A 113357-nucleotide genomic window follows, 5' to 3' on the forward strand; every position below is an offset into this window, starting at 1 on the left:
CCTTGCTCACAGTCATGAAAGGCCTGCCACTGACCTATTCCAAGGATATGCAGGAAGACAAGGAAGCGGTTTTCGATGCCGCCGAAACACTGGAACTGGCGCTTGCAGCAATGACCGGCATGGTCGGCGACATGACCATTAACGCGACGGCAATGAAGAAAGCCGCAGGCTCTGGCTACTCAACGGCTACCGATCTGGCCGATTGGCTGGTGCGTGAGCTTGGTCTGCCGTTCCGTGAAGCACATCACGTAACCGGACGCGCCGTCGCTCTTGCCGAACAGAACAAGGTCGATCTCGGCAAATTGTCCTTGGAAGATTTGCAACAAGTTCATCCCGGCATCACTGCTGCGGTCTTTGGTTTCCTAACTGTCGACAAATCAGTTCGCAGCCGAAAATCCTATGGCGGAACAGCACCGGAGCAGGTCCGCAAACAGATCAAGTTCTGGCAAAAGCGCATCGCAAAATTGTAATGCGCCAACTTATCTCCTCCACAAAGGGAAGAGATAATCGGCATCCACTGTGAGTGCGATTGAAGAGCACTTCCATATGAAGCTTTCTTGCACTAAGCATGGCAGACCCATTTCGGACGACAGGATCAACAATGACAAGCCGTTCCCTATTATCGACAATTCTTATGTCGATCATGATTGTAAGCGCCATTTCGGCATGTGGCCGCAAAGGCCCGCTGGAGCCGCCGCCCGCCTCTGTTACATCAATGCCCGGTGAGCCGAAAATCGATACTCCCCCCGTCAAGGACAAGCGTTTTATTCTCGATCCATTGATTTAGGCTAGGTTTCCCGTGAACCATTTTGATTATAAAGACGGCGTCCTTTATGCCGAAGGCGTCAGCGTTCCTGAAATTGCCAAGGCAGTCGGAACGCCTTTTTACTGCTATTCAACCGCAACGATCGAACGTCACTTCAAGGTGTTCTCGGCAGCCTTTGCCGATATGGACACGCTTGTGTGCTACGCCCTCAAGGCAAATTCCAATCAGGCGGTACTGAAAACATTGGCGCGTCTTGGTTCGGGGGCGGACGTTGTGTCTGAAGGTGAATTGCGCAGGGCGCTTGCCGCAGGCATCCCGGCTGACAAGATTGTCTTTTCCGGTGTTGGCAAGAAGCCGAGCGAGATAGACCTCGCCTTGAGTGTTGGCATTCATTGCTTCAACGTAGAATCCGAGCCTGAACTCGCCATACTTTCCAGTCGTGCGGTTACAGCCGGAAAGATTGCGCCGGTTTCGCTGCGTATCAACCCTGATGTTGACGCGAAGACCCACAAGAAAATTTCAACCGGAAAATCCGAAAACAAGTTTGGCATTCCGCTCGCCAAGGCGAGTTCAATCTACGCACAGGCGGCGAAGCTGCCCGGCCTTAGCGTCGTTGGCGTGGATATGCATATTGGCAGCCAGATCACCGATCTGGAGCCTTTCGATGATGCTTTCCGCCTGCTGGCAGAACTGGTCGCGCAGTTAAAAGCCGATGGTCACGACATCAAGCATGTCGACCTTGGCGGCGGCCTCGGCATTCCCTATCACTTTGACAACAACCCACCACCTCTTCCTGACGCTTATGCGCAGATTGTGCAAAAGCACATCAAGCCACTCGGATTGAAGACGATTTTTGAGCCGGGCCGCCTTATCGTGGGAAATGCCGGCATCCTTGTCACTGAAGTTATCTTCGTCAAGGAAGGCGATGCGCGCAACTTCATCATTGTCGATGCGGCCATGAACGATCTCATCCGCCCAACTCTGTACGATGCATTCCACACGATTCGGCCCGTTAAAGAGCCGAAGGCCGATCATCCCCGCATTCGTGGCGATGTTGTTGGTCCGGTTTGCGAAACCGGCGACTATCTTGGTCTTGACCGCGACCTCCCCCGTCCGGCTCCCGGTGATCTGATCGCCATTGGAACGGCAGGTGCCTATGGCGCGGTACAGGCAGGAACCTACAATACAAGGCTTCTTGTTCCGGAGGTTCTGGTCAATGGCGACCAGTTCCATGTGGTGCGCCCACGCACAACCTATGACGAATTGATCGGCCTCGATTCCATTCCGGATTGGCTATAATTTTCGTCACTTACACAGAAGTATGATTGCGTTTTGGCGCGCAAGGCCTCGCCTTTGCCATGATGAATGGTATTGTTAGCTTTGTCTGGTACCGCTGATACCAGAAAATGGAGCGAGAATGGCCGATCAAAACCCGAATGAACGGGAAGCGACCAGCATCAAGTTCGATATTTTGAAAAGTATCGATCGCCTCCGTTTGTCCGCGTGGCTGATGATTGCGCTTGAACGCCTTTGGCCGCTTTTACTGCCATTTCTGCTTGTCGCTGCAGTGTTTCTCAGCCTGTCGTGGTTTGGCCTCTTCCGCCTCATGCCGGATTTGGCAAGACAAGCATTGCTTGCCCTGTTTCTTCTCAGCATTCCGGTTTGTGTTTACCTGCTGCTTAAATTCCGCTTGCCCCGCGCATCGGATGTCACGAACAGGCTTGAGCGCGTCAACCAACTGGAACACCAGCCGATTACGGTGCAGACCGAAGAGCTTGCTAGCAACAGCACTGATCCTTTCGCCCAGGCACTGTGGGCAGAGCACCGCAAACGCATGGCAGATCGCATTGCCAATCTGCAAAGCGGCCTGCCGCAAACACGCATTGCCGAGCGTGATCCCTTGGCGTTGCGCGGTGTCGTTGTATTGCTGTTGGTCGTTGCCTTTGCCTTTTCCGGCGGTCCGCTTGGGGGGCGTATCAGCGATGCATTCCTAAGCCACGCGGCCAGTAATGCCATACCACCGCGCATCGACGCGTGGGTAACTCCGCCGCGTTATACGGGCCGCCCACCTCTGTTCCTGACAACGGCCAGCAATGCCGCAGACACACAATTTTCCGTGCCTCACAACAGCACGCTTGTTGTGCGGATCATTGGAGGCAGCAGTTCGGAAACCGTCATTCAAAAACTTTCTGACGGGGAATCCGTTGAAATTCCTGCAAAAGAGCCCCCAAAGACCGAAGACACTGCTGCCGTAACAGCAGCGCCACGGAATTTTGAACTCACCCTCGGCGAAAACGGTTCCATTGAGTTGATGGATGGCCGCTCGGGACTTGCAAGCTGGACTTTCACAATCATTCCGGACCAGCCGCCATCAATCCGTTTTACCAGGGAACCGTCCAGCGCGGTCAATGGTACGATGGATGTGTTCTATGAAATCAAGGACGATTATGGCGCGATAGGAGCGCAGGCAAAAATCGAACAGGCATCGCCTGCCGAAAAGGATGCCCGCCCGCTTTATGCCGCTCCTGAGTTGCCATTATCGCTCCCGCGTCGCGGCGAACAGGCCAAGGAAACCAAGACAACGAAGGATTTGACCGAGCACCCATGGTCAGGGTCCGAAATCCGCATGACATTGGTGACATCTGATGATGCCAAGCAGGAAGCCCGTAGCGAGACCAAAACACTGGTCATGCCGGAACGTCCGTTTGCCAATCCGCTTGCTCGCGCAATCGTTGAACAACGCCGCAATCTCGCATTGAACGCGAATGCCAAGCCGAACGTGCTCGAAATGATCGATGCCATAACCATGTGGCCAGAAGAAACGATCAAAAACTCTTCGCATTATCTCGCATTGCGCAGCGTCCGCTCTCGCCTCAATCTTGCAAAGAGTGACGATCAATTGCGTGAGGTGGTTGCCTATATGTGGCAGGTTGCGCGCGGCATCGAAGATGGTGCCCTTTCCGATGCCGAACGCCGGTTGCGGCAGGCGCAGGAAGCGTTGAAAAACGCAATCGAACAAGGCGCGAGCCAGGAAGAGATCGAAAAGCGCATGGCCGAATTGCGCAGTGCCATGAATGAATATTTGCGTGAGTTTGCACAGAAGGCCCAGAAGAACCCGAATATGGCGCAGATGCCAGATCCAAATGCCAAGCAGTTACGGCAGGAAGATATCGACCGAATGCTCGATCAGATCGAAGATCTCGCCAAACAGGGATCGAAGGATCAGGCACAGCAATTGCTTTCTGAACTCGAAAACATGATGAACAACCTGCAGATGGGCCAGCAGCAGCAAGGCCAGAATGGTCAGCAGGGACAGATGAAGCAGCAGATGGACAAGCTCGGTGAGCTGATGCGCCGTCAGCAGGACATGATGAACCAGACCCACAAGCTTGAACAGCAGCGCCAGCAAGGCATGCAGCAGGATTTTGGCGAAGGACAACAAGGCGAGCAGGGTCAACAAGGCCAGATGTCCGAGGAGGATATCGCCAAGGCACTGCGTGACCTTCAGCAAGGTCAGGGCAAGCTTCAATCCGAACTCGGCCAGCTGATGAAAGATCTGGAAGGCATGGGCATTAAGCCCGGTGAAGGGTTTGGACAGGCTGGAAAGTCCATGGGCGATGCTGGCAAATCCCTCGGCGAGGCAGATGGTGGTCAGGCGCTCGGCCAGCAAAGCGACGCGCTCGATGCATTGCGCCGTGGTGGTCAAGATATGATGAAGCAGATGCAGCAGGCCATGGGACAGGACGGCGAGACCGGTCCCGGCGGACGCCAGCAGACTGGACGGCGCGATCCACTGGGTCGTGAAAATCGCATCGACGGCCCTGATGACGGCAGCAATACCAAAGTTCCCGGTGAGATCGATATTCAGCGTGCGCGCGAAATTCTTGATGCCATCCGCAAGCGCCTTGGCAACTCGCTAAGCCCGCAACTCGAAAAGGATTATCTTGAGCGCCTGCTGAAGTTCAATTGATCAATCCCTGACCACGCCTACATAGGGCAGCTGCCGGAATGAGTGACCGACATCCATGCCATAACCCACGACGAAATAGTCAGGGCACTCAAAGCCTTTGAAATCCGCTTCGATCTCGGTCTTGCGTTTGACACTCTTGTCGAGCAGCACGGCGATATAAACATTCCGGGCACCGCGTTCGAGCATGAGTTCGCGCGTGAACTTCAAGGTTCGGCCCGATTCAAGAATATCGTCAATCAGCAGGACATCTCGCCCTTGCACATCACTATCGATATCGCGCAGTAGTCGCACCTCGCCGCTTTCCGTACCCTTGCCATAGCTGGAAACAGTGATGAATTCGACATCCGGTTCTGCGCCGGCATCGTGCATTGCGCGGATCAGATCCGCAGCAAAAATAAACGAGCCCTTGAGAATCGAAATAACGAGAAGGTTTTCGAAATTGCCTGCAACGATTGCCCTGGCAAGTTCAAGATTGCGCGCAGCAATCGTCTCGGCACTGAAAAGAACATCAATATTTTTAGTCCCGACTTTTGGCATTCAAGATTCCTGTGGCGCGTTTTCAGTACGAATTTTTCCAGTACAACTCCCTGCACCTATAGCCTGATCACCGATCAAAATGCAAAAACCGACCTTCCCGCAATGCTGCCGCATAAAATTCATGTTTCCGTTCATGCTGGTTCACGTTTGATGGGGTGGTCAAATCAGTTCCCGCAAAATAGAACACGATGCAGATGAGATCGGAAAAGCACAGTTGATTCGTTTTGAGAATGTCGGATTGCGGTACGGGATGGGCCCGGAGGTCTTGCGCGATGTCAGCCTCCACATATCGCCGCGATCATTCCAGTTCCTCACCGGGCCTTCCGGTGCAGGCAAGACATCATTGCTGCGCCTGCTGTTCATGACGCTCAAGCCGACGCGTGGCTCCATTACCGTCTTCGGCAAAGACATTGCGACAATCTCTTCCAAAGAAATGCCGATGCTGCGCCGACGGATCGGCGTTGTCTTTCAGGACTTCCGCCTTCTCGATCATATGACCACCTATCAGAATGTTGCCCTGCCCTTGCGTGTTCGCGGCAAGGAAGAGGCGACATACCGAGCAGAAGTCGAAGAACTTTTGCATTGGGTAGGTCTTGGTGAGCGTATGCATGTGCTGCCGCCTGTCCTGTCCGGCGGTGAAAAGCAGCGTGCCGCCATCGCACGCGCTCTGATCGATCAGCCGGAAATTCTTCTAGCCGATGAGCCAACTGGCAATGTCGATCCGCCACTAGCCCGCCGCCTCCTGCGACTTTTCGGTGAGCTTAACCGCTCCGGCACTGCGGTCGTCATCGCAACCCACGATCTGACCCTGATGGATCAGATCAATGCACGGCGCATGATTCTCGATCAGGGGAGGCTGGACGTCTATGATTGACGCTGCCGCCCTCAGAGACCGGGCAACGGACCTGGCTTTCCGGCTTTGGACACGCATTCGCAAAGGCAGCGGACAAGCTCCCATTGTACCGGCAGGCAATGTTGTCGGACACGCGCTCATGATCGTGATCGCCATCATGACATTTCTCGCCTGTCTCACGGTCGGTGCTGTCAGTCTCGTTCAAACAACAGCCGCCACCTGGCAGAGCCAGATTTCCACCGAAGCCACGATCCAGATCAGGCCGGTTGAAGGTCAGGATATGGAAACAATGCTCGCCGAGGCAAGCAAGATTGCCCAAGGCTTTGCCGGGGTAAAATCGACGCGCATTATCGACAGGGACGCCACAGCACGTCTTCTGGAGCCATGGCTTGGCACTGGTCTTGATATTGATGAATTACCGGTTCCTCGTCTTGTCGTGGTCACACTTGATGAAGCCTCGCCACCGGATTTCGCGGCGCTCCGCAGCATGCTCGTAGGGCAGATACCGGCCGCAAGCTTCGATGATCATCGTACATGGGTTGACCGGCTGGTCTCCATGGCGCGCTCAACAGTGCTCATCGGCACGGGCGTCCTTTCGCTGGTTGTTGCCGCAACCGTTCTCACGGTCATCTTCGCCACACGTGGGGCAATGGCGGGTAATGGACACATCATTGAAGTTTTGCATTTCATCGGCGCTGAACAGAAGTTTGTCGCGCGTCAGTTCGAGCGGCACTTTTTCTGGACTGCCCTCAAAGGTGCGGCCTTTGGAGGCGCGCTTGCAATGCTGATTTTCCTGATGATTGGATGGTGGTCATCGCGTAATCTGGCAACCCCGGAAGCCGATCAGGCCACAGCCCTGTTTGGCAATTTTTCCATTGGGTCAGGCGGTTATACGGGTGTGATCCTTATTATACTGGCGGTCAGCGTTCTGACCATGATTACAACACGAATGACGGTCATAGCGCATTTAAGACAGGTCGATGGACGCACCGGCGAAAATCACGAGACCTGAGTTTATTTTATTTATTTTATGGACGACCCGCTTTTTTGCTTTCAGGCGGCAGACTAAACGGACCACTCTCGAACAAGGCATTGCGGCACAGATGGACGGCCTTAACGATAGCAGCAACAGCGCCCCCGATGCGGACACAGTTCGCGGTCGTGGCTTGTCTGCGACCATTGGCCGATATTTTGCACGCTTGCTCTTCCTCCTTGTCATCCTTGCTATTGGTCTTTTCATTGGTGGTTTCATCGTCTTCAGCGACCGCGTGACGACGCTCGGCATACCTGATCTTGCAGAGCCAGCCGATGGGATTGTCGTGCTCACGGGCGGCTATTCACGTATCGAAGGTGCTTTGGCGCTGCTCAAGAACAAGCGTGGCGAACGCCTGTTCATCAGCGGCGTCCATCCCTCGACAAAACGTAGCGAACTGCAGCGTGTCACCGGTGGCGATGCCACACTTTTTGAGTGTTGCGTGGATATTGACCGATCAGCGTTGGACACAGTCGGCAATGCTGCTGAAAGCATCAAATGGGCCAGCGCAAATCACTATAAGCGCGTGATCGTTGTCACTAATAACTATCACATTCCGCGTACCATGCTTGAGCTTACGCGTGCGTCACAGGAAATCGAGTTCATCGCCTATCCGATAACCAATACCAATCTCAAGGACGGCGACTGGATCACACGCGGTCAGGTGGTTCGCGTGCTGCTGATGGAATATATCAAATATATCGGTGCTGTTGCCCGCGCCCAACTGCCCGACAGCATTTCCAGCGCCACAGATGAATTGCTCCATCAGATCAGGGATTAGCCCGGATCTTCGTTGCACTTGGCACATCTATAGTGCGTGGTTCGCCCTTCGACAAGCTCAGGACGCTCACCATGAGGGAGGTAAACTGATTTGCAGAAAGCCAAGTTCTGCAATAGTGGTAGCTCACGTGCGTATCAACCACCTTCCTCATGGTGAGCGTCCTGAGCTTGTCGAAGGGCGAACCACGCACTGCATTAATGCAACTTCTTATGAGCCCCTTATGACAATAATCCGGTCGATCATCTTCAACGTGCTGTTTTACCTGAACCTCATCGTTCAGATGATCATTTTTACGCCCTATTACTTTTTCAGTCCGCGTAAGCAGGCTTGGGCTATTCCAAAAAACTGGGCGAGGTCAAACCTTTGGCTACAGAAGGTTTTCGCCGGAACCGACATGGAAATCGAAGGACTGGAGAATATTCCGGATGGTCCGTATATCTGCGCGCCGAAGCATCAATCATTCTGGGACGCTTACGCATTTCTGCCATATGTCGCCGACCCGGTTTACATTTTAAAGCGCGAACTGATGTGGATTCCGCTTTTTGGCTGGTATATCCAGAAAATGAAAATGGTGCCTATTGATCGCGGCAAACGCTCTGCCGCGATGAAGACCGCTGTGAAGGGCGCCCATATTGCGGTGTCCGGCGGCAGACAGCTGATGATCTATCCCGAGGGCACACGCACAAGCCCCGGTGCACCGCCCGCTTATAAGTACGGCGTTGCTCATATCTATGGGGAGCTGGGCGTTCCGGTTTTGCCTATCGCGCACAATGCCGGTCTCTACTGGCCACGGCGCAAGTTTCTCCGTCATCCCGGCGTCATCCGATGCCGCGTTCTCCCGCCCATTCAGCCGGGATTGGACAATGACGCCTTCCTGAAAAAGCTTCAGGAGGTCACAGAGGCCGCCTGCGATGAACTGCTTGTCGAAGCAGCAACGTCAGCCAATCCACCACCAATGCCACCCACTGCCGTCACACGTCTTAAAGAACTGGGTTTAAACATTTAAGGGTTGTGCTTGTCCACAGCGGCGGCCACTGCTTCCATCCAGTGGTCGCGAATATTCATCTTGCGCATATGTTCGAGCGTATTGTGCACGTAGTCCTCATTGCGGCCTGATACGCCGACCGATCCGCATACTGCTTCCGCCGCTTCCCCAACCGAAAGCGATCCCGCATATTGCACGTGGCCCCGGTCGACAATATAGGTCAGCGCTTCGACCTTACGTCCATCGGGAAGCCGCACACCCAAGCGCCGCTCCAGATAGACATGCGTCACCAGTTCACGTTCGCGAAGATACGAGACAACCTCATCTTCCAGTTCACCCGGCACACGAAAGGCCATGCCAAGGCAGGAACCGCCACGATCAAGCCCGAGAACCAGTCCCGGCCTTTCAGGCGTGCCGCGATGTACATATGATCGTACGCAAAGCGCACGGCGATAGCCATGAAGACGGGCATGATGTGTCTCTACATGTGCAAAGCCGGGCTTCCACATCAGCGAACCATAGCCAAAGACCCAAAAATCGCCCATATCCATCCCGATAGCTGGATTTGAATCAAAAGTATCTTCCTGACCGATAGCGAGAGCCGCACCATGCCGTCAAGCAGTACCCCAGAAACCCGCAAGTCCGGAAAGCTCCTCAAATATCTGGTGGGCTTCGTCGTTTTGCTCGGTATCATCTATACGGGCGGCTGGTTTTATCTAGCCAATCAGCTTGAATCACGTGTTGCGACCAACCTCGCCGCGTTTAAGCAAAAGGGCATTGATGCCACCTGCGAAAACGCTGGTGCGAGTGGCTACCCCATAAGGCTGGGCCTAGATTGCACCAAAGTCGGCTGGGTCGATCAGGCGAAAAACCTTTCTGTTACTGCTGGCAGCTTTAATGCCGCCGCGCAGGTTTATGATCCGATGCAGATTGTCAGCCGAATCGAAGGACCAGCTGCGGTCGATGCCCCGGGCATGATTCCTTTGGATATTACGTGGAAAAATCTGGGTTCAAGCGTCCGGTTGGACAAACCATTACCAAAGCAGCTTGCCGTTCAGGGTAACGATATCGTCGTCAATCAACGTGGTGCTGCAGCGGGAACTGCGCCGATTGCAGTCATGCAAGACGGCAAGTTAAGCTTTTCGACAGCCGAGCCAAAGATGAATATTTCATGGTCTTTCGAGAAGCTCAAAATCGCGGATAATATTGTCTACAAGCACCCACTGCCCGAGCTTACCGGCGCAGCCGATATCGAACTTGAAAACGGCTTTGCTCTCCTCGGTAAGCCGGAAAGAGACGCAAGCATATTGCGCGGCCAGAGCGGCCAATTGAATAATGTCGATCTGGGGTTTACCGACGGCAGCGGCATCGCAATTTCCGGCCCGTTTTCAGTTGACGATGAAGGCCGCATCAGCGGCGATTTCAATGTGACCATGCGCAATCCCGAAGGTGTCGCTCAGGCAATGCGGGAAATATTGCCGGACGAGGAAAGCACAATCTCTTCTGTACTTCAGGCGATGGCCTTTGTTCCCAAGGATGCAAGCGGCGCACCGACACTCCCGATCACCGTGAAGAACGGAAAAATGTCGGTGGGCTTTATCCGTATTGGACGCCTGCCATCCCTATGATTGCGGCGTAGCCTTCTGGCGCCCGAAATCGGGAGCGTCAATTTCCTGCCCTGCATCGATAATGCCACGGCGCACAGCACGTGTTCGGGTGAAAAGATCGAACAGCGCATCGCCGTCGCCCCAGCGCACGGAACGCTGCAATGATGCGAGATCTTCGGAAAACCGTGCCAGCATTTCAAGGATCGCATCCTTGTTGTGCAAGCAGACATCGCGCCACATGGTGGGGTCGGACGCCGCAAGGCGAGTGAAGTCACGGAAGCCCGAAGCGGAGTATTTGATGACTTCGGAGTTGGTAACCTCCTCAAGATCGCTGGCCGTACCGACGATATTGTAAGCTATCAGGTGCGGAAGATGCGAAACAATCGCCAGAACCCGGTCGTGATGTGTAGGGTCCATTATGTCGAGCCGCGAGCCGCAAGCTACCCAGAATTTCTTCAGCCGTTCGATGGCATCTGCATCGGTGCCTTCAAGAGGCGTCAGAATGCACCAGCGATTGATGAACAGATCGGCAAAGCCCGCATCCGGCCCGGAATATTCAGTTCCTGCGAGTGGATGGCCGGGAATAAAATGCACATTCGAAGGCAATTCCGGCTGCATCTGTGCAATGACCGAGCCTTTGGTTGACCCCACATCTGTCACGATTGCACCCGGCTTCAGCGAGCCGGCTATCTGCTTCGCAACTGCGCCCGATGAGCCGACAGGTACCGAAACCACAACGAGGTCGGCATTCTTGACGGCTTCAGCGCTATCAAGTGTGTAAGCATCGCCGAGGCCAAGCTCTTTTGCCCGCGCCAGCGTGCTTTCGCTTCGGGTGGAGATAATGACATGATCGGCCAGACCTTCACGTTTGATCACGCGTGCCAGTGACGATCCGATCAGGCCGATACCGATCAGTGCGATTGTATTGAAATGAACGTTGGACATTTTTTACTTCAGGAATTCGGAGAGTGCAGCGACTACGCCGCGATTGGCTTCTTCGGATCCAATGGTAAGGCGCAACGCGTTAGGAAATCCGTATCCCGTAACGCGGCGCAAAATATAGCCCTTGCTCGTCAGATAGGCGTCGGCAGCTTCGGCGGATTTGGCTGCATCATCAGGGAAATGCACGAGAAGGAAATTTCCCACTGAGGGAGTTACCCGCAGGCCAAGCGTCGTCAATTGCTCCACCATGTAGGCCAGCCATTCATCGTTGAACGCGACGGCGCGATCAATATGCGCGCGATCACGAATCGCCGCGGCACCTGCCAGAATGGCGGCGGAGTTCAGATTGAACGGGCCGCGTATCCGGTTGACCGCATCAATGACGTGAGCGGGTGCAAACATCCAACCGATCCGCAGCGCTGCAAGACCATAAATCTTCGAGAATGTCCGTGTCATCACCACATTCTCGGAAGATGAAACCAGTTCCATTCCGGACTCGTAATCATTGCGGCGGACATATTCCGCATAGGCCGCATCGAGGACCAGCAATACATTCTTCGGCAGTCCGGCATGCAGACGGCGCACTTCCTCGAAAGGCAGATAGGTGCCAGTCGGGTTGTTGGGATTGGCAAGAAATACAATCTTTGTGCGCGGCGTAACGACGCTCAATATGGCGTCGACCTCGGCCTGTTCATTCTTCTCTCTGGCAACGACCGGCGTTCCACCAGTGGCCATGATGTAAATCTTGTACACCATAAAGCCGTGTTCCGTGTAGACCGCCTCATCGCCGGGTGAAAGATAGGTCTGGCAAAGGAGGCCGAGCAACTCGTCAGAACCATTTCCGCAAAGAATGTTGCCCGTGTTCAATCCATGTACTTCAGCAATTGCCTGCTTGAGAGCAGTGGCCTGACCATCCGGATAGATTTCAAGATTCTTTGCCGCCGTTGCGAAAGCGTCGGCTGCAAGTGTGCTCGCGCCAAGCGGGGATTCGTTGGACGACAGCTTATAGACCTTGGCAACACCATGCGCATGTTCCTTGCCGGGCACATAGGCAGCGATATCAAGCAACCCGGTTTTTGGTGTTGGACGTAGGTCTTTAAGTGTCGTTGACATAATTGTTCACCCGTTAAGCGGCAAAAAACTCCGTCGCGGACATAGCTGTCTGGAGACCAGATGTCGAGAACAACTTGACTTTGGCTCATGCGCGACCATAGCTACGGCCAATCTTTTTCAGCAGGATTTCACGGCAATCAACATCAATATGACCAAAGCCACTCGACCCACCGCTTACAAAGCATCCAAAAGTCAGGAAGCGACCAATCCCCACAGTCCGGTGGTCGAATTTGGCGCGGACAAGCCTTTGAATCTCGACAGTGGTGTATCGCTTTCACCGTTCCGCATTGCCTATCAGTCTTACGGCACGCTGAATGAGGACAAATCCAACGCGATCCTGATCTGCCACGCCCTGACAGGTGACCAGCATGTGGCTAACGTCCATCCTGTGACCGGCAAGTCCGGTTGGTGGGAATTACTTGTGGGACCCGGTAAGCCTATCGATACTGACCGCTATTTCGTCCTGTGCTCGAATGTCTTGGGCGGCTGCCTCGGTTCAACCGGTCCGGCTTCGATCAATCCTGAAACCGGCAAGCCCTATGCGCTTGATCTTCCGATCATTACAATTGCGGATATGGTGCGCGCTCAGGCAATGCTGGTCGAGCATTTCGGCATTGAACAGCTTTTCGCTGTCGTCGGCGGTTCCATGGGCGGCATGCAGGTGTTGGAGTGGGCATCCAGCCATTCCGACAAAGTTTTTGCAGCAGTAGCGCTCGCCACGGGTGCCCGTCACTCCTCGCAGAATATCGCCTTCCACGAGGTTGGGCGTCAGGCCGTCATGGCTGATCCGGAATGGAAGGAAGGCCGCTATCTTGAGGCTGGAACAGTCCCGCGCAAGGGTCTCTCAGTCGCCCGCATGGCAGCGCACATCACCTACCTTTCGGAAACGGCGCTGCACAACAAGTTCGGTCGCAATCTGCAAGACCGTCAAAATGTGACATTCGGCTTTGATGCGGATTTCCAGATCGAGAGCTATCTGCGCCATCAGGGCAATACGTTTGTTGAGCGTTTCGACGCCAATTCCTATCTCTACATGACGCGCGCCATGGACTATTTTGATCTGGCTGCCGAGCATGAAGGGCGTCTTGCCGATGCCTTTGCCGGTACAAAGACGCGCTTTTGTATTGTTTCCTTCACCAGCGATTGGCTGTTCCCGACCAGCGAAAGCCGCACTGTAGCCCATGCCTTGAATGCGGCAGGGGCTTCGGTCTCATTCGTCGAGATCGAATCGGATCGTGGCCATGATTCATTCCTGCTGGACGAGCCGGAAATGTTCTCTGCTGTTAATGGCTTCCTGCGTTCGGCGGCACGGGCCAAGGGACTACTTCCATCATGAGCATCAATAGTCATCCCCGCGTCGATTTTGCCGTCATCGCCTCGCTGATTGAACCCGGTTCGCGCGTGCTCGACGTCGGCTCCGGCGACGGTGAATTACTGGAACTTCTGCAGACAAGTAAAGGCGTTGATGGACGCGGCGTAGAGCTTTCGCAAAAGGGCGTCAGTGAATCCGTCGCGCGCGGCCTTTCGGTTATTCAAGGCGATGCGGACAGTGATCTGAAATATTATCCGGATGGCGGCTTTGACTATGTGATCCTCAGCCAGACATTGCAGGCAACCCGCAATCCCAAATATGTGCTTACCGAGCTTCTGCGGATCGGCGAAAAGGCCATCGTCTCGTTCCCCAATTTCGGCCATTGGCGCATGCGGGCCTCGTTGGCGATCAATGGGCGCATGCCTGTCACCAAAGAGCTGCCCTATAGCTGGTATGACACGCCAAACATCCACTTTTGCACCATCAACGACTTTGTCGATATGACCAAGGAAGTCGGCGCGCACGTGGAATCTGCCGTTGCGTTGAACGCCCTCGGTCAGCGCCTTGCGTTCAATATGCCTTGGGGCTTCTGGAATCTCTTTGGCCAGCAGGCAGTGTTCCTGCTCCGCCGTTAGTCTTCATCGGGGCCATCGCGCCGCATGGCTGTGCCCTGCGGCGAAAGCACTGGCACGAAAACGCGCCGCGAGGTGCGCTTGGCCACTGGCAATCCCTGATAAACCCGCTTTTGCGCCTCAACAATAACCACGCCGGAGAACATCGGCCAGAACCGCCTGCCAATCCGTTCGAACAGTGACGAAGGACGCATCATCCAGCGCCGTGATGAGGGTGGAAAGAACAGCGCCTCACCCCATGGGCCGGGTGTAAAATTTGTTTCCCGCAAAAGCCGGATGAGCTGGCCACGGCTATAGGGCCTGCCGCTGCCAAAAGGCGTATGTTCAAAACGTGCCCACAGGCCCCGGCGGTTGGGAACGACAATCACCAGCCTGCCGTTTGGTGCCAGCACCCGCCACATCTCCTTCAATGTTTCCCGGGGGTCTTCCGCATGCTCCAGCGCGTGCATAAGCAATATCCTGTCCACGGCTGAATCCGGCAGGGGGAGTTCTTCCTCGAAAATCAGGGCCGTCGATGACGGCTCCATTGACGGCCAGCTTGCAGCCCCCTGCCCGGCTGGCATGAAGGCAAAAGTTCGTTCCGTATCGGCGCGAAACCTGTCCAGATAGGGAGCAGCATATCCCAGACCCACAAGACGTTCGCCGGGCAGTTTCGGCCACATCGCAGCCAGAGCCATGGTAATTGAACGCTCCGTCAGATGACCGAGGGTCGAGGCGTAAAAGGTCCGAAGATCGATGATATCGAGATGCATGGCAGGCAAACTACCACGTCAATTGAGAACATCAAGAAAATGCCCGCTTGGCGGGGTTGCGCATCCACGGCGGCGGCTTATCTTGGTCCTGACAGGAACGAAGAGAGACCCATGACCAATTTGCAAATCGAACAGTTTTCCGCCCGCAGCGATAATTTCGGTGTTCTCATCCACGATCCGGAGACTAATCTCACCGCATCCATAGACGCGCCGGAAGAGCAGCCTATTCTTGACGCGCTCAAGCGACGCGGATGGAAGCTTACCCATATCCTGACCACCCACCACCATAATGATCATGTCGAAGCCAATCTGGCTCTCAAGAAGCGCTTCGGCGTGGAAATCATCGGGCCTGAAGACGAGAAGTCCCAGATTCCCGGGATTGACCGCACGCTAAGCCATGGCGAACATTTCCAGTTCGGTAGTTTTGACATCGAAGTCATTTCGACTCCAGGGCACACCAATGGGGAAATCTCGTTCCATATCCCCTCTGCAAAAGTGCTCTTCGCCGGCGACACATTGTTTTCTCTTGGTTGTGGCCGCCTTCTGGAAGGCACTCCGGCAACCATGTTCAAGTCGCTGCAAAAGCTCGTGGCTTTGCCAGGTGACACGCAAGTCTATTGCGGACACGAATACAGTGAAAGCAATGCACGTTTCGCGCTGACAATCGATCCGGACAATTCGGCCCTGAAAGAACGGGCCAGGGAAATCACAGCTTTGCGTGCGGCGGGCCAACCGACACTGCCTTCAACAATTCTTCGCGAGATGGCCACCAACCCTTTTCTGCGCTGGCATGACCCGGCCATTCGCAGAAATCTCAAACTGGAAAACGCCACTGATGAGGCGGTATTTGCGGAGATTCGCAAGCGGAAGGATCATTTCTGATGACCCCTACAGCCGAACAGATCAAAGAGATTCTCGGGCTTGAACCTCACCCCGAAGGCGGCGCCTATGTCGAAACATTTCGCGACAACAAGGCCGAACCGCAGGTTTGCAAGCGCGGCCACTCCACAGCCATATATTTCCTGCTTGAGAAGGGCGAGATATCCCGATGGCACCGCGTGACCGATGCGGCAGAGGTCTGGCACTATTATGGCGGGGCGCCATTGGAGCTGACAATTGCCTCCGGCAAAGAGCCCATAAGTACCCAGATTCTTGGCATCGATCTTGCTGCCGGTCAGCGTCCGCAGGCGGTGGTTCCTGCAGGGCATTGGCAGATGGCAAAAAGCCTCGGCGACTGGACGCTTGTCGGCTGCACAGTCGCACCGGGATTCAACTTTGCCCAGTTCGAACTTGCCCCGCACGGTTGGGAGCCTAGCGCTTCTTAATGAGCATATCCTTGGCCGCAAGTACCGCGCCCAGTGTAATCAGCGCACAAGCCAGCAATACGCGCATCGTCGGCTCTGTTACGCCGGCGACAATCAAAACAAGTGTCGACAGGAGTGGTGCCGCATAGCTGGAAGCGCCCAGCACCTGAATATTGCCGCGCTTGACGCCATAATCCCAAACATAGAACGCTGCACCTACCGGAAATAGCCCGAGCCCGAGCACAGCCAGCCATTGCACCAGACCTTCCGGCCAGACGGTTTGCTCCAACAGCAGATGGGAAATGAGTGAGAGTACCGAGGTCACGATGCAAAAGCCCGTCACCGCATCGGTCGGCACCTCGGCAAAGCGGCGTGACAGCAGCGAATACCCCGCCCATGTCAGCGCGCAAAGACCTGCCATCGCATAGCCGAAACTGTATTGCGGATCAAAGCCCAGTCCGCCACCCTTGGTGATGATCAGCACAGTGCCCGAAAGACCAAGCAGAGTCCCCAAAATATGATACCAGCGCAGTCTTTCACCGGGCATCAAGGCGGAACCGACAACGATGAAGAGCGGCCAGAGATAGGCAATAAGGCTGGCATCGACAGCTGGCGCATTCCGCAGGGCCGTGAAATAAAGAAAGTGGTACCCGAAAAGCCCAATGACACCGAGCATCCAGACTTTTATCGGCTGGCGCAGATGTCTGGCGGCACCCGGTCGCCATGTCCATGAGATCAGTCCAAGGCTCGCACCGATCGCGAACGTCATTGCAGTCAATTGGAATGGCGGCACCTTGCCCGATACATCGGTAAACAGGGCAAGCATTGCCCACATGACAACGGCAAGAAATCCAACGAATGTAGCCACGCTGCCCCCAATCAACAGGCGGCGCGCAGCCGCTTACTGTGTCTTCTCGAAACGGGTTGCGTAAACACTCACCGTACCGATCTGCGTGCCGATTTTCGCCTGCACCGGCGAATAGATACCGGACTTGCCAAGCGATGCAAAGGTCATACTGATCCTGCTGGAATTTTTCAGATATTCGATGGCTTTCCGGCCTGATTGATAGCCGGAAATCGGCACGAATTTTGCTGAGCAGGTGATGGCATCACCTTTGAATCCATCCGTGGCGAAAGGCTGCGGTTTGCTCTCCGGCGAAAGCTTCAGATCAATGCGGGTTTGCCCGTCATACATATGCAGTGTCTTCGAACATATCTGATCGAGACTATCGGCAGCTACCATTACGCCGGACAGCGGGTCAGCGACTGATTTCAGGTCATCGGGTTTCAATTCAACCCAGTTGCTCTTCTTCTTGATTGGCGGAACATTGACTGTCGAAGTCACATTGCCATTGGCAAAAGCAATCGTCGTGGTCTTGTTGCGTTTGCCATGCTTGTACTTCACCACATACGAACCCGGCACCGGACCGGCTTCGCTATACTGGCCCTTCGCGTCAAGCGTGCCGCTCGTGTCGTCAAACAGACTGCCAAGCCCCGAGCTCATCAATTTGCCATTGACCTCATAGGCGCGGCTATCGGAAACGTTCGTCGAAAAGCTGGCACGTGCGATAGTCAGGCCGTAGAGGGAAACGCGATACTCAGATTTGTAGATTTGCGCTGCATGGGCTGCGCCTCCTACCATGCCTGTGGCGCCCGCAACGCAGGCCGCCATCAACATCCAATTGCAGAAATGCCGACTGGCTTTCATTTTATTGTATTCCTGTCCAACGCAGTCCCTACGGTTACTGCTGGTTTATAAAGCAGGCAAAGTTGTGATAAACACCGGGCGAGTGGGATGAAATGCACAGTGGATGGCCTAAACAGCGCATATACACACTTGACGCGTGAGGCTCATATCACTATAGAAACGCAACTTCCCAATAGGCCGCCTTTCCGAAAGCTGAGCCGCTGCGTGGCAACATGCGATGGCAAAAGACAGAATTTGGATCGGCGGGAATGAAATTTAAAGGTGAGACCCAATGTCCCGCACATGTGAATTGACCGCCAAGTCGGTCCAGTACGGCAACAATGTGAGCCACGCGAACAACCGTACGCGCCGCCGCTTTTTGCCAAATCTTTGCCAGGTAACACTGATCTCCGAAGCTTTGGGTCAGAGCTATCGCCTGCGCGTTACAGCTCATGCGCTTCGCAGCGTCGAGCATCGCGGTGGTCTGGATGCATTCCTGGTCAAGGCTGACGAGAAGGAGCTGTCACAGCGTGCCCGTCTCCTGAAGCGCCAGATTGCCAAGAAGCTTCTTGAAGCTCCGGTTGCTGCTGCTTAATAAGCACATCTTCATTGCTTGATCATCGAGGCCAGCCTATGCTGGCCTTATTGTTGCTGGTTCCATTACCCAGGATAAAAAAATGCCGCTCAGTCGCGCTCACTCCCTGTCCGATTTTGTTCTGCCCGTTCTGGCCATGTGCGCAGTTGTCGCTGCGTCCAATATTCTTGTTCAATATCCATTCAATCACTTTGGATTGGGCGAGATTCTCACCTACGGCGCATTCACTTATCCGATAGCTTTTCTGGTCAATGACCTTTCCAATCGCAGGTTTGGTCCTGTCTTTGCCAGACGCGTTGTCTATGCAGGCTTTGCGATTGCAGTTGTATTGTCCGTCTGGCTCGCGACACCGCGCATTGCCATCGCATCCGGCACGGCTTTCCTTACGGCACAGCTTCTCGACATAACGGCCTTCAACAAATTGCGTCAGTTGACGTGGTGGAAGGCACCTTTTGCTGCGGCAATTTTCGGTTCCCTGCTGGATACGCTGCTGTTTTTCTCCATCGCCTTTGCCGCGCGGTTCGCGTGGATTGACGCGATGACCGGCCAGCCCGATTCGTCATTGGCAATGCCGGTACCCTTTTTCGGTTCTGAAATCCCGCTATGGGCATCGCTGGGCTTCGGCGACCTGCTCGTCAAGATCGTGATGGCCGTGGTCATGCTGGTGCCTTACGGTGCAATCCTTGCAATCTTCGCGCCGGCCATCTATTCGGCCAACCGGAACTCCAGATAGAGATTTCTCTGGACGACAGAAAAATTGTCGTCTGAGATTATCGATACGCGCGTGGAGCCATCTGCTGCCTGCCAGACATCCAAGCCCTCCATATTATCGATCTGATAGCTCAGATCGGCCTCAAGCAGCATTGGCCCATCCACAGTTGCACCCGGCCTGATTGCATCGCCTGGAATGCGGCGCAAGCGTATGCTGATGCCGGTGATGATGCTGTATTTGCGCTCGAGCAGCAAAAGATCGCCATCAGGCAGAAAATCGCCATCGCTTATGTCGAAACCATCTCTTCGCTGGACATAAAAGAGGCCCTTGCGCGGACCTTCCAGCACAGTCGCGAATATGTCTCCGGCCTTGTTCAGACTCATCTCCGTCACGGCCACCCGCGCGCCCTGCAACGGACTGTTCGCAGGAGCATAAGCGACGGTCTCGATCCCGCGATTCGTTCTCAATTCTTCTTTTGGAATAGCCAGCGGCAGGATATTTGGCAGCGAAGCAAAATTTTCCAGATCAAGCCTGTACTCGGCGATCCGGTGATTGCGTTCAAAAGACACCGTGACTGTTTGACCAGAGACGTTCATGCCCTCAGCGTCGGAATCCCGCTTTCCATCAACCGGCAAGCCGTCCCCACCCAGAATGGGAGCCATCCGGTAATCTTCAACAGCTGCCGGTTTACCATCTGCATCGCGCATGATTCTGCCCGTATACCAGGAGCCTGTATCGGTAACTCCGAGGAATTGGTGCCCGGCATCGAGAAAATGAAATGCTGACATGCTGCCGAAACGATCACTTGTCGAGGACATATCCAGACCGCCGACAAACTCGAATGAACCGAAACTGGTTTCCGATGAGCCGAGCTGAAAATTGGAAATGACGCGGGACTTGATCTTGAGAGAAGAAACACCCGGCTCTTGCGCCAGAGCCATGGAGCAGGTCACGATGAAAGCCAGCACCCACCCGACGCGCCAGCAAAGCAGCGCAGCTGGTCTCATTCTATCGGCGCCCGGCTTTTTTTGCAGCTGAACGCCCCTGCTCTTCAAACAGAGACGCAAGCTGCTCAGTCATCGCACCCGCCAGTTCCTCCGCATCGACAATCGTCACGGCACGCCGGTAATAACGTGTCACGTCATGGCCGATACCAATGGCAATCAGCTCCACGGGTGATTTGGTTTCGATTTCTTCGATGACAGCGCGCAGATGCCGTTCCAGATAATTACCCGGATTGACCGACAGGGTGCTGTCATCGACTGGCGCTCCATCCGAAATCATCATCAGGATACGGCGTTGCTCAGGACGCGCGAGCAAACGCTGATGCGCCCAGATCAGCGCTTCACCGTCAATGTTCTCCTTCAGGAGACCTTCACGCATCATGAGGCCGAGATTGCGCCGTGAGCGGCGCCATGGGGCATCCGCGCGTTTATAGACGATGTGGCGTAAATCATTCAGACGACCCGGATTAGGCTGCTTGCCACGTTCCAGCCAGGCTTCACGGGCTTGTCCGCCCTTCCACGCCTTGGTCGTGAAGCCAAGAATTTCGACCTTTACGCCGCAACGCTCCAGCGTTCGTGCCAAAATATCAGCGCAGGTCGCAGCAACAGTGATAGGCCTGCCGCGCATCGAACCGGAATTATCGATCAACAGCGTGACAACGGTATCGCGAAAATCCGTATCGCGTTCCATCTTGTAGGAAAGCGGCTGTGTCGGGTCGATCACAATGCGTACCAGACGCGCGCTATCGAGATATCCCTCTTCGAGATCAAAATCCCAAGAGCGGTTCTGCTGCGCCATCAGGCGGCGCTGCAGCCTGTTCGCAAGACGGCCGACAACACCGGAAAGATTGGCAAGCTGCTTGTCGAGGAAAGCACGAAGGCGTTCAAGTTCAGCCTCGTCGCACAGCTCTTCCGCATCAGTCGTCTCGTCAAATTCCTGCGTGTAGATCTTGTAACCGCTCTCTGAGCCAAGATTGGAGAATGGCTGATTGGGCCGCCGGGACTCACCCGGGATTTCCGCATCGGCATCTGAATCTTCATCCATATCGTCGGATGAGGCATCGGCAGCTTCCGTTTCACCCGCCTGACTGTCGTCACTGGATGTGTCGGAATCATCATTTTCAGATGAATCGCTACCCTGATCCTCTTCAGAGCCGCCTTCATTGTTTTCTTCAGGCTCGGGCTGGTCTTCCTCGTTCGTCTGGCTGTCGTCATCCTGGCTTTCCTGCGCCAGTTCTTCTGCCATTTCCATCGAAGCCAGCATTTCGCGCACAACCCGCGCAAATGCATTCTGATCATTGATCTTGTCGGAGAGATGATCGAGATCGGTAGCCGCCTTCTCCTCGATCCAGTCACGCCACAGATCAAGTACGTTCCCGGCTGATTCCGGCGCCTTGCGGCCAGTCAGCTTTTCACGCACCAGCAAAGCCACGGCTTCCTCAAGTGGCGCTTCCGCCTTGTCGGTAATTGCCGGAAAATTGGCGCGGGCATATTTGTCCGCCAGCATCGAGTTCAGATTTTCCGCAACGCCTTCCATACGCAGCGAGCCGATCGCCTCGACACGCGCCTGCTCGACAGCATCGAATATCGCCCTCGCCTGCTTGCCTTCAGGGGCAAGCGTCGCATGGATGCGGTCATTATGGCAGGCCCGACGCAGCGCCATTGAATCGCCGATACCGCGGGTTACGGCAATATCATTGGCTGTCGGGCGTTTGGGCAGATCAGGAAGGCGCGCGCGATGACCGGTAAGTGCTGGTTTGTCATTGCCAAAGCCGACTTCCAGCTCATGGTCACCGGCAATGGCACGCATGCAGGCGGTAACAGCGCGCTTGAAGGGCTCGCTGTCTACCGGACCTTTCGGTACCGCACGTGAGTTATCTCCCGGACCTGCCATTTCCCGCTATGCTCTTAACCGATAACCACGTTTGCTGTGGATTCAGGCAGTTCCTTGCCAAAAGCGCGCTGATAGAACTCAGCCACGATAGGACGCTCCAGCTCATCGCACTTGTTGAGGAAGGTCAGCCGGAAGGCAAATCCGACATCCTTGAAGATATCGGCATTTTCCGCCCAGGTAATAACCGTGCGCGGGCTCATGACAGTCGACAGATCGCCATTGATAAACGCAGCGCGGGTCATGTCGGCAACGCGGACCATTTTGGAGACGATCTCCTTGCCTTCCTTGTTCTGGTAGTGCTTGGCCTTCGCTGCAACGATTGCCGCTTCATTGTCATGCGGCAGATAGTTGAGGGTTGTCACGATGGACCAGCGATCCATCTGCGCCTGATTGATCTGCTGCGTGCCGTGGTAAAGGCCAGTCGTATCGCCAAGGCCAACCGTATTTGCGGTTGCAAACAGGCGGAACGCCGGATGAGGCCGGATAACGCGGCTTTGATCCAGAAGGGTCAGGCGGCCGGATGATTCAAGCACGCGCTGGATAACGAACATCACGTCCGGGCGACCGGCATCATATTCGTCGAAAACCAGAGCAACATTGTGCTGGTAGGCCCAAGGCAGAATGCCATCGCGGAATTCCGTGATCTGCATGCCTTCCTTTACGACGATTGCGTCTTTACCGACAAGATCAATACGGCTGACGTGGCTGTCGAGATTGACGCGCACGCATGGCCAGTTGAGGCGGGCCGCGACCTGTTCGATATGCGTGGACTTGCCCGTGCCGTGATAGCCGGACACCATGACACGGCGGTTGAACGCAAACCCTGCCAGGATGGCAAGCGTCGTTGCCTTGTCGAAAAGATAGTCCGTATCGATTTCCGGGACGTAGGCATCACCAGCCTTATAGGCCGGGACCATCATGTCGGACTGGAATCCGAAAAGCTTTTCTACAGAAACCGTTGTATCCGGCAAATTCGCAATATCGCGATCAACCTTATTCATCATGCCTCCAGCGCGACTGCACGCGCAGACGCATAAAAATAGCGAACCTCGTATCGAGATCCTGAATTCAGCCCATGAGTGGTTAGCAGAAACCAGCCGTCTTGAGCAATTGATAGGCCTGGATTACGTCACGGAAACGATCCTCGGAAGCCCGATCACCGCCGTTTGCATCGGGGTGGTGGCGCTTCACCAGTTCTTTATAGCGCGACTTTATGTCTTCGCCAGTAGCTTTTGCGCCCAAACCGAGCGTATCCAGCGCTTTTGACTCCAATGGTTTCAGCTTGCGCACATGAGCGCGCGCAGTGGTGAACACGCTATTGGGATCGCGAAACCTGTTTTGATAGGCAGCACGCCCTGAACGCAACTTTGAAAAGTCCGGTGAAGTCTTTGCACTGGCGCTGGCTTGCGCGCGTGTGCTGGCACTCGCTCCGGCTCCACTTCCCGGCAGACCTGCAACGGTCCATGTCGGACGATCACCGGTCAGGGCTTCCTTCTGGTAGCGCGCAACTTCCGTATCAGACAGTCCGGAAAAATAATTATAGCCCTTATTGTACTCGCGCACGTGGTCAATACAGAAATGGAAGAACTCGCCTTCCTTCTCGCGGCCCACCGGCGCACGGTGAGGACCGGGCTTGTCACAGCCGTCCCATTGGCACACGGGTGTGCGTGATTTTTCCTCGTCCGCCTTCTTGGGGCGGATACGGATGCTATCGAAATATTTAGAACTTGTGGTCATCGAATAAGATTATCTTGGCTTGACGTGAATTGACATTCGCACACGGATTAACCTAACGCCTGAAATGGCGGTAAATTTGTGATCATGTTCGGATTTGCCAAATGAAACTACCATATGGGCGCAGGAGAACGAAATGTCCACTCAGTCAGCAATCGAAAACAAACTGACACAGGCTTTTCATCCCGTTTCATTGGCTGTCATCAATGAAAGCCACCTGCACGCCGGTCACCATCATTCTGACAGTGACCATCATGGCACATTTGACGGTTCAGGCGAAACGCATTTTCGCGTGCGGATTGTCGCGGAGGCTTTTGCCGGAATGTCCCGTGTCGCCCGCCACCGGGCAATCAACGAAGTTCTCGATGCGGAACTGAAGGGCAGCGTCCATGCCTTGGCGCTCGAACCATCCGCCCCGGGTGAGGCAACGCGGCGTTAAAAACTACTTTTGCAAAGCTCAATCTTGCACCAACTGGCGTTTCATGCGCGCGATCATTCCGGCTTGCAATTCGCTGGGCTCGCCGTAGGCAGATGCGGTCTGGTGTAGCATGTCAATCAATTGCAGCCGCTCATACCGTGTAAGACGGTCGCGCAGCATGGGCACCATTTCATCAGCCATTGGTGAGAAAAAGCCGCGATTCTTCGTGTAGCGCCAAGCTTTTTGAAACATTGCGTCCGGGTCTTCGATCTTCAATGTGCCGCTGATCAATTCCAGTATTTTCATTTTTTCGTCGGCTGTAACCGGAGCGCCTGTTCGCACCAGTTGAATCATCAATATGGAAGCGGCTAGACGCGGGTCCTTGATGCGGCTGTACGGACTACCGATAAGGTTCTGCAATCCGAATTTCGCCTTTCGTTGCAGGCCTTTCGTATCCCGATCGAGCTCACGCACAGCCCTGACCGTCGAGTGCGCCCGCAGGGCCCAGAACAAAACAAGCGCCGCCAAGCCGATGATCGCAATAAGAATATGCATGTAAACCCCGGTTAATATGAAGCCGCAAAATTATCGCGGCTTCGGCTTTTCCTCATCCTCGACAGGTCGGATACGCAACCTTGTTATCCTGTTCTTTTCGCGCTTGATGATCGTGAATCGCTTGCCATGGAACGTATAGGCCTGTTTTTCTTTAGGAATGCTCTGTGTCTCGTGAATGACAAGCCCTGCAATAGTCGTAGCTTCGGCATCAGGCAGGCTCCAGTCCAGCGCGCGATTGAGATCGCGGATTGGCACCGATCCATCGACAAGAATTGATCCGTCTGGCTGCGGGCGCACACCCTGCACATCAATGTCATGCTCATCTGCGATATCGCCGACGATCTCCTCAAGAATATCCTCAAGCGTGATCAGCCCCTGCACATCGCCATACTCGTCAACGACAATGGCAATATGTGCCTTGCGGCGCAAAAATGCGTTGAGCTGATCCTGTAGCGTGGTTGTATCCGGTACGAACCATGGCTTGGTCGCGACCTTCATGATGTTTATCTTGGAAAAATCGCGATTGGCATCCCTGATTGCGCGCACAAGGTCCTTGGTATGAATCACACCGACGAAATTATCGTTGGTGCCTCTCCACATCGGAATACGCGTGTGGTGGCTGGCAAGAATTTCAGTAATGATTGTCTCAATCGGATCATCGGCATTAACCGAATCCATATCCGTACGATGGATCATCACATCATAAACTTCCAGCTCGCGCAGGTCGAGCAATCCGCCGATCTGGTCGCGATCCCCCTTCACGACTGAGCCTTCCTTATGGAGCAAGTCAACTGCCCCGCGCAGCTCTTCCTGCGCCGAAAGCATTGAACTGCCAGCGGCAAGATTGATTCCGAAAAGCGCCAATATCTTGCGCACGATCCAGTTTACCAGATCGGAAATGGGTCCAAATATCCAAACCGCCACTTGCGCAAATCGCACAAGAGCGAGTGAATTGCGGTCCGGGCTTGATATCGCCCAGGACTTCGGCAGCACTTCAGCAAAAATCACCAAAAGCACCGTCATGATGGCAGTTGCATAGGCTACACCCGCCTGACCGAACAGGTCCAGCAACAGACTGGTCGTCAGCGACGAAGCCAGAATATTGATAAGATTATTGCCGATCAGCATGACGCCGATCAATCTGTCACGCTTCTCAATGAGTTTTTCTACAATGGTCGCACGCTCGTCGCCACGATTTGCCAGGCGATGCATCCGAGCGCGCGAAACGGCCGTCAGTGCGGTCTCAGACCCTGAAAAAAGACCGGACATCAGGATCAAACCGAAAATAATTCCGCAGAAGATCCAGATTTCCAAAGTCATTTTTTATCTTTCTCCTGCAGGAAGCTCAGGACCGCTGAGGGCGGAACATCCTTGGCAATGAATGACTGGCCAATACCGCGTGTAAGAATGAAGGTAAGCGCGCCCCGCGCAACCTTTTTATCCTGTGCAATATATTCCATCAGTTTTTCTGCCGGCGGAAGCTCCCCGGGGATTTCATCGATGGAAACCGGCAAGCCTACGGCACGCAAATGTTTCTCCACCCGCAGCGCATCGTCCGGACTCGCCAGATTCATTTTGGCCGAAAACTGATGCGCCAGAACCATGCCGATGGAAACACCCTCACCATGAACGAGACGCGTGGAATCATATTTTGTTGCTGTTTCGAGTGCATGGCCGAATGTATGGCCGAGATTGAGAAGCGCCCTGTCACCCATCTCGAATTCGTCACGCGCCACCACATCGGCCTTGGACTGACAGGCAAGGGCGATCGCTTCCGTACGCTCGGGTCCGCCATCGAAAATGCCACCCCAATTGGCTTCGAGCCAGGCAAAAAAGTCCGGCCGGTCGATCAGCCCGTATTTTGCCACTTCCGCATATCCCGCGCGGAACTCGCGCAAGGAAAGCGTGTTCAGCACATCTGTGTCGGCCAGTACCAGCTGCGGCTGGTAGAATACGCCGACAAGGTTTTTACCGTGCGTGGTGTTGATGCCGGTTTTTCCGCCAACCGAGCTATCCACTTGCGCCAGCAGCGAGGTCGGTATCTGCACAAACCCCATGCCGCGCCGGGCAATACCTGCTGCAAATCCGGCAAGATCGCCGATAACACCACCACCAAATGCAATCACGATATCGCCGCGCTCAAGCCTCGCGGCCAAAATGGCATTGGTCACTGTCTCGAGCGTTGCAAAACATTTTGATTGCTCTCCCGGAGCAACCACGACTGGCTTGGATTCTATGCCGGCGGCAGTTAGGCTTGCCTGCAATCGTTCAATGTGCAATCCGGCGACCGTTTCATCACTGACGATTGCCGCACGCATTGTCTTGCCTGCGCGCGAAACGATTTCCTGCCCTGCACGTTCAATAAGCCCTGCGCCGATGAGGATGTCGTAGGAGCGGTCGCCCAGTTTGACCGGAACAATTGTACTTTCGGCTTGATCCGTCATGACCCCGCATCCTCATTCATGTTTGTCTCATTTGAATGGGCCCGCCCGTCCAGATGCGCTGCGATAGCCTGCATCGCTTCAAAAGCGATGATTTCTTTTTTCTCTTCCCGTGAATTGATCGTCAGGTCTGCATAGCCATAGACCGGATAACGCTCACTCATCAGCCGTTCCATGACACCACGCGGATCGCTGTTTTTGAGCAATGGCCGGTTCTGTTTGCGCACCACACGCGCCATCAGAACATCAAGCTCAGCTTTGAGCCATACGGAAACACCTGTCGATGCGATTGCACCCCGCGTCTGCTCATTCATATAGGCGCCGCCGCCGGTCGCCAGCACAATCGGCCCTTCTTCCAGCATGCGCGCGATAACGCGCCGCTCAAGGTCACGGAACTCCGCTTCTCCATAAGCTTCAAACAGTTCGGGAATGGTCATTGTCGAGACTTTTTCAATCTCGTGATCCGCATCGAAAAAAGGCAGCTCAACAAGTGATGCAAGCTTTTTACCAACTGTGGATTTGCCAGCCCCCATCAGGCCGACAAGCACGATTGAACGTGTCCCCAGCCGCTCGCGGATGGTTTTTGCCAGCTCCGGTGTTTCGTCCGGCAGAGGTGCTTCTTCGGTCGTAGTCATGACTGCGTTTCGATAGGAAAACCTTGGTCCAGTCAAGCAGACTGTGGTCTGACAGCGGGCTATTTTGCGTTTTGCATAAACCTTTTGCGTGGTTCGAACCACGCATGTCGTTAATGCAGCAAATCGGCACCGCGCATCAATTGTTAAGAACTTGGCCGCAACATTATGGAACCGACCAATTGAGCCGCCTGATTCAGAAATGCCGACACTTACGCGATTGATATTAACCCTCGCCGTTCTTGCAGGGCTTGTCTATGCCGGGATGATTGCGCTTGTGACTTTCGTTCACCCGACGCAGACCGAAATGACCATTCGTGTCCCGAGCGAAAAGCTCAATCCAAAACCGCAGCAACCAAAGTAAAACCATGCGCGCTTCAGCAGCCATCGAAAACTTTCTGGAAATGATGAGCGCCGAACGAGGTGCCGCACAAAATACACTCGAGTCCTACCGGCGCGATCTCGAAGACGCTGCACTATTCAGTGCCGGAACGGGCATACAGCTACCCTTGGCGGAATCGGCGACAATTCGCTCTTACCTCGACGATATCGCCAATCGCGGCTTTGCCGCCACGTCGCAGGCGCGTCGTCTGTCGGCACTTCGCCAGTTTTTCCGTTTCCTTTACACCGAGAACATCCGGGCAGACGATCCAACCAGCACGCTTGATGCCCCTAAAAAAGATCGCTCCCTGCCAAAAATAATGAGCGAAGCCGATGTGGAAAAGCTGCTTGCCCGGGCGGAAGAAGAAACGCTTGATGCAAAAGCTTCCAATGCCGTGCATCTGCAGGCTCTGCGTCTTCACGCCCTGCTTGAAATTCTGTACGCGACAGGCCTACGCGTCTCAGAGCTTGTCGGTTTGCCCGTCACGGTTGCGCGCTCCGATAATCGCTTTTTAATGGTACGTGGCAAGGGATCGAAAGATCGCATGGTTCCGCTTTCCGGCAAGGCACGCACGGCCATGATGAAATACCTTGAGCTGCGCGATGCGCTGCCCGGTCTTTCCGAAAGTCCCTGGCTGTTCCCGGCGGTTTCCGAAAGCGGATTTCTCGCAAGGCAGGTGTTTGGGCGCGATCTCAAGGGATTGGCTGCGCGAGCAGGCTTGAAAACCTCTGCTATCTCGCCGCATGTGCTGCGCCACGCCTTTGCCAGCCACCTTTTGCAAAATGGTGCGGACCTGCGTGCCGTACAGCAATTGCTGGGCCACTCAGATATTTCAACAACTCAAATATACACACATGTGATGGAGGAACGCTTGCATCGGCTTGTCACCGAGCATCACCCTCTGGCAGACTGAGAACAGTTCCAGGGAAAGCAGCACTTTTCCGGGAACTGCGTCGAGTAAAATGATTGACGGGCGCTCATGCGCGTCAGAACTATGGAACGTCCATGTGGCGGTTGTTCAAACAACTGTTCGGAGGCAGGACCTCCCCGCCGGAACCTGAAGATGACGGGCGTGAAATCGTTCGATTTGACGATGAAGGCTTTCATCGCTCCAGCAAATTTGGCCGCAGCATGGGCTGGCGACAGGATTGGAGCTGGAGCGAAATTACAGCCTTTGGTTTCTCCTTCTCACCGGCAATCTATCCCGATCCATGGTTTGGCGACTATATGGAAGACGAGTGGTTCATCACCGTGCAGAATGAAACCGGCCCTGAGAATATCTTCTTTGATGCGGCATGGCTTGACATCGACAGGCTGCCGCCCGCGCTTGTGCGGAATATGCCGGGTCTGGACATTGCCAACTTACAGCAAGGCCTGCGCGCAGCTGCCGGCGGATTTCACAATTATGAAGGCGAAGGACGATGGCTCGGCTGGAGCAAGCCAGCGCCAAAACCAGTCAGACGATCCAGAGCGAAGGTCAAAACTGCCCCTACTGCAAAACCAAAAACCAGAAAACAGGCCAGATAATCACCACACCTTCGCCGGATTTCACCGTATAACTTGCCGGGCTGGCACGTGATCTGGGGCATGGTTCCTTGACATGAGCGCTCGCAACAGCCAGTTAGGCTCTCAAGAATCCACCGTTTTGCAGGCAGATATTCAGTCCATGTACAACTATCTTGATTTTGAAAAGCCGGTCGCCGACCTCGATGGCAAGATTCTCGAGCTGAAAAAGCTTGCTGAAGAAGGTGGCGCGCTCGATACCAATGACGAGATCGTGCGGCTTGAAAAACGCTCTGGCGAGGCTTTGCGTGATCTTTACCGCAAGCTGACACCCTGGCAGAAGGCGCAGATTGCTCGTCATCCGGACCGTCCGCATTGTGTGGATTACATCTCGCGGCTCTTTACCGATTTCACCCCGCTTGCCGGTGATCGCAACTATGCCGATGACGACGCTGTTCAGGCTGGCCTTGCCCGGTTCAATGGACAGGCAGTTGCCGTTATCGGACAGGAAAAAGGCAGCGACACAAAAACACGCCTGAAGCATAATTTCGGCATGGCCATGCCGGAAGGCTATCGCAAGGCCGTGCGCATCATGGAACTGGCTGACCGCTTCAACCTGCCGGTGCTGACACTGGTCGATACCGCTGGCGCATTTCCGGGCATTGCTGCCGAGGAACGCGGCCAGGCTGAAGCAATTGCACGCTCCACTGCTGCCTGCCTCAACGTTAAAGTGCCAATCGTCTCCGTCATCATCGGCGAAGGCGGCTCCGGCGGTGCTATCGCCATCGCTACAGCCAACCGCGTCTATATGCTTGAGCACTCCATCTATTCGGTTATTTCGCCGGAAGGTGCCGCCTCAATCCTCTGGCATGATTCGACCAGAGCCAAGGATGCGGCAACGTCAATGCGCATCACCGCGCAGGATCTCTACGAATTGAAGATCATTGATGGCATCATTCCGGAGCCTTTGGGCGGCGCTCATCGCGGCAGGGATGCAGCGATCGAAGCAACCGGAAACATCATCAATGTTGCGCTGAAATCCATGGGCAATATGGACCGTGAGGCCCTGCGTCAGGATCGCCGTGACAAGTACCTGGCGATAGGTCGCAATCTTTAAAAGCAAATAGTTGCGGTTTTTTTGGAAACCGGCTTGCATTTACGCAGCCAACCAATTAGGAACCGCCCTGCGCAGACGAACGCGCAATTGTGGCACGCGCCCGTAGCTCAGCTGGATAGAGCACCAGACTACGAATCTGGGGGTCAGAGGTTCGAATCCTTTCGGGCGCGCCATTTTTCCCATCTTTAGCGCATCAGCTTATTCATACTTCCGACCTTATTGTCTGATGTGGTTTTAGGCGACCTGAGATGGACAGCTCGCTGAGTTAATCAACCTGCCTGTTCCTTTCAGGCTGCTTGCTCAATAAGTGGCAATCGCACGGCTAGGTGCTAGCGAATCGCTGCTGATAGCGGCTTTCGCATTCGCCGATTGAGTGCAGGCGTGAATGTGACTCACATGCCAGGTTTATCCTCGTTATCCGCGTGCCGGCATGGTCAGGCAAATTTATGCGCCGATACGCATCTTGCTAGAACACTCCAATCCTATGATTCCATTGAATTATCTTTTCCAAATTGCATCTTTTTCAGAAAATAGGTTGACATCAACGTATCTGTCTTGTTTTGTACGCCGCGTGGAACAAGCCTGCTTTTGAAGTATTGAACCATGCTGGTGCTGCTGAGATCGCTCAATCGCTGGTGGCAGAGAACCAGAATGTAATCCAAGGCACAGTTTCCTTGGCCGAAGGTAATAAAGGGAGAAGAAAATGGACAAGAACACGATCTGTCTTTGGTACAATAATGATGCGGAAGAGGCTGCAAACTTTTATGCCAAAACCTTTCCTGACAGCTCGGTTGGTAAAGTGTTCCTTGCACCATCCGACTATCCGGGCGGCAAGGAGGGTGATGTTCTGACCATCGAGTTTACGGTGTGCGGTGTGCCGTGCATTGGTCTTAATGGTGGCGACACTTTCAAACACAGCGAGGCATTTTCTTTCCAGATTGCCACTGACAGTCAGGAAGAGACAGACCGCTATTGGAACGCCATCGTCAATAATGGCGGTACGGCAAGCGTTTGCGGCTGGTGCAAGGACAAATGGGGCCTGTCATGGCAGATCACGCCACGTGTTCTGACCGACGCTAACGCCAAAGGCGGCGACATTGCCAAACGCGCATTCGAAGCAATGTTGGAAATGGACAAAATAGACATCGCCAAAATCGAAGCTGCCATACGCGGCTAAATCGTGCACGCATGATTGCAGCGCTCCAGCGGAAGCATCCAATGGGGCGCATTCATATCCACTACAGGAGCGTCTTGCTCCAGCTCAGCGTGCATTTGTCAGCGGCATTACTGGGGAGTTGTAGTCTTCGGCTCCGGCTCTGCCGTCGTCTGTGTGGGCACCGTATTTGCCGGGAAAAGATATGTGGCCGCAGCACTGAGAATGACTGTTGCGGCTCCCTGAATTTCAGGCGATGTCAGCTCTGGCGGAAGCGCGTAGCGTGAGGCAAGCCAGCCCGCAACACCTCCAATGATCGACCCAATCAGCTTCGAATAGCTACCCATATCGGTATTCCCTTCGCAAGGTTGGCGATTCTGGAAGGATAATAGCCGTTTACGTCAAATGCTAGTTTTGTGGGAAAATTTGACGGCTGCCCCGCATTTCTCGCAAAGCGGGGCAGCCAGAACATCATAGTTCATGGGCCGGCACGACTGCCCTGTAGAGGTGCCATGTGGCATGGCCAAGCACCGGGATGAAGATCGCCAATCCCACAAAAAGGGTTGCAAAACCCACCATCAGCAGGGCGGCAACGATCAGTCCCCAGACGATCATCGGCAGTGGATTTTTCGCTACAGCGCGGGCCGATGTGGCAATTGCCGCATAGGCACCACCATCTCGATCAAGCAGGAAAGGAAAGGCAATGACCGTCGTGCAAAGCACGAAAGCAGCAAAGACAAAGCCGATTGCATTGCCAAGCAGGATCATCCGCCAACCTTGAGGCGTATTGAACACCTGATCCATGAAAACTGCGATTGACGCTGGAGGCGTCTCGCCGAACAGGTTCACATAGAGGGCTTGGGCGATGAGCAGCCAGGCAACAAAGACAGCCACCAGCATGACACCCACCGCAAGTATGGACGGGACGGCAGGCGAGTGCACTACCTGCCTTGCATGGTGCCACGACGTATCCATTCCCCGCTCCCGTCTGCGACTGATCTCATAAAGCCCGATTGCAGCAAGAGGCCCGATCAGAGCGAAGCCGGACATGAGCGGAAAAATCAGCGGCAAGGCATTGGCACCTGATGACCAACGCATGATAACCAACCCTGCTACAGGATAAATCAGACAGAGAAACACATAATGCGAGGGCTTTTCCCAAAAGTCGTCGAAGCCTTTGCGCAGTGCGGTAAAAACATCGCCAACAGTTATTTTACGTATGACAGGGTGGGCAATGCCCGCATCAGCACCGGCAATCACATGGAAATTCGCCATACTCATTCCTCCCTTGAAGTTCAGGGCAGTAAAGGCGCATAGCGGCCACGCATCGGCCACTGTGGACCTCAACCTGCATGCCGCAAGCATACGCGTCTTGAAAAAGTTTGGCCAGACGCGGGAAAACACAGATGCGTTATGGCTCTGCCGGAACCAAGGCTTCATTCAAAGGTTATTGAATACCGGACGTTCCTCCGGTGAATAAAGCACGGGGAGGTTGCACATGTTCGGCAAGTTTTTCACCAAAGTCGCCAACGATGTCGCTCTGGCTGCGGGCAAACCCGTGACCTTCATCCTTTGCGTGGCCGTTGTTGTGGTGTGGGCGGTATGCGGCCCAATATTCGGTTTTACCGACACCTGGCAGTTGATCATCAATACGGGTACGACGATCATCACCTTCCTCATGGTGTTCCTCATCCAGAACACCCAGAATCGTGATGGTGTCGCCATTCAGGCAAAGCTCGACGAGCTGGTGCGGGTCAGCGAAGCAAAGAATGCCTTTATAGGTATCGAGCACCTGACTGAAGAGGAAGTTGAGAAATTCCGGAAGCAGTGCGAGGCGGCCGCCAAAAAAGCGGACAAGGAGCTGGAAGAGCGGGATGCGAAAAAGAAATCTGCCAAAACCGCATCGCGCAGATCACCTGCCAAATCAGCCGCCGCAAAAGCACAGGCCTGAAGCGTTTACGCATTAACGAATATGGCCGACTTTGGCAATTTCACCGACGAATCCGCCATTTTTCTCAGATTTATGACCGATAGCGACAAATTAAAGGCATAAACCTTTAATTACAGGGGTTTGAAGGCCCATTTTACTGCAAACCAGCTATGCAAACTTGTGACTCCAAGTTTTGGGTGCACTGCACTATATCCAGCTCACCGATCGATAACGATCCAACAAACAAAAGAACTTTAGGTGAGTGAAATGAACTTGATCCGCTCTTACAACAACTGGCGCCGCTATCGTGACACTGTCACGGAATTGAACCGCCTGTCCGCACGTGAGCTGAACGACCTCGGCATCTCCCGCGGTGATATCGCTTTCGTTGCGAAGAAGGCCGCTTCGGCATTCTGATTTATACGGTCTCCCACGTCCGTGGCACTCCTCCTCCCAGCCACGGCCGCATAAAGAACAGCGTTCCTCCCAGAGCCGTTCTTTACAAGTAACACCCATCGCTCCTCCCAGCGGTGGGTGTTCTTCTTTGTGCCTTTGCCTGATTGCACCTGCTGCCGTTTCCCCATATCAAGCGAGCTCAGCAACGGAGGAAAGTTCATGACAGGCGGCATTCACCACATCACCCTGATCACCCGCAAGGTTCAGGCGAATGTCGATTTCTATGTGGGATTTCTGGGTCTTCGGCTGGTCAAACGCACCGGAGGCTATGAGGATGCCACACAACTCCACCTGATTTATGGCGATGCATCCGGCACACCCGGCTCCCTTATTACCTTTCTTGTCTGGGAAGATGGCTCGCTTGGCCGTGTTGGCTATGGTCAGACGAGCGAAGTGTCATTTGCCATAGCGCCGGAGAGCATTGGTTTCTGGCTTACCCGTGCTTTGCAATACAACATAGCGGTGACTGGCCCGGCGCAGGAATTCGGCGAAACCGTTCTGCGGCTGCATGATCCGGACGGCGCGATCATTAAACTGGTCGGAACCGATGCCGTCAGCGCGGGCGATATCTGGGCCAGCGATGGCATACCGGCGGCAGATGCGATCAAACGCTTGCGTGGAGCAACGATCCTCACAGAGAAGCCCGCTGAAACTGCAGACTTTCTAAGGCAGCATTTTTCTTATGAGAGTTCAGACCAGAGCGAAACAGTCAACCGCATGCTTTCCTCGTCCGGCGATTGTATCGATGTTCGTGACGCAACCGGGTTCTGGAGTTCAGCGCCGGGCACAGGCACAGTCGACCACGTTGCGTTCCGCGCTGCAGATATTCCCGAGGTGACTACCGTCTATGAGCACTTGATTGCCGAAGGCGCGGATGCAACGGCAATGCACGACCGAAAATATTTCAACTCCATCTATGTGCGTGAGCCGGGCGGCAGCCTGCTGGAAATGGCGACGGACGGGCCCGGCATGCTGATCGACGAGCCCCTTGAAAAATTGGGAACCGAGCTATTTGTCCCTCCACATTTTGCCGATGAAACGGAGAATGTAAAAATCATCCTCCCGCAGTTTGGCCTGCCGAACGAACCGCGCTTTATCTATCGCGAACTACCCTTCATTCACCGAGTTTATACGCCAGAACCCGCGAACGGACCAACATTTATCCTGCTGCATGGCTCGGATGGCAGCGAGACCAGCCTTATGCCGCTGGCTGTGAGCATAGTGCCCGATGCAACGCTCATAGGCGTTCGTGGCCGCAGCACGGAAGAAGGAACAGCGCGCTGGTTCCGGCGCTTCGGACCATTGAGCTTCGACCAGAAAGACATTCGTTCTGAAGCAGAAGCATTTGCCGCATTTATTGAGGGTGCCGTTGAAGCCTATGGCCTCGATCTCGCGACCGCGATCTTTATGGGATATTCGAATGGGGCAAATCTTTTGGCTGCGATGATGCAGTTGCATCCGGGCCTTGTGCACAATGCAATTCTGCTGCGGGCCACAAAAGTGCTTGAAGACACTCCTGAATCAGACCTTGGCAATACGCGGGTTCTCAGCTTGACCGGCGATCACGATCTTTTTGGTGCGCACGCCCCGGCACTGGAAGCCGATCTGCGGCAGGCTGGCTCCGATCTGACGGCCCTCAGCGTTCCAGCCGGGCATGAGACCAATCAGCACGATATCGACGCCGCCAAAAATTGGCTGGCAGAGTCGAAAACAGGCCGGAACTGATCCGGCCTGTTTTTTGGTTTTTACACGAGTGGCTTGAGACCTGCCTCAATGGAAGCCCGCTTGGCTTCAAGGAATGGAGGCAATGACAGCTCCTCGCCCAGCGTTTCCAATGGCTCGTCTACCGTAAAGCCCGGACCATCGGTAGCGATCTCAAAGAGAATGCCATTTGGCTCGCGGAAATAGAGCGAACGGAAGTAGTAACGCTCGACTTCACCGCTCGAAGGCATGCGGAAGCTTTTCAAACGCTCGGTCCACTCATGCAGCGCATTCACATCCGGTGCCCGGAACGCCACGTGATGCACCGCACCCGCACCTTGGCGAGCTGCCGGAAGGTCCGGCTGGACAGCGACGTGCAATTCGGCAGCAGGACCGCCCTCACCCATGGCAAAGACATGCACATGGCCCACGCCATCGGGATCAGCATAGTCGCGTACCTTTTTCATGTTCATCACATGCAGCAGGATTGCTTCAGTATTGGTGATATCCGGCACGCTGATGGTGATAGGACCAAGGCCGCGAATCTGGTGTTCCGCAGGCACGGGGCTCTTGTCCCATGGGTGGGAATCACCTGCACCGCCATCATCAATCAAACGAAAACGCTGGCCTTCACCATCTTCAAAATCCAGCGATGCATGACCACCTACTTCGGTTACTTCACCCGCCTTGACGCCCAGTTCGGTAAAACGGGCCTTCCACCAGTCAAGACTGGCCTTGCTACCAACACGCAGACCTGTACGCGAAATACTATGCGTACCACGACGCTCCGGTGTGGCTGGCCAGTCGAAGAAAGTCAGGTCTGTACCCGGCGTTGCTTCGCCATCGGCATAGAAAAGGTGATAGGCGCTCGTATCGTCCTGATTGACGGTCTTCTTGACCAGCCGCAAACCCAAAGTTTGCGTATAAAAGCGCACATTCTCGGGCGCGTTTGCCGTGATTGCAGTCAAATGGTGGATACCTGTCAGTTGCAAGCTCATGAAAGCCTCCTGCGTGATTATTTGGCGAAATCGCCGTTGGGCTGAATATCTGCGCAGTGCCTGCAGGAATAAAGATCATAAAGCCGCAACTCATGTTCGATAAAACAGAACGATACATGCAAAACGAACTGTGAAAGCGGCATACAGTCCGCTATAAGAAAACCATGAAATGGCGTTTCGAAGATTTGCTGACATTTCTGGATGTAATCGAGACCGGCAGCATCACCGCAACGGCCGCACGGCTGAACTTATCCAAATCCGTGGTCAGCAAGCGTATTTCCGATCTGGAGACCGGGCTTGGCATGGAGCTCTTCCAGCGCACCCCGCGCAAATTGCTCGCCTCTTCCCATGCGCTGGACTTTGTTGAGCGCATTCGCCCGCTGGTCCGCGATATCATGGAAGCTGCCGATACAGTCACCGAGCGCAACAGCGCAATTCGTGGAACATTACGCATCGCGGCCCCAATGTCATTCGGCACGATGTACCTCGGCCGTATGATTGCGGACTTTGCCCGACAATATCCTGATCTCGAAATTGCCGTGGAGTTCGAAGATCGCATGGTCGATCTGGTTCGCGGCGGCTATGATGTCGGCATACGCATCGGCATATTGCGCGATTCAAGCCTCATAGCCCGCAAATTATGCACCGATGCCCGTATCATCTGTTGCAGTCCGGATTTTGCCCGCACCCATGGAATGCCAGAAACGCTGGATGCCTTGAGCCATTTTTCCTGCATTGATTATTCCAACGTCAACACCAGTCAACTCTGGCAGTTCGAAAATCCGGACAAGAATGGCGAGCCCATTTCAATTCCGATGCATGGACGCGTCGTCGCCAATAATGGTGAGGCGATGCGTGATATGGCCATCGCCGGACTTGGGCTGGTTCTGTTACCCATGTTCATCGCTGCCGAACCGTTGCGGTCCGTAACTCTCGTAGCTGTCTTGCCGGAGGCGAGACCGTTACCCTACAATATATATGCGGTTTACCCGCCGACGCGGCACGTTTCAGCCAAGGTGAGGGCTTTCGTCAACCACATTGTCAGGCACATCGGCAGCCCTCCGATCTGGCAAATGAACGAAGTTTTTCATCATCAGGACGGCTGAAAAGCGGTCGCTTCAGGCCGAATCACTTCTGTCCGTTCGTAGACAGTGAAGGCTCACTATCCGGTCAAAGACGGCTAAAATTACAAAAAACCCCGTAAACACTGGGTATAAACGTGCTTTTTGCCTCTAGTTCCTGATGACAGAGGGCGTAACGCATGCCATACAGACCCCTCCGATCAACGAATATATTGAGGAAACCGCCAAAATGAATACTTCCGATCTCATTGATAAGCTTGTTGCTGATCAGGGTCTTACAAAGGTTCAGTCCAAGGCGATTGTTGATAGCATCCTTAAAGGCATCACCGATTCCGTCGTAGCTGGCGATGAAGTTTCGCTGCCAGGCTTCGGCAAGTTCAAGGTACAGGCACGCGCCGCTCGCGAAGGCCGCAACCCTGCAACCGGCGCAACAATCAAGATCGCAGCTTCCAAGAAAGTTGCTTTCCAGCCTGCAAAGGCTCTCAAGGACGCCCTTAACGGCTGATCTGTTTGAGTTAGACCTCTTAAAAGGCGGTGCTTTTTGCGCCGCCTTTTTTGTTTTAACGCATATCGGCCAACATACTGCAAATGCACTATCGCGAGTTTGCCATAAATCCGCCGTCAGTGCGTGACAGGTGACATCTGCGTGATCGGGGCAATTTATGCGGTTGCGTCAAGACTTTATCAACTATAACGGATGCATTTATAGTGGTGCGAATGTTACATTCGCTGCGAATCTGACCTGATAAACTCGATTGATGAACTGGCAACTGCTGCTGCGATGAAGATAAAGACTCATATTCTTGCGCCTTTGATGCTCACGCTTTTCCTTGCTGGATGCCAGGGAGGAACGGTCAGCGATCTCGTTCCCAATGGCGAACACACGCAACTATCGTCCAAGGTCGTGCAGAGCATGAAGACCAAGGGCATGGCCGTCACGTCACCCATCATGTTCCGTATATTCAAGGAAGAGAACGTCCTTGAAGTTTGGAAACGCAAGGATAATGGCCGCTACGACGTCGTCACCAGCTACCAGATCTGCAAATGGTCAGGCAAGCTAGGCCCGAAATTCATCGAAGGTGATCGTCAGGCGCCGGAGGGCTATTATGCCGTCCGTCCGGCACAGATGAACCCGAAATCCAGCTATTATCTTTCATTTAACACCGGCTTCCCAAATGCGCTTGACCGCGCACTCGGACGTACCGGCGCGAACCTCATGGTTCACGGCGCCTGCTCCTCGTCCGGCTGTTATTCAATGACAGATGGTCAGGTCGCTGAAATTTACGCTTTTGCCCGTGAAGCCTTCAAGGGCGGTCAGGAATCGATCCAGCTTCAGGCTTACCCGTTCCGCATGACAGCAGCCAATATGGCGCGTTACAAGGACGATCCCAATTACGCTTTCTGGAAAAACCTGAAGGAAGGCTACGATCATTTCGAAATTACCAAGGTGCCGCCGAAGGTCGATGTCTGCGAGAAGAAATATGTCTTCAACCACACGTCTGATCCGAACGCGCCTATCGCAGCCACCGCCACCTGCCCGCCATCGGATCAGCCGGAATCGCTGAAGATGGCCTATCAGTCCTACCAGACCAATTATGAGACCGCTTTCTCATCCATGGTCGGCAAGGGCAAGATTCAGGCACCAGCCCGTTCCATCCAGGGTCTGACTGAAGCCAAGATCATTGCCGAATGGAGTCAGCGCCGCGCCCGTGGTGAACGCGTCACGCAGGAACCGCCATCAATGTCGCCGCAAGATGCAGGCGCTGCCGGCAAGCCGCAGGTCATGGTTCGCCTTGCATCTGCCGTAGCTGCCGACAAGGCAAAAGAAGAGCGTGAAGCTTCCAAACGTTCACGCATGCACACGCCAGCCGTCGCCGCCGCTGCTGCTCCACAGCAGACCCCGGCACCGGCACCGATGACCACAGCTGCAATCGCCGCTCCGCAAGCGCCTGCCGCCGCTGAAGCGCCAGCACCCGCCAAGAAAGCCTGGTGGAAGATCGTCGGTAATTAGAACTGGTCATGGAAGCTGAAGTCTACGACCTTCGCGGCCTGAATTGCCCGCTTCCCGTGCTCAAGACCCGCAAGAAACTTGCACTGGCCACCGCCGGTACACGATTGTGGGTGGAAACCACTGACCCATTGGCTGTGATCGACATGCCCAATTTCTGCGTGACGGACGGCCATCGCCTGATTGAAACAATCAGCGTCGAAGGCGGCCACCGCTTTCATATCGAGCGCGGTTGAGACTTCTATTTAAAGTCGCGACCAGCGCTCCACGCGCCAACTTCGCCTTTTTTCACAAACACTCACTTCTCCGTCATCCTCGGGTCAAGAGCCCGAGGATGACGGAGAAGTGGTTGTGTTTACTTCCAGCATGTGAACCGTCGAGGCCCGCGCGCTTGCCCCGAAACAGAGCTAAACCCGTTTCACGCCCGGTATGGCCAGCGGATTGTCAAACAGCGCGGCTCTGTCCGGCATATCGATCTGCGGCCGGTTCAGGAAAGCGTTGAAAAGTTGCTTCACGTAGCTTTCCGGCAAATCCTTTACGATCATCACCAGCCTCGTCTCCCTCACGCCCTCCGGCCAGGCCGGGAGCCGCACGGGCGGATGAAATATCTGCTGCACGCCATGAATGACCAGCGGGCGCTCGGGATCATCCTCGAGTTGCACGATACCCTTCATGCGCAGCAGTTTTTCACCATGGGCCGAACGCAGGAGATCGATGAACATGTCAAAGCTGGACAGTGAAACCGGCGCATCATGTGTCAGTGAAAATGACCTTATCGATGCGTCATGCCGGTTCACATCATGATGGTGGTGGTCGTGATCATGGCCGCCATGGTCATGATGATGGTGGTGCCCATGGTGATGATGCTCAAGATCGTGGCGTTCATGCTCGCGATCCCGCCATGCTTCGCTTTTCAGCCAGCGCTGCACATCAACCGTCTTGGTTTCAGGATTATAGACCCCACATTCGAACAGCGCCGCATAGCCCGTGCGCTCATCACCGACATCGATAATATCAGCGCCGGGATTGAGTGCTTCCAAACGCTCGCGCAGCAGATCAGCCTGCCCAACGGACTGGCGCAGGTCGGTCTTTGTGATAACGATCCGGTCAGCAACCGCCGCCTGTTTCACTGCCTCTTCATGCGCGTCGAGTGTCGCCATGCCATTGACTGCATCAACGGTGGTGATAACGCCATCGACGCGAAATGCCTGAAGCAGCACAGGATGACCCATGATCGCGTGCAGCACAGGCGCAGGATCGGCAAGACCGGTTGTCTCAATGATCACCCGCTTCAGGCGCTGCAACTGGCCAGTCTGCAAACGATCAATCAGATCAGCAAGCGTATCCACCAGTTCGCCGCGCACTGTGCAACACAGGCATCCATCTGAGAGCTCGATAATGCCTTCGCTTGCTTTCTCGACCAGCAGATGATCAATGCCCACATCGCCAAATTCGTTGATGATCACCGCAGTGTCCGTCAACGCCGGATCTTTGAGCAGGCGGTTGAGCAAAGTCGTCTTGCCGGAGCCTAAAAAGCCCGTCAGCACCGAAACCGGAATGGGAGATGCCATCAGTTGATCGCTTTCGCAGCGCCACTTGCATCGCTCAGCGACGAGCGATCAGGACGCGGAGTGGGGATGGGCAGGCGATTGAGCTCCATGCCAAGCGAATTGAGCTTCGATGGGAGCAGCGCGACCTTCTCGGCAACAGGTTCCCGGTCCATGCGGTTCATATAGGGCGAACCGGCGACGATATGGCCCTCAAGGTCTTTGCCGTCCCACGTATCTGAACCCGAGGTTTTGGCACAGACTTCCGGACGCATGTTCACGGCGACGTCGAGTTGCGGCGAGCCATCGGATTTAAGATTATCGATAGTGGTGCCATTGCCCCGCGTCTCAAAACCCTTGGCCAAAAGTTCTGCTGCTCTGGTAGCACGTGTGGATAGTTTCAACTCTCCAAGCACGACCGTAACCACGGTCCGGCCATTACGGGTTGCCGATCCGATCAGATTATAGCCGGACGGGCAGACAAAACCGGTCTTCATCCCATCTGCGCCGGGGAAACGACCGATCAAAGCGTTGAGGTTGGGCTGAACCTTCTTGCCACCATAATCGATGGCTTCAATGTCAAAAAAGTGTGCGAACTGCGGGAATTCACGGCGCAATTGCAGAGTCAGAACCGCCATATCGCGCGCAGTCGTGTAATGATCATCCGAGTGCAGGCCATTCGGATTGACGAAATGCGAACTGTTCATGCCGATGCGTCTGGCTTCCTCGTTCATCAGTACCGCAAACTTGTCTGAAGAGCCTCCCAGCGTCTCACCGACGGCCATGGCGACATCATTGGCAGATTTGACCATCATGATCTTCAGCGCATCGCTGAGTGTGAGTTCCGATCCGGTTTTATAACCCATCTTGCTGGGTGGCTGCTTGGCAGAAAGCGCCGTGATGCGAACAGGCGTATCAAGCGTTACCTGCTTTGACTCCAGCATGCGGAACGCTACATAAACGGTCATAAGCTTGGTCAGGGACGCGGGATACCACCGCTGGAACGCATCTTTCTGTGAAAGAATCTCACCGGTTCCTGCATCCAGCGTAATATTCGCATCGGCAAGAGCGGTCGATCCAAAGCCGAGCGTTACGATGGTTGACATCGCGCTGCCGACTAGAAAAAGTGCTACAGTTTTCCGCATTCCTGAAATCCAGCCTGTCTGTATAAACTTGGGAAGGTGAAAGGCATTAAGCCGCGCTTCACGTGGAGCGGCAATGGCCTTATCTATCTTATGTGGCATCCAAAAGGCAAAGTGCCTTTCTTGCCACAGGTAAATTGGAGTTGATGTAAAAAATGCCCTTGCTCAATCGCGCTATCGAAATGCAGGACGAAGTTTCGCAATGGCGTCGCCATTTGCACCAAAATCCTGAACTGATGTTCGATGTGCACCAGACCGCAAAGTTCGTCGAAGACAAATTGCGCAGTTTCGGTTGCGACGAGATTGTTACGGGCATTGGCCAGACCGGCGTCGTTGGCATTATTCGCGGGCGTCACGGCGAGGGTCCGACAATTGGCCTGCGCTCCGATATGGATGCCCTGCCTCTGACGGAAATTACCGGCAAGCCCTGGGCCTCGACCAATACCGGCAAGATGCATGCCTGCGGTCATGATGGCCATATCTCCATGCTGCTGGGTGCTGCGCAATATCTCGCTGAAACCCGGAATTTCAAAGGCTCGGTTGCGGTCATTTTCCAACCTGCCGAAGAAGGTGGCGGTGGCGGGCGCGAAATGGTCAAAGACGGCATGATGGAGCGTTTCTCCATTTCCGAAGTCTACGGCCTGCACAATATTCCGGGGCTGCCGGTCGGCGAATTTGCCATCCGCAAGGGTCCGATCATGGCCGCGACTGATGAATTCACCATCACCGTGGAAGGGCGTGGCGGTCACGCCGCACAGCCCCACACAACCATTGATCCTGTGGTGATTGGCGCGCAACTGGTGAATGCACTGCAGACAATCGTCTCGCGCGGTACTGATCCTCTTGATTCCGTTGTTATCTCAGTGACAAAGTTTCATGCGGGTGATGCGCATAATATCATCCCGCAAAAGGCTGAACTGGCCGGAACAGTGCGCACCCTGCGAAAGGAAATGCGCGATTTCGTCCAAAAGCGCCTGACTGAAATTGTCGAGGGAGTAGCGACTGCCTTGGGTGCAAGCGCGGTCATCGATTATGCGCGCAATTATCCCGTTACGTTCAACCATGATCGGGAGACGGATTTCGCCGCTGACGTCGCGCGCAAGGTTGCCGGAAACGGCGCAGTGAACGAAGAAGTTGCACCTATGATGGCGGGCGAGGATTTTTCCTACATGCTTGAAGCCCGTCCCGGCGCATTCATCTTCATGGGCAATGGCAAAAGCGCCTCGCTACACAATCCCGCTTATGATTTCAACGATGACGCAATCCCGCATGGCATCAGCTATTGGGTGAATATTGCTGAAAGCGCACTTCCGCCCTCCAGTTGATTGCTTTTCAATGAAATTCTACCAAAGTTGAGACTTGGCGGCGGCACTGAAAAACGTTAAGTCTCGGCGCATCGCGGTTAACCGCGATACGTCTGGTCTTGGAGTTCTGCTCGAAGGCTCGATATGGTCCCGTAGCTCAGTAGGATAGAGCGACAGATTCCTAATCTGTAGGCCACTGGTTCGAATCCAGTCGGGATCACCACTCACTCAGTCATTGCGCATTCGGTGCATTCACGCAGGCTGTTGCTGCGTCGTGCAGTGAATGCCGCCACCACCCGCTGCAATCGCATCGATATCAAGTTGCACCACTTCGCGATCAGGCAAGGCATCCCTCAGTGCATCACGGCAATATTGATCAGCTTTCTTGTCCCCGAATTCGGGCACGATAACAGCGCCGTTGCACAGATAGAAATTGATATAGCCTGCCGCAAACTCGTTGTTCTCAAATTGCGGGCGAATGCTTTCGGGGCCTGGGATGACGATAACTTCCAGCTTGTTTCCGGCCCCATCAGTTGCCGTCTTGAGGATTTCGAGATGACGTTTGGTAACCGCATGGTCATAGGATGAGGGATCATTATCCAGTCCGGCCACAACAACGCCCGGTCTGATAAACCGCGCATAGAAATCCGTATGCCCGTCGGTAATATCCTTACCGGCAATACCCGGCAGCCAGATGATTTTCTTCAACCCCAGAAGGCGGCCAAGCTCTGCCTCGCATTGTTCCTTGCTGACGCCCGGATTGCGGTTCTTGTTCAGCACGCAGCTTTCCGTAATGATGGCTGTGCCCTTACCGTCAACCTCGATACCGCCGCCTTCAAGCACAAGCTTGGTTCTCAGCACCTCTATTGTCGATTTTTCTGCAACAAATTCTGCGACTTCCGCGTCCGCATCATGCGCCTGCTTGTTGCCCCAGCCATTGAAATTGAAATCGACCGCCGCCAATTTACCTGCTTGGCTTTTGACGAAGACAGGCCCTGTGTCGCGCATCCACAAATCATCTATATCCCGCACGAACAATGTAACATCGCCGCCACACAAGCTTTCAGCGATCTCGTGATCCTCTTCACGAACCAACATGTTCACCGGCTCATGCGCGGCGATGGCTTTTGCGATTTGGGCAAGATTATTTTGCGCCCCACGCTGCAGCTTCTTGCCCCAAACCTCCTGACTTGGGCCAAATGCCATCCAGGTTGCGGTGTGGGGATCGCCTTCATCGGGCATGGTCCAGACATTTTCTGAAGCGGCAGCCATCGACGTTCCTTTCCCGACTGTACCGGCCAGAACAGCACCGGAAGCCAATTTCAAAATATTGCGGCGCGTTGTCATGCCATCCTCGATGCCTTGTTTGGTTAAGTTGCGATTGTCGCTGGCCGGAAGGCCTCGCGGATGACCGCTACCATCCCGTCTATTGCAGCACTCTTTCTGAGTGGATTCCTCTTCAAGACCACATTGGAAGAATCGATCAGCGGAAAACCATCAACTTCTGTCAACGCCCTGCATCCGGCAGGAATATTGCTTGATGCAAGAGGTGCTATCGCAAGCCCGGAAACTACGGCGATCTTGAGGCCACCACTTGTATCGCAGCTATAGGCAACGCGATAATTGACCCTCGATGTTTCTAGAGAGCCAATGGCAAACTTCTTGCACCAGCTTGAACTCTCATAAATGGCGATGGGCACGACATCATTTTCATGGACACAATGGGTGTCCGAGGTAACCCAGACCGTCGGGTCCACGAAGAGCACCTCTCCAACCGGCGGTTGCTGTTGGTCAAATATGACAGCAAGGTCCAGTTCGTCCGCCTCCAGCGCCGCAATCTGTGCTGAGGAATAACCACACTTGACCGTCACCTCGACGTTAGGGTGTTGGTTGGCAAAGGCGGCCAGTGCACGCGGCAAGACCGTATAGCCATACTCTTCCGGTATGCCGATCCGCACGGGACCACCCAGCGGCTTTGCGCGGATAGACGCCGCCGTCTCATCCAGCAGACTGATGATCCTGTTGGCGCTTGTGAGAAGCGCCCGGCCCTGACTGGTCAGCATCACGCCTCGCGAACCCCGCTCAAACAGGCTTTCGCCCAGAATATCCTCAAGACGCTTTACCTGCATGCTGACTGCAGACTGGGTGCGACCCACCTGCTCTGCCGCGCGCGTAACATTGCCGTGTTGCGCAACCGCAGCAAAAACCCGAAGCAGTTCACTATCCAAGGGAAGCTTCACCGGATCTCTTTCAATAAGAATTGCAAATGACTGGGATACTCATCATTCGTGGTACAAATGTCAAATGTGCAGAATATATAATTGGATGTGTCATGGTTGCGACCCTATGATCCTCTAAAGGCCACTCAACCCGAAGGAGAATTCCATGGACTTGAAACTGGCAGGCAAGACTGCGCTTGTGACCGGCTCGACTGCGGGTATCGGCTTGGCAATTGCCGAGAGGCTGGCAGCCGAGGATGCGCATGTAACCATTGTCGGCAGATCTCAGGCGAAGCTTGAAGAGGCACTAGAAAAAGTACGCGGGGCAGCTTCCCCAACAACAAAGTCTCATGTGCGCGCGGTTCTTGCAGATGCTGCATCTGCGGAAGGTGCAAAGATTCTTGGCGAGCAGGTGCCGGCGGTCGACATTCTGGTAAACAATCTCGGCATCTACGAATCCAAGCCCTTCACCGAGATTACAGACGAGGACTGGAGGAAGTTTTTCGAAGTCAACGTCCTGAGCGGGGCCCGCCTTGCCCGGCAATACTTTCCGGGAATGCTTGCAAGGAACTGGGGCCGCATCATTTTCATCGCAAGCGAGTCGGGCCTGCTGATCCCTACCGACATGATCCATTATGGGATGACCAAGACTGCCCAACTCTCGATTTCCCGTGGCCTCGCGGGTCTGACCAAAGGCACTGGAGTCACTGTGAACTCCGTACTACCGGGGCCGACACGGTCTGAGGGTATTGTGGATTTCCTGAAAAGCGTTGTCAGCGACCCCACCTTGCCAGCCGATGAGATGGAGGCTGAATTCTTCCGCAACGACCGTCCCTTGTCACTGTTGCAACGCATGATAGAACCCGAAGAGATCGCCAGCATGGTCGCCTACGTTGCCAGCCCCTTGTCGGCTGCAACCAATGGTGCCGCGCTTCGCGTCGAAGGCGGAATAACGCCAACGATCGCCTGATAATCAGCAATAAGAATTTTGCATGACAGGCATAATTTCTATTTGTTTGTCAAATATCGCAAACACGCTGACATGATATATTCCGTAGGAGGATACCATGTCAGATCTGCAAACGGTTATAACCGGCTGGCTCGTTCTTCGTCAGCAACGGCAAGCTCTTCTTGATGTTCTTGGCAAAGCCGATGACCGTCTCCTGAGGGACGCAGGACTGACCCGGGAGGAAGCAATGCGGCTTGTCAAACAAAGTGCAATGGCTTGGGTCATCGGGCATCGCACCGCCGCACCTTCATCACGCCAGCAAAACGATTTGGCAAGCGTTGATGTTGAGGGGCGTTCTAATTTTTGTAGTGGATATTGAGCTATGATTGTCGTTGGCAGGAAAGTGTCATGGATGCTTCCTTCAGCTTTTTTCTTTGACGCACGTCATCATATCCAGAGAAACGCACCCGGTTGCGCCCTGCTGCTTTGGCAGCATAAAGCGCCATGTCTGCACGATTGACTATTTCAGACCAAGGCACGTTCTTGCATTCTGCAACCCCAAAACTTGCTGTAATTTTGAGGGAACTTCCGCCGGGTATAGCAATCAAATGATGCTGGATTGCAATCCTCAACCGGCGCGCAACCATTGCGGCATCGGCGGCTGAATACCCACGCAGCAATATTGCAAACTCCTCACCCCCAAATCGGGCGACAATGTCACTTTCGCGGACTGTATTGCGCATGATCCTCGCAATTTCTCGCAAAACCTGGTCGCCAAGAAGATGGCCATGTTTGTCGTTGACGGCTTTGAAGTGATCAATGTCCGCAAGTATAAAATATGGAACACGTTCTCCATGCTCGGCACTGGTTATTGAACTTCCCAAATCATCCAATGCCCGCCTGTTGAGAAGGCCCGTCAATCCATCCGTATGCGCCAAATGTTCAAGTTGGCTCATGAGGAAAGAGCGCTCTTTCAATTTTGCTGTGATGACTTCGATAGCGGAGTAAAGTGTTTGAATCTCCGCAACGTGGCCGGACTCTCGGGAGAGGTTCGAGGGACGATCATCGGCCAAATTTACGATCGCCTCCGCGCCCCGGAAAAGTGGCCCGAAAATATGATACTGAACGACAGCAACCAGACCGATTACCAGTACGAGGATCAGGATTGCAATGGCACTGGTGTGGTAAAGTGCTTTTCGCGCAGTCCCTTCACGGCCCTCGAACTCATCGATGGAAGCGGCAAGATAAATGCCGCGTAATTCTCCCAGTGGCTTCATCGCGGCAACATAGCGCTTCGTAAATGTCGCTGTGTCCAGCGAGAATGCTCCGCCTCTCTGTGCGGCTTGAACCTGTTCGTCTATCAGGGCAAGCCCTTGATTCATATAGAGCAAATTTGCTTCTTTGCGCTTTTGAACAATAGGAGAGGAATCGGGGTGAGACTCGCTGCTGGGTTCCATCAAATACCACATGTCGCGAATATATCCCCGGAGAACATGGCTCTCTATCACATTTTCCTCTGGGATCGGCTGGTTCAAGGCCATTGGTGCAACCAGGTATGATCCTAATCGTCCAGCATATTCCCGCAAGCTGGTTAGCATCATGCCTTTAATAACCACTGCTCCCAAATCGCGATCGTGGCGCAGAAGATATGCTGCCTGCCATTGGATGATTGCCCTGTAGCTGTCCCAAGCCGCAAACATCTGGTCAATTGCGCCCTGGACTTCATCAAAACGCAGCATGGCGCGTTCTTTCAACTGTGTCGCCTCAACCTTTCTGCGACCAAGCCGAAGTTCCTGGCGAACGCCCTGAACAAGATTATCGGGAATAATGCTCGCATTGAGCTTGTTCAGCGCATCATCAGTCTTTTGCTGGGCAGCCTTCCAGTTGTTATAGGCTTGACTGCGGTCTGTATCGTCTGCTGTCATCAGAATGTTGGCGGGCCCACGTTCTGCCGAAATGAAATTGGCGGCTTCGAAAACGGAGGCAAACTGCTTCACGTCCATCAGATTGGTATGCGCTTTTGAAAACGATGCGACAGAGATTAAAATAGTCGACCCCGCCATCACCAGCGTACATATGATAACAATCAGAGCCATTCCCCAAAGCCGTATCTTCAGACGGCCTCGAGTCGCGAACAGCTTCATTTTCATGATTTGCAGTTTCTTCACTGAATGATTTTTCACAGAGCGCTCAACGGGCTTAGTCAGAGCAATTAACAGATGATGCGAACCAATCCAGAAAAAATAAGATTATGTCTTCAATTGCTATGGGCACAATACTTGCGACTCGAAATATCATCATGAACAACAGCCGATACTGGAGAAAATCAATTTTATATTTAAAGTGTATTTAAGTTGTGTTTATTGCTTGTTGCAATCCTAAGTAGAGCCAATCTTTCAGTAATTCATAGTAAATGAATAAGTTCAATAAACGCAACATATATCGCATAAATTTAACTGATCGTCGTCGATCATCACTGGGGTTCAGACCCGAAACTGATTATACAGAAAATCGCCTCTACGCCCTATAGTTTATTGATAAACCTGCTCGTCCGGGGATCACAGCTATTCCAGGACACTCGACTATAAGTTCAAGCAAGCTGCAGCAAGGCTATCAGGCCAAAGCTGATTGCAACCAGCGACGCAAGTGAAAGAATTGCAGCCGCCATGACCCGCCCGCCCGCATGGGCAACTGAACGGATATCGACGGAAAGGCCAAGCGCCGCCATGGCAATAATTGTCAGTACATTGGAAACCTGAGCCATAGGGGCAATTGCCGCCTCGGGGATCAGACCCAGTGAACGCAGGATCATCATCGCGGCAAACCCGCCGATGAACCATGGTACGAGGGATATTTCACGCCGCACCGCTGGTGTTTCATGACGAAGGTCGGCCTTCATGATTGCACCGAGCACGATCAACACAGGACCGAGCATCAGCACCCGTACCAGCTTCACCAAGGTTCCGGTTTGCATGCCCAATAGTCCTGCTGGCGCTGTCGCAGCAATAACTTGGGGCACCGCATAGACCGTCAACCCGGCCAGCACGCCATATTGCGGCACGCTTATCATGGTGTGGAAGTAAAGCAGCGGAAGCAAAAATACGGCCACTATGCCCAACACTGCGGTAAAGGTCAGCGCGGCGGCGATTTCCTTGCGGTCTGCTTCAATGACGGGCGCTACTGCCACTATTGCGGAGTTTCCGCAAATTGAGTTACCGCAAGCAATCAGGGTGGCAAGCTTCGGCGGCAAGCCGAACAACCGGCCTATTCCATAGCTGATGGTGATCGAGAGGGCGACTACTCCCGCAATACCTGCAATAAGCGTCAGGCCAGCACCTTTCATCGCCGTCAGGCTGATTGAAGCGCCCAATAATACAATTGCCATTTCCAAAAGAAACTTTGCGCTGAAATCGATACCTGGCGCCAGCGAGCGATCCGGTTGACGTAATGAGCGTATGGCAATGCCGACAACAATAACCAGCACGAGACTTTCCACCCATCTGACGCCGAATACTGCCGTCTCGATATGCTCGCCAATAACCGCCACAAACGCGACAGCACAACACAATGCGAGGCCGGGGAGAACAGAAAATGCGCGTTGATGAATGAACATGAGCTTGCCGTTTCAGACTTTAGTGGTAGCCGCTTATCTCACTTCCAATCATCGACATCCATCGAATGTTATGTCATGTTTTATTCGATAAAATCGAATGGTATTCTCATGACATTTGAACAACTTGCCATTTTCGTCGCGGTTGCCGAACGCGAACATCTTACGCAGGCTGCCGCCGCTATTCATCTGACGCCTTCTGCAGTCAGCAGCGCGATTAAAAATCTGGAAGCATTTTACGGTGTCGAGCTTTTCCACCGCGTTGGAAGGCGTATTGAACTCACCCAAACCGGTCGCGTGTTTCTGGGTGAAGCCAAAGCGACAATCGCCCGGGTTCGTTCAGCTGAACTTATGTTGTCAGAACTGGGCGGCCTGCGTCGCGGCAAACTCAGCCTTTACGCCAGCCAGACAATTGCCAGCTATTGGCTCCCACCATTCCTGATGCGCTTCAAGCAGGACTATCCCGGCATCGAGATCGATCTGACCATCGGCAATACGCGAACGGTGGCCGAAGCGGTGACACAAGGCGAAGCTGAGCTGGGCTTCGTCGAGGGCGAGATCGAAGCCCCCCTTCTTTCAGCAAAGATTGTTGCAGAAGACGCGTTGATCATCGTGGTTGCTCCGCAACATCCTTGGGCTGACCGGCGGCCTTTGACGGCCAAGGATCTTGTCGGGCAAACATCATGGGTTATGCGGGAACAGGGTTCCGGCACGCGCTCGGAATTTGAACATGCAATCGACAATCTCAAACTGTCCCATGATGATCTGAAACTTGCCCTCGTTCTCCCGTCAAATGAAGCGGTGCTTTCCGCGGTCTGCGCGGGTAATTGCGCCGCTGTGATTTCCAGCGCCGCCGCGCGAGCCTATCTGCACGAAGGGCTGGTAATCAAAGCAGCATTCGATTTGCCTGTGCGCAATTTCCGCATGCTGCGGCATACACAAAGACACAGCAGCAAAGCTTCGGAGATATTGGAAGGGTTGTGTAGCGTAAAGACTTAGCGCGTCTTGCATACCCGTAATGCGTGGTTCGACGGGGCTCACCATGAGGAAGTATGGTTAGCTGCATGAAGCGTTGCTAAGTTGCAGAATGTGGCTCCCTGCAATCACCAATCTTCCTCATGGTGAGCCCGTCGAACCACGCAAAATGGTAATGCAGAACTTATCAGGTTAAGCGCACATACCGGCTCAAACTCGAATATCGCTTTTGCGGCCCGTTGACCCGCCAAACCTCTACCCAGCTATCCATGCTTTCAAAGAAAAAGCGGCCTTTATAAAGGTCACTCCCGCAAAGATGCGATACCCGCTGTGCTCCATCAAACCCAACGCTGATGAACTCGTTGCCGCTTGGATAAAGCACTCGCACAGCACCGTCTTCAAAAATGAGCCCGTAAGTCCTTACCGCCTGAAGTACATTCCCGCCAACCGACATTTCACCGCGCTCTTCAAACAACTCGCACGCAATCTCGGCCTGCCCCGAAAATGCATAAACCGCGCCAGCGCGATGATCGATTACTTTGCGAGTCACCTCCCAAGTACCGAAAATCATCTCGGCAACAGAGGTTTCCGTCGCATGGGCTGGCCGATCAAGCATGGATCAGTCCACCTGTTCTTCCCAAGTGCAAGCGGCCGTATAGATCGCCGCCAATCTTTCAATGCCAGCCTGATCATCACTGTCAAAGCGCGAAGGCGTTGGACTATCCAGATCGAGAACGCCGAAGACGCGTCCGTCATAAATCAAGGGAACCACCAGTTCGGATCGTGAGGCTGCATCACAGGCAATATGCCCCGGAAAGGCGTGCACATCTTCCACCAGAATTGAAGCTGCGCGTTCGACAGCGCTGCCGCATACACCGCGCCCTACCGGAATGCGCACGCAGGCGGGCTTGCCTTGAAAGGGTCCAACGACAAGCTCTGCTTGTGAACGCAGGAAATAAAAGCCTGCCCAATTAATGTCTGGCAGCATCTGGAAAATCAGCGCCGATGTATTGGCAGCATTGGCAGTCGGATCATTCTCGCCTGCAAGCAGTGCTTCCAGTTGGTCGCCGAGTTCCTTGTAGAACTGTGGCTTGTCGCCTTGGGTTATCGCTTGTGCTGCAAACATGAAAACTGACCTTCCCTGATGGGCTTGTGCATGACGGGCCACATTTCTGCCGAAGCGACCGGCTTGTCAAGCAAACGCAAGTCGACCGGCAATGTACTTTGCTCCGTGCGTTGATATAGATAAGAACCGGATTTCAAAGGTGCAATTACAATGATTTCAAATGCCAAAGGCGATCTGCAAACCTATGTGCGTATCGACTTTCCTGACAAGGAGCGGCTGGGTCCGGGAAAGATGCAACTGCTTGAACATATCCGCGATACTGGCTCCATCTCTGCAGCGGGACGCGCCATGGACATGTCGTACCGACGGGCATGGCTGCTGGTCAGTGCCATGAACGCAATGTTCGCAACGCCGGTCGTCGACTCACAACGCGGCGGCAAACAGGGCGGCGGAGCTGTGGTAACGGAATTCGGTGAAGAGTTGCTACGACGATACCGCAGCATGCAGACGAAAGTCGATACAGCGCTGAACGCGGACTTTGAATGGATCAACCGGAACCGGAGCCGCTAGGGCGAATAGTCTTTCGCCGTTTTCGCGGGCTTTTCAGGCTTACCCGGAAGTAGATCATGTAGGTTATGAAACTGAAAACAGCCGTGATGACAGCAAGAATTGCGGGACCGCCCCAAAGCGAAATCCAGTCATTCAACATGGCTGAATGCGGGTCCTTGGCATCATAATATACGACCACGCTTTCCCCCACTTCATAATGCGGAGGAGATGTTCCCATTGACGATGTAAACTCGACATTGGTGCCATCAATGGCCTGGAACGCAACAACGGGTTTGAAAACATAGCCTTTTTTCGAGTCACTTCGAACAAGTCTCACCACATGCCCCTGAGCTTCCATCGCATTGTTGACGAAATGGCGGACATACAATACGGACCAACCGAAACCGCAGAACAAAAGAGCGGTTATGGTGCAGATAAGCACTTTGTGAATATTCGAATTCTTCATCCCAACAATCCGGATCAGCGACGCATGCGTAGGCCACTTATCGCAATTTTCGTTATTTGCACAATTCTGTGCGTGTTGTCTTTTCCACCGGCCATGATGTCACTCGCCTTCACGGGTGCTTTCCCCAAGAAGTATTTTTATATCCTCAGCGTCTGGCCAATCTCTGCAGTACTTGGACCGATTCTCGCTTGGACTACCCATAAACGTTTCGGCATCTGGGCGCTCATCTGGTTTGTTCCTTGTCTGGCCTATGCGCTCTTTTTCCTGACGGGACACGATCTCGGCGCTTAAGGCGCGACTTGTTCCCGATCAGCTTTATCATTCTCCCGCTCCAGCCAATGCATGACCGGCGTCACTGCAATTCCATGCAGGACAACGGATATCAGGACTACCAGCGAAACTGTGACCCATAATATCTCGACGTGAGAGAATGGCGCATGACCAAGTGCGTAGGCGAGGTAATAGAATGAACCAAGCCCCCTGATCCCGAAAATCGCGATCACCGCTTTTTCCCTTTTGCGGATTGGGCTTCCCAAAAGACCAAGCCATCCGGCAATGGGACGAACCAGAAAAAGGATGACCAGTGAAGCCACGATCACCCTCCAGTCGAGAGCCTTGAAGACGCTACCTTCCGCAATGGCTGCACCAAAACAGACAAGCACGATCATCATCATCAGGCGCTCGATCTGTTCGGCAAAACTGTGCAGGTTTTCGTGATAGCCGCTGTCACGCTCCGCATGGCGCAGTGTCAGCGCTGTAACAAAAACCCCGACAAATCCATAACCATGGGCCATTTCGATAAGCCCATAGCTCAGGCAGGTAATACCCAGCACCACAAACCCGTCACCTGTGCGCGACAGTCTCGCGCGGTTCGGCAAATGGAATGTGAGATATCCGAGCAGTTTCCCCGTAACCCAGCCGAGCCCGGCACCTGCCGCAAGCCGCCACACAACGTCGATAATCACCCAGTCACGCAGCCACGGCGCACCTGTCGTTGCAGAAGCTGCAATCACAATGGCCAGATGCACGAACGGAAAACTCAGCCCGTCATTCAAACCAGCTTCGGAAGTCAGTGCAAATCGCACTTCGCTTTTTTCACCCGACAGCGGCGGGCCTACCTGTACATCGCTGGCGAGCACCGGATCAGTGGGCGCGAGCGATGATCCAAGCAACAGCGATGATGCCAGTCCAAGACCAAGAAAGCTCCAGCCCAGCAGGGCAATCGCGCCGATGGTCAGCGGCATCGAAATTGCCAATAGCCGCCACGTTGTCATCCAACTACGCCAGCCAAGTATCCGATCAATCTTCAATCCTGCCCCCATCAGCGCGATGATGACAACAAACTCGGTAATTTTTTCGGTCAGATAGCGGCTGTCGAGCGGGTTATCGCCAATCATTGAAGAGAGCGGAGTCCAGACAAACAATGTTCCGAAGGCTATGCAGACAATTGGAAGGGAAAGCGGAAATTCTTTCAGCACCATAGGCAGCCAGGACGTCATCAGGACGACCAGCCCGAACAAGGAGATCAGAACAATGTAGCTGTCGGTTGTCATATCCAATTGCAACCGATGATAAGGGGTTTGGTTCCCAGAGGCTGGTGAAGCCGCATTGATCGAAAGCATCAAACATTCGAATTTGCACTGTTTGCGGTTTCGTATAGAGACGTGCCGTAGACTGGAAAGCCAATCATGACTGCCCACCCCGTAAAAACCGCGGCCAACGCCAATCGCCTCGCCCTTGCTGCGCTGCTGCTTGGCGGTATCGCCATTGGCGGCTCGCCGATTTTCGTGCGCCTGTCAGAAGTCGGGCCGATGACGACCGCCTTCTGGCGTGTGGCACTGGCTTTCATTCCGCTGCTGATATGGTCAAAAGCAATGCCGGGTGTGAAACGTGATGCGCGGCCGGACAGCCTTGCCGATTATTTCTGGCTATCCATGCCCGGCATATTCCTTGCTGCTGACCTTGCTGCTTGGCATCTGGCGCTGCATATGACTTCCGTTGCCAATGCAACGCTTCTGGCCAACCTTGCGCCAATCTTCGTCACCCTTGGTAGCTGGGCGATTTTTCGTGCTCATGTCAGCGGCATATTCCTGATAGGGCTTGCGACCGCGCTTATCGGCGTTGTCGTCTTGAAGGGTGGTCCTGCGGCGCTGGGTGATGGGAAGCTTGCTGGTGACGCAACGGCTGCGGTCGCCGCCATTTTCTATGCGGGTTATATTCTGGTCATCGGGCGTTTGCGCGTGCGCTTTTCCACCCGCACCATCATGATCTGGAGCACGGCGTCTGCAGCGGTCTGCATGCTGCCGGTCTCCGTGATCTTTGAAACCGGCCTCATCCCTTTGACGCTATTTGGCTGGGCCATGCTGGCAGGCCTTGCCCTGATTTCCCATGCGGCTGGCCAAGGCATGATAACTTATGCGCTGGCTTTCCTGCCTCCGGCGTTTTCATCGCTGACACTGCTGTTACAGCCAGTTGTTGCCGCTGCATTGGCATGGTTCCTGCTCAGTGAGCCGATAGGGCTGATGCAGGCAATCGGCGGCGTTATTGTGATCTTCGGTATCCTGATCGCACGACGCGGCTGATCACTTTTAAAGACTTTCAAGCAGCTCTGCATCAAGCTGCGCCTGCCCAAACCAGTTAAGCCGGTTGACGCAGACATAGCCGCGATCGATCAGATCATTATCGTCCCCCTCTTCGCTCGTATGCGCACGCCCGCGCGGCACGTTGAGAACCGTCACGTCGCCGTCATTGCTCACCACGTCGGATGTCAGCGCAATCTTGTCCCGCCCGATACGCGGCTGGCGAATTTCTGCAGGTAGCGAGGTTGGCAGATTGACGCTCAGCCAGTGCCCTTCAAGCACCCACTCATCCCGCTCTTTCCACAGTGTCCTGACAAAATCGGCAAGCCATTTGACGTCATTTGCCGTCTGCTCAGGCTTTTTAACCCGCGAAAACCCGATTGCGGCAATGCCCCAAAAACTAGCCTCGCGCGCAATACCGAGCGTGCCCGAATAGGCGAGATCTTCCGCCACGTTGCGCCCGTCATTAATACCTGAAAGCACCAGATCGGGTCGCGCACCCTCCTTGAACAGCCAACTCATCGCGGTCACCACGCAATCGGCTGGCGTCCCCGAACAGGAGTAGCGCTTCGGTTCAATCTCCCGCATGGTCAATGGCCTGCCAACTGTAATGGAAGCGCCCGCCGCAGTGCGCTTGCCGTCAGGCGCGACGACCCAGACATCGTCCGTCAATTGCCTTGCAACATCCACCAGAACAGCCAACCCCGGCGCATCAATGCCATCATCATTGCAAACCAGAATTTTCATAGCAGTCGCTTTCATATGTCGATATGCCCGCCGGTACGCGCCGTATCGTCCAGCGCAGGCAGGTATTGTTTCAGTGCAGCCAGTGATGCGAGTGAGCACGAATGACCAAGTGTTGCAGGACGCCCTGCCCCCTCCCAGATTGCCACATTGCCTTGCCGCGTCGGGTGAGTTGGCAACCTTATCCACGCCGCACACTGTGTCTCAAAAAGTTCGGCTGCTGGCGTATTGGGTGGAATGTGACCGGTCAGCAGGATCGGATATTGCTGGTCTGCCGCCCGGCCTATCGCTTCCACCGATGGTCCGGCGCTTCCCATGCCATCAAAAGTCATCAGCGGACAGTCCGGCAGAGAATCAAATTCCGACCAGTCCAGAGCGTTGGCCAGCCGCTCCGCTAGCAATGCATCAACCCCGGTGCGAAAGGCGCCCTTTGCGGCAATCTGTGCCGCCACAGGCTCGCGCATGCTGCCATGGATGGCAAAGCGCTCGGGCAGGATCGCCATCAACTCCAGCGGCTTACCGGAAAGCGGCACCGGCAACAGGCAACCATCGGGGCGCTCTGCAATCCAATGCCGGATCGCGGCAATTCGCTCCTCGCTCGAAACGGCGTCATCGCCATAGGAGGCATCAAGCACCAGCAGATCACAGCGCGGAATGGGGTCCATGGCCAGAACTGCACTGTCGGGGACGACATCGGCAGTATAGACAGCCGATTTTTGCCCGTTGCTGGCTGCAAACCATACACCGCCCGCCACATGGCCGGAACGTCCGGTTGATACGCTCAAGCCCCCTAAGTCAATTGTATCGCCGGATGTGAAAAGCTCCGCCTTTCTTGCTGCAACTGCAAAAGCCTGCACATGGTCCTGCTCGCCATATTGGTTCAGCATTGCCGCAGCCTCAGCAAAGGTCTCCGCCGTCATGAAAATGCGCCCGTGAAACCCGCGTGACTGCAACCATGCCAGCCCGCCAATATGATCTTCATGCGCATGCGAAATGAACACGGCATCAAGCTTTTGAATGGCCGCGTCGTCGATGGCGGAATAATATTCCCTGCCCGTCGCGCCAACTTTAATGCCTACGTCCAAAAGAATGTTTTTGCCGCCGCTTGCAATGCCAACACTGGTCCGGCCCTTTTCTCCAAAGCCGCCATAGAGATCAATCCGCATCAGACATTTGCCTCCGGAATGACCCAACCGGAGGTGATTGTAATGCGCGTTGTCTCACCCTCAGCCAGCCGTTTCGGATCAGCCAGATCGAAATGCAGTTCCTGCGTTTCATCTCCAGCAACAGCCTCAATGCGCGATCCACCGCCACGATAGATGCTACGCTTGATCGTAACCTCAATGCCGCCATTCGTTGCAGGGATAATGTCAGCGGCGCGAATGCACACCTTTGCATCGCCCGTTACGGCTTGTCCGGCACGGCAGCGGAAAACCGCCTCCTGTCCAAGGACTTCCACCTTGCACTGTCCGCCAGCTTCGGCAGTCAAAACCTTTGCCGGAAGCACCATGCCCTGAGCGATGAACGAAGCAACCATCGGCGTTGCCGGCTGCTCGTAAAGCTCACGCGGCGTCGCAAACTGTACCAGATGTCCCCTATCCATCACGGCAATACGGTCCGCCAGCGCCATGGCTTCGGCTTGATCATGGGTGATATAGATGATCGTTGTGCCGGTGCGCTTGTGGAAGGAGGCAAATTCATCCTCCATCGAAGCGCGCAGGTGAACGTCGAGATTTGCCAACGGCTCATCGAACAGCACCAGCGAAGGTGCTGAAACGAGGCATCGCGCCAAGGCCACCCGTTGTCTCTGTCCGCCGGAAAGATTGGCCGGGCGGCGGTCGCCATAACCCTGCAGGTCGACCAGCGCCAACGCTTCACTAATGCGCCGCTCCCGCTCTGTTTTTTCAACCTTTGCTACTTTCAGGCTGTAGCCGACATTTTCAGAAACGGTCATATGCGGCCAAAGGGCGTAATTCTGGAAGACGATCCCAACCCGTCTCTGTTCCGGCGGCACGTTCAATTTCGAGTCGGACATGACCTTGCCGCCAACAGTGATTGTTCCTTTATTGACCTGCTCGAAACCCGCAACCAACCGCAACAATGTGGTCTTGCCGCAGCCGGAAGGACCAAGCACCGCAACGAATTCACCATTGGCAACATCAAGCGAAACGTTGGACAATGCGTCGAAATCGCCGAACGTCTTGGTCACATTTTCAATTTTCAATCCCGCCATGGCAGAACTCCGTTTGGAAGGCTGCGTGCGAACAGATTGGTCAACAGCATCAGCGCAAAAATCACGACAATGGTCAGAGTGGATATGGCGGCCGCATAATTGGAATCGCCGCCCTGCTCAAAGGAGAAAATAACGACGCCGATGGTTTCCGAGCCCGAGGCCCACAGCAGCGCTGAGACAGTCAGTTCGCTGAATGCCGTCATGAAAATCAGCACGCCCCCGGCAAGCGTTGCCGGTGCAACCAAGGGAAAGACGATTGTGCGCATGCGCCTGATAAGTCCCGCCCCCGCGACCTGCGCTGCCTCCTCAAGCGAACGGTCGATCTGATGTAACCCGCTGATCGTCGGACGCAATGCCAGCACAAGGAACCGCGCCAGATAGGCATAAAGAATAATCCAGATCGTATTGTATATCTGCAGGCCAATGACCGGCAGCGGCTTAAGAAACAACAGCAGCGAGGCAATGGCCAAAACCACACCCGGCAACGCATAGGGCAGTTCTGCCGAAAGATTGAGGAAGTTGGTCCACCACCGTTTGCGCCAGGTTATCAAATAGCCTAGCGGAACCGCTACAAGCACTGCAAAAGCAGCGGCAGCAATGGAAAGGCCAAAACTGTTGAAGAAGGCCCGTTTTGCCGCCGCATGTTCAAAAAGCACGAATGCATAATTGGCGAGTGTGACGGTCTTCATGCTGAGCGGCACGCCATATGCTGCAACAAGCGACGTCAGAAACAGTCCAACAATAGGCAGGACCAGAACAATGACGATAAGCATCCACATGGCGGTTTCCGCCAAGGGTCGCCAACGGCCAAGCTCAAATGGGGCGGCTGGGAGCGAAGTGGAAGCAATACGATAATCACGGCGGCGGGATGCGTAATCCTGTGCCAGAATTCCAGCCATGGCGATAAGGCCGATAAGCATGGAAAGAACGGCAACTTCGGAAAGCACCGCCGGTCCACCGCCAGCCAGACGTTGATAGATCAATGTCGGCAGGACGAGATAGCCTGCGGGAATGCCCAAAAATGCAGGGATGCCGAAATTGCCGACGCAAGAAACAAAGGCCAGAGCCGTAGCGCCAATGATTGAAGGCGTCATAAGGGGTATAATGATTGTACGAAGAACCGTCCACCTGCCAGCACCGCTGCTTAGTGCTGCTTCTACAAGTTCACGCGGTAGTTTACGTAAGCCAGCTCTTACCATAAGGAAAACCAGTGGCCCATATTGAACGCCCAGCAGCGCGATAATTCCTGTCGTTGAATAAAGCGGGTTCTTGCTGCCAAGCGCCGGGGCCATGCCGATAAGTTTGAGAAAGGGGCTTGCAGGACCAAAGAGCTGTAGCCAAGCCAGTGCCGTCACCTGCGGCGCGATGAGCAGTGGAACCACATAAAGCAAAACAAAGCTGCTGCGTCCGCGCACATTGGTCAGGCTCACCAGAAGGGCAACGGTGGTACCTAGCACCACTGCCAGCAATGTACCGCCTATGCCGACCTGCAAAGAATGCCAAGTTGCCGTCCACGTGGCCGAACCGGAGAGCGCTGTGCGAAGCGGCGCGGCGGAAAAGCTGCCTTGTGGCATTACGATCTCAAAGGCGAGACGCAGCATCGGCACAATGGAAAGCACCGCGACGATGATCGCCACACCTGCGATCAGGGCTGTATCGGCGCCCCGACGCTTTTCACCTGAAATAATCATTCACGGTCCCAAGCATTCATTGTGCTAAACCCATTGCATTATCGCCGTGCGTGGTTCGACGGGGCTCACCATGAGGAAAGTAGTGCTTTGCAAGAGCTTTTCTCTGAGACGCTGCAACAGTTTTTGCAACCATCCACCCTCCTCATGGTGAGCTTGTCGAACCACGCACGACGCAATTGCTAACTGGAACGGCAAGAAGCTCAGTTGAACTCTCTTGCCGGAAGCGTCTTAGCCGCCGAACATTTCCGAGAACTTGGCCTTGTCCGCATCGGTCGCTTCAAGAACTTTCAAGGTTTCGATTGGCATAACCTTTACCTGCACACCTTCGGGCAACCACGAAGGACGACCAATGGAAGGTTTGGCAGGGAGATAGCCCTGTTCAAGTGCCAGCTTCTGTCCATCATCGGAAAGGATGAAGTCGACAAACTTTTGTGCAGCAGGAAGGTTCTTGGAGCCTGCCATGATCGCGACGGGCTCAGTCACCGCAGGAACACCTTCAGACGGGAATACGAATTCAACTGGTGATCCCTTGGCTTTGGCATTCAGGGCCATGAAGTCAACCAGAATGCCATAAGGCTTCTCACCGCTCGCAACAGATTTCAGCACAGCGCCATTGCCGCGTACCGCTACAGTCTCGTTAGCCTTCAGCTTGTCGAAATAGCCCCAGCCAAGTTCTGAATTGCCAACAAATCCACTGAGCAGATAAGCAGCTGCACCGGAATAAAGCGGGCTCGGCATGACGATCATGCCCTTATATTCAGGCTTGGCGAGATCCGCCCAATGTTCCGGCTTGGACGTTGCAGCCGAGTTATAAGCGATACCTGTCGTAATCAGCTTGCTGCCGAAATAAGTCTTTTGCGCATCGTAGGAATCCTTGTCGAATCCTTCGACATTCGCTTTCTCGTAGGACTGGAGCTTGCCCTGCTTTTTTAGACCTTCCATGCTCACGGCATCGGCGATCAGCAACACATCGGCCTGCGTCGCGCCTGCCGAGAATTCGGCGGCCAGTTTGCCGAGGATGTCGCTTGTGCCGGAGCGATATACCTGTACTTCGATATCAGGATTGACCTTGCGGAAGGCCTCGACAGTCTTTGCCGCATCCGCATCGGGTTGCGACGTATAAAGGCTCAATGTTTCAGCATTAGCCACACCAAAGGCGAGCGACACAGCCAACAGAGCTGGCAAACCAATTGTCATTTTAAGAAGCTTGTTCATTGTTTTCTCCTCCCTGAGGGGATTCGGTTTAATCGAGGGGACACGTGCCCACGAAAAATCCTCCACCACGCATAGCGGGTTCTTTGCGACCCATCATGCCGGAAGAGTGTCCATGTTCATTTGTCTTTTGTCAAATACATTTGAACAATGAAACTTATATGACAAACGAAGCTGTTATCGAAATGTCTGAGAAAACTTAGCCGACAGTCATTGTGCAAACCACAATCTATTGCGCGGTGCAGCGAGCTTGAAGCTTAGTTCGCATTATCTACAGTCTTATGACGGAGCGTGATTGCTGATGATCAAACCAAAGCACCTAAAGCACACCGCGGCTGCGCAGAAAATCCATGAGCCCGACATGGGTGATGGCTTCAAACTCTGCCGCCGCTGCCGCAAACTTTTTCCGCTGGTTGATCAACATGCCAAAAACCTGCTTCATCTCCGACGAGACACCAAAGCGTTCCCAACGTTCAGCAACATGCGGCGGCAAATCGAGATCGCGGCAGAAATCCGAAATATTGGCATAGCCAAGCTGTGCGAGATTCAGCTTCACTTCGTCGACCGGCATGCGTTCCTCGACCGCGTGATCATGCAGACGTTGCGCCACCAAACGAAGGTCAGCCGGAGACGATCCGATGACGCGATTGAGGATTGAACGGACCTCATTTGGAAATGATGGCATTTGCAACTCCAGATTTTAAATTGTCTCAGACCCTATAATGAAGGTGGCAAACGAGCCAGCGGAATCTGTGCGCACATCGAACAGCTACGTGAAACACCCGAAACAGCAGCGAGAAACCCGGGGCGCAGCAATTAAGTGTCAGCTTCACAGAAAAAACCCAAAAATGCGAGCAAATCTCTCAATTCTGCAAGCAGAATTGTAATCTATGGCTGCAATTTGGTTGCGCTTGGTTGAAAACAAGCTGTCCCGTTGAATCAGCGTCTAAGAAATTCCAGCACTCAGATCAATCCGCGCAGCTTCAATTCGTCCTTCAGATAGGCATAGTAAATCGGAGCGGCGATAAGTCCTGCGATGCCATACCAAGCCTCAAGAACAATCATGGCCAGTAACAGTTCCCATGCGCCAGCTTTGATGCGCGATCCGATAATCTTCGCATTCATGAAATACTCGAGCTTGTGAATAATGATCAGGAATGCGAGCGAACCAACGGCCGCTACAAAAGAAACACTGAGCGCCACAATCACAATAACTGTGTTTGAGATCAGGTTACCGATTACCGGAAGCAAACCGACGATAAATGTTACTGCAATCATCGTTTTGACAAGCGGCAGATGGATACCGAAGGCGGGCAATACTACTGCAAGGAAAATGCCCGTGAAAAACGTATTTAAGGCCGAGATTCGCAACTGCGAAAACACGATATTGCGGAAAGCGTTGCTTAACAGTGCTGCGCGTTCGGTTAGCGCCACAGCCAACGGGCCAGGCTTTTTATGGGGCGAGACAGATGTCAGCGCGATCAATCCGCCTATCACCATGCCTAGGATAATCCGGATCAGCAAAATACCAATATCCCGCCCGACAAGCTGTAACTGGCCAGCATGATTGCGTAACCAGCCTGCTGCAAGGGTTTCCACCTCCTCTAGATTGGAAGGGAAATAATCGCGAGCCCAAGTGGGTAGATGAAGTTGCGCTGTATCGATGATTTCAGCCATTTTCTGGAACAGCGAGACAATGCCTTCCGAGCCATCGGTCAGCAGGGCAAAGCCACGCATCACGCCAACAACAACGATAAATATAAAAATTAGCGCAAGTAATGCCAGCGCAACTGTTCTTGTCAGGCCGTTTGAAACGCCCATCCGCCCAAGAAGAGGCGCTGCCATATGTACCAGACTATAGACCAGCAAACCGGCCAGAAGCGCCGAAAGCAATCCAAGCTGAAGGACGCCAACAAGTGCGACAAAGGACAATATATATGAAGCTATTTGGGGCTTTGAAACGGTCTGCAAGAGAACACCAGAAAACGAGAAAATCGAGAGAACGTTCGTAGACTTGAAAGCTCTTGCTGCGCAAGGCAAATCGCAAGAATTGATGATCACCTAGCTGGCTATAGCCAGCTTTTTCACCAAACGGATGTCATTAATAAATTTCTCTGTTTCCACGTGTTTCATATCTTCTTCCGGAATGCGCAAAAGGTACGAAGGGTGAACAGTTACAAACAATTTCTGACCGGCACCAAAGGGAAATTCTTTGCCCCGGAAGTCGGATAGCCGCTGTTGCTTTTCAGTTAGCGAGGTTAAAGCAGTGGCACCCAGCGCAACAATCAGTTTTGGTTTGATGAATTCTATTTCTTTCTTTAACCACCAGCGGCAGGCTCGAACTTCGCCCATATTCGGCTTCTGGTGAATGCGTCTTTTGCCCCTTGGTATATACTTGAAATGCTTGACGGCGTTGGTGACATATACTTTGGTTCGATCAATACCGGCCAAATCAAGCGCCATGTCAAAAACCTTTCCGGCGGGACCGACAAAGGGTAGCCCTGCCAAGTCCTCCTGATCCCCCGGTTGCTCGCCCACGAACATGATATCAGCATTCTCTGGTCCATCACCGAATACCGTTTGAGTAGCGTTTTTATATAGATCGCAGCGCGTGCATTGTTCTGCCTGGTGCTTCAAATCGGCGAGTGATCCCGCTGCTTCTGGCGGCTTGTCCTTCTCAGTTTTTACCACTGCCTGCAATCTCTCGTGAAATACTGGCGGCATTGTCGCCTGCCGTTCGCGCATTGCTTGCACCCGCGCTTCGGCCGTATTTATGAGGTCCGGAATCAAATCGGCTTCTGGCAGGTTTTTCCAGTATTTCTTTGGCATTTCTGCCTGCATTGCCTTTATCTTTAGTCTTGCAGGATTGAAAATATTGGCAAAATAGGTTCGCCAAAGATCATCCGTGGCGTCGTCTGTATCCAATTTTACTGCCGGATCACGAGACATTGTGAGTGCAGTTCCGTCCCAGACCGCCGAACCTTTCGGCGTCGCGATGATCCAGTCCATGTCCGTAAACCGCCTTTGAAAGAACGGCGCCACGCGCTCGACAATGAAATGATCCGGCTCGAACCATGCCCAGAATTTACGCCTTGCACCCGATAGCTGGTCAGGCTCGGGGATTTCCTTGAAGCGGACAAATGCCTTCATTTTATGACTGTCGCGGCGGACCGATTTTTCCATCTTGTGGGCAAGCACGACGTCTTCATCCGACAGGATTTCAAGCAGTTTCTTTTCGCTCTGCAGCCGCCACAGCAGCCTGTAAAGCAGATCGAAGCGCTGCGGATTTGAGTGGCAGATGACCTTTTCTGCCAGCGGGACAAACTCTTTTGGCACAGTAATTACTTTAACCGCCGAGTGTGATCGCGTCGTTGGCAATGTATCAAGAAGACTACCTGAATCTCGGGCTTGGTAATTCCAGTCTACCTCTTTTGGTGGCACGTTATCGACCAGCATTGCCTTGGCTATATTTCGCCATTCATCATAATTGGCTGCAGTATCAAGACAAGCTGCTACAGTCATAACAATGTCAACTGTTCAGGCTTTGGACTGAAGACTGCCCGCAGATCTGCGCTGTCAATAAGACTATGCGGCGACCACCCTTCGGCGACAATGAATGCTTTTATCTTCTTGATGGAAACACCAAGTCGCCCAAGATCGTCCAGACGAAGACTACGATGCTTGCGCGCTACCAGAATGGCTTTGACTGTCTTCGTCCCAAGCCCGGGAATTCGCAAAAGCATCTCCCGTTCGGCTCTGTTTATGTTTACGGGAAATTTTCCGCGATGAGCCAAAGCCCATGCAAGTTTCGGATCAAGATCAAGATCCAGCATTCCATCCGGCCGGGCTGAAGTGATTTCTTCAATACCAAATCCATAAAAACGATAGAGCCAATCCGCCTGATAAAGCCGATGTTCGCGAACCAGTGGCGGCTTTATGAGCGGCAGGTTTTTTGATGAATCCGGTATCGGGCTGAACGCCGAATAATAGACCCGGCGCAAACTGTAGCTACCATAAAGCCTTGAACTTGTTTGCAAAATTGTAGAGTCACTAGCGGCATCCGCACCAACAATCATCTGCGTACTTTGCCCGCCCGGTATGAATTTTTTGCGCCGTTTAGTCTGTAGCGTCGGATCATTTGCTGCCTCGATCTGCAGCCGAAGGTCGCCCATCGACTTGCGGATATTGCCGGGTTTTTTCTCGGGTGCGAATTTCGCAAGGCCTGAATCTGTTGGCAGTTCAATGTTGATCGAGAGGCGATCTGCATAAAGTCCAGCTTCTTCAATCAGGTGTTGTGAGGCTTCGGGAATGGATTTGAGATGAATATATCCGCGAAAATTATGCGTCGTGCGAAGCTCTTTTGCGATTCTGACCATCTCTTCCATTGTATGATCGGAAGATCGGATAATTCCGGATGAAAGAAAAAGTCCTTCAATGTAGTTCCGACGATAGAACTCAAGCGTAAGCCAGATCACCTCTTCTACTGAAAAGCGGGCGCGCTCGACATTACTCGACGATCTGTTGATGCAATATGCACAGTCATAAATACAAAAATTTGTGAGAAGTATTTTCAGCAAGGAAATACAGCGCCCATCCGGAGCATAGGCATGACAAATCCCTGACCCTTCCGTAGAGCCCAAACCGCCGGAACGGGAGGAATCGCGTTTTGTCGTTCCGCTTGAGGCACAGGATGCATCATATTTTGCTGCATCCGATAAAATTGCCAAGCGTTCCTGTAGCGTCTTCTTCATGCCTGTTCACTTTATGTTCTATTGCCTACTCTGTCAAATTCACAAAGTAGAACGGGCCATTGCAGAAGCAGTTCCCTGGCCCATCCTGTTATTATTTTACGTTGAGCGCATTTCTCACGCTCTTATTGAGGTCAATTTTCGCAGCGAGAAAGTCCGGCACTGCAGTCCAATAACGCAAGGTGATGCTCATCGTGCTTTCTCCAAGTTCGGCAATAAACGTGCTTGGTGACGGATCACTCTTTACGTGGGGATTCTTGTCGGCGAGGCCGGTCAATACTTTTTGTATCTTGTCGAAATCTTCCGCGTTATCGATTGTAACGGTGATGTCGTTTCGTCTCGCGCCATTACGTGTGAAGTTTTTGACAGGCTGCGTCCACAAAGTGGAATTTGGCGCAAGCACATATATGCCATCGGCCGCACGCAGACGTGTTGCAAAAAGCCCGATCTCTTCGACAGTTCCTGTAACGCTTCCGACTTCCACATATTCGCCAATACGTAGCGGCCTTAGCGCAAGCAGCATAATTCCCGCTGCGATGTTCTGCAAAGTTCCCTGCAACGCCAAGCCAATGGCCAAACCGACAGCACCTATGGCTGCTATCACTGATGCGGTCTGGATACCGAACTGGCCAAGGACCATGACGATCACAAGACCCAAGACAACATAGCGCGCAATCTTCGAAAAGAAACGCCGCAGGGTCATATCAAAACCGCTGACCTGCCCGAGACCGGCGTAGACCCAGCGTTCTATGAGGCGCGCAACGAGAAAGCCGATTATCAGCAGCAATATCGCCCCTATTACAGAAAATGAATAGGTCACGATAAGGGCGCTTGCTTGGCGAACAGCCGCTTGAATAGCTGAAAACGCGTTTTGAGGATCAAGTTCCATGGGGCAGTCTCCTTTCGGCAAGAAAGGTCCAACCCCTAAGGCGCTAAAATTGTTCCCTCAAAAAATATTCGTTTTGTGGCTTTACGCTTCAACAGCTTCCGGGTTACGGCGACGATAGATGATCGACGAAATCAGCGAGAAGATAATAAGCGCCGCTCCGATAAGGCCTGTTATGACCTCCGGAATATGAACCAGCGTCTGGCAATACATGATGACTGCAAGAACGAGGATCGCATAAAAAGCGCCGTGCTCAAGATAGCGATACTGGCCCAGGGTCTCTTTTTCCACCAGCATGATCGTCAGTGACCGGACATAGAATGCGCCGATGCCGAGGCCAATTGCGATCACGAACAGGTTGGTCGAAAGCGCAAAGGCACCGATAACGCCGTCAAACGAGAAGCTTGCATCGAGCACTTCCAGATAGAGGAATGCACCAAGCCCCCCCTTGTGAACGGTGTCCATCTGTTCCTGGGTAGCATCCAGTAAGGCACCGATGCCCTCGACGACCAGGAATGTCAGAAGACCGTAAATCGCCGATGTGAGGAACGTAACAGAATCCTCGCCGACCAATTGCCGCGAGAAGAAAATGATCAGGATGAGGACAACGCCAACCTCGATGCCTTGAATCGAAGCGAAGCGTGAAGCGCGGCTTTCAATCACTTTGATCCAGTGAACGTCCTTTTCATGATCGAAGAAGAATTTCAGGCCCACCATCATCAGGAAGGTGCCGCCAAAGGCAGCAATGCCCACATGGGCTTCTTTCATGATGCGCGCATATTCTTCAGGATTGGAAATTGCCAGCTTCATCGCAGAAATCGGATCGATCCATGCCGCAACCGCCACGATGGCAAGCGGGAAAACGATACGCATGCCGAAGACAGCGATGATAATACCCCACGTCAGAAAGCGATGCTGCCAGACCGGGTCCATATCTTTCAGGATTTTGGCATTCACGATGGCATTATCGAATGACAGCGAAATTTCCAGCACACCCAGAACAGCGCAGATAAACAAGACAGCCAAAGCGCCCTGTACATTGCCGGAATAAATGAAACCGATCCAGGCTCCAGCGGCGAGACCGAAAATTGTGAAAAGAATTGGCCAGATGAAATACTTATACGTTGCCATGGGTGTTTCCTGCTCCTGACTCCCTGATTGCTCTCAGGACGGCATTCAAACGTCTTTTAATACGTTAAGAATATGAATTTCCACCCGATTGCAATCTCCCGATCCCCTTAGAAAGCATAATCCTGTCTTAATCCTGTCGTGGACATGCGTAGACAATCATTACGGCTGCTTGCGCACGGTATAAATAGTGACTGGCAGCGCCGATCGCCAGCTATCAAAATTGCCAAGCGGCTGCACATGCGAAACGTGGAGCTTGATGAGTTCTCCCCCATAAATTTCCCGCCATTTCACTAGTGCCATCTCGCTTTGGATTGTGACAGCATTTGCGACAAGCCTCCCGCCAGGTTTCAGGCCAAGCCAACACGCCTCCAGCACGCCATCATCCGTCACGCCGCCGCCAATGAAAATCGCATCTGGCGAGTTGAGCTTTGCGAGCACGCCCGGGGCTTGGCCGCGCACAAGCTCCAGCTCAGGAACGCCCAGAGTTTTACTGTTTTGCATAATCAGGGATTGCCGTTTTTCATCAGCCTCAATTGCAAATGCTCGGCAGGCCGGATGCGAGCGCATCCATTCAATACCGATTGATCCACAGCCTGCACCGACATCCCACAATGTTTCACCCGGCAGCGGTGCCAGATGCGCCAACGTCACTGCACGCACATCTCGCTTGGTCAGTTGCCCGTCATGTTGATATGCCTCATCGGGCAACCCGCCAATAACAGGATAGGAAAGTGCAAATTGCTCGGGCGCTCCACAATCCACGGCCAGCACATTAAGATCTGCACATCGCAGTTTATCCCAGCTTTGTGCTACACCCTCGATCCTGTTTTCTGACGCACCACCCAAATGTTCCAGCACCGACAAGTGTGCGGACGTAAATCCGGATTCGATCAGAAGTCGCGCTACATGAGCGGGCGTTTCGCCATCATTGCTAAGGATCAGCAGCTTTGCATTGGGCACAAAAGACTTGGCTAATGTCTCAAGCGGACGCCCATGGACGCTTAGCAATTGCGTATCCTGTATAGGCCACCCCATGGCGGCGGCTGCAAGAGAGAATGATGATGGTGATGGCAAAACCAGCATTTCATCCGGGCTGACATATCGCGTCAGCGTAGCGCCCATGCCGAAATGCATTGGATCACCGCTGGCAAGTACTGCTACATTGTTACCGCGCAAAGCAAGCAACATGGCATATGCATCCGAAAATGGCGTAGGCCAGGTTACGTGTTTCGCACCAAGCTCCGCAGGCAAGAAATCGAGATGGCGCTGCCCTCCGAATATCGTACCAGCCGCAGCCAATGCATCGCGCGCATTCTGGCCAAGGCCATCATACCCGTCTTCACCTATCCCTATTACCGTCAGCCACTGCGTCATCATGTATCCCATTGAATATCCGACGCATGCATGCATGAAAGGAACGGACGGGTCAACGAAGCACGAAGCAATGAGAATGGTTGGCACACCTTGAACCATCCTGTAAAACCATCAAAGCCATGAGCCTCGAATTGAAAAACGCACGCGAAACTTTAGTCCATGACCGGCGATGCGCCTGTCCAGGCTTGTTTCGCATGGCGCAGGCGCGCGATGGTGGTATATGTCGGGTAAAGCTGACTTTTGGCCAACTTACTTCAGATCAGGCGAGAGGAATCGCTGACGCATCCGAGCAATTTGGCAATGGGATTATCGACGTTACCAATCGGGCAAATGTGCAAATTCGCGGTGTTCAACCGCACAACGAGGATGCGCTGATCGATAGCTTGCTCGGACTTGGACTAGGGCCCTTAACGGACAAGGGCGATGACGTGCGCAACGTCATGATCAGCCCGTTTGCTGGAGCCGACAAAACGAGAGTCGACATCCGACCTCTTGCAACGAGTATCCTACGAGAATTGCAAACCAGTCCTATTTATCAAACGCTTTCGCCGAAATTCTGTATCTTTGTTGATGGCGGCGAAAATATTGCGATGGTCACCCATCCGCATGATGTCTGGTTAAGCCCGATCAACCCGGGAGACTTGGCATCGGATTACGCTTTCGGCATCGCGGGTGTTCCACCTGTGGATACGAGCGATCTTTCAACTCTGGGTATGGTCAGCGCAAATCAGACCTTCAAACTTGTTACTGCAATTCTTGATCTCTTTATCGAATGGAACCGCGATCACCCAGAAGCATCGCGTCTGCGTCATATGCTTGCTGATATTGGCAAAGAGAAATTTGTCGATTTAATCAAGCAGAAACTTGCTATTTCTCTGCAAGCTGCCCGCGTCAGAGAATGGCGTAGAACCTCACCAAAAGAAAACGGGCATCTCGGCATCGTGAGAACACCCAACCTCGAACATTGTACCGTTGGCGCAATGCCGTCACTTGGTCGCCTGAACCCCGATATGCTGCGCAACTTGGCCTCTATAGCTGACCGCTACAGTTCCGCGGCGTTGCAGCTGACACCCTGGCAGAGCATTCTTTTTTCCGGCGTCGCAAACGAACACGCTACCGCTGCGTGTGACGCGTTGCGCGTCTTGGGGCTCTCTACCAGTTCCCTCGAGCCCTTGGCCACAATGATAAGCTGTTCAGGGGCAGCGGGCTGCAAATCAGCGCTGGCATCAACGCAGTTGGATGGTATCAGGCTTGCCGCCCTCTTGGCTGGAAAAGCAGATATTCCGCAAATCCATCTTACTGGTTGCAGCAAGTCCTGCGCATCGCCTTTGGCGAAACCCGTAACACTCGTTGCAACCTCCGCGGGTCATTACGACATCTTTCTGCACGCGACCAATGGACCGTCGCGATTTGGCAAGCTATTGGCTAGCAATCGCACTATCGAAGAATCGGCCGATCTCATCGGCGCCAAATTCGGCTCCGGGGGGCCCTTACATGCTTGACTATATTCGCGATGGCCAAGCGATCTATGATCGCTCCTTCGCAATTATCCGTGCCGAAGCTGATCTGAGCGCTATTCCTGCAGATCTTGAAAAACTGGCCGTGCGTGTTGCCCACGCCTGCGGCATGGTTGATGTTATTCATGACCTTGCTTTCTCACAAAATGCTGCGACCGCGGGGCGCAATGCTTTACTCGCTGGCGCACCTATCCTCTGTGATGCCCGCATGGTTGCCGAAGGCGTGACACGCGCACGGCTGCCCCATAACAATCAGGTCATCTGCACGCTGAATGATCCTTCGGTAGCTGGATTGGCTGCCGAAATGGGCAATACCCGATCCGCAGCGGCGCTCGAACTTTGGCGACCCCATCTGGCGGGTGCTGTGGTTGCCTTTGGCAATGCTCCCACGGCTCTTTTCCGGCTTCTGGAAATGATTGAAGAAGGCGCTCCACGCCCGGCACTGGTGCTTGGCTTCCCTGTTGGCTTCGTGGGCGCGATGGAATCGAAAGTTGCACTCGCAGAGAATACCTATGGAATTCCCTTTGTTGTCGTTCATGGGCGGCGCGGCGGCAGTGCCATGGCGGCAGCAGCGATCAACGCGCTCGCGTCGGAGAAAGAGTAATGCCGGGCAAAGGAAGATTGTTCGGTCTGGGTGTAGGCCCGGGCGACCCCGAACTCATAACTCTGAAAGCCTTGCGCTTGCTCCAAGCTGCTCCGGTTGTTGCCTATCATGCCGCCAAGGGCAAGAAGGGCAATGCCCTGACCATCGTCGAGAAATATCTCAATGACAGCCAGTTGCTTGTGCCGCTGGTTTATCCCGTTACAACGGAAATATTGCCTGCCCATATGAATTATGAGGCAATTGTCAGCGATTTTTACAGCGAAATCACCGCCCTTCTGCGTACGCATCTTGATGCGGGATCAGATGTTGCTGTTATCGCTGAGGGCGATCCCTTTTTCTACGGCTCCTTCATGTATATTCATGATCGTCTGGCCTCAGAATATGAAACGGAAGTGGTGCCGGGGGTATGTTCAATCCTCGGCGGTGCCGCCGTTCTGGGGGCACCGCTGGTCTATCGCAACCAGACGCTCACAGTTCTTTCCGGCGTTCTGCCTTCTGACGAATTGAAGACGCGGTTGGCTGCAACCGAAGCTGCTGCGATCATGAAGCTCGGCAAAAACCTTGCCAAGGTTCGAGATGTTATTGCTGAGCTCGGCCTGATGGATCGGGCGCTTTATGTGGAGCGGGCGACGATGGACGCCCAGCGAATCATTCCGCTGACGGAAGTTGATCCCTCAACGTCACCCTATTTCTCGCTTATTCTGGTGCCTGGAGAAAAGTGGCAAGGCAACGGCGAATGACCTCTTCTCCAATCATTCTGGTCCTCTCGGCCTTGGGTTTGCAAACCGCAAGGCAAATCAAATCGGGCTTGGAAGACAGCATCATTTATGGCTTGAACACCCGTGTTGATGGTGCCGATGAGAGCTTTGAAAATTTCGGTGATACTGTCCGCCAGTTTTATCAGTCCGGTCACCCCATTATTGCACTCTGTTCAGCGGGAATTACAATCCGTTCCCTCTCTTCCATTCTGGAAAACAAGGGAGCCGAACCACCGGTTTTGGCTGTAGCGGATGACGGTAGTGCCGTCGTGCCGCTGCTCGGCGGGACAACTGGCGTCAATGTACTTGCGCGGCAGATTGCTGCCATTCTCGATGTACCGCCAGCGATCACGACGTCAGGCGAGCTTCGATTTGGCACTTGTTTGCTGAACCCGCCACCCGGAATCCAACTGAAGAACCCCGAAAAGGCAAAAACATTCATTGCAGACATGCTTGCCGGGAAAACCGTGCGTATCGAGGGTAACGCACCGTGGCTTGCAGATGCGCGATTACCCCTCGATGAAAATGGCGAGCTACTGATACGCGTAACATCAGGCAGCGCAGAGGCAGGCGAGAATGAACTTGTCTATCAATCCAGTTCTGACAATGAGCAAAGCCGTCCGCGCGGCAAGCTTACTGTCATAGGTCTTGGACCCGGCGATCCTGATTTCATGATTCCCGCAGTCAAACAGGCCTTGAAGCAGGCTCAGGACATCCTTGGCTACGAAACCTATATCCGTATGGCTGGCACTTTCCGTGCGAACCAGATCATTCATGCGACAGACAATCGCGAAGAAATGCAACGTGCCCGCCATGCTTTTGACCTTGCTGCAACAGGCCGGTCCGTGGTGATGATCTCATCGGGCGACCCGGGCGTTTTTGCCATGGCAACTGCAGTGATTGAAGCTTTGCATGAATCCGATAACCCTGCCTGGCACGATGTAGAACTGGAAATACTGCCGGGTGTTTCGGCGGCACTTGCCGCTGCAGGTAAAAGCGGTGCACCGCTCGGCCATGATTTTTGTATCATTTCCCTGTCGGACAATCTGAAGCCTTGGGAAATTATCGAAAAGCGTATCTCTCTGGCCGCTGAAGCCGACTTTGCTTTTGCCTTTTATAATCCAATCTCCAAGCCGCGGCCTTGGCAGCTACCACGTGCGATTGAGCTGCTCCGCCAGCACCGCAAGCCGGATACTCCCGTTGTTCTCGGCCGTGATATTGGCAGGCCTGCCGAGACCCTTCGAACGATCCGGCTGGGAGATTTGACGCCGGAACAGGTTGATATGCGTACAGTCGTCGTCGTTGGTTCATCCCTGACCCGCAGCTTTCCCAAGGCCGGCGGCGGGGATTGGACTTATACGCCACGTTGGTATGGCACCAAGCCCCACTCCTGAGATGGACTCATTCTACGGGGGTAAACGCCATGGCCGCCCTCAATGATGCCGGAAAAAGGACTGAGCACTTCGTTTTTGTGTCGACGCATTTTCCTGACGCACCCTATGATCCGGCACACTTGCCTAAGACAATTGAATGACGACAGACGGAGTTCCCATGCCAGACCAGAATTATGTCCTGACGCTCACCTGTGAAGACCGCCCGGGGATCGTTGCCTCTGTAACGACCGAGCTGGCAGGCATGGATGCAAATATTGCCGAAAGCAATCAATTCTGGGATCGCCAGACCAACCGTTTCTTCATGCGTATCGCATTCACCGCTGCTGAGGGTACATCCAAGGATGACGTCGAGCGCGCATTGAAGCCGGCTGTTTCTCGTTTCGACATGAAAACAAGCCTCATCGACCAGTCAAAGAAGCCAAAAATAATCATTATGGTCTCGCGCTTCGACCATGCACTGCTGCATCTGATTTACCAGATTAAAGTAGGTTGGCTTGATGCAGAGGTTGCCGCCATTGTCTCCAACCACGAGGATAGCCGGCGCTTTGCGGAGCATGAGGGCATCCCCTATCATGTGCTTCCAGTTTCGAAGGATAACAAGAAAGAGCAGGAAGATGCCCTGCTCAAGATCGTCAAGGATACAGGCGCTGACCTCGTAATCCTTGCACGCTATATGCAGGTTCTTTCCGACAATCTATCAAAGCGGCTGTTCGGCAAGGTTATCAATATCCACCACTCGTTCCTGCCAAGCTTCAAAGGCGCGAAGCCATACCATCAGGCCTTTGAGCGCGGCGTGAAGCTTATTGGTGCAACGGCGCACTACGTGACACCGGATCTCGATGAGGGTCCTATCATTGAGCAGGAAACCGAACGGGTTACCCACGCCATGAGCGCCGAAGATTTTGTGGCCACGGGCCGCGACATTGAAAGCCGCGTGCTGGCACGCGCGGTCAAGAAGCATCTTGAATCACGCGTCATGCTCAACGGCCACAAGACTGTAGTCTTCGGATAATATTTCGGGGCTATTTGGCCGCGAAGTAATTATCGAGATTGGAGACAACCCGGTCAGCCATGGCTTTGCGGGTCTCAACCGTGGCACTGCCCATATGCGGCTGCAGGACCACATTATCCAATGCGAACAGCTCAGTTGGGGCGTTAGGCTCATCGACAAACACGTCGAGCCCTGCGCGCCCAAGCTTCTTCGACTTCAACAACTCTACTAAGGCAACTTCGTCCACGACGGTGCCACGAGCAACGTTGATGAAGGTTCCCTGCGGTCCAATCGCCTGCAGGACTTCGCGGGAAATAACGCCCTGCGTTGCATCACCACCCGGCAAAATGGCAATAAGCGCCGCGCAGTCTCCGGCCATCTCAACCAGATTTTCATAATGCCTGAATGGGACATCGGGCTTCTTGTTGCGCGTGTGATAGACGACTTCACAGCCAAAGGCCAAGAGCTTGTCGGCGATCACACTACCGATGCGTCCCAACCCTACAAGACCGACTTTCTTGCCTTCAATACCGAGTGCGAGAGGAGCTGCCTCGCCCTTGGCCCAACGGCCTTCCCGGACAAAACGATCATTGGCAACGATATCTCTTGTCGAAGCAAGCAGAAGCGTGATCGCCATATTTGCCGTGTCCTCATTAAGTACATCCGGCGTATTGGCGATCTTTATGCCCTTTTTGTTGGCATAGGCAACGTCAAGAGAATCCGTACCAACGCCGAAAGATGAGACAATCTTCACCGCCGTCAAAAGGTCGATCATGTCGGCCTTCAGTCCCGTAAACGTACTGGTTACGGCTGCTTCAAAGCGCCCGGCATTGGCTTGCAGAAAGCCCAATGCATCTTTTTCTTCATACAGCTTTTCAATCTCATATTTCTTGCCCAGTTCCTCAATGAGATAGGGCATGAGTGGTCCGAGAATGAGAAGGGGCTGTTTTGGCATGGGAGCGAATCCTGTGGAGCATTGGTAAGAATGGCAGCGAACCATAACGATGTTTCAAAGGCAATGACAAACCATTTACTCGTGAAGCACCCACTCGTATATGATTATGCATGCAAGGGCCTTGCCTCAAAAGGCCATTCATATGAAAACAACACCACAACTATAGCGGGATGATCATGGCAAAGAATTTGGAAATAGCCGACTTGAAAAAAATCGCGCAGCGCCGCGTTCCAAAAATGTTCTTTGATTATGCAGACTCCGGCGCCTGGACCGAAAGTACCTACCGCGCCAATGAAGAGGATTTCGCCAAAATCCAGCTGCGCCAGCGTGTTGCCGTCGACATGACTGACCGAACGCTTGAGACCACGATGGTGGGTCAAACGGTATCAATGCCGGTTGCTCTAGCCCCGACAGGTTTGACAGGCATGCAGCACCCCGATGGTGAAATGCTGGCAGCTCAGGCGGCTGAAGAATTCGGCGTTCCGTTTACATTGTCTACTATGAGCATTTGCTCCATTGAGGACGTTGCATCGGTCACCAAGAAGCCTTTCTGGTTTCAGCTCTACGTCATGCGTGATCGTGACTTCATCTATAATCTGATCGATCGTGCGAAAGCTGCCAAATGTTCCGCGCTGGTGCTTACACTCGACCTGCAAATCCTAGGACAGCGGCACAAAGACATTCGCAATGGCCTTTCCGCGCCGCCCAAAATGACACCTGCATTTCTTTGGCAGATGATGACCCGCCCGCAATGGTGCATGGGCATGCTCAAAACAAAGCGCCGTAGCTTCGGCAATATTATTGGTCATGCCAAGGGTGTGGAAAACATGTCTTCGCTCGGGGTCTGGACTGCAGAACAGTTCGATCCCCGCCTCTCCTGGAACGACGTCGCATGGATCAAGGAACGTTGGGGCGGCAAGCTTATCATCAAAGGCATTCTTGACGTTGAAGATGCAAAGATTGCTGCAGCCACCGGCGCCGATGCAATTATCGTTTCCAACCATGGTGGCCGACAATTGGATGGCGCACCATCGTCAATTTCCGTACTCGCAGAAATCGTCGATGCTGTTGGCGACAAGATAGAAGTGCTGTTTGATGGTGGCATACGTTCCGGCCAAGACGTTCTGAAAGCATTGGCAATTGGTGCAAAAGGCACATTCATTGGCCGCGCGTTTCTCTATGGTCTGGGCGCTGGAGGCAAGGCTGGCGTAACGGAGGCTTTAGAGATCATCCGTAAAGAGCTCGACATTACCATGGCCCTGTGCGGCGAACGGGATGTGAAAGTTCTCGACCGGAACAATCTGTACAAAAGCGGCCTCGAAACCAAACCGCGCATGTCCCAGGTCAAAAAAAAGAAAACTGGCTGATTAAATGACAAGTTCATCCGAGGCGGTAAAACGGATTGTTATCGTCGGCAACGGGCCTGTTGAACCCGGCCTGGCTGACGCCATTGATCGTGCCGATCTCGTGATCCGTTTCAACGAAGCGAATATTCAGCCAGACTTGACCGGCACCAAGACCGATATTCTTTTTCTAATGAACTCCGGTAAGTCCATGCAGGCGCGGCTGGAAACGCCAGCCTATTGGCAGGAACCATTTGTACTGGATGCGAAGGAGATTATTCTCCCTTACCACCCCTCCATAGTGAAGCACTATCATCCAAGGCCAAACTTTCTGTCACGCATCAAAGGTCGAAAAGCTGACTGGACAGCGGAAACACTTAAAAAGATTGAGGCGCTTGGAAAGAAGGCAACCATAATTTCCGCTGATTTCTACTACGAGACCTGTCGCATACTTGATATTTCTCAAAGCGAACTCAACAGTGTTTTCCCCAGCTCAGGGCTACTTGCAATTCGGTATACGATTGAAACGTTTCGGCTGGATTCAACCCGGGTCGAGTTTTGCGGCTTTAGCTGGCAGGGCTGGAAAAGACACTCTTGGGGCAACGAACAGCGCTGGGTTGATGAACAGGTCAACCTCGGCAAATTATCGCCGCTCCTGCCAAGGGCAGGTTGAGCATAACTGGGTCAGCTAACGTTTCGAAGAGTTTTGGTACGCCCAAGGGGAATCGAACCCCTGTTTGCGCCGTGAGAGGGCGCCGTCCTAACCGCTAGACGATGGGCGCATCGCAGTATGTGGCGGGTATAATCAAGGCAGGCGAAAAGTGCAATGGCCATTTGCGACCATGGCACTCTATTGGCTAATTACCATCAGCCTCGGCAATACGCGCGATCACACGCTTGGTCGCAACGTCGTAGAGGAGGATCTGGCGAGTGCCATTGGCAAGTCGGGTTTCCAGCGAAAGCGTATTATCCGAAAGATTGTGCGAGAGAATCCGGGTTCCCGGGTCAAGCGTGATAGACTCGCCTGCCAGTGCCGCCCCGAGAGGCTGGCCCGGTGAAGCAACACTTGGCGCAGACGCAACATCTTCCACCGGCTGGTTAATCTTGTAGACAATGGCGGCAAGCACCGCCATAAGACCAATGACCATAATACCGATGGACACAGCAAGCAGCCGGATCATCTTGCGGCGGACCCGCTCCATAGCCGGGTCAAGGGGCTGTTCATCGCCATCCAGGTCTGGATTAATATTTGCCATGCAAGGCATCTCCGAGGTTAGAACGCAGTTCCACATCCAGCTATGAGCGGACGCGGCGCGGTAGGCCTCTGTAACGAAGGGACTAGGTTTTTGAAAGCGCTAATTACCGATAACGATGCTGCCGGCAAGCGTCTTGATGCTTGGTTGTCTGCTCAACTGGCGCCTGACCTTTCCCGAAATCGCATCCAATCTCTGATAAGCAGCGGCCAGGTCACAATTGACGGCAAAGTCGTCAGTGAGACCAAACACAAACTTCGCGACGGGATGAACATAGAGATCATCGTTCCGGAACCGGAAGACGCTACGCCAACAGGTGAAGATATTCCGCTGGACATTCTTTATGAAGACACCGATCTGGTTGTTATCAACAAGCCGGCAGGCCTCGTCGTGCATCCCGGCAATGGCAATTGGACGGGCACGCTCGTCAACGCGCTCATCCACCATTGCGGCGATACGCTTTCTGGAATTGGTGGCGTTAAGAGACCGGGGATTGTTCACCGGCTCGATAAAGAAACCAGTGGCGTGATCGTCGTGGCCAAGAATGATCTTGCTCATCGGCATTTGAGTGCACAATTTGCCGATCATGGCCGTACTGGAGACCTTGAACGCGCTTATCTTGCCATCGTCTGGGGTACGCCTGATAGAACGACTGGCACTATAGATGCGCATTTGGGGCGCTCACACCGCGACCGGACCAAACAGGCTATCGTTCATGAGGAGCGCGAAGATGCACGGCACGCTGTCACGCACTTTGAAGTGCTGGAGCGTTTCGGCGCGCGTGAAGACTCAACAGCGCTGGCATCCCTGATTGAATGCCAACTGGAAACGGGCAGGACTCATCAGATTCGCGTACACATGACCCATATTGGCCATCCACTTGTTGGCGATATGGAGTATGGCGGAGCGTATAAAACCAAAGCGAACAAATTCGATGAGCCATTGCAGTCCATCGTCAAAGGCTTCGACCGTCAGGCACTTCACGCGCGACTGCTGGCGTTCGAACACCCCACAACAGGCGAGATCATGCGGTTTGAAGCTCCGCTGCCGGAAGATATGTTCAAACTGCTGCAAGCCTTTCGCGGGTACAAACACTAGGGAACCATTATCAGTTTTGTGCGTTTAGGCGGGTGCACGTAATATGACCTGATTGTTCACATTTATGTGACGCTTTGTTTCATGTCGAAATGCACCGTGTTTTTGACAAAATGATACCTATATATGCATAGCATTAATCTGCTCGCGCCAATGTTTTGGGCGGGCAGTTGCTGCGAACCTGCCGATAATGGAGGTTCATTTCAAACGAGGAGGGGTGCTCTGTGGCCCAAAATCTTCCAAGTATTCTAGGCGGTGACGGCGGTCTTACCCGTTATCTTGAAGAAATCCGTAAGTTTCCAATGCTTGAACCGCAGGAAGAGTACATGCTCGCCAAGCGGTATCTTGAGCATACTGATGCGAAAGCCGCACATAAGCTGGTGACCAGCCATCTGCGTCTCGTTGCGAAAATCGCAATGGGCTATCGCGGTTATGGCTTGCCGATAGGCGAAGTCATATCTGAAGGCAATGTTGGCTTGATGCAGGCTGTCAAACGCTTCGAACCGGAGCGGGGTTTCCGTTTGGCGACTTATGCCATGTGGTGGATCAAGGCATCCATTCAGGAATATGTCCTGCGCTCCTGGAGCCTAGTCAAAATGGGCACAACTGCCAATCAAAAGCGCCTGTTCTTCAACCTGCGTAAGGTGAAGAGCAAGATTCAGGCGCTAGATGATGGCGATCTGAACCCTGAACAGGTCAAGGAAATCGCAACGCGACTGAGCGTATCCGAGGATGAAGTGGTTTCGATGAACCGCCGTCTTTCCGGCGATGCATCATTGAACGCGCCGATCCGGTCCTCCGATGGCGAAGCTGGTGGCGATTGGCAGGATTGGCTGGTCGATGATCATGATAGTGCTGAAACCATGCTAATCGAACAGGACGAGCTGGAAAACCGCCGTGAGATGCTCTCCGGTGCCATGTCATCCCTGAATGAACGCGAACGCCGGATTTTCGAGGCACGCCGATTGGCAGACGATCCGATCACACTTGAGGACTTGTCGACCGAATTCGGCATCAGCCGCGAGCGTGTCCGGCAGATCGAAGTTCGCGCTTTTGAAAAGGTTCAGGATGCCGTCAAGGCTGCTGCTATTCGTCAGCAGAAGGCCTTGGTTTCCGGCGGTGCTGACGCACGCTGAAGGCTCCCGCACTAAAAAAAGGCCGCTTCAAGCGGCCTTTTTTGTATCTATTAACCGCCAGCTTTGGCTGCCCATGACTTGAGCACTTCATCAAAGGCGCGCTCACCCGGCAAGCCTTTTTCGAGTGTAATCAGAGCACGGCGTCCAGTCTTGTAAGCTATCGGAATATCGATCCAGGACATACGACGCATAAGCGAAGTATTTGTATCGACTGCGGTTTTGGCATCATTCATGGCGATGATGAAGAAGTTATCGGCGATCTTTGCCGGTATCGCAACGAGCGGGCTACCCGGCGCTTCTTCCCTGTCCTTGAATGTCATGCGCGAAACATTATCGATGGAGCCACCGGCAAAACCTTCAGGCACTGTGAAAATCATCTCGATGAGATGGCTTGCCGGCAGGGTCTTGTCACCATTGCGGCGAATGATCATGCGCAGCTTGATCGCAAGTTCCGGAATATTCACCTCAGCGCGTATTGCAGGTTCTGGCGGTAGATCATTGCCAGGAGATTCCTGCACAACAGACCAGACGACACCGCCCTCTTCACGACGTTGGGCATCTTGACCCGAACGTTCTTCATAAAAGAATGCTTTCTGGCCAATCGGCAAGGCTGCCGGCGGCTGGGTCTGTCCCGCCGGTTGCTGACCTGGTGCTGCCGGTTGAGCAGCCGGGTCTGAAGTTGACGTGGCTACCGAGGTTCCTTCACCGACTGAAGGTGTGTCATTGGCACGGCCGGGATCAATTTCCTGACCATCGGGAAGTAGCCTTTGAGTGAGCTTGGGCTCGCCTTTTGGCTCTGTCGAATTTGGTGCAGCCGTAGGTGTAGCTGCTGGCTGAGCCGGTTTGACAGGCTGCTGAGGCGTTGGCTGTGTCGCCGCTGTCTGGGTCGGCTTTGGAGCGGGAGTTGGTTCGCTGCTGCTTGTAAGGCTGACAATATAATCTTTAGCGGCGCTCGCCTGTTTCGAGATATCATCCCTCCAAGTATAGCCCGCATAGGCAACGCCTGCGACAACCGCAAGCAATGCCGCTATGCTGATAAGCGGCACAAGAGACCGCTTGGGTTCCGGCTGCTTGAGCGGCCCGCGTGTATAGACACCGTAATCACTGCGTGAATCGTCGTCACCACCACGTACCCCAAAGCCTTCGTCGTCGATCGCATCGCGCGATAAGTTTGAACGTTCGGGAGCGCCTACTGAAAAATCCTCTTCTTCTGGCCCTGCACTTGGTTTGCTCCTGTCCTGGCTGGACAGGAAATCTTCAAGAGCATCCGGTTGTGTTTCGATAGGCACAAATGGAGGCGTGGCTGCAGGTTCGCTTCTCGTCCACGACGGCGCGGGTGTTGGTGTTGGCTCCGCCTTAGCGACTGGCGGCGGTGGCGCAACAACTACCTCGGGAACCGTTGGGGGTGGCGCAACCGGCAATGGCTCCGGTACCGGCGCTATGTCTTCGTCAGCCGGTGCAAAACTGGCTTCGACCTCAGAAATTGCATCGTCAAGCGCAGCAATCTGACGCTTTGCTACAGCTTCAGGCGCATTCAGCGTGACTAGTTTCTGCTCAATCGTTGCGCGAGCTTTTGCGTACACACGTTGACGGAGCTCGGGAGTTGGGTCCGCAAGCCCGTCAATTGTCTTTCTCAATACTGCAACGAAATCTGCCATTCACCCAAACCTATGGTTTTGTTGTGAGATTAACCTCAAGCCACATGCGCGACTCTAATCATGAAACGGATCGGTAACAAGTATGGTATCGTCCCGTTCCGGGCTTGTAGACAAAAGTGCGATCGGAGCACCGATCAATTCTTCTACATAGCGGACATATTTTATCGCCTGTGCAGGCAGTTCGCTCCAGCTGCGCGCGCCAGCTGTCGTGTCCTTCCAGCCTTCCAGCGTTTCATAGACCGGCTTGACACGTGCCTGCTGGCCTTGACCCGCTGGAAGATAGTCAATGACTTCGCCATCAAGTTCGTAACCAGTACAGACCTTGATCTCATCAAGACCATCCAGCACATCAAGCTTTGTAAGCGCGATACCGCTGATGCCATTATTGGCAACCGCTTGACGCACCAAAACAGCATCGAACCAGCCGCAACGACGCTTGCGTCCCGTCACCACACCGAATTCATGTCCACGCTGGCCGAGGAATTCACCAACCTCATTCTGCTGTTCTGTCGGGAATGGGCCCTCACCTACACGCGTCGTATAGGCCTTGGTGATGCCAAGCACATAGTGAAGTGAACCCGGTCCAATACCAGAACCTGCTGAAGCCTGACCTGCAACTGTGTTGGACGAAGTCACAAATGGATAGGTCCCGTGGTCAATATCGAGCAGGGTCCCCTGCGCTCCTTCGAAAAGGATTCGCTCGCCTGCCCGCTTTTTCTGGTCGAGCACGTACCAGACTCGGTCCATGAATGGCAGAATATGAGGGGCAGCATCATTTAGCTCAGCAAGAAGCTTCGCGCCGTCAACTTCTTCGATGCCAAGCCCGCGACGCAGCGGATTGTGGTGAGCCAACAGACGCTCAATCTTTGCAGGCAGCGTATCAGGGTCAGCAAGATCAAGGACATGAATGGCACGGCGGCCGACCTTGTCTTCATAAGCAGGACCGATGCCGCGTCCGGTCGTACCAATCTTGGTGCCGGAGTTTGAAGCCTCGCGCTGCCTGTCCAGCTCGCCATGAATGGACAGGATAAGCGTTGTATTTTCGGCAATCTTCAGCGTCTCAGGCGTTATGGTAACACCCTGCGCTTCCAGTTTCGCCTTTTCCGCGATGAAAGCATGCGGATCAAAAACTACGCCATTTCCGATTATCGAGAGTTTGCCCGGGCGAACGACACCGGATGGCAAAAGCGACAGCTTGTAGGTGACGCCATCGACGACAAGTGTATGACCGGCATTGTGACCGCCTTGAAAGCGAACGATGATATCAGCCCGTTCTGAAAGCCAGTCGACAATCTTGCCTTTGCCTTCATCACCCCATTGCGAACCGATTACGACAACGTTTGCCATTCAAAACTCCTTGAGCCGAATCCTCAATAACGCATTTTGCTTAAATGCGGTGCTTCTATACAGGCTGGTTTTAAAAAGCGCGACTATTCTTTGCGCTTTGCACGCGACTATTTAGCTTTCTGTTGCGAATAAATCTAATGTTGAACCAAACGGTTGTAGCAATCGATAAAACAGAAAAGCTGATCCCTATGCATCGCACCGCCTATATCTACCTTTTAATCACGGCTTTCCTGTGGGGCGGCAATGCTGTTGCTGGTAAATTTGCCGTCGGACATGTTTCTCCAATGCTTTTGACCGTGTTGCGATGGCTTTTTGCTTTTCTGATCGTCGTCGCGTTTAGCAACCGTCAGTTGCAGCAAGATTGGCATGTTCTTCGCAAGCATCTGGTGCTGCTAGCGGCGCTTGGGGGATTTGGGTTCACCGTGTTCAACATGGCTCTTTACAGTGCGCTGAATTACACCTCAGCGATCAATGTTACCATTGAGCAGGCGGGTATTCCTATGGTGATCTTCATCGCAAACCTGCTGCTTTTTGGAACCAAAGTCCGCCTTGGCCAGATCTTCGGCTTCAGTCTTTCACTTATTGGCGTTGCTCTAACGGCTGGTCACGGCAGCCTTGCAAACCTTTCAAGCCTGAAAGTCAATTTTGGTGATGCGCTGATGCTGATCGCTATACTTGTCTATAGTGGATATACGGTCGCATTGCGTTTTCGCCCTGAGATCAATTGGCAAAGCCTTATGGCGGCAATGACATTTTTTGCCTTTTTGACCGCAGTTCCGTTTGCGATTTGGGAATGGAACACCGGAGCTGCAGTGCTTCCGGATACAACCGGTTGGGCCGTCATCATTTATACGGCAGTGTTACCCTCTATCGCCGCACAGGTGCTTTTCATTAAGGGCGTTGAATATATCGGCGCAAATCGGGCCGGGCTCTTCATTAATGCCGTGCCAATATTCGGTACTTTTCTTGCAGTATTTCTACTCGGTGAAGCGTTCCAACCTTACCACGCAGTTGCTTTGGTGCTCGTCCTTGGCGGCATCTGGATTGCAGAGCTGAGTGGCCGCAAGCATGCTGCTCTCAGCGCAGATGCCGCACCATGAAACGCGCATCATCCGAGTAGGTACGCAGTTTTGTTTCCAGCTCGGGCCGGTCATCGGGTAAAAATCCCTGTTTCTGCCAAAACCCGGTTGAGCCGTTGACCGCTATAAGCGACATCGTCGTAAACTTCGAATTTTGTGCATGATCCGCGAGAATTGATACGATCTCCCGCGCAGCACCAGTACCACGGGATTGCGGCATCAAAGCTATATCGTGGAGGTAATATGTGCTGTGTTGGTCCGGAATCTCGCCAAGCAAACTGTTAAGCGCTGGCATGGTATAGAGACGCCAGGGGTGAGTGATCGCATATCCGATCAAACGCCCATCTTTGTCTTGAAGAACATGGCATCCATTTGGATAAAGCGCGAGACGCTCCTGATAAACAGCATCTGCCTCAAAGAAATCCGTATGAATGATACTTGCCATGGCGCTGACAGAGGCAAGATCACTTACCTCCATCGGGCGCCATTGCAATATTTTTGAACCTGCTGCCATGAATGGCTTCTACAATCAGGAAACGTCAAACTCCAGTGGCTTGGCTGAAACAATCGCTTTGTTGTCGATCAATTCCTGCAAAACGCCATCTGGGATGCGCTCATCAAGGTAAAGCAAGGCGATAGCGTTGCCACCCGGATGATCCCGCCCGAGCGAGAAGTTGGCGATGTTAACCCCATTTTTTCCGCAGATTGTACCAAGGGTACCGATCATGCCCGGCGTGTCATTATTGGTCGTGTAGAGCATGTGCTGGCCAACCTCAGCATCAAGGTTGATCCCCTTGATCTGAATGAACCGCGCCTTACCATCAGAGAAGCAGGTTCCGGCAATCGAACGGGTCAGCGAAGCAGTTTTAACTGTCAGCTTTATATAGCCATCAAAAACCCCGGATTTATCGCGGCGCACTTCAGAAAGCACGATCCCGCGTTCTTTAACCATGATTGGCGCAGACACCATGTTCACATCGGCTACCTGCGGACGGATCAGACCAGCCAAAGCCGCGCTGATCAATGCACGTGTGTTCATAGCGGCTGTAGAACCGTCGAAAAGCACCTCCACTTCTTCGATTGGTTCTTCCGTCACCTGACCGACAAAAGCACCCAATACTTCAGCCAGCTTGACGAATGGCTTGAGCCGAGGTGCTTCCTCTGCAGTGATAGAAGGCATGTTTATCGCGTTCGAAACAGCACCCTTGACCAGATAATCCGACATCTGCTCCGCAACCTGAAGAGCAACATTTTCCTGCGCTTCGCTGGTGGACGCACCAAGGTGCGGCGTGCAGACAACATTGGGAAGATGGAACAGTTCGTTTTCCGTAGCCGGTTCAACTTCGAAAACGTCAATGCCAGCGCCGGCAACTTTGCCAGATTTCAAAGCAGCGACCAGATCTTTCTCTACAATCAGGCCACCCCGTGCACAATTGATGATACGAACGCCATCTTTCATCTTGGCGATAGCATCGGCGTTGATGATGCCGCGCGTCTTGTCCGTCATTGGTGTGTGGAGGCTGATGAAGTCTGCACGGGCAAAAAGCTCTTCCAGTTCGACCTTCTCAACACCGAGTTCCTCGGCACGGCCTTCCGACAGGAAGGGATCGAACGCCACCACGTGCATTTTAAGACCGACACCGCGCGTGGCAACGATGGAGCCGATATTGCCGCAACCGATAACACCAAGAGTCTTACCGGTAATCTCGACGCCCATGAAGCGGTTCTTTTCCCACTTACCAGCCCGCGTCGATGCGTCGGCCTCGGGCAATTCACGTGCAATGGCAAACATCAGCGCTACAGCATGTTCCGCTGTCGTGATTGAGTTGCCGAAAGGCGTGTTCATCACGATGATACCGCGGCGCGAAGCTGCTGGAATATCAACATTGTCGACGCCGATACCGGCGCGCCCGATCACCTTCAGGTTCTTGGCAGCGGCAATCAGCTTTTCAGTGACCTTGGTCGCAGAACGGATCGCAAGACCGTCATATTGAGCGATAACCTCAAGTAGCTTGTCTTTGTCTTTACCCAGATCAGGCAGGTAATCAACTTCCACACCACGATCTTTGAATATCTGTACGGCTGTCGGAGAAAGTTTATCGGATACGAGTACGCGTGGTGCCATAATGGCCTCCATCTTTGAAATAGAATGATTGAATGGAAATGGCCGCATGCTGGCGGCCACCACTGAAAGGGATCAGGCAGCTTGTTTCAATGCGGCTTTCTGCGACTGGAATGCCCAGTCGAGCCACAAGGTCAAGGCCTGGAGATCAGACGCCTCTACAGTTGCACCAGCCCATATACGCAGGCCTGATGGTGCATCACGGTAAGCCCCGATATCGAAGGCAACGCCTTCCTTCTCGAGCACGGCAACAAGATTCTTGGCAAAGGCCGCTTGGGCATCCGCATCAAGAGCCGTGATTTCGGGGTCAATGATTGTCAGGCAAACCGACGTGTTGGAGCGTGTTGCGGGAACAATTGCAAGATTGCCCAGCCAAGGCGATTTTTCAACGAATGCGTCCAGCACCGCGAAATTCGCATCGGCTCTGCCGACAAGCCCATCAAGCCCACCAATGGATTTCGCCCAGTTCAATGCGTCCAGATAATCCTCAACGCACAGCATTGATGGCGTATTGATTGTCTCACCAGCGAAAATGCCTTCGATTAACTTTCCGCCGGATGTGAGACGGAAAATCTTCGGCAAAGGCCATGCAGGCTTATAGGTCTGGAGGCGCTCGACAGCACGCGGACTCAAAATGAGCATGCCATGTGCGCCCTCACCGCCAAGCACTTTCTGCCATGAGAAAGTCACGACATCGAGCTTGTCAAAGTCCAGACGTTGGGCAAATGCAGCAGATGTCGCATCGCAAATAGTCAGACCTTCGCGATCAGCCGGAATGAAATCGCCATTAGGAACACGCACACCGGAAGTCGTGCCATTCCATGTAAAAACTACGTCGCGGTCGAAATCAATTTTGGAAAGGTCTGGGAGCTCGCCATATCCAGCCTCAATAAGACGGGTGTCGGAGAGCTTCAACTGCTTCACAACGTCTGTGATCCAGCCTGCGCCAAAGCTTTCCCAGGCAACCATATCAACGCCGCGCTCACCGAGCAGCGACCAAAGCGCCATTTCCACAGCGCCGGTGTCAGAAGCAGGTACGATACCTATGCGATAATCAGCCGGAACCTGCAGAATTTCGCGGGTAAGATCGATCGCCTGTTTCAGCTTCGTCTTGCCAACCTTGGCTCGATGCGAACGACCAAGCGGTGCGTCGACGAGCGCTTGGAGCGACCAGCCGGGGCGTTTGGCACAGGGACCTGATGAAAAATTGGGGTTAGCCGGGCGCTGCGCCGGCTTTGAAAGCGTCGTCATGTTTTCTCCTATCCTCTCAGATAGCTCGCCTCTCGTTGGGGAGAGGTGGCCCACTGCGGGGATTAGGAGAAATGTCGTTGGCAGTCAAGAAATATGTTCGTGTGCGACACAAAAGACAAAACGGCGGATCCTGCGATCCACCGCTTTGTTGATATCATTTGATTTATCAGAATGCGTAACGAACGCCGAGCTTGAAATCGTGAGAGGTGATGTCCTTGAACTTCACAGACTCATCACGATTTGATCCGTCATTATTGTAGAATGTGCCGGTTCTCGCATCACCAAGATCAACATAGCTGTAGCCAAGGTCGATTGTAACGCGGTCAGTAGCTTTGATGCCGACACCGGCATGCAACGCCCATGCGAGATTCCATTCTGATTCGCTGCCGGCATAACCACCGCCGCCCGTGACAACATTCACGTCCCGGAAGCCCGAGATTGTATTGCGGGATGCACCGATACCAGCACCTACATATGGCGTTATACCGGCATAGGTGCCAAGGTCAGCATAGGCATTGGCAAGGAACAGCCATTCAGATTTTTTGGCGCGATAATCGTTTGTGCCATTATCGCCACCACCGGGAATACCATCCGTGTCGTAGTAGTCCTGAGCGTCGAACTTTGTCTTGCCGCGATATTGTGCCGTTACGTCAGCACGAAGCCAATCATTGAACTGATAGCCGACACCAATCTGGCCCGTCATCCCAGCATCGAAATCACCATCATTGTTCCAACCGAAATCGCCTGGTTCTGAAAAAGCCGAATAGGTCAGTTTATCCAAACGCTGATTGCTCATGCCCAGATCGCCGCGCAAGTACCAGCCACCGAATTGCTGCACTTCGACGATCGGTGCTTCCTGAATATCAGCCGCATATACCGGGGCAGCACCCAGGCACAGAAGCGCTGCGCTCAAAGCAGCATATTTGTTAAAGGTGCTCATTTCCGTTTCCCTCATAGGCCCAAAATCATCGCAGCGGATGCCACCAACAGTTGTGAGTCCCAATATGAGCGGAAAAAGTTAAATCACGCTTAACCGTGTTTATTCACCATATCTATTAACGTTAACAGATTCTCACGCATGCAAAGGGCAATAAAAAGGGCCCGCGAGGACCCTCTTAAATTGCAATTGCGACTGGTACTACGCAGCCGATGAAATCACGGAGATGATATCATTGACCACAGCTTCTACCAGCTTGCGGTCGTCCCCTTCCGCCATAACGCGGATCAGGGGTTCGGTGCCTGACGGGCGAATAACGAGACGGCCGGATGTGCCCAGACGTCCACGCGCATCATCTATGGCGCTTTTTACCTGCTTGTTCTCAAGTGGCTTGGTGCCGGTCGTCCGCACGTTCTTCAGAAGCTGCGGAACAGGGTCAAACTTGCGGCAAACTTCGCTGACCGGCTTTTCCAACTGCTGAACAACAGCCAGAATTTGCAAAGCAGAAACAAGGCCATCCCCGGTCGTTGAGAAATCTGAAAGCACGATGTGTCCCGATTGTTCACCACCGATGTTGAAACCATGATTGCGCATATGCTCAACCACATAACGGTCGCCTACCTGCGTGCGTGCCAATGTCAGGCCACGGTCACCGAGAAATCGCTCAAATCCAAGGTTGGACATGATGGTCGCAACAACGCCTCCACCGATGAGACGGTCTGATTCCTGCCATGACTGGGCAATAACCGCCATCAGCTGATCGCCATCAATGATCGCACCATTTTCATCGACAATGAGCACCCGGTCCGCATCGCCGTCCAGTGCAATGCCGATATCGGCCCGCACTTCATGAACCTTCTTGATAAGACCCAAAGGATGCGTAGAGCCGCAATCTTCGTTAATGTTTCTGCCGTTCGGTTCGTTGTTTATGGTAACAACATCAGCGCCAAGCTCCCACAACGCAGCGGGCGCTACCTTATATGCGGCGCCATTGGCACAATCGACAACGATGCGCAGGCCAGACAGGGAAATATTCTTCGGCATGGTGCGCTTGGCAAATTCAATATAGCGATAGATATCGCCGTCAACACGCTTTGCACGCCCTAGAGCTTCAGACGAAGAAAGGCGATCTGTCAGATTCTCATCCATCAACCGCTCGATTTCGAGTTCGATCGTATCCGAAAGCTTGAAACCATCCGGTCCAAAGAGTTTGATACCATTATCCTGAAACGGATTATGCGACGCCGATATCATAACGCCGATATCCGCACGCAAGGACCGGCACAGCATCGCTACGGCGGGCGTTGGAATTGGCCCCAGAAGGAAAACGTCCATTCCGGTCGAAGTGAAACCAGCCACCAAGGCATTTTCGATCATATAGCCGGAAAGCCTCGTATCTTTGCCGATAACAACGCGGTTGCGGTGCTCACCGCGTTTGAAAGCAAGACCGACAGCCATGCCGACTTTCATGGCGATATCGGGAGTCATGGGATAGGCGTTTGCCTGTCCGCGAATACCATCGGTGCCAAAATACTTGCGAGCCATGTACGTTATCCAGTTGTTGCGATGCGCAGGCGTGTGAAACGACTACGATTACTCTGCTTGAATCGGTCTTGCTTATTGCAGAAGAACATCTCTTTCGCAGTTCACAAATTGTGTGACGATTATACTAAATTCTGAACCATGAACAATTCGTGCAAAAGCGGCCGGTTTTCACCAGCCGCTTTTTATGATTGTTGCTGTGGTCAGGATTGGGGCTGAGGCTCCAAGCCCTTGTCAGGTTCATCACCCTTGCGAGGCTTCTTCGCACCGGCTTTCGGTACAGCCGACCCACGCGAGGGCGGTGTATCGTCCCCAAGATCGCGTGCAGGCTTGTTGCCAGCCATCAACGCCTTGATCTCTTCGCCACTCAGGGTTTCATATTCCAGAAGACCTTCTGCAATCGCGATCCATTCCTTCTTCTTTTTTGTCAGAATGGTACGAGCGGCACTGTAAGCATCATCAATCAGCTTGCGAACTTCCGCGTCGATCAGCTGCGCCGTTTCTTCCGAAACATTCTGTGTGCGGGCAACCGAGTGACCAAGGAACACTTCTTCCTGGTTTTCGCCGTAGGCAACCTGTCCAAGCTTGTCGGAGAAGCCCCACCGCGTCACCATCGCACGGGCGAGCTTTGTTGCCTGCTCGATGTCGGACGACGCGCCGGAAGTGATGTTTTCCTTGCCGAACTTGAGTTCTTCGGCAATTCGGCCACCCATCATGATTGCCAGACGCGAAATCATCCACTTGTAGCTCATCGAATAGCGATCCGCTTCGGGTAACTGCATCACCATACCCAATGCACGGCCGCGAGGAATGATCGTCGCCTTATGCAAAGGATCGGCAAGAGCCACGTTCAGTGCAACAATGGCATGACCAGCTTCGTGATAGGCAGTCAGTTCTTTTTCTGCCTGCGTCATCGCCGTGGAGCGGCGTTCAGCACCCATCATGATCTTGTCTTTTGCGTCTTCAAACTCCTGCATGGTTACAAGGCGTTTGTTGCGCCGCGCAGCCATGAGAGCACCTTCATTGACAAGATTCATCAGGTCGGCACCTGAGAAGCCAGGCGTACCACGCGCCAGAACCTTAAGATCGACATTCGGCGCCAAAGGTACGTTACGGACGTGAACCTTGAGAATCTTCTCACGTCCTGAAACATCCGGATTCGGAACAACAACCTGACGGTCAAATCGGCCCGGACGCAACAATGCTGGGTCAAGAACGTCTGGACGGTTGGTCGCTGCGATGAGGATGACACCTTCATTCGCCTCAAAACCATCCATTTCGACCAGCAACTGGTTCAATGTCTGTTCGCGTTCGTCATTGCCACCGCCGAGACCGGCACCGCGATGACGACCGACCGCATCGATTTCGTCGATGAAGATAATGCACGGAGCATTCTTCTTGGCCTGTTCGAACATGTCACGGACACGGGAAGCACCCACGCCAACAAACATTTCCACGAAATCCGAACCCGAAATCGTAAAGAACGGCACATTTGCTTCACCGGCGATAGCACGGGCAAGCAGGGTTTTACCGGTGCCGGGCGGTCCAACGAGCAGGACACCACGTGGGATACGCCCACCGAGACGCTGGAATTTTTGAGCATCACGCAGAAACTCGACGATTTCTTCGAGATCTTCCTTGGCCTCATCGACACCGGCCACATCCTGGAATGTCACGCGGCCATGCGCTTCCGTCAAAAGCTTGGCTTTCGACTTGCCGAAACCCATGGCACCACGCGAACCGCCCTGCATCTGGCGCATGAAGAAAATCCACACGCCAAGGATAAGGATCATGGGCAACCAGGAAATCAGCATGCCAACCAGTGAAGTCGACCCGTCGGATTCAGGACGTGCAGCAATCTGCACATTCTTGCTTTCCAGACGGCCAACAAGACCGGGATCACCAGGTGAATAGGTTTGGAAATTTGCGTTATTGTCAGAATACGTGCCCGTGATGCGATCGCCGGTGATCGTCACCGACTTCACGCGTCCGCTGTTCACATCCGTGATGAATTGCGAATACGGCACATCACTGGAAGCTGAACGCGACGCAGGGCTTTGGAAAAGATTGAACAACGCGATCAGGAGCAAGGCTATTATCGCCCACAGCGCGAAGTTCCGGTAGTTAGGATTCATGTCAGGTCCCATCAATTGCACCCGCAAACGCGGAATTTGCATGTAACATAGGTTCGAAGCGCGCCCTTGCCAAGGCTGGCGTTCGACTTCAGCTCAATTCTTGTTAATCTGGTTTACAGGAGAACGCTTGTAAGCCTGCATTTTAAACATCATAGCTATGCATTGTGCCAGTAATTCGTCGTATCCGACGAGAATATTATCAAACAACCCAAAATGGCGCTCAATTATCACTCCTTCAGGCAATTTACCGTGATCATCAAAAACCTGAAGGCAGTCGGCTCCATTTACAACGATGACCGGGCTGGATAGCGCCGATGGTCCGTAAACATCCTTCAAACGATCCTTCAGCTGACCAAGTCGCCGGGCACCACAGGCCTCGATAACCAGAGGCTGCCTGCTTCCGTTCGCTACCCTATATCGACCGTCCCAGACTACAGACACTCCCGGCTCAACATTTACCGCTGGAATTGATCGCATTTCCCGATAAATCAGGATTTTTCCACTTCTCATTTCGATAATGCAGCGGCCAAGAGACAATTTACGATGCCATGTCGTCTCCTCTATAAACTTCAGAGCCCTTTTACAGGCTGTTGCCGCAGGCAGGAAGGACTGGCCGCCCATGACAGCAAGCAGCACGCCAACGGCCAGCTGCTGAATCTCAGGCTTGAGCAAGCCCCATCTCCTGTGATCAATCTCTGCCACAATGCCTCGAGTGATTGTCACGCAGCCCGGTAATGTCTCCGCGACCTCCGCATTGATACGCACCCGGTCTGATGCCCTTTCCCTGATTTCGCGACAGAACGGCGTCAGATCGTTTCCCATGATCGTTTTTCGAACCCGAACGCGCTCATATTTTGAGCTTTCATTTGACGGGTCATCACGCCATGCAATGCCCAGTCTGCGCAAATAGCTCCGCAACTCTTCACGACGCATGTTCAGTAGTGGCCGCAATAGCCAGACCTGCCGCTCCAACAAACTTGCTGGTGCCATACCAGCCTGCCCGCGTTCACTGCCGCCGCTCTTGGAGCGCGCAGAACGCATGATGAATGTTTCGGCTTGGTCATCCAATGTATGGCCGGAGAATATCATACCTGCACCCACGCTGCGTGCAGCATCACACAAAAGCTTGTAACGCGCTTCACGTGCCTTGGCTGAAACAGCCGTTCCGGGTTTCTCTCCCTGCCACTGCAATATCCGATGATTTATATTGGCCTGCCGGCAAAGTTCGCCGACATAATCCGCTTCATCACGGGATTCCCTCCGCAGCCCATGATCGATCGTTACGGCAAGTATTTCCGGAAACGAGTTGCGTGATGCGCGATATTCCAGAAGCAAATACAGCAAAGCGAGAGAATCGCTCCCGCCAGATACGGCAACAACGATTGATTGCACCCCATCAAAGTCGATTGCAGAGAAAATGCCGTTCAGATCGATGGATTTTTCAGCACTTGTTGGCAGCACGCTCATTCTTCACGCGCTCTTTGATCGCTGCCGAAATATTCGGATATCTGGATGTAACCGATGCGAATGTCGCACAGGCCACATCATGATCCTTCATCTTTCCTAATGTCATGCCCAGTTTGAGCAGGTTTTCCGGACTTTTCTTCGAATCGGGAAATTGTTTGTGATTATCAAGAAACACCGATGCAGCCTGCTGATAACGGCCTTGGCCATAAAGGGATTCTCCAAGCCAGTATCGTGCATCAGGATCAGCGGGATCATTGGGGAAACGATCCACATGGCTGCGGAACGCGGCCTCGGCACTGCGATAATCGCCTGAGAGGAACAGTTGATATGCCTGGCTATACAAAGCCTTGGGATCGTCAGTCTGAGGCAGAGCGGCTACTGTTGTGTTATCTGCCTCGACGTTTTCGTTGCGCGTACCACCGATTACGTTGCCATTGGCATCAAATTGAATCTGCCCGAGTGTTTGCGGCGGTACACCGAAAACTGAATCGTTGGAAGGTTCAACCTGTGGGTCAATAGCAGCGGAATCGGTGGAGGCATCTGTCGATGCCTCCGTATTGTGCGGCGTGCGTGGAGCTTCGGCGACCGTCCGGTCGCCTTTGCCGCCTGCGTCAGAACGCTTGCCTTTTTCGAGCTCCTGAAACCGGAACTCATTGTCGTCCTGGACTTTCCGCATCTGCTCCTGCATCTGCAAAAGCTGGAAATTCAGTTCTTCAATCTTGCCGGTCAGCTGCCTGATCTGCTCTTCCAGCTGACTGACGCGCGGATCGCCTGCCTGAGCCATGAGAATAGGTGCGTCCATGCTACCGACGGCTGCCTTGGGTGCTGAAGGGAAGAACCCGCCGCCGCCGCTAGCCGCATGGCTTGCGCCGGTCGCCAGGAATGGCACCACCGTCATCGCCAATACGAAACTCTTCAATCGTTTGTTCATTCCTTACCGCCCCTGATATGGGAATTTAACACTGCAACCTTTTGCAGCAGCCCTATCTATCATGAGCAAGGCGACTTCGGCCAAATTTTGTTTCAACTTGTTATAAAACAAAAAAAGCGGCCCTAAAGCCGCTTTTTCTTGATTTCAGTTGGTTTGGCCTAGCTGCCTGCGCCACCGAGAACGGTGATTGCACGGCGATTCTGCGACCAGCATGATTCCGAATCGCAAACGGCAACCGGGCGTTCATTGCCGTAAGACAGTGTCTTGATGCGCTGTGCTGGCAAACCGCGCGATGCAAGGAAGTTGCGTGTAGCGGCTGCACGGCGCTGACCAAGGGCCAGATTGTATTCGCGAGTGCCGCGTTCGTCGGCATGACCTTCAACTGTGATGGCGTAGTTTGGATAGCGCTGCAACCACTGGGCCTGCTTCGACAGGGTCTGCTGGGCGTCGGCACGAATGACGGACGAGTCAACGTCGAAGAAAATGCGGTCACCAACGTTAACCGTGAAGTCCTGCGTCGAACCGGGCGTTGCTGCACCGGCACCGAGGCCAAGATCACCGGCACTGTTGACTGGCTTCTTCGCGCAACCAGCTATGGCGAGCGACAAGAAGAGGGCGACGAAAACTGGACTGCGGGCGATCATTTCGAAGCGGCGCATAGCCTGGACTCCTTAGGAATTGAATTTGTTTCGGTGATCAAGCAGTAACCATATTGAGGTTAAGACCAGTTCAAGAAACAGGGTTAATCCACTCTTAACATCAGGATTAACGGCGAAACTTAATGAATATGACGCATCCTTAATGTAACGAATGCGGCGGAAAAACGACATTCCCGGCGATGTTGGTAAACAACGCCGGGAATCGACTTAATTCATGGAAATGGTGCCATTTATTCGAGAAGCGGCGACCATGCCGGATCCGAAGCGAGGTTCGGCGTCTGGATTTGACGCAGGTTACGCCCAGTCAGATCAACAGTCATGAGATGCGGACTGTTTGATCCGGGAGGCATGCGGAAGAACATCAGTACGCGGCCGTTGGGTGCCCATGTCGGGCCTTCATCATGATAGCCGCTTGTCAGAATACGCTCGCCGGAACCATCGGTTTTCATGACACCGATGGAGAACTGACCGCCAGACTGTTTGGTGAACGAGATCAAGTCACCGCGCGGAGACCAGACTGGCGTGGAATAAGAACCATCGCCGAATGATATACGCTGCGGATTGGAGCCGTCTGCACCCATTTTGTAAATCTGCGGACGTCCGCCACGGTCAGATTCAAACACGACCTGCGTGCCGTCTGGCGAATAGGATGCACCAGTATCAATTGCGGACGTACTTGTAAGGCGCGTTGTTGTCCTGCTACGCAAATCCATTGCATAAACATTGGCGCTGCCATCTTCCTGCAGAAGGCTCATTACAACCTTCTGGCCATCGGGCGAGAAGCGCGGTGCAATAGTCATGCCCGGGAAGTTGCCGACAAGTTCACGCTGGCCAGTCTCGAGCTGCAGTAGATAAATCTGCGGCTTGCCACCCTCATAGGACATATAGGTGATTTCCTGACGGCTTGGAGAGAATCGCGGCGTCAGCACAAGATCCTTGCCATTCGTCAGATAACGAACGTTTGCGCCATCCTGATCCATGATTCCAAGGCGCTTGATACGCTTTTCCTTGGTACCGGATTCGTCAACAAACACGACGCGCGTGTCGAAGTAACCCTTTTCACCGGTCAGCTTCTCATAGATCGCGTCGGCGATAATATGAGCAACGCGGCGCCAGCTATCTGGAGCTGTGAAGAACTGCTGTCCTTCAAGCTGTTGGCCAGCAAATGTATCCCAAAGCCGGAACTCGGCTTTCAGCCTGCCATCGCCCTGCTTGGTAACACGACCAGTCACCAACGCCTGAGCATTGATAACTTTCCAGTCTTCGAAGCGGGGCGCCGCATCAGGATTGGAAATCTTCTCGATGAAGGCTCCCTTATCCACCGGAGCGAATAGGCCGGAGCGTTCAAGATCGGCAGCAATAACGCCCGAAATTTGTGCGCCCAGCTGATCTCCCGAAAGGAAATCCGTAATAGCGATGGGCATAGGCTCCACAACACCTCTGGTGATGTCGAGTTTAAGCTCAGCGCGAGCTGGCAAAGTTGCGATCATGGATGTTGCCATGATCAACGCAACTGCGGAGAGGAATAAACGGGATAGTTTCAGCATCAGTTCAGGGCCCTCTTTTGGCTGGCCTATGGTGAGTTTCAAGTTGCACCCGGGTAGAATGTCAGCTCGACAGTCGACCAGGTGTCATATTTGTCTTGTGGCAAGTTGAACGGCGCAGAGCGCATGACAGCACGCAGGGCACTGCTCTTGACCGCATTCAATAGTCCTGCATCCGCTCCGGTACCGCTTACCTCAGGGCTGCCATCAATCTGGCCATCCTGGGTCAGGCGAAACCGTACAACAATTTTCATGTCAGGCGACTCTTCGGCACCAACCGGTTTGTTCCAGTTGCCCTCGATGAGACCGCGCAGTGCATCCATCTCGCTCTGGCTAAGCGTACTTCCACCTGTGGTCCTGCTCGCACCCGTGGAAGCTTGATCACTCGAACGCTTCGCACCACCCGCTGAGGCTTTCTGCTTGTTAAGCAGATCGGCAACCTGATCAGCACTTCCATCCTTTTCCTTAGATGGCGTTGCAGCGGTCTGCGTTTTCGGCTTTTCAGGCGTTTCCTTCCGATCAGGCGTTTTGGCCGTCTGCGCTGGAGGAGTAGGCTTTGCCTGAGGCGTGGCGACTTTTTCGGGCAGTTTAAACTCTGGTTCGACCGGCTTTTCGGCTTGAGGCGCAGGCTCTGCCTTTGGCGTCTCTGCCGGGGCTGGCTGTGGTTTCACGTCATTGATCGCTTCTGCAACGGGGTCAGGCTTGACCTCCTGCTGCGGTGTTGGCTCTGGCTTTACCTCAGTTGCAGGCACAGGCGTTGGCTTGGGCTCTGGCTTCATTTCCGGCTTTGGTTCAGGCTGCGGATCTGGCTTGGCTACGGGCGTCTCTGAAGGCTTTGGCGCTTCTGCGGCTTCAATAGGCTTCGGCTTGGTTTCCGTCGTGGGTTTGGTTTCCACGTCCGTTTCGCTGTCACCGACATTTTGCGCATCAGGGATTGTCTGCGGTTTTTGAGTGGGCTTAGGAGCCGCCTTTTCTTTCTTCTCGGCTTTCTTTTCGCCTTTTTGCAGCTGGCTTACATCCGACACGATATCAATAGGCATCGATTCCGAATTGGCCATATCCATTGGGGTTGGCGCAGAAAACGACAACAGTCCCCAGCCGAGCAGAGCGGCGTGGATTATTGCTGAAGATGTGATGCTGCCCCGCATAATGGATCAGTTACCCTCTGGCAGGCTTACGAGACCGATATTCTTGAATCCCGAGCCGGAAATCTGCGCCATCACTTTCATGATGGTGCCGTAGTCAGCAGCCTTGTCACCCTTGACGAAAATGCGTTCCTTGTAGCCGGTCTTGGCGATTGCCTGCAGCTTGGGCACAACTTCTTCGAGCGGAATCTCGGTTTCCTGCAGATAAATCTGACCTTGCTGATTGATGGTGACGTAGATCGGATCGGCTTCACTGTTCAGCGTCTGGGCTGATGTTTCCGGCATATCAATCGGCACACCAACAGTCATCATCGGTGCGGTCACCATGAAAATGATCAGCAGCACCAGCATGACGTCAACCAGCGGCGTAACGTTGATTTCGCTCATCACGCCCTTGCTGTGGCGGCCGCGACGACGGCGACTGCCGCCTGAACCATTATTTCCTAAAGACATGCCCATGGCATCAATTCTCGCAATTGCTGTATCGGGTGCGCAGGCTTAAGTCCGCGGCAGTTTCTCATCGATTTGCCGCGATAGTATGGCAGAGAATTCGTCGGCAAAGCCCTCCATGCGTGCAGTCAACTTGCCCGCATCACTTGAAAGCTTGTTGTAGGCGATAACCGCCGGAATAGCCGCAACAAGGCCGATTGCCGTTGCCAGAAGCGCTTCGGCGATACCTGGTGCAACAACCGCAAGACTCGTGGACTTCGAACCGGCAATGCCCATGAATGATGTCATAATACCGATAACCGTACCGAAAAGGCCGATAAACGGACCTGCTGAACCGATAGTAGCGAGTGATGTCAGCCGCGCGGCCAGATAATCACTTTCGCGTGCAAGTGCTACGTCCATTGCCTTGTCGATACGCATCTGCAGGGCGATTGGTGATCGCGCGCCCTTTTCAAACGACTTCTTCCATTCGCGCATGGCAGCGATGAAGATCGCGCCCATGCCTGTTGTGCGCTTGTCGCCAAGATTGCGGTAAAGCTCCTCAAGAGATTGACCCGACCAGAAGACCTGCTCAAAGCGATCGAACGCGCGCTTGGCTCTACCAAATCCGAGACTCTTGTCGAGAATGATGCCCCAGGTCCAGATTGATGCACCAAGCAATCCCACCATCACGAGCTTGACGATAAAACCCGCCTGCCAGAACAATCCCCATAGGGAAACATCTGTATGAACGGCAACGGCTGTTAGATCTTCCATATTTATCCTCGAATCCGAAAACCCGGCTTGTTGACCGGGGCACAATCGTTTCAATCCAGATGAGCCACGTTAAAAACCGGATTTATTTCCAGTAACCTTAACGCGGCTTCTTTACGTTAATTTTGGTAAAACGAAGGCGTTAACGCCAAACGCCCCGTTTCATAGCCTTATTCATGATTTGTTATGGTTAAGGATCAGTTATGATTCACACATCTGATCGATATAAATGGCATAAACTTATGTCCGAGGATTAAAAAGCTTCACCCACTCCGCCGGAAATCTTCTCGGACGGCCTGCACTATTGATCATTGCCGCCTCGACGACAGCGGAGATAAGCAACTCCTCGCCCCGCTTGATTGACTGATGCATTTTGACTCTCGCACCCGAAATTGCTGCTGTGTGAGTCTCGACAGTCAAGATATCATCAATGCGGGCGGGCGATCTGAAGTCGATCTCCATACGGCGCACAACCCATACAAGATTTTCGCCGAGCTTGCCTTCTGCAAGCTCCGTGTGGTGCACACCAAGCAACCGGAGATAATCAGTTCGACCGCGCTCCAAAAACTCAAGATAGCGAGCGTGATAGACCACACCGGAAAAGTCCGTGTCCGCATAATAGACGCGTGCTTCAATACGATGACCATCATCTGTAAGCTCACCGGCCAGCCCGCTCATCATTCATCATCCTGGAAAAGCGCAATCTGCTGCTGAACAATGTCGGCAGGTGCGGTCAGTCCAAGGTGTTTCCAGGCATTGGCTGTCAGCACGCGGCCACGCGGCGTCCTTTGAAGGAAGCCCTGCTGGATCATGTAAGGTTCTATAATGTCTTCAATAGCGTCGCGCGGCTCTGAAAGACCTGCTGCTATGGTTTCAATTCCGACCGGGCCACCACCGAAATTATGCGCGATCATCGCAAGATAGCGACGATCCAACTGATCGAGACCAAGCTTGTCTACCTCAAGTCGCAAAAGGGCCGAATCCGCTGTTTCCCTGTCAATCTTGTCTTTACCATCGACAATGGCGAAGTCGCGCACGCGTCGCAGCAAACGCCCAGCAATGCGTGGGGTGCCGCGCGAACGCCGGGCAACTTCCAGCGCGCCGTCATCAGTCATGCCGATGCCCATGATGCGCGCGCCACGCCGCACTATATGCTCAAGCTCTTCGACAGTGTAGAAATTCAACCGCACCGGAATGCCGAAACGATCACGCAAGGGCGTTGTCAGCAAGCCGAGCCGGGTGGTTGCGGCAACAAGAGTAAATTTTGCCAGATCAATCTTTACTGATCGGGCTGCAGGCCCCTCGCCGATGATCAGGTCAAGCTGATAGTCTTCCATCGCAGGATAAAGGATTTCCTCAACGGCAGGATTCAGCCGATGGATTTCATCAATGAAAAGGACGTCATTCTCTTCAAGATTGGTTAAAAGCGCCGCCAGATCACCTGCTTTGGCAATAACCGGCCCCGAGGTTGAGCGAAAGTTGACACCAAGCTCCTTCGCCATGATCTGAGCCAAGGTTGTCTTGCCAAGGCCGGGAGGACCGACAAACAACACATGGTCGAGAGCTTCACCGCGGGTTTTTGCTGCCTCAATGAATACTTTGAGATTGGCGCGTGCAGCCGCCTGCCCGACGAAATCGGCCAAGGTTTGCGGACGCAACGACGTATCGAGGTCTTCCCCGCGTTTTTCTGGTGTAATCAGACGGCTTGCATCACTCATCAGTGCCCCCACCATATCGTGCACGTGAGGCAAGCCGATAACAGAATAATGTAGGAATAACGTGATACAAAACTGTAGTTCCAGACATTAGAGCCGTATTTGACACTGTTTCGACCGTCAGTACGGTTGGCGGATAAATAGCCCGAAAATTGGATAGAATAATTGGGACGGACGTCAAAAAACCAACCAGAGCGGCGCCCCAGCCACCCAGTCTGCCTCTAAACCACTCATATATACAGATGAGGAAACCAGCAGCCAATGCTTGAAGACCACCGATCATATAGGAAAGAAAGATAGCGAGCGGAGAGATCAGAATGAACGTATTGTCCATAAAATAGTTCATCGATTGCGCTCCAAGAACGACTTTGGCGAAGCCAACTATCATAGCAATGGCAGCAAGGCTAAAACATCCTATTGGCGGTCCAATGAAAACAAACAGGAGTATCGTTTGCATAATGACGATTCCCGATCTGTAGCGAGTGCGTGTAGCCGTTGACATCACCGCGACAGTTCTTTCAGACCAAGGCGGATCAGCTTGGCGGAGTCCGCGTCCTCGCCGGCATTTTTCAAAGCAGCGGCAATGGCGTTGGCAGCCTGATCACGCGAATAACCAAGATTAGTGAGGGCTGAAACCGCATCAGTCACAGGCGCGGGAGCTACCCCCTCGCCCAATTCCTGCTTCAGTCCGATTGTCCCCATGGCCTCGCCAGCGAAGGCAGGTGCCTTGTTCTTCAATTCCGTGACGATGCGTTCGGCGACACGTTTGCCAACGCCGGGCGCTCGCGAGACCATCGGGATATCGCGCAACGCGATTGCGTTTGCCAGATCGGATGGGGTCAATGTACCAAGCACGCTCAGGGCCACCTTCGCTCCAATGCCCTGAACACTTTGCAACAGACGAAACCATTCGCGCTCAAGCGCGGTTCCGAAGCCGAACAGCCGGATAAGATCTTCGCGAACATAGGTTTCGATCAAAAGCACGACTGCTTCACCTGCTGCCGGCAGGTTGGACAATGTCCGAATTGAGCAGAAAACGACATAACCAACACCGTGCACATCAACAATGACGTGGTCTTCCCCGATTTCGTCAACAGTACCTTTGAGTTTGCCTATCATGCCATCGCCGCCAGTTTCTGCTCTATCAGAAGGCGCCCGATTGCACTTTGCCTGTGGTGAGCATGGCAAATGGCCACGGCAATGGCATCGGCCGCATCGTCCGTATCAAATGTCGCTTTCGGCATCAAAACCTTGACCATCATGTGAATTTGCTTCTTCTCGCCATGACCCACCCCGATTACCGCCTTTTTCACGGCGTTTGGAGCGTATTCGGCAACTTTGAGTCCCGCAAGAGCCGGAACGAGAAGAGCAATCCCGCGTGCCTGCCCGAGCTTCAGCGTCGCAGTCGCATCCTTGTTGACGAAAGTGTGCTCGACTGCCGACTCGTGGGGCTGGTGGTTATGAATGACCCCTGCAAGCCCGTCGTGCAGCTGGCAAAGCCTTGAAGCAAGGTCAAGTTTGGCATCGGAAAGAACCGTTCCGGAAGCAACGAAACGCAGCGAATTACCCAAGGTCTCGATAATCCCCCAACCGGTACGGCGGAGACCGGGATCAATACCGATAATGCGAATCGCTTCTTTCATTGCCGAACCTTATCTGTGTGTCATTCATCTTGACAGCACAAAGGTGAACAAAAGAGAAACATATACCGTAAAAATCAGCGATGACCGAATGCGGTGGCCAGTAGGCTGATCTGATCCGAAACAGGATTGGTCGACATGAAGCGGTCATGTTCAATGCCCGCGCCGTCATTATAGATTTCATCATCCATCTGGCGGACGCGGGCCTGCAGTCGCAGCGAGCGATGGACTATATCGCAATAGGAAAGCGATATCTCGTTCCATCCCTCGACAGTGTCCGGAGCGGAATCCGTATCAAGCCTTACCTTGGCTTTTTCCGACATCACCTGTTCAAGCGTCATTTCGCCGCTGCGGGAAGCTCTCTGCAGCAAAAGCCAAGATGCAACCTGCATCAACCGGGTTGTGAGGCGCATCGATTCGGCAGCATACAGCGTCGCCGCAACCCTTGAGAGTTGACGCGCCGCCTCACGCCCCTCACCATCCAGGTAAGAGGCTGCTTCCTCGACGAGGCTCATGCCTTCATCATATATGTGATTGAAACTTTCGGAGCGAACCATCCGGTCCGCAAGCCGGATAGTGTTGTCTGCCTTGAATTCCTGTTCACCCATCATATGCCCTGTCATCTAAAATATGCGCTGCCGCAATCCGCAATTTCGTCAAAGCAGTGGCCCCTTACTGAAGGAGGAGCCGGAACAGCACAACGGCCGGCGGGCAGTATTCCCCCGCAACCTGCCCGTATGTGCACAGTGACGCAAGTTTATCCTTAATAAAGGGTTAACGGCAGAGCGATCGGCAACTATCGGGAAGATATAAACATAAAAAAAGAGCCGCAAAAACGAGGCGGCTCTCAGGAGTCTAACAGGGAGGCGTCAAACAAAGTGGCCAAACCACTTGGTAAGAATCCAGAAAACTGGATGACTTATTTATAGATTGTAATGCTTAACGAATGGTTAACTTGGATAAATCGAGACAATATTGCCTAAAAAGCCACCAATATTGCATTGTCCTTCCATCTTTACCCTCGATTTTCTCGCGCTCTTTTGCGCAACTCGAACTTCTGGATTTTCCCGGTGGATGTCTTGGGTATTTCCTCGAACACCACGTGCCTCGGACATTTGAAACCCGCAAGCAGGCCTCGGCAATGAGCAATCAGTTCGTCAGCAGTGGCAACATATCCCTGTTTCATCTCAACGAAGGCCATGGGTGTCTCTCCCCATTTATCGTCCAGACAGGCCACAACCGCACAGGCGCTTACACCTGGAAACTTGTAAAGAGCATCTTCAACTTCAATTGACGAAATGTTCTCTCCGCCAGAGATGATAATATCCTTCGAACGGTCCTTTAGCTGGATATAGCCATCGGGATACATGACACCCAGATCACCCGAATGGAACCAGCCACCCGCAAAAGCTTCATCGCTCGCCTGCCGGTTTTTAAGGTAGCCTTTCATGACTATGTTGCCACGAAACATGACTTCGCCAATCGTTTCCCCATCCGGCGGCACCGGGTTCATGGTTTCCGGATCAAGCACCGCCAATCCTTCCAGCGGCGTATAGCGAACACCTTGCCGTGCCTTGCGCGCAGCCTTGGAGGACGATTCCAGTTCATTCCATTCATCCTGCCATTCATTCACCACGGCAGGTCCATAGGTCTCCGTCAGCCCGTATAGATGCGTGACTTCAAAACCTGCTTCCGCCATCCCTGCCAATATTGATTCAGGTGGAGACGCTGCTGCAGTATTGAACGACACGGTCTGGGGAAATGTGCGTTTCTCTCGCTCGCCAGCATTTATCAGTGTCGACATCACGATGGGTGCGCCGCAAAGATGCGTTACACCATGATCGGCAATCGCATCATAGATTGGTTTTGCCCTCACCCAACGCAGACAAACATGCGTCCCGAATTGCAAAGCCAATGTCCACGGAAAGCACCAGCCATTGCAATGAAACATCGGCAACGTCCAGAGGTAAACCGGATAACGCCCAAGCCCTGACGCGACGATATTGCCATATCCCATCAATGCAGCACCGCGATGATGGTAGACCACTCCCTTGGGATTGCCGGTCGTGCCGGATGTATAGTTCAGTGTTATCGCATCCCACTCATCATCAGGCATTGACCAGGCATATTCCGGATCGCCGCTTTGTAAGAAAGCCTCATAGTCAAGTTCACCGATACGCGGTCCCTGCTCATGCGGCGCGTCATCAGGATACTCGGCATCCACAAAATCAATAATGAGTGGCTTCACCTTCGCCAATTTGAGCGCCTCGCTGAATACCTTTGAAAATTCGGTATCCACAATCGCGATTTTGGTCTCCGCATGATCTAACTGGAAGGCAATAATGGCAGCGTCCAGCCGTGTATTGAGTGAATGCAGCACTGCCTTTGTCATGGGAACACCGAAATGCGCCTCCAGCATTGGTGGTGTATTCGAAAGCATGACAGTGACGGTATCGCCTTTGCCTATTCCCCTGGCGGCAAGCGCCGAGGCCAACTGGCGTGTCCTGCGATAGAAATGTTCGTAATCTGTGCGCTGGGAACCATGGATGATGGCAGTTCTGGTCGGATAAACCCGCGCGGCACGCTCCAGATAGGTAAGCGGCGTCAATGGTTGGTGGTTTGCCGGGTTTCGGTCCAGATCCTGCTCAAAAATACTACCCATCCAACACGCCTCCCCTATTATCAAGCGAGCTTAGCTTAGGTTTGTCAGTGGCGGCTAGTTGATTCTTGGATTGAAAAAAATCGCCCGCAGAAACACGATTCCACGGGCGATCTGATTTCAGGACATGACTGCCCTTGTGGCAGGCTTCAAAGTATTTCCGGCAATCGACTTGCTGACCAGGACAGGCTTTGCAGGTGCTGCTTTTTGAACCGGACGACCACCCCAACCGATGCGCGGCAGCCACTCCAGATAATAGGCCAGAGCAAACTGAGCCATGATGCCGCTTGCAACAAGCAGCGTATCATCCAGCAGGCCGCCCGGGTTCATCACTTTTACAACCTGAGCAACCATAGCGAGGATAGTTCCCGCGACGAACACAGGCAGCGAATGCTTGCCGAGAATTGCCAAAGGATGATCCTGTGACGTACGCGCCAGGTTGGAAATTGCAGGCACCGAGACGATAACATAGGCCAGTGCCAGAACATGAGCCAAACGGGTCAACGACAGGAACGTCTTGTCAAATCCGGTCACCACCATTGGCAGACCAAGCGACGTATCAACGCCCCAAAGCGGCCAACGCACCCAGACCAGTGCAATCAGGATATAAGCCACTGACAGGCCGAACAGATATTTGTTGAAAGCGATGGCGCCCCCGCGACGTACATGCATCACGCCAGCAATACCGATAACGAAAAGGAACTGCCATGATAGTGGGTTAAGAAACCAAACGCCGTCAGTCGGGTAGTTCGGTGGCGCAATCTGATAGACGCCGGATACGAGCCACAATACACCGGAGACACCAACCATGGCACTCAGGCTGTAGCTGCCAATCAAGAGAAAGAGCGGCAGCATCAACAGCAGGACTCCGTACATGGAAAGAATATTGTTGTATCCAAGCTGATGGCCCATTGTCGCAAGGCCAATCAAGGCTTTTGCGGGTTGATCCATCAAAGGGCCGATATTGATAAACGACATGAAATCCGGGCGTTTGAGGTAAAGCCCCGCAGCACAGAATATCGTCAGCGTAGCAACAGTGGTCAGGATGTGGGTGCTGTAGAGCGTAGCTGCACGCCGCCATGCCTTTAAGGTCATAAGGAGACGATTGCCCTGCTCAAATTTGGAGCCATAAGCCAAACCCACCGCAATGCCGGAAATCAGCACGAATGCTTCTGCCGAATCGGAAAAGCCCAGATTTTTATGGGTCAGGTGTTCGAAAATCGTACCCGGAATGTGGTTGATGAAAATGGTCAGCAGCGCCAAAGCCCGGAAAACATCAATGCGGGTATCCCGCTGCTTGATTTGGGTTTGTGTCATGAAGTTCACCATTTCCTGTCAATGCTATGCAAGCAGTGCGTTCCCGGCCTCGTTGGGAGCGACTCATTTGGGGCAGTTGTGATTTGATAATGTTTACCTAGGGCAAAAGTTGCGGCGATGCCGATCAACTTTGGTTCAAGAATATAACAACGCGACAATTCCGTCGTAAGTCAGCTTCAGGCCCATCAGCAAAATCATGCCGTACATGAAGGGGTAAAATATCTCTGGCCGCATGCGTTTCACGATCCAGGCGCCCGCAAAAGTAGCGAGTGGCGCAAGTGGCATGAGCACCGCAGAAGCTTGCAGATTCGTTGTGTCGAACTGCCCCAGAGCAAAATATGGAATGACTTTTACCGCATTGACCACCGCAAAAAATATGACGCTTGTTCCATTATAGACCTTGGGGTCCTGACGCAGAGGCAGGGCATAAACCTGGTAGGGTGGCCCGCCTGCGTGGGCGACAAAACTTGTGAACCCGGCTATCGCTGACCAGAAGGTGGCCGATACCACATTGTGAGGTTGCGCCTTGGCGCGCCTTTCTGCACTGGCAGATATATACCGTGCAAAGAAGATGATCGCGACCAGCCCGACGATGAGCTTCACCATATCGTCGGTAACAAAAGAGGCAGTCAGCCAGCCGATACCGATGCCAAGCAAAGCGCCGGGCAGCATCAGCTTGAGTGTTGTTGGATCGCGGTGCCCCCGCCATGTCCAAAGGCTGGCCACATCCATTATGATCAATATAGGAAGCATGATTGCAGCGGCCTGAACGGGCGGCATGACCAATGCCATAAGCGGCACGCCAACTTGTCCCATCGCGCCGCCGAGACCACCTTTCGACAGTCCGATAAGGATGGTAGCTGGCACGGCAGCAGCATAGAACCAAGGGTTCATCAAAAGATCGGACATGGCAGGAAGACCTGTAAGGAGGAGACTTTCGTCTTAATCCTGATCGAAGCAATTGAGAAACGCTTTCTCAGGAAAATCACCAGAAAATCTCATATCGCCTTTTCAGATAGTTCAGGGGGGCCTGTTCAAAGCAGCCCCCATCCTTTATGCCCGAATTCGATCATGATTTAACAGTTAAAGAAGAACGATAGTCAGGGTTACAAATGAACAGCGAACCTACTCCCCAACGTTGCCGTATCGTTCTGGTTGCACCCAATGCAGCGAGCGCCGATGAAACTATAGCGAAACTTGGCGCTGCACTGGCCGGTGGCGACGTGGCGTCCGTACTATTGCCGCCCTACGAAATGGATGAAACATCGTTCCAGAATTTAGCTGAAGTTGCGGTCCCGCTCATTCAAAACTCTGGCGCTGCGGCGATTATCGTTGGCAACACGCAGATTGCGGGACGCGTCAAGGCTGATGGTTTGCACTTTGAAGGACCAACTGCCGAATTGGCAGAGAATGTTCAGAGGCTTTCTCCAAAGCTGATCGTTGGAACCGGCAACATTAAAAACCGGCACACTGCGCTGGAAATTGGCGAAGCAATGCCGGATTATGTGCTGTTCGGCAAAATCGGTGCGGATAACAAGCCAGAGGCGCATCCGCGTAATATTGATTTGGCTGATTGGTGGGCATCCATGGTGGAAATCCCTTGCATCATTCAAGGTGGAAACACGCTCGAGAGCATTCCGGATGCAGTCATAACCCGTGCGGAATTCATTGCCTTGGGTGCAGCAATATTTGATAACGCCGATCCTGCCGCCGCGATCAAGGAGGCAAACCGCCTGCTTGATGAACATGCTCCGGCATTTGAAGACTGAAAGAAAGCGAAGCAGGACTGACTGATGCAATTGAAGCGTGTTGCTCTCCTTATTCCGGTCTTGGCAATGACGGTAATGCCGGCATCGCTTGGTTTTGCCCAACAGGCCGACACGCCGCCGACCGCAACAAGCCCTGCTCCCAAGCAAACGGACCCAGCGCCAGCACCTCTTCAATCGCCCGACACCACACCGAAACAGGATAAGCCAAAACCCTTGGGCGCACCTGTGAGCGACCCGATCAACCCCACGCGCTTTGGCAAAGGCGCGGAGGACGAAGCTTTTGGTGCCTATCAGCGTGGGCTTTATAAAACTGCGTATAATTTAGCGCTGCCTCGCGCCGAAGCTGGCGATGCAACAGCTCAAGTACTCGTTGCCGACATTCTCGCCCGAGGTCTGGGTGTACCTGCCAGCTTGGCAGAATCGGCGAAATGGTACGAAAAAGCGGCTAATTCGGGAGCACCGGAAGCGCAGTTCCGGTATGCCGGCATCCTGCTGGAAGGCAAATATGCGACCAAAGATCCTGTCAAAGCCAAGGAACTGATGAAGGCAGCTGCCGATTCGGGCAATGCGGCAGCACAGTTTAATCTCGGCCAAATTCTCATGCAGGAACATCCCGGTGAGATCGGTCTGGATAATGCATATCCATGGTTCTTGCAGGCGGCTGAAAAGGGACTTCCTGATGGCGAATATGCTGTCAGTCAGATTCTGGCCAACGGTACAGTCAAGATTAAACGCGACGAGTCCACAGCGCGCCAGTATCTCATAAAGGCAGCCATAAAAGGCTATGATACTGCCCAGATGGACCTTGGGACATGGCTGGTTGAAGGCCGCGGCGGCAAGCGTGATTACAAATCGGGATTTGGCTGGATGCTGCGTGCCGCTGTGGGTGGCAATATTGCCGCTCAGGCGAGGCTTGCAAAACTCTATCGCGATGGCTTGGGTGTAGAAGGTGACAGCATCAAAGCAGCTGCTTGGTATATTGTGGCAAGGCGCGCCGGACTGAATGATCCCGATCTGAATTCTTTCATGGACGGACTGGATGACGATCAGATGAAAGCAGCCATTACCGAGGCAAACAAGCTTCGTTAGCTGCTGTTTTTGCGCTTTCACTTGCCTATTGCGCGAATTTGTGGTCTTGGAGCGCCATTATTGGACGCCGCTTTTCATGTAGGCGCCAACTCTCAACTTCAATCCGGATAGACAAATGAAAATCAACGGTAATGAAATCCGTCCTGGCAATGTGATTGAACATGATGGCGGACTCTGGGTCGCAGTCCGCACCAACCATGTCAAACCCGGCAAAGGTGGCGCTTACAATCAGGTGGAACTGAAAAACCTTATCAACGGCACAAAGCTGAATGAGCGTTTCCGCTCCGCTGAGACTGTTGAAAAAGTTCGCCTTGAGCAAAAGGACTTTTCCTTCCTCTACGAACAGGGTGAAGCGCTGGTTTTCATGGATACTGCCAGTTACGAGCAACTCGAGCTGCAGAAAGATTTCGTCGGTGATCGTGCTGCATTCCTGCAGGACGGCATGATGGTTACCGTTGAGCTTTACGACGAACGTCCAATCGGTATTTCCCTCCCGGATTATGTAACTTTGGAGATCACCGAAGCTGATCCTGTCGTGAAGGGTCAGACGGCTGCATCGTCCTACAAGCCTGCCGTTCTTGAAAATGGTATTCGTGTTCTGGTGCCGCCATTCATTTCGGCTGGTGAACGTATCATCGTCGATACCAATGAACTCACCTATGTTCGCCGGGCTGATTAAAACCGGTCATAAGCGGCAACACAGTCAAAGCGTGTTGCCGCTCTGATTTTATACTACGGAGAAAGTAAGTCGAATGGCGCGTTCAGCGATACTCAATGTGATGGTTCAGGCTGCCATGAAGGCAGGCCGCTCGCTCGCTCGTGATTTTGGCGAAGTACAGAACCTGCAGGTGTCCCTCAAGGGTCCAGGCGATTATGTCAGCCAAGCTGACAAGAAGGCCGAAGAAATCATCTTTGCGGAGCTCAAGCGCGCGCGCCCGGATTACAGCTTTCTCATGGAAGAGTCCGGCGCAATCGAAGGCAACGACGGACAGCATCGTTGGCTGGTTGATCCACTCGACGGCACCACTAATTTTCTGCACGGCATTCCGATGTTCGCGGTTTCCATCGCGCTTGAACGTCAGGGCCAGATCGTTGCAGGCGTCATCTTCAACCCCGCCATGGACGAACTTTACACGGCTGAACGCGGCGGCGGAGCATTCCTCAACGATCGCCGCCTGCGCGTTTCGGGACGCACAAAGCTCGTAGACTCCATTATCGGTACGGGTGTTCCGCATCTGGGTCGTGGTGATCATGGTAATTACCTCCTGCAGCTGCGCAATATCATGGGTGAAGTTTCGGGCGTTCGCCGTATGGGCGCTGCTGCGCTGGATCTGGCCTATGTTGCCGCTGGACGCTTTGACGGCTTCTGGGAAGATGGCCTCAACCCTTGGGACATTGGCGCGGGCATCATCATGATCCGCGAGGCAGGTGGATACGTGACTGATCTCAATGGCGGCCAGGATGTCGTCGAGAGCAAAGCTATTGTTGCCGGTAACGAAGCAGTCCAAAAGGCGCTTGTAAAGGCACTTAAGAAGCCAGTTTGATCTCTGCTGCTCTTTAGGCCTTACGATTGGAATTATTGTCCCATCGTTACCTTATTGCGTCTTTCATTTGCAGCATATTTTCGGCTAGGGTTCGCAGAAATCGATTTGGCCGGCGTTTAACCGCGCGGCCGACCGAACTGCGGAGACGATGCCATGGCTGATTTCAGTTCGACCCGCCAAGGTCTGGACCATGATGATTACGATCCTTACCGGCTTTCCAGCCCAAGGTTCGTACTCCTTTCCATGGCGATATTTCTGGTGATCGTCGCTTTTCTCGGAGCCATTCTTTTTCGTCAGATATCCGGATTCTTCACCACAAACCCCGGACTGAACGGCCTGATTATTGGTGTGCTGATCGTCGGCATCCTTCTTGGCTTTGGTCAGGTCATTCGTCTGTTTCCTGAAGTAAAATGGGTCAATTCCTTCCGGAAGGGCAACAACGACCCGGACGCAAGGCCTGTCATGCTGGCGCCCATGCGTGCGCTGATCGGGCGACGGCAATCTATGGCCCTCTCCACAAGTGCCATGAGCTCAATGCTCGATT

Annotated in this window: 116 protein-coding genes and 3 tRNA genes (2 of these 119 cut by a window edge); 52 read left to right on the plus strand and 67 right to left on the minus strand. The window is 53.5% G+C overall.

Translation table 11 applies throughout. The features are described from left to right. From argH to PMI41_RS20085, 4 genes are all read left to right on the plus strand, one after another. On the plus strand, nt 1-470 hold the end of the coding sequence (gene argH, locus PMI41_RS20070; protein ID WP_008127921.1) for an argininosuccinate lyase. 931 nt of this gene lie to the left of the window's left edge; only the last 470 of its 1401 coding nucleotides appear in the window; the start codon falls outside the window, past its left edge; its stop codon occupies nt 468-470. Nucleotides 471-601: 131 nt separating this feature from the next. Next, complete coding sequence (locus PMI41_RS20075; protein WP_008127924.1) at nt 602-787, plus strand: lipoprotein; 186 nt, start codon at nt 602-604, stop codon at nt 785-787. A gap of 12 nt (nt 788-799) precedes the next feature. Further along, nucleotides 800-2065, plus strand: a complete 1266-nt coding sequence (gene lysA / locus PMI41_RS20080; protein ID WP_008127927.1) for a diaminopimelate decarboxylase — start codon at nt 800-802, stop codon at nt 2063-2065. Between the two features lie 118 nt (nt 2066-2183). After that, nucleotides 2184-4736, plus strand: coding sequence for a TIGR02302 family protein (locus tag PMI41_RS20085; protein ID WP_008127931.1), 2553 nt, complete (start codon nt 2184-2186; stop codon nt 4734-4736). Here the strand turns inward: PMI41_RS20085 and hpt are convergent, their stop codons facing one another. Beyond that, nucleotides 4737-5273 (minus strand): hypoxanthine phosphoribosyltransferase, encoded by a 537-nt coding sequence (gene hpt, locus PMI41_RS20090; protein WP_008127933.1) that lies wholly within the window; start codon nt 5271-5273, stop codon nt 4737-4739. A 214-nt stretch (nt 5274-5487) separates the two neighbouring features. Between hpt and ftsE the strand changes: the two genes are divergently transcribed. From ftsE to PMI41_RS20110, 4 genes are all read left to right on the plus strand, one after another. After that, nucleotides 5488-6147: a cell division ATP-binding protein FtsE gene (gene ftsE / locus PMI41_RS20095; RefSeq protein ID WP_008127935.1), complete on the plus strand. Its 660-nt coding sequence runs from the start codon at nt 5488-5490 to the stop codon at nt 6145-6147. Continuing rightward, nucleotides 6140-7138, plus strand: a complete 999-nt coding sequence (locus tag PMI41_RS20100; protein WP_008127938.1) for an ABC transporter permease — start codon at nt 6140-6142, stop codon at nt 7136-7138. Before ftsE ends, PMI41_RS20100 begins: the two co-directional genes overlap by 8 nt. Nucleotides 7139-7229: 91 nt before the next feature. Continuing rightward, on the plus strand, nt 7230-7940 hold the full coding sequence (locus PMI41_RS20105; RefSeq protein WP_081497176.1) for a YdcF family protein: 711 nt from the start codon (nt 7230-7232) through the stop codon (nt 7938-7940). Between the two features lie 220 nt (nt 7941-8160). After that, nucleotides 8161-8946, plus strand: coding sequence for a 1-acyl-sn-glycerol-3-phosphate acyltransferase (locus PMI41_RS20110; protein ID WP_008127941.1), 786 nt, complete (start codon nt 8161-8163; stop codon nt 8944-8946). Here PMI41_RS20110 and PMI41_RS20115 read toward each other — a convergent pair. Further along, nucleotides 8943-9470, minus strand: coding sequence for a gamma-glutamylcyclotransferase (locus PMI41_RS20115; RefSeq protein WP_008127942.1), 528 nt, complete (start codon nt 9468-9470; stop codon nt 8943-8945). The genes PMI41_RS20110 and PMI41_RS20115 overlap by 4 nt on opposite strands. A 63-nt stretch (nt 9471-9533) precedes the next feature. On the opposite strand from PMI41_RS20115, the gene PMI41_RS20120 reads away from it, so the two are divergent. After that, complete coding sequence (locus PMI41_RS20120) at nt 9534-10553, plus strand: DUF2125 domain-containing protein (RefSeq protein WP_008127944.1); 1020 nt, start codon at nt 9534-9536, stop codon at nt 10551-10553. On the opposite strand, the gene PMI41_RS20125 is transcribed toward PMI41_RS20120, so the two are convergent. Beyond that, nucleotides 10548-11477 (minus strand): prephenate/arogenate dehydrogenase family protein, encoded by a 930-nt coding sequence (locus PMI41_RS20125; protein WP_008127946.1) that lies wholly within the window; start codon nt 11475-11477, stop codon nt 10548-10550. The two genes, PMI41_RS20120 and PMI41_RS20125, sit on opposite strands and share 6 nt — an antisense overlap. Nucleotides 11478-11480: 3 nt before the next feature. Next, the gene (gene hisC, locus PMI41_RS20130; protein WP_008127948.1) at nt 11481-12587 is read right to left on the minus strand and encodes a histidinol-phosphate transaminase; all 1107 of its coding nucleotides are present in this window, start codon (nt 12585-12587) and stop codon (nt 11481-11483) included. A 148-nt stretch (nt 12588-12735) separates the two neighbouring features. On the opposite strand from hisC, the gene PMI41_RS20135 reads away from it, so the two are divergent. After that, the gene (locus PMI41_RS20135; RefSeq protein WP_008127950.1) at nt 12736-13923 is read left to right on the plus strand and encodes a homoserine O-acetyltransferase; all 1188 of its coding nucleotides are present in this window, start codon (nt 12736-12738) and stop codon (nt 13921-13923) included. Then, nucleotides 13920-14534 carry a methionine biosynthesis protein MetW gene (metW, locus tag PMI41_RS20140; RefSeq protein ID WP_008127952.1) on the plus strand — a complete coding sequence of 205 codons (615 nt, stop codon included), beginning with the start codon at nt 13920-13922 and terminating at the stop codon, nt 14532-14534. Before PMI41_RS20135 ends, metW begins: the two co-directional genes overlap by 4 nt. Here metW and PMI41_RS20145 read toward each other — a convergent pair. Then, nucleotides 14531-15283: a class I SAM-dependent methyltransferase gene (locus PMI41_RS20145; RefSeq protein ID WP_008127953.1), complete on the minus strand. Its 753-nt coding sequence runs from the start codon at nt 15281-15283 to the stop codon at nt 14531-14533. The two genes, metW and PMI41_RS20145, sit on opposite strands and share 4 nt — an antisense overlap. A gap of 111 nt (nt 15284-15394) precedes the next feature. Between PMI41_RS20145 and gloB the strand changes: the two genes are divergently transcribed. Both gloB and PMI41_RS20155 read left to right on the plus strand, forming a co-directional pair. After that, a complete protein-coding gene (gene gloB, locus PMI41_RS20150; protein ID WP_008127956.1) occupies nt 15395-16165 on the plus strand; it encodes a hydroxyacylglutathione hydrolase in 771 nt (256 codons plus the stop codon). Further along, entirely contained in the window at nt 16165-16608 is a 444-nt protein-coding gene (locus PMI41_RS20155; RefSeq protein ID WP_008127957.1) for a cupin domain-containing protein, read from the plus strand. The genes gloB and PMI41_RS20155 overlap by 1 nt, the downstream gene beginning before the upstream one ends. Here PMI41_RS20155 and PMI41_RS20160 read toward each other — a convergent pair. Further along, nucleotides 16595-17455: an EamA family transporter gene (locus tag PMI41_RS20160; protein WP_008127958.1), complete on the minus strand. Its 861-nt coding sequence runs from the start codon at nt 17453-17455 to the stop codon at nt 16595-16597. The two genes, PMI41_RS20155 and PMI41_RS20160, sit on opposite strands and share 14 nt — an antisense overlap. Nucleotides 17456-17488: 33 nt before the next feature. Then, nucleotides 17489-18295, minus strand: a complete 807-nt coding sequence (locus tag PMI41_RS20165) for a DUF3108 domain-containing protein (RefSeq protein ID WP_008127959.1) — start codon at nt 18293-18295, stop codon at nt 17489-17491. A 271-nt stretch (nt 18296-18566) separates the two neighbouring features. Here PMI41_RS20165 and rpmB point away from each other — a divergent pair, with 271 nt between their 5' ends. Continuing rightward, a complete protein-coding gene (rpmB, locus tag PMI41_RS20170) occupies nt 18567-18869 on the plus strand; it encodes a 50S ribosomal protein L28 (RefSeq protein WP_008127961.1) in 303 nt (100 codons plus the stop codon). Nucleotides 18870-18951: 82 nt separating this feature from the next. After that, nucleotides 18952-19602 (plus strand): VUT family protein, encoded by a 651-nt coding sequence (locus PMI41_RS20175; protein WP_008127962.1) that lies wholly within the window; start codon nt 18952-18954, stop codon nt 19600-19602. On the opposite strand, the gene PMI41_RS20180 is transcribed toward PMI41_RS20175, so the two are convergent. The 4 genes from PMI41_RS20180 to PMI41_RS20195 all read right to left on the minus strand — a co-directional run bounded on the left by PMI41_RS20180 (nt 19575) and on the right by PMI41_RS20195 (nt 24216). Continuing rightward, nucleotides 19575-20588 (minus strand): esterase-like activity of phytase family protein, encoded by a 1014-nt coding sequence (locus PMI41_RS20180; protein WP_008127963.1) that lies wholly within the window; start codon nt 20586-20588, stop codon nt 19575-19577. The two genes, PMI41_RS20175 and PMI41_RS20180, sit on opposite strands and share 28 nt — an antisense overlap. 1 nt (nt 20589) lies before the next feature. Then, a complete protein-coding gene (cobT, locus tag PMI41_RS20185; protein ID WP_008127964.1) occupies nt 20590-22479 on the minus strand; it encodes a cobaltochelatase subunit CobT in 1890 nt (629 codons plus the stop codon). A gap of 14 nt (nt 22480-22493) precedes the next feature. Then, entirely contained in the window at nt 22494-23480 is a 987-nt protein-coding gene (gene cobS / locus PMI41_RS20190) for a cobaltochelatase subunit CobS (protein ID WP_008127966.1), read from the minus strand. Between the two features lie 82 nt (nt 23481-23562). Beyond that, on the minus strand, nt 23563-24216 hold the full coding sequence (locus tag PMI41_RS20195; protein ID WP_008127969.1) for a DnaJ domain-containing protein: 654 nt from the start codon (nt 24214-24216) through the stop codon (nt 23563-23565). A gap of 133 nt (nt 24217-24349) precedes the next feature. On the opposite strand from PMI41_RS20195, the gene PMI41_RS20200 reads away from it, so the two are divergent. After that, nucleotides 24350-24652 (plus strand): BolA family protein, encoded by a 303-nt coding sequence (locus PMI41_RS20200; protein WP_008127971.1) that lies wholly within the window; start codon nt 24350-24352, stop codon nt 24650-24652. 18 nt (nt 24653-24670) lie between these two features. On the opposite strand, the gene PMI41_RS20205 is transcribed toward PMI41_RS20200, so the two are convergent. From PMI41_RS20205 to PMI41_RS20220, 4 genes are read right to left on the minus strand one after another with little or no spacing between them, the layout of a single operon-like run. Beyond that, a complete protein-coding gene (locus tag PMI41_RS20205) occupies nt 24671-25186 on the minus strand; it encodes a hypothetical protein (protein ID WP_008127972.1) in 516 nt (171 codons plus the stop codon). Between the two features lie 30 nt (nt 25187-25216). Further along, on the minus strand, nt 25217-26506 hold the full coding sequence (locus PMI41_RS20210) for an HlyC/CorC family transporter (RefSeq protein ID WP_008127974.1): 1290 nt from the start codon (nt 26504-26506) through the stop codon (nt 25217-25219). Further along, the gene (gene aroB / locus PMI41_RS20215; RefSeq protein WP_008127977.1) at nt 26503-27630 is read right to left on the minus strand and encodes a 3-dehydroquinate synthase; all 1128 of its coding nucleotides are present in this window, start codon (nt 27628-27630) and stop codon (nt 26503-26505) included. The genes PMI41_RS20210 and aroB overlap by 4 nt, the downstream gene beginning before the upstream one ends. Then, on the minus strand, nt 27627-28262 hold the full coding sequence (locus tag PMI41_RS20220; RefSeq protein WP_008127978.1) for a shikimate kinase: 636 nt from the start codon (nt 28260-28262) through the stop codon (nt 27627-27629). Before PMI41_RS20220 ends, aroB begins: the two co-directional genes overlap by 4 nt. Before the next feature lie 199 nt (nt 28263-28461). On the opposite strand from PMI41_RS20220, the gene PMI41_RS24395 reads away from it, so the two are divergent. From PMI41_RS24395 to PMI41_RS20250, 6 genes are all read left to right on the plus strand, one after another. Continuing rightward, nucleotides 28462-28623: a hypothetical protein gene (locus tag PMI41_RS24395; protein WP_052025950.1), complete on the plus strand. Its 162-nt coding sequence runs from the start codon at nt 28462-28464 to the stop codon at nt 28621-28623. Between the two features lie 4 nt (nt 28624-28627). After that, nucleotides 28628-29554: a site-specific tyrosine recombinase XerD gene (gene xerD / locus PMI41_RS20225; RefSeq protein ID WP_008127979.1), complete on the plus strand. Its 927-nt coding sequence runs from the start codon at nt 28628-28630 to the stop codon at nt 29552-29554. 53 nt (nt 29555-29607) lie between these two features. Continuing rightward, the gene (locus tag PMI41_RS20230; protein WP_193372104.1) at nt 29608-30168 is read left to right on the plus strand and encodes a hypothetical protein; all 561 of its coding nucleotides are present in this window, start codon (nt 29608-29610) and stop codon (nt 30166-30168) included. A gap of 139 nt (nt 30169-30307) precedes the next feature. Continuing rightward, a complete protein-coding gene (locus PMI41_RS20235) occupies nt 30308-31261 on the plus strand; it encodes an acetyl-CoA carboxylase carboxyltransferase subunit alpha (protein WP_040856085.1) in 954 nt (317 codons plus the stop codon). Between the two features lie 96 nt (nt 31262-31357). Next, a tRNA-Arg gene (locus PMI41_RS20240) sits at nt 31358-31434 on the plus strand. A gap of 530 nt (nt 31435-31964) precedes the next feature. Next, nucleotides 31965-32438, plus strand: coding sequence for a VOC family protein (locus tag PMI41_RS20250; protein WP_008127982.1), 474 nt, complete (start codon nt 31965-31967; stop codon nt 32436-32438). Nucleotides 32439-32545: 107 nt separating this feature from the next. On the opposite strand, the gene PMI41_RS20255 is transcribed toward PMI41_RS20250, so the two are convergent. Together PMI41_RS20255 and PMI41_RS20260 are read right to left on the minus strand one after the other, a co-directional pair. Continuing rightward, nucleotides 32546-32761, minus strand: coding sequence for a hypothetical protein (locus PMI41_RS20255; RefSeq protein WP_008127983.1), 216 nt, complete (start codon nt 32759-32761; stop codon nt 32546-32548). Nucleotides 32762-32885: 124 nt separating this feature from the next. Further along, on the minus strand, nt 32886-33689 hold the full coding sequence (locus PMI41_RS20260; protein ID WP_008127984.1) for a DUF2189 domain-containing protein: 804 nt from the start codon (nt 33687-33689) through the stop codon (nt 32886-32888). A gap of 223 nt (nt 33690-33912) precedes the next feature. On the opposite strand from PMI41_RS20260, the gene PMI41_RS20265 reads away from it, so the two are divergent. From PMI41_RS20265 to PMI41_RS20270, 3 genes are all read left to right on the plus strand, one after another. Then, nucleotides 33913-34365 (plus strand): low affinity iron permease family protein, encoded by a 453-nt coding sequence (locus PMI41_RS20265; RefSeq protein ID WP_008127985.1) that lies wholly within the window; start codon nt 33913-33915, stop codon nt 34363-34365. A gap of 246 nt (nt 34366-34611) precedes the next feature. Further along, a complete protein-coding gene (locus PMI41_RS24810; RefSeq protein WP_008127986.1) occupies nt 34612-34761 on the plus strand; it encodes a DUF1127 domain-containing protein in 150 nt (49 codons plus the stop codon). 198 nt (nt 34762-34959) lie between these two features. Beyond that, nucleotides 34960-36525, plus strand: coding sequence for a VOC family protein (locus PMI41_RS20270; protein WP_008127989.1), 1566 nt, complete (start codon nt 34960-34962; stop codon nt 36523-36525). Between the two features lie 20 nt (nt 36526-36545). On the opposite strand, the gene PMI41_RS20275 is transcribed toward PMI41_RS20270, so the two are convergent. Further along, the gene (locus PMI41_RS20275; RefSeq protein ID WP_008127990.1) at nt 36546-37499 is read right to left on the minus strand and encodes a ring-cleaving dioxygenase; all 954 of its coding nucleotides are present in this window, start codon (nt 37497-37499) and stop codon (nt 36546-36548) included. 164 nt (nt 37500-37663) lie between these two features. On the opposite strand from PMI41_RS20275, the gene PMI41_RS20280 reads away from it, so the two are divergent. The 4 genes from PMI41_RS20280 (at nt 37664) to PMI41_RS20295 (ending at nt 40825) form a co-directional block, all read left to right on the plus strand. Further along, nucleotides 37664-38605 carry a LysR family transcriptional regulator gene (locus PMI41_RS20280; RefSeq protein ID WP_008127993.1) on the plus strand — a complete coding sequence of 314 codons (942 nt, stop codon included), beginning with the start codon at nt 37664-37666 and terminating at the stop codon, nt 38603-38605. 136 nt (nt 38606-38741) lie between these two features. Then, nucleotides 38742-39086 carry an HU family DNA-binding protein gene (locus PMI41_RS20285; RefSeq protein WP_280113457.1) on the plus strand — a complete coding sequence of 115 codons (345 nt, stop codon included), beginning with the start codon at nt 38742-38744 and terminating at the stop codon, nt 39084-39086. Nucleotides 39087-39362: 276 nt separating this feature from the next. Continuing rightward, nucleotides 39363-40592: a murein L,D-transpeptidase family protein gene (locus PMI41_RS20290; protein ID WP_008127997.1), complete on the plus strand. Its 1230-nt coding sequence runs from the start codon at nt 39363-39365 to the stop codon at nt 40590-40592. An 8-nt stretch (nt 40593-40600) separates the two neighbouring features. After that, on the plus strand, nt 40601-40825 hold the full coding sequence (locus PMI41_RS20295) for a sulfurtransferase TusA family protein (RefSeq protein ID WP_008127998.1): 225 nt from the start codon (nt 40601-40603) through the stop codon (nt 40823-40825). A 171-nt stretch (nt 40826-40996) separates the two neighbouring features. Here PMI41_RS20295 and PMI41_RS20300 read toward each other — a convergent pair whose 3' ends face one another. Further along, nucleotides 40997-42160 carry a GTP-binding protein gene (locus tag PMI41_RS20300; protein WP_008127999.1) on the minus strand — a complete coding sequence of 388 codons (1164 nt, stop codon included), beginning with the start codon at nt 42158-42160 and terminating at the stop codon, nt 40997-40999. Continuing rightward, nucleotides 42160-43281 (minus strand): D-alanyl-D-alanine carboxypeptidase family protein, encoded by a 1122-nt coding sequence (locus PMI41_RS20305; RefSeq protein WP_052025955.1) that lies wholly within the window; start codon nt 43279-43281, stop codon nt 42160-42162. Before PMI41_RS20305 ends, PMI41_RS20300 begins: the two co-directional genes overlap by 1 nt. A gap of 152 nt (nt 43282-43433) precedes the next feature. Between PMI41_RS20305 and PMI41_RS20310 the strand changes: the two genes are divergently transcribed. Together PMI41_RS20310 and PMI41_RS20315 are read left to right on the plus strand one after the other, a co-directional pair. Further along, a complete protein-coding gene (locus PMI41_RS20310; protein ID WP_008128001.1) occupies nt 43434-44603 on the plus strand; it encodes a M20 aminoacylase family protein in 1170 nt (389 codons plus the stop codon). 125 nt (nt 44604-44728) lie between these two features. Beyond that, a tRNA-Arg gene (locus tag PMI41_RS20315) sits at nt 44729-44805 on the plus strand. A 29-nt stretch (nt 44806-44834) separates the two neighbouring features. Here PMI41_RS20315 and PMI41_RS20320 read toward each other — a convergent pair. Next, nucleotides 44835-45929: an agmatine deiminase family protein gene (locus PMI41_RS20320; protein WP_008128002.1), complete on the minus strand. Its 1095-nt coding sequence runs from the start codon at nt 45927-45929 to the stop codon at nt 44835-44837. A 23-nt stretch (nt 45930-45952) separates the two neighbouring features. Next, a complete protein-coding gene (locus tag PMI41_RS20325) occupies nt 45953-46822 on the minus strand; it encodes a LysR family transcriptional regulator (RefSeq protein WP_008128004.1) in 870 nt (289 codons plus the stop codon). Nucleotides 46823-46967: 145 nt separating this feature from the next. On the opposite strand from PMI41_RS20325, the gene PMI41_RS20330 reads away from it, so the two are divergent. Continuing rightward, on the plus strand, nt 46968-47771 hold the full coding sequence (locus PMI41_RS20330; RefSeq protein ID WP_008128006.1) for an SDR family oxidoreductase: 804 nt from the start codon (nt 46968-46970) through the stop codon (nt 47769-47771). Between the two features lie 97 nt (nt 47772-47868). After that, the gene (locus PMI41_RS20335; RefSeq protein WP_008128008.1) at nt 47869-48129 is read left to right on the plus strand and encodes a hypothetical protein; all 261 of its coding nucleotides are present in this window, start codon (nt 47869-47871) and stop codon (nt 48127-48129) included. Nucleotide 48130: 1 nt separating this feature from the next. On the opposite strand, the gene PMI41_RS20340 is transcribed toward PMI41_RS20335, so the two are convergent. Continuing rightward, nucleotides 48131-49900, minus strand: a complete 1770-nt coding sequence (locus PMI41_RS20340) for a GGDEF domain-containing protein (protein ID WP_157179451.1) — start codon at nt 49898-49900, stop codon at nt 48131-48133. A 440-nt stretch (nt 49901-50340) separates the two neighbouring features. Next, entirely contained in the window at nt 50341-51363 is a 1023-nt protein-coding gene (locus tag PMI41_RS20345) for a YeiH family protein (RefSeq protein WP_008128013.1), read from the minus strand. 108 nt (nt 51364-51471) lie between these two features. Between PMI41_RS20345 and PMI41_RS20350 the strand changes: the two genes are divergently transcribed. Beyond that, nucleotides 51472-52359 carry a LysR substrate-binding domain-containing protein gene (locus PMI41_RS20350; protein ID WP_040856193.1) on the plus strand — a complete coding sequence of 296 codons (888 nt, stop codon included), beginning with the start codon at nt 51472-51474 and terminating at the stop codon, nt 52357-52359. Nucleotides 52360-52522: 163 nt separating this feature from the next. Here the strand turns inward: PMI41_RS20350 and PMI41_RS20355 are convergent, their stop codons facing one another. Then, nucleotides 52523-52951 carry a DUF6314 family protein gene (locus PMI41_RS20355; RefSeq protein ID WP_008128016.1) on the minus strand — a complete coding sequence of 143 codons (429 nt, stop codon included), beginning with the start codon at nt 52949-52951 and terminating at the stop codon, nt 52523-52525. A 3-nt stretch (nt 52952-52954) separates the two neighbouring features. Beyond that, complete coding sequence (locus PMI41_RS20360; protein ID WP_008128019.1) at nt 52955-53461, minus strand: GAF domain-containing protein; 507 nt, start codon at nt 53459-53461, stop codon at nt 52955-52957. A gap of 150 nt (nt 53462-53611) precedes the next feature. On the opposite strand from PMI41_RS20360, the gene PMI41_RS20370 reads away from it, so the two are divergent. After that, on the plus strand, nt 53612-53971 hold the full coding sequence (locus PMI41_RS20370) for a winged helix-turn-helix domain-containing protein (protein ID WP_008128021.1): 360 nt from the start codon (nt 53612-53614) through the stop codon (nt 53969-53971). Here the strand turns inward: PMI41_RS20370 and PMI41_RS20375 are convergent. Then, nucleotides 53949-54416, minus strand: a complete 468-nt coding sequence (locus PMI41_RS20375) for a DUF3592 domain-containing protein (protein ID WP_008128022.1) — start codon at nt 54414-54416, stop codon at nt 53949-53951. The two genes, PMI41_RS20370 and PMI41_RS20375, sit on opposite strands and share 23 nt — an antisense overlap. Before the next feature lie 24 nt (nt 54417-54440). Here PMI41_RS20375 and PMI41_RS20380 point away from each other — a divergent pair, with 24 nt between their 5' ends. Next, entirely contained in the window at nt 54441-54707 is a 267-nt protein-coding gene (locus tag PMI41_RS20380; RefSeq protein ID WP_008128024.1) for a hypothetical protein, read from the plus strand. On the opposite strand, the gene PMI41_RS20385 is transcribed toward PMI41_RS20380, so the two are convergent. Next, nucleotides 54704-55969 (minus strand): cation:proton antiporter, encoded by a 1266-nt coding sequence (locus tag PMI41_RS20385; protein WP_040856202.1) that lies wholly within the window; start codon nt 55967-55969, stop codon nt 54704-54706. The two genes, PMI41_RS20380 and PMI41_RS20385, sit on opposite strands and share 4 nt — an antisense overlap. Before the next feature lie 135 nt (nt 55970-56104). On the opposite strand from PMI41_RS20385, the gene PMI41_RS20390 reads away from it, so the two are divergent. Next, on the plus strand, nt 56105-56998 hold the full coding sequence (locus PMI41_RS20390) for a DMT family transporter (RefSeq protein ID WP_008128028.1): 894 nt from the start codon (nt 56105-56107) through the stop codon (nt 56996-56998). A 6-nt stretch (nt 56999-57004) separates the two neighbouring features. Here the strand turns inward: PMI41_RS20390 and surE are convergent, their stop codons facing one another. The 12 genes from surE to PMI41_RS20450 all read right to left on the minus strand — a co-directional run bounded on the left by surE (nt 57005) and on the right by PMI41_RS20450 (nt 71014). Further along, entirely contained in the window at nt 57005-57742 is a 738-nt protein-coding gene (gene surE, locus PMI41_RS20395) for a 5'/3'-nucleotidase SurE (RefSeq protein WP_040856101.1), read from the minus strand. A gap of 11 nt (nt 57743-57753) precedes the next feature. Then, the gene (locus PMI41_RS20400; RefSeq protein ID WP_008128032.1) at nt 57754-58905 is read right to left on the minus strand and encodes an MBL fold metallo-hydrolase; all 1152 of its coding nucleotides are present in this window, start codon (nt 58903-58905) and stop codon (nt 57754-57756) included. Continuing rightward, entirely contained in the window at nt 58905-59972 is a 1068-nt protein-coding gene (locus PMI41_RS20405; protein ID WP_008128034.1) for an ABC transporter ATP-binding protein, read from the minus strand. The genes PMI41_RS20400 and PMI41_RS20405 overlap by 1 nt, the downstream gene beginning before the upstream one ends. After that, a complete protein-coding gene (locus tag PMI41_RS20410) occupies nt 59960-61663 on the minus strand; it encodes an iron ABC transporter permease (protein WP_008128036.1) in 1704 nt (567 codons plus the stop codon). Before PMI41_RS20410 ends, PMI41_RS20405 begins: the two co-directional genes overlap by 13 nt. 228 nt (nt 61664-61891) lie before the next feature. Next, nucleotides 61892-62878, minus strand: a complete 987-nt coding sequence (locus tag PMI41_RS20415) for an ABC transporter substrate-binding protein (RefSeq protein WP_008128037.1) — start codon at nt 62876-62878, stop codon at nt 61892-61894. Between the two features lie 316 nt (nt 62879-63194). Further along, nucleotides 63195-63560 carry a hypothetical protein gene (locus PMI41_RS20420; RefSeq protein WP_008128038.1) on the minus strand — a complete coding sequence of 122 codons (366 nt, stop codon included), beginning with the start codon at nt 63558-63560 and terminating at the stop codon, nt 63195-63197. A 278-nt stretch (nt 63561-63838) separates the two neighbouring features. Then, the gene (locus PMI41_RS20425; protein ID WP_244423982.1) at nt 63839-64846 is read right to left on the minus strand and encodes an AI-2E family transporter; all 1008 of its coding nucleotides are present in this window, start codon (nt 64844-64846) and stop codon (nt 63839-63841) included. Nucleotides 64847-64936: 90 nt separating this feature from the next. Continuing rightward, a complete protein-coding gene (locus PMI41_RS20430) occupies nt 64937-66397 on the minus strand; it encodes a UdgX family uracil-DNA binding protein (RefSeq protein ID WP_008128040.1) in 1461 nt (486 codons plus the stop codon). After that, nucleotides 66394-67626, minus strand: a complete 1233-nt coding sequence (locus tag PMI41_RS20435) for a putative DNA modification/repair radical SAM protein (RefSeq protein WP_008128041.1) — start codon at nt 67624-67626, stop codon at nt 66394-66396. The genes PMI41_RS20430 and PMI41_RS20435 overlap by 4 nt, the downstream gene beginning before the upstream one ends. Nucleotides 67627-67717: 91 nt before the next feature. Beyond that, entirely contained in the window at nt 67718-68512 is a 795-nt protein-coding gene (locus tag PMI41_RS20440; protein WP_008128043.1) for a mechanosensitive ion channel family protein, read from the minus strand. 81 nt (nt 68513-68593) lie between these two features. Then, nucleotides 68594-69640 (minus strand): DUF475 domain-containing protein, encoded by a 1047-nt coding sequence (locus PMI41_RS20445; RefSeq protein WP_008128045.1) that lies wholly within the window; start codon nt 69638-69640, stop codon nt 68594-68596. A 159-nt stretch (nt 69641-69799) separates the two neighbouring features. Then, nucleotides 69800-71014, minus strand: a complete 1215-nt coding sequence (locus PMI41_RS20450; RefSeq protein ID WP_040856215.1) for a bifunctional cobalt-precorrin-7 (C(5))-methyltransferase/cobalt-precorrin-6B (C(15))-methyltransferase — start codon at nt 71012-71014, stop codon at nt 69800-69802. Between the two features lie 119 nt (nt 71015-71133). Here PMI41_RS20450 and cobG point away from each other — a divergent pair, with 119 nt between their 5' ends. The 5 genes from cobG to purU all read left to right on the plus strand — a co-directional run bounded on the left by cobG (nt 71134) and on the right by purU (nt 76299). Further along, a complete protein-coding gene (gene cobG / locus PMI41_RS20455; protein WP_081497178.1) occupies nt 71134-72516 on the plus strand; it encodes a precorrin-3B synthase in 1383 nt (460 codons plus the stop codon). Next, nucleotides 72509-73135 carry a precorrin-8X methylmutase gene (locus tag PMI41_RS20460; protein ID WP_008128052.1) on the plus strand — a complete coding sequence of 209 codons (627 nt, stop codon included), beginning with the start codon at nt 72509-72511 and terminating at the stop codon, nt 73133-73135. Before cobG ends, PMI41_RS20460 begins: the two co-directional genes overlap by 8 nt. Next, entirely contained in the window at nt 73135-73875 is a 741-nt protein-coding gene (locus tag PMI41_RS20465) for a precorrin-2 C(20)-methyltransferase (protein ID WP_008128054.1), read from the plus strand. Before PMI41_RS20460 ends, PMI41_RS20465 begins: the two co-directional genes overlap by 1 nt. Beyond that, nucleotides 73872-75287: a precorrin-3B C(17)-methyltransferase gene (gene cobJ / locus PMI41_RS20470; protein ID WP_008128056.1), complete on the plus strand. Its 1416-nt coding sequence runs from the start codon at nt 73872-73874 to the stop codon at nt 75285-75287. The genes PMI41_RS20465 and cobJ overlap by 4 nt, the downstream gene beginning before the upstream one ends. Nucleotides 75288-75444: 157 nt before the next feature. Beyond that, a complete protein-coding gene (gene purU, locus PMI41_RS20475; RefSeq protein WP_008128058.1) occupies nt 75445-76299 on the plus strand; it encodes a formyltetrahydrofolate deformylase in 855 nt (284 codons plus the stop codon). Nucleotides 76300-76309: 10 nt separating this feature from the next. On the opposite strand, the gene PMI41_RS20480 is transcribed toward purU, so the two are convergent. After that, a complete protein-coding gene (locus tag PMI41_RS20480; RefSeq protein ID WP_008128059.1) occupies nt 76310-77233 on the minus strand; it encodes a 2-hydroxyacid dehydrogenase in 924 nt (307 codons plus the stop codon). 176 nt (nt 77234-77409) lie between these two features. On the opposite strand from PMI41_RS20480, the gene PMI41_RS20485 reads away from it, so the two are divergent. Together PMI41_RS20485 and PMI41_RS20490 are read left to right on the plus strand one after the other, a co-directional pair. After that, a complete protein-coding gene (locus PMI41_RS20485; RefSeq protein WP_008128060.1) occupies nt 77410-78600 on the plus strand; it encodes an alpha-hydroxy acid oxidase in 1191 nt (396 codons plus the stop codon). Between the two features lie 4 nt (nt 78601-78604). Then, on the plus strand, nt 78605-79249 hold the full coding sequence (locus tag PMI41_RS20490) for a glycosyltransferase family 29 protein (protein WP_008128061.1): 645 nt from the start codon (nt 78605-78607) through the stop codon (nt 79247-79249). A gap of 34 nt (nt 79250-79283) precedes the next feature. Here PMI41_RS20490 and PMI41_RS20495 read toward each other — a convergent pair. Together PMI41_RS20495 and PMI41_RS20500 are read right to left on the minus strand one after the other, a co-directional pair. Next, nucleotides 79284-79358: transfer RNA gene (locus tag PMI41_RS20495), tRNA-Glu, on the minus strand. Between the two features lie 75 nt (nt 79359-79433). Further along, nucleotides 79434-79832 carry a hypothetical protein gene (locus PMI41_RS20500; RefSeq protein WP_008128062.1) on the minus strand — a complete coding sequence of 133 codons (399 nt, stop codon included), beginning with the start codon at nt 79830-79832 and terminating at the stop codon, nt 79434-79436. Between the two features lie 42 nt (nt 79833-79874). Between PMI41_RS20500 and PMI41_RS20505 the strand changes: the two genes are divergently transcribed. Both PMI41_RS20505 and rpoH read left to right on the plus strand, forming a co-directional pair. Beyond that, nucleotides 79875-80927, plus strand: coding sequence for an RluA family pseudouridine synthase (locus tag PMI41_RS20505; RefSeq protein WP_008128063.1), 1053 nt, complete (start codon nt 79875-79877; stop codon nt 80925-80927). A 221-nt stretch (nt 80928-81148) separates the two neighbouring features. Then, nucleotides 81149-82060 (plus strand): RNA polymerase sigma factor RpoH, encoded by a 912-nt coding sequence (rpoH, locus tag PMI41_RS20510; RefSeq protein ID WP_008128064.1) that lies wholly within the window; start codon nt 81149-81151, stop codon nt 82058-82060. 50 nt (nt 82061-82110) lie between these two features. Here rpoH and PMI41_RS20515 read toward each other — a convergent pair whose 3' ends face one another. Beyond that, nucleotides 82111-83718: a hypothetical protein gene (locus PMI41_RS20515; RefSeq protein WP_008128066.1), complete on the minus strand. Its 1608-nt coding sequence runs from the start codon at nt 83716-83718 to the stop codon at nt 82111-82113. A gap of 54 nt (nt 83719-83772) precedes the next feature. After that, nucleotides 83773-85065 carry an adenylosuccinate synthase gene (locus tag PMI41_RS20520; protein WP_008128068.1) on the minus strand — a complete coding sequence of 431 codons (1293 nt, stop codon included), beginning with the start codon at nt 85063-85065 and terminating at the stop codon, nt 83773-83775. Nucleotides 85066-85253: 188 nt separating this feature from the next. Here PMI41_RS20520 and PMI41_RS20525 point away from each other — a divergent pair, with 188 nt between their 5' ends. Beyond that, nucleotides 85254-86165, plus strand: coding sequence for a DMT family transporter (locus tag PMI41_RS20525; protein WP_040856223.1), 912 nt, complete (start codon nt 85254-85256; stop codon nt 86163-86165). Here PMI41_RS20525 and PMI41_RS20530 read toward each other — a convergent pair. From PMI41_RS20530 to PMI41_RS20635, 22 genes are all read right to left on the minus strand, one after another. Continuing rightward, on the minus strand, nt 86143-86658 hold the full coding sequence (locus tag PMI41_RS20530; protein ID WP_008128071.1) for a GNAT family N-acetyltransferase: 516 nt from the start codon (nt 86656-86658) through the stop codon (nt 86143-86145). The genes PMI41_RS20525 and PMI41_RS20530 overlap by 23 nt on opposite strands. A gap of 15 nt (nt 86659-86673) precedes the next feature. Next, nucleotides 86674-88269: a phosphoglycerate dehydrogenase gene (serA, locus tag PMI41_RS20535; RefSeq protein ID WP_008128072.1), complete on the minus strand. Its 1596-nt coding sequence runs from the start codon at nt 88267-88269 to the stop codon at nt 86674-86676. 72 nt (nt 88270-88341) lie between these two features. After that, the gene (locus tag PMI41_RS20540) at nt 88342-89517 is read right to left on the minus strand and encodes a phosphoserine transaminase (RefSeq protein ID WP_008128073.1); all 1176 of its coding nucleotides are present in this window, start codon (nt 89515-89517) and stop codon (nt 88342-88344) included. A 166-nt stretch (nt 89518-89683) separates the two neighbouring features. Continuing rightward, on the minus strand, nt 89684-90457 hold the full coding sequence (locus PMI41_RS20545; protein WP_008128074.1) for an outer membrane beta-barrel protein: 774 nt from the start codon (nt 90455-90457) through the stop codon (nt 89684-89686). Between the two features lie 198 nt (nt 90458-90655). Beyond that, nucleotides 90656-91999: a phosphoglucosamine mutase gene (gene glmM / locus PMI41_RS20550; protein ID WP_008128075.1), complete on the minus strand. Its 1344-nt coding sequence runs from the start codon at nt 91997-91999 to the stop codon at nt 90656-90658. A 200-nt stretch (nt 92000-92199) separates the two neighbouring features. Then, nucleotides 92200-94131, minus strand: a complete 1932-nt coding sequence (gene ftsH, locus PMI41_RS20555) for an ATP-dependent zinc metalloprotease FtsH (protein ID WP_008128077.1) — start codon at nt 94129-94131, stop codon at nt 92200-92202. A 93-nt stretch (nt 94132-94224) separates the two neighbouring features. Beyond that, nucleotides 94225-95598 (minus strand): tRNA lysidine(34) synthetase TilS, encoded by a 1374-nt coding sequence (tilS, locus tag PMI41_RS20560; RefSeq protein ID WP_008128079.1) that lies wholly within the window; start codon nt 95596-95598, stop codon nt 94225-94227. Then, nucleotides 95573-96529 carry a tol-pal system protein YbgF gene (gene ybgF, locus PMI41_RS20565; protein ID WP_008128080.1) on the minus strand — a complete coding sequence of 319 codons (957 nt, stop codon included), beginning with the start codon at nt 96527-96529 and terminating at the stop codon, nt 95573-95575. The genes tilS and ybgF overlap by 26 nt, the downstream gene beginning before the upstream one ends. Nucleotides 96530-96687: 158 nt before the next feature. Next, a complete protein-coding gene (gene pal, locus PMI41_RS20570; RefSeq protein ID WP_008128081.1) occupies nt 96688-97188 on the minus strand; it encodes a peptidoglycan-associated lipoprotein Pal in 501 nt (166 codons plus the stop codon). Nucleotides 97189-97418: 230 nt separating this feature from the next. Beyond that, nucleotides 97419-98735, minus strand: a complete 1317-nt coding sequence (tolB, locus tag PMI41_RS20575; RefSeq protein WP_008128083.1) for a Tol-Pal system beta propeller repeat protein TolB — start codon at nt 98733-98735, stop codon at nt 97419-97421. Between the two features lie 38 nt (nt 98736-98773). Then, nucleotides 98774-99880, minus strand: a complete 1107-nt coding sequence (locus PMI41_RS20580; RefSeq protein ID WP_008128085.1) for a cell envelope integrity protein TolA — start codon at nt 99878-99880, stop codon at nt 98774-98776. 6 nt (nt 99881-99886) lie between these two features. Then, nucleotides 99887-100336 carry a protein TolR gene (gene tolR / locus PMI41_RS20585; protein ID WP_008128087.1) on the minus strand — a complete coding sequence of 150 codons (450 nt, stop codon included), beginning with the start codon at nt 100334-100336 and terminating at the stop codon, nt 99887-99889. 39 nt (nt 100337-100375) lie between these two features. After that, entirely contained in the window at nt 100376-101083 is a 708-nt protein-coding gene (gene tolQ, locus PMI41_RS20590) for a protein TolQ (RefSeq protein ID WP_008128090.1), read from the minus strand. A gap of 237 nt (nt 101084-101320) precedes the next feature. Beyond that, the gene (ybgC, locus tag PMI41_RS20595) at nt 101321-101761 is read right to left on the minus strand and encodes a tol-pal system-associated acyl-CoA thioesterase (RefSeq protein WP_008128092.1); all 441 of its coding nucleotides are present in this window, start codon (nt 101759-101761) and stop codon (nt 101321-101323) included. Next, nucleotides 101758-102798, minus strand: coding sequence for a Holliday junction branch migration DNA helicase RuvB (gene ruvB / locus PMI41_RS20600; RefSeq protein WP_008128094.1), 1041 nt, complete (start codon nt 102796-102798; stop codon nt 101758-101760). The genes ybgC and ruvB overlap by 4 nt, the downstream gene beginning before the upstream one ends. Next, nucleotides 102791-103252: a hypothetical protein gene (locus PMI41_RS20605; protein ID WP_008128096.1), complete on the minus strand. Its 462-nt coding sequence runs from the start codon at nt 103250-103252 to the stop codon at nt 102791-102793. The genes ruvB and PMI41_RS20605 overlap by 8 nt, the downstream gene beginning before the upstream one ends. 44 nt (nt 103253-103296) lie before the next feature. Next, on the minus strand, nt 103297-103914 hold the full coding sequence (gene ruvA / locus PMI41_RS20610; RefSeq protein ID WP_008128097.1) for a Holliday junction branch migration protein RuvA: 618 nt from the start codon (nt 103912-103914) through the stop codon (nt 103297-103299). Then, entirely contained in the window at nt 103911-104438 is a 528-nt protein-coding gene (gene ruvC, locus PMI41_RS20615; protein ID WP_008128099.1) for a crossover junction endodeoxyribonuclease RuvC, read from the minus strand. The genes ruvA and ruvC overlap by 4 nt, the downstream gene beginning before the upstream one ends. Nucleotides 104439-104512: 74 nt before the next feature. Beyond that, on the minus strand, nt 104513-105058 hold the full coding sequence (locus PMI41_RS20620; protein WP_244423983.1) for a DUF1465 family protein: 546 nt from the start codon (nt 105056-105058) through the stop codon (nt 104513-104515). A gap of 392 nt (nt 105059-105450) precedes the next feature. Next, complete coding sequence (locus PMI41_RS20625; RefSeq protein WP_008128103.1) at nt 105451-107097, minus strand: acyl-CoA synthetase; 1647 nt, start codon at nt 107095-107097, stop codon at nt 105451-105453. 117 nt (nt 107098-107214) lie between these two features. Beyond that, a complete protein-coding gene (opgC, locus tag PMI41_RS20630; RefSeq protein WP_008128105.1) occupies nt 107215-108411 on the minus strand; it encodes an OpgC domain-containing protein in 1197 nt (398 codons plus the stop codon). A gap of 135 nt (nt 108412-108546) precedes the next feature. After that, nucleotides 108547-109320, minus strand: coding sequence for a sulfite exporter TauE/SafE family protein (locus PMI41_RS20635; protein ID WP_008128106.1), 774 nt, complete (start codon nt 109318-109320; stop codon nt 108547-108549). Nucleotides 109321-109523: 203 nt separating this feature from the next. Between PMI41_RS20635 and PMI41_RS20640 the strand changes: the two genes are divergently transcribed. From PMI41_RS20640 to PMI41_RS20660, 5 genes are all read left to right on the plus strand, one after another. Beyond that, nucleotides 109524-110180: a thiamine phosphate synthase gene (locus tag PMI41_RS20640; protein ID WP_008128108.1), complete on the plus strand. Its 657-nt coding sequence runs from the start codon at nt 109524-109526 to the stop codon at nt 110178-110180. A gap of 30 nt (nt 110181-110210) precedes the next feature. Beyond that, entirely contained in the window at nt 110211-111269 is a 1059-nt protein-coding gene (locus PMI41_RS20645; RefSeq protein ID WP_040856229.1) for a tetratricopeptide repeat protein, read from the plus strand. Nucleotides 111270-111384: 115 nt separating this feature from the next. Next, the gene (gene efp, locus PMI41_RS20650; RefSeq protein ID WP_008128111.1) at nt 111385-111948 is read left to right on the plus strand and encodes an elongation factor P; all 564 of its coding nucleotides are present in this window, start codon (nt 111385-111387) and stop codon (nt 111946-111948) included. 73 nt (nt 111949-112021) lie between these two features. Then, nucleotides 112022-112813: an inositol monophosphatase family protein gene (locus PMI41_RS20655; protein WP_008128113.1), complete on the plus strand. Its 792-nt coding sequence runs from the start codon at nt 112022-112024 to the stop codon at nt 112811-112813. A 153-nt stretch (nt 112814-112966) separates the two neighbouring features. Next, nucleotides 112967-113357: the 5' portion of a MotA/TolQ/ExbB proton channel family protein gene (locus PMI41_RS20660; protein WP_008128115.1), read on the plus strand. 632 nt of this gene lie beyond the right edge of the window; the window shows 391 of its 1023 coding nt (coding positions 1-391); its start codon is at nt 112967-112969; its stop codon lies off the right edge, out of view.

The sequence above is a fragment of the Phyllobacterium sp. YR531 genome (assembly GCF_000282595.1).
In the GTDB taxonomy this organism is placed as follows: domain Bacteria; phylum Pseudomonadota; class Alphaproteobacteria; order Rhizobiales; family Rhizobiaceae; genus Phyllobacterium.

Excerpts from the sequence above, each read along its gene's own strand:
- purU (WP_008128058.1), top strand. The coding sequence starts at position 75,445 with ATGCCAGACCAGAATTATGTCCTGACGCTCACCTGTGAAGACCGCCCG.
- PMI41_RS20330 (WP_008128006.1), top strand. The coding sequence starts at position 46,968 with ATGGACTTGAAACTGGCAGGCAAGACTGCGCTTGTGACCGGCTCGACT.
- PMI41_RS20255 (WP_008127983.1), bottom strand. The coding sequence starts at position 32,761 with ATGGGTAGCTATTCGAAGCTGATTGGGTCGATCATTGGAGGTGTTGCG.
- PMI41_RS20270 (WP_008127989.1), top strand. The coding sequence starts at position 34,960 with ATGACAGGCGGCATTCACCACATCACCCTGATCACCCGCAAGGTTCAG.
- tolQ (WP_008128090.1), bottom strand. The coding sequence starts at position 101,083 with ATGGAAGATCTAACAGCCGTTGCCGTTCATACAGATGTTTCCCTATGG.
- PMI41_RS20105 (WP_081497176.1), top strand. The coding sequence starts at position 7,230 with ATGGACGGCCTTAACGATAGCAGCAACAGCGCCCCCGATGCGGACACA.
- PMI41_RS20260 (WP_008127984.1), bottom strand. The coding sequence starts at position 33,689 with ATGGCGAATTTCCATGTGATTGCCGGTGCTGATGCGGGCATTGCCCAC.
- PMI41_RS20350 (WP_040856193.1), top strand. The coding sequence starts at position 51,472 with ATGACATTTGAACAACTTGCCATTTTCGTCGCGGTTGCCGAACGCGAA.
- rpmB (WP_008127961.1), top strand. The coding sequence starts at position 18,567 with ATGTCCCGCACATGTGAATTGACCGCCAAGTCGGTCCAGTACGGCAAC.
- PMI41_RS20280 (WP_008127993.1), top strand. The coding sequence starts at position 37,664 with ATGAAATGGCGTTTCGAAGATTTGCTGACATTTCTGGATGTAATCGAG.
- PMI41_RS20445 (WP_008128045.1), bottom strand. The coding sequence starts at position 69,640 with ATGGCAACGTATAAGTATTTCATCTGGCCAATTCTTTTCACAATTTTC.
- PMI41_RS20320 (WP_008128002.1), bottom strand. The coding sequence starts at position 45,929 with ATGACAACGCGCCGCAATATTTTGAAATTGGCTTCCGGTGCTGTTCTG.
- ruvC (WP_008128099.1), bottom strand. The coding sequence starts at position 104,438 with ATGAAAGAAGCGATTCGCATTATCGGTATTGATCCCGGTCTCCGCCGT.
- glmM (WP_008128075.1), bottom strand. The coding sequence starts at position 91,999 with ATGGCTCGCAAGTATTTTGGCACCGATGGTATTCGCGGACAGGCAAAC.
- PMI41_RS20625 (WP_008128103.1), bottom strand. The coding sequence starts at position 107,097 with ATGGGTAGTATTTTTGAGCAGGATCTGGACCGAAACCCGGCAAACCAC.
- cobJ (WP_008128056.1), top strand. The coding sequence starts at position 73,872 with ATGACCTCTTCTCCAATCATTCTGGTCCTCTCGGCCTTGGGTTTGCAA.
- PMI41_RS20100 (WP_008127938.1), top strand. The coding sequence starts at position 6,140 with ATGATTGACGCTGCCGCCCTCAGAGACCGGGCAACGGACCTGGCTTTC.
- PMI41_RS20165 (WP_008127959.1), bottom strand. The coding sequence starts at position 18,295 with ATGAAAGCCAGTCGGCATTTCTGCAATTGGATGTTGATGGCGGCCTGC.
- PMI41_RS24810 (WP_008127986.1), top strand. The coding sequence starts at position 34,612 with ATGAACTTGATCCGCTCTTACAACAACTGGCGCCGCTATCGTGACACT.
- PMI41_RS20400 (WP_008128032.1), bottom strand. The coding sequence starts at position 58,905 with ATGCGGATTGATCTCTATGGCGGCTTTGGAGAAAAGGGCCGGACCAGT.
- PMI41_RS20235 (WP_040856085.1), top strand. The coding sequence starts at position 30,308 with ATGTACAACTATCTTGATTTTGAAAAGCCGGTCGCCGACCTCGATGGC.
- PMI41_RS20440 (WP_008128043.1), bottom strand. The coding sequence starts at position 68,512 with ATGGAACTTGATCCTCAAAACGCGTTTTCAGCTATTCAAGCGGCTGTT.
- PMI41_RS20085 (WP_008127931.1), top strand. The coding sequence starts at position 2,184 with ATGGCCGATCAAAACCCGAATGAACGGGAAGCGACCAGCATCAAGTTC.
- serA (WP_008128072.1), bottom strand. The coding sequence starts at position 88,269 with ATGGCACCACGCGTACTCGTATCCGATAAACTTTCTCCGACAGCCGTA.
- PMI41_RS20530 (WP_008128071.1), bottom strand. The coding sequence starts at position 86,658 with ATGGCAGCAGGTTCAAAAATATTGCAATGGCGCCCGATGGAGGTAAGT.
- PMI41_RS20175 (WP_008127962.1), top strand. The coding sequence starts at position 18,952 with ATGCCGCTCAGTCGCGCTCACTCCCTGTCCGATTTTGTTCTGCCCGTT.
- ruvA (WP_008128097.1), bottom strand. The coding sequence starts at position 103,914 with ATGATAGGCAAACTCAAAGGTACTGTTGACGAAATCGGGGAAGACCAC.
- PMI41_RS20540 (WP_008128073.1), bottom strand. The coding sequence starts at position 89,517 with ATGACGACGCTTTCAAAGCCGGCGCAGCGCCCGGCTAACCCCAATTTT.
- PMI41_RS20410 (WP_008128036.1), bottom strand. The coding sequence starts at position 61,663 with ATGATTATTTCAGGTGAAAAGCGTCGGGGCGCCGATACAGCCCTGATC.
- PMI41_RS24395 (WP_052025950.1), top strand. The coding sequence starts at position 28,462 with ATGCCGACACTTACGCGATTGATATTAACCCTCGCCGTTCTTGCAGGG.
- PMI41_RS20125 (WP_008127946.1), bottom strand. The coding sequence starts at position 11,477 with ATGTCCAACGTTCATTTCAATACAATCGCACTGATCGGTATCGGCCTG.
- PMI41_RS20500 (WP_008128062.1), bottom strand. The coding sequence starts at position 79,832 with ATGGCAAATATTAATCCAGACCTGGATGGCGATGAACAGCCCCTTGAC.
- metW (WP_008127952.1), top strand. The coding sequence starts at position 13,920 with ATGAGCATCAATAGTCATCCCCGCGTCGATTTTGCCGTCATCGCCTCG.
- ruvB (WP_008128094.1), bottom strand. The coding sequence starts at position 102,798 with ATGAGTGATGCAAGCCGTCTGATTACACCAGAAAAACGCGGGGAAGAC.
- PMI41_RS20580 (WP_008128085.1), bottom strand. The coding sequence starts at position 99,880 with ATGCGGGGCAGCATCACATCTTCAGCAATAATCCACGCCGCTCTGCTC.
- PMI41_RS20155 (WP_008127957.1), top strand. The coding sequence starts at position 16,165 with ATGACCCCTACAGCCGAACAGATCAAAGAGATTCTCGGGCTTGAACCT.
- PMI41_RS20430 (WP_008128040.1), bottom strand. The coding sequence starts at position 66,397 with ATGACTGTAGCAGCTTGTCTTGATACTGCAGCCAATTATGATGAATGG.
- PMI41_RS20605 (WP_008128096.1), bottom strand. The coding sequence starts at position 103,252 with ATGCAAACGATACTCCTGTTTGTTTTCATTGGACCGCCAATAGGATGT.
- opgC (WP_008128105.1), bottom strand. The coding sequence starts at position 108,411 with ATGACACAAACCCAAATCAAGCAGCGGGATACCCGCATTGATGTTTTC.
- ftsH (WP_008128077.1), bottom strand. The coding sequence starts at position 94,131 with ATGAATCCTAACTACCGGAACTTCGCGCTGTGGGCGATAATAGCCTTG.
- PMI41_RS20465 (WP_008128054.1), top strand. The coding sequence starts at position 73,135 with ATGCCGGGCAAAGGAAGATTGTTCGGTCTGGGTGTAGGCCCGGGCGAC.
- PMI41_RS20115 (WP_008127942.1), bottom strand. The coding sequence starts at position 9,470 with ATGGGCGATTTTTGGGTCTTTGGCTATGGTTCGCTGATGTGGAAGCCC.
- cobS (WP_008127966.1), bottom strand. The coding sequence starts at position 23,480 with ATGAATAAGGTTGATCGCGATATTGCGAATTTGCCGGATACAACGGTT.
- aroB (WP_008127977.1), bottom strand. The coding sequence starts at position 27,630 with ATGACGGATCAAGCCGAAAGTACAATTGTTCCGGTCAAACTGGGCGAC.
- PMI41_RS20360 (WP_008128019.1), bottom strand. The coding sequence starts at position 53,461 with ATGTTTGCAGCACAAGCGATAACCCAAGGCGACAAGCCACAGTTCTAC.
- PMI41_RS20310 (WP_008128001.1), top strand. The coding sequence starts at position 43,434 with ATGCCCTTGCTCAATCGCGCTATCGAAATGCAGGACGAAGTTTCGCAA.
- PMI41_RS20110 (WP_008127941.1), top strand. The coding sequence starts at position 8,161 with ATGACAATAATCCGGTCGATCATCTTCAACGTGCTGTTTTACCTGAAC.
- hisC (WP_008127948.1), bottom strand. The coding sequence starts at position 12,587 with ATGTCAACGACACTTAAAGACCTACGTCCAACACCAAAAACCGGGTTG.
- PMI41_RS20655 (WP_008128113.1), top strand. The coding sequence starts at position 112,022 with ATGGCGCGTTCAGCGATACTCAATGTGATGGTTCAGGCTGCCATGAAG.
- ybgC (WP_008128092.1), bottom strand. The coding sequence starts at position 101,761 with ATGATGAGCGGGCTGGCCGGTGAGCTTACAGATGATGGTCATCGTATT.
- PMI41_RS20135 (WP_008127950.1), top strand. The coding sequence starts at position 12,736 with ATGACCAAAGCCACTCGACCCACCGCTTACAAAGCATCCAAAAGTCAG.
- tilS (WP_008128079.1), bottom strand. The coding sequence starts at position 95,598 with ATGAGCGTGCTGCCAACAAGTGCTGAAAAATCCATCGATCTGAACGGC.
- PMI41_RS20305 (WP_052025955.1), bottom strand. The coding sequence starts at position 43,281 with ATGCGGAAAACTGTAGCACTTTTTCTAGTCGGCAGCGCGATGTCAACC.
- PMI41_RS20435 (WP_008128041.1), bottom strand. The coding sequence starts at position 67,626 with ATGAAGAAGACGCTACAGGAACGCTTGGCAATTTTATCGGATGCAGCA.
- PMI41_RS20290 (WP_008127997.1), top strand. The coding sequence starts at position 39,363 with ATGAAGATAAAGACTCATATTCTTGCGCCTTTGATGCTCACGCTTTTC.
- tolR (WP_008128087.1), bottom strand. The coding sequence starts at position 100,336 with ATGGGCATGTCTTTAGGAAATAATGGTTCAGGCGGCAGTCGCCGTCGT.
- ybgF (WP_008128080.1), bottom strand. The coding sequence starts at position 96,529 with ATGAACAAACGATTGAAGAGTTTCGTATTGGCGATGACGGTGGTGCCA.
- PMI41_RS20380 (WP_008128024.1), top strand. The coding sequence starts at position 54,441 with ATGCGTAGGCCACTTATCGCAATTTTCGTTATTTGCACAATTCTGTGC.
- PMI41_RS20075 (WP_008127924.1), top strand. The coding sequence starts at position 602 with ATGACAAGCCGTTCCCTATTATCGACAATTCTTATGTCGATCATGATT.
- PMI41_RS20195 (WP_008127969.1), bottom strand. The coding sequence starts at position 24,216 with ATGACCACAAGTTCTAAATATTTCGATAGCATCCGTATCCGCCCCAAG.
- PMI41_RS20460 (WP_008128052.1), top strand. The coding sequence starts at position 72,509 with ATGCTTGACTATATTCGCGATGGCCAAGCGATCTATGATCGCTCCTTC.
- PMI41_RS20285 (WP_280113457.1), top strand. The coding sequence starts at position 38,742 with ATGACAGAGGGCGTAACGCATGCCATACAGACCCCTCCGATCAACGAA.
- PMI41_RS20620 (WP_244423983.1), bottom strand. The coding sequence starts at position 105,058 with ATGACAGGGCATATGATGGGTGAACAGGAATTCAAGGCAGACAACACT.
- PMI41_RS20335 (WP_008128008.1), top strand. The coding sequence starts at position 47,869 with ATGTCAGATCTGCAAACGGTTATAACCGGCTGGCTCGTTCTTCGTCAG.
- PMI41_RS20120 (WP_008127944.1), top strand. The coding sequence starts at position 9,534 with ATGCCGTCAAGCAGTACCCCAGAAACCCGCAAGTCCGGAAAGCTCCTC.
- PMI41_RS20355 (WP_008128016.1), bottom strand. The coding sequence starts at position 52,951 with ATGCTTGATCGGCCAGCCCATGCGACGGAAACCTCTGTTGCCGAGATG.
- cobG (WP_081497178.1), top strand. The coding sequence starts at position 71,134 with ATGAGCCTCGAATTGAAAAACGCACGCGAAACTTTAGTCCATGACCGG.
- PMI41_RS20450 (WP_040856215.1), bottom strand. The coding sequence starts at position 71,014 with ATGACGCAGTGGCTGACGGTAATAGGGATAGGTGAAGACGGGTATGAT.
- PMI41_RS20180 (WP_008127963.1), bottom strand. The coding sequence starts at position 20,588 with ATGAGACCAGCTGCGCTGCTTTGCTGGCGCGTCGGGTGGGTGCTGGCT.
- PMI41_RS20635 (WP_008128106.1), bottom strand. The coding sequence starts at position 109,320 with ATGTCCGATCTTTTGATGAACCCTTGGTTCTATGCTGCTGCCGTGCCA.
- PMI41_RS20300 (WP_008127999.1), bottom strand. The coding sequence starts at position 42,160 with ATGGCATCTCCCATTCCGGTTTCGGTGCTGACGGGCTTTTTAGGCTCC.
- PMI41_RS20545 (WP_008128074.1), bottom strand. The coding sequence starts at position 90,457 with ATGAGCACCTTTAACAAATATGCTGCTTTGAGCGCAGCGCTTCTGTGC.
- PMI41_RS20275 (WP_008127990.1), bottom strand. The coding sequence starts at position 37,499 with ATGAGCTTGCAACTGACAGGTATCCACCATTTGACTGCAATCACGGCA.
- PMI41_RS20345 (WP_008128013.1), bottom strand. The coding sequence starts at position 51,363 with ATGTTCATTCATCAACGCGCATTTTCTGTTCTCCCCGGCCTCGCATTG.
- PMI41_RS20490 (WP_008128061.1), top strand. The coding sequence starts at position 78,605 with ATGACAAGTTCATCCGAGGCGGTAAAACGGATTGTTATCGTCGGCAAC.
- PMI41_RS20295 (WP_008127998.1), top strand. The coding sequence starts at position 40,601 with ATGGAAGCTGAAGTCTACGACCTTCGCGGCCTGAATTGCCCGCTTCCC.
- PMI41_RS20520 (WP_008128068.1), bottom strand. The coding sequence starts at position 85,065 with ATGGCAAACGTTGTCGTAATCGGTTCGCAATGGGGTGATGAAGGCAAA.
- PMI41_RS20420 (WP_008128038.1), bottom strand. The coding sequence starts at position 63,560 with ATGCCATCATTTCCAAATGAGGTCCGTTCAATCCTCAATCGCGTCATC.
- PMI41_RS20480 (WP_008128059.1), bottom strand. The coding sequence starts at position 77,233 with ATGCCAAAACAGCCCCTTCTCATTCTCGGACCACTCATGCCCTATCTC.
- PMI41_RS20200 (WP_008127971.1), top strand. The coding sequence starts at position 24,350 with ATGTCCACTCAGTCAGCAATCGAAAACAAACTGACACAGGCTTTTCAT.
- PMI41_RS20415 (WP_008128037.1), bottom strand. The coding sequence starts at position 62,878 with ATGAACAAGCTTCTTAAAATGACAATTGGTTTGCCAGCTCTGTTGGCT.
- PMI41_RS20375 (WP_008128022.1), bottom strand. The coding sequence starts at position 54,416 with ATGAAGAATTCGAATATTCACAAAGTGCTTATCTGCACCATAACCGCT.
- PMI41_RS20145 (WP_008127953.1), bottom strand. The coding sequence starts at position 15,283 with ATGCATCTCGATATCATCGATCTTCGGACCTTTTACGCCTCGACCCTC.
- efp (WP_008128111.1), top strand. The coding sequence starts at position 111,385 with ATGAAAATCAACGGTAATGAAATCCGTCCTGGCAATGTGATTGAACAT.
- PMI41_RS20340 (WP_157179451.1), bottom strand. The coding sequence starts at position 49,900 with ATGAAAATGAAGCTGTTCGCGACTCGAGGCCGTCTGAAGATACGGCTT.
- pal (WP_008128081.1), bottom strand. The coding sequence starts at position 97,188 with ATGCGCCGCTTCGAAATGATCGCCCGCAGTCCAGTTTTCGTCGCCCTC.
- xerD (WP_008127979.1), top strand. The coding sequence starts at position 28,628 with ATGCGCGCTTCAGCAGCCATCGAAAACTTTCTGGAAATGATGAGCGCC.
- PMI41_RS20405 (WP_008128034.1), bottom strand. The coding sequence starts at position 59,972 with ATGGCGGGATTGAAAATTGAAAATGTGACCAAGACGTTCGGCGATTTC.
- surE (WP_040856101.1), bottom strand. The coding sequence starts at position 57,742 with ATGAAAATTCTGGTTTGCAATGATGATGGCATTGATGCGCCGGGGTTG.
- cobT (WP_008127964.1), bottom strand. The coding sequence starts at position 22,479 with ATGGCAGGTCCGGGAGATAACTCACGTGCGGTACCGAAAGGTCCGGTA.
- PMI41_RS20505 (WP_008128063.1), top strand. The coding sequence starts at position 79,875 with ATGAGCGGACGCGGCGCGGTAGGCCTCTGTAACGAAGGGACTAGGTTT.
- PMI41_RS20485 (WP_008128060.1), top strand. The coding sequence starts at position 77,410 with ATGGCAAAGAATTTGGAAATAGCCGACTTGAAAAAAATCGCGCAGCGC.
- PMI41_RS20390 (WP_008128028.1), top strand. The coding sequence starts at position 56,105 with ATGACTGCCCACCCCGTAAAAACCGCGGCCAACGCCAATCGCCTCGCC.
- tolB (WP_008128083.1), bottom strand. The coding sequence starts at position 98,735 with ATGCTGAAACTATCCCGTTTATTCCTCTCCGCAGTTGCGTTGATCATG.
- PMI41_RS20205 (WP_008127972.1), bottom strand. The coding sequence starts at position 25,186 with ATGCATATTCTTATTGCGATCATCGGCTTGGCGGCGCTTGTTTTGTTC.
- gloB (WP_008127956.1), top strand. The coding sequence starts at position 15,395 with ATGACCAATTTGCAAATCGAACAGTTTTCCGCCCGCAGCGATAATTTC.
- PMI41_RS20210 (WP_008127974.1), bottom strand. The coding sequence starts at position 26,506 with ATGACTTTGGAAATCTGGATCTTCTGCGGAATTATTTTCGGTTTGATC.
- PMI41_RS20525 (WP_040856223.1), top strand. The coding sequence starts at position 85,254 with ATGCATCGCACCGCCTATATCTACCTTTTAATCACGGCTTTCCTGTGG.
- PMI41_RS20385 (WP_040856202.1), bottom strand. The coding sequence starts at position 55,969 with ATGACAACCGACAGCTACATTGTTCTGATCTCCTTGTTCGGGCTGGTC.
- PMI41_RS20250 (WP_008127982.1), top strand. The coding sequence starts at position 31,965 with ATGGACAAGAACACGATCTGTCTTTGGTACAATAATGATGCGGAAGAG.
- hpt (WP_008127933.1), bottom strand. The coding sequence starts at position 5,273 with ATGCCAAAAGTCGGGACTAAAAATATTGATGTTCTTTTCAGTGCCGAG.
- PMI41_RS20515 (WP_008128066.1), bottom strand. The coding sequence starts at position 83,718 with ATGGCAGATTTCGTTGCAGTATTGAGAAAGACAATTGACGGGCTTGCG.
- PMI41_RS20370 (WP_008128021.1), top strand. The coding sequence starts at position 53,612 with ATGATTTCAAATGCCAAAGGCGATCTGCAAACCTATGTGCGTATCGAC.
- PMI41_RS20640 (WP_008128108.1), top strand. The coding sequence starts at position 109,524 with ATGAACAGCGAACCTACTCCCCAACGTTGCCGTATCGTTCTGGTTGCA.
- PMI41_RS20220 (WP_008127978.1), bottom strand. The coding sequence starts at position 28,262 with ATGACTACGACCGAAGAAGCACCTCTGCCGGACGAAACACCGGAGCTG.
- PMI41_RS20265 (WP_008127985.1), top strand. The coding sequence starts at position 33,913 with ATGTTCGGCAAGTTTTTCACCAAAGTCGCCAACGATGTCGCTCTGGCT.